This is a genomic window from Oceanobacillus sp. Castelsardo (assembly GCF_001659985.1).
Taxonomy (GTDB): Bacteria; Bacillota; Bacilli; order Bacillales; family Amphibacillaceae; genus Oceanobacillus.
Window position 1 is genome coordinate 692057 of the sequence record NZ_LYCS01000001.1, and the last position, 115343, is coordinate 807399.

121 protein-coding genes and 1 pseudogene (1 of these 122 cut by a window edge) are annotated in these 115343 nt (G+C 34.5%); 47 read left to right on the plus strand and 75 right to left on the minus strand.

The annotated features are described in order from the left end of the window. Positions 1-50: 50 nt before the first annotated feature. Complete coding sequence (locus A9178_RS03500) at positions 51-290, minus strand: hypothetical protein (RefSeq protein WP_068672513.1); 240 nt, start codon at positions 288-290, stop codon at positions 51-53. 147 nt (positions 291-437) lie between these two features. Here A9178_RS03500 and A9178_RS03505 point away from each other — a divergent pair, with 147 nt between their 5' ends. Continuing rightward, positions 438-641, plus strand: a complete 204-nt coding sequence (locus A9178_RS03505) for a YlaI family protein (RefSeq protein ID WP_068672514.1) — start codon at positions 438-440, stop codon at positions 639-641. Between the two features lie 34 nt (positions 642-675). Here the strand turns inward: A9178_RS03505 and A9178_RS03510 are convergent, their stop codons facing one another. Next, a complete protein-coding gene (locus A9178_RS03510) occupies positions 676-999 on the minus strand; it encodes a YlaH-like family protein (protein WP_068672515.1) in 324 nt (107 codons plus the stop codon). Between the two features lie 149 nt (positions 1000-1148). Between A9178_RS03510 and A9178_RS03515 the strand changes: the two genes are divergently transcribed. Further along, the gene (locus tag A9178_RS03515; RefSeq protein WP_068672516.1) at positions 1149-1331 is read left to right on the plus strand and encodes a DUF5325 family protein; all 183 of its coding nucleotides are present in this window, start codon (positions 1149-1151) and stop codon (positions 1329-1331) included. Here the strand turns inward: A9178_RS03515 and A9178_RS03520 are convergent, their stop codons facing one another. Both A9178_RS03520 and A9178_RS03525 read right to left on the minus strand, forming a co-directional pair. Then, positions 1332-2138, minus strand: coding sequence for an inositol monophosphatase family protein (locus tag A9178_RS03520; RefSeq protein ID WP_068672517.1), 807 nt, complete (start codon positions 2136-2138; stop codon positions 1332-1334). Between the two features lie 138 nt (positions 2139-2276). After that, positions 2277-2471 (minus strand): hypothetical protein, encoded by a 195-nt coding sequence (locus A9178_RS03525; protein ID WP_369801943.1) that lies wholly within the window; start codon positions 2469-2471, stop codon positions 2277-2279. A 244-nt stretch (positions 2472-2715) separates the two neighbouring features. Here A9178_RS03525 and A9178_RS03530 point away from each other — a divergent pair, with 244 nt between their 5' ends. Further along, complete coding sequence (locus tag A9178_RS03530; RefSeq protein WP_068672519.1) at positions 2716-3333, plus strand: YktB family protein; 618 nt, start codon at positions 2716-2718, stop codon at positions 3331-3333. A gap of 29 nt (positions 3334-3362) precedes the next feature. Here A9178_RS03530 and A9178_RS03535 read toward each other — a convergent pair whose 3' ends face one another. Continuing rightward, on the minus strand, positions 3363-4319 hold the full coding sequence (locus A9178_RS03535) for an NAD(P)H-dependent flavin oxidoreductase (RefSeq protein ID WP_068672520.1): 957 nt from the start codon (positions 4317-4319) through the stop codon (positions 3363-3365). Positions 4320-4483: 164 nt separating this feature from the next. Between A9178_RS03535 and A9178_RS03540 the strand changes: the two genes are divergently transcribed. Beyond that, the gene (locus A9178_RS03540; protein ID WP_068672521.1) at positions 4484-5959 is read left to right on the plus strand and encodes an aminotransferase class I/II-fold pyridoxal phosphate-dependent enzyme; all 1476 of its coding nucleotides are present in this window, start codon (positions 4484-4486) and stop codon (positions 5957-5959) included. A gap of 95 nt (positions 5960-6054) precedes the next feature. Here A9178_RS03540 and A9178_RS18530 read toward each other — a convergent pair whose 3' ends face one another. Beyond that, positions 6055-6156, minus strand: coding sequence for a GapA-binding peptide SR1P (locus A9178_RS18530; RefSeq protein WP_082918070.1), 102 nt, complete (start codon positions 6154-6156; stop codon positions 6055-6057). Positions 6157-6377: 221 nt separating this feature from the next. On the opposite strand from A9178_RS18530, the gene A9178_RS03545 reads away from it, so the two are divergent. Then, positions 6378-7937 carry a glycine betaine uptake BCCT transporter gene (locus A9178_RS03545; RefSeq protein WP_068672522.1) on the plus strand — a complete coding sequence of 520 codons (1560 nt, stop codon included), beginning with the start codon at positions 6378-6380 and terminating at the stop codon, positions 7935-7937. A 36-nt stretch (positions 7938-7973) separates the two neighbouring features. Here A9178_RS03545 and lpdA read toward each other — a convergent pair whose 3' ends face one another. The 6 genes from lpdA to A9178_RS03575 form a co-directional block, all read right to left on the minus strand. Continuing rightward, positions 7974-9380, minus strand: a complete 1407-nt coding sequence (gene lpdA, locus A9178_RS03550; protein ID WP_068672523.1) for a dihydrolipoyl dehydrogenase — start codon at positions 9378-9380, stop codon at positions 7974-7976. A 6-nt stretch (positions 9381-9386) separates the two neighbouring features. Continuing rightward, entirely contained in the window at positions 9387-10958 is a 1572-nt protein-coding gene (locus A9178_RS03555) for a dihydrolipoyllysine-residue acetyltransferase (RefSeq protein WP_068672524.1), read from the minus strand. Positions 10959-10976: 18 nt separating this feature from the next. After that, positions 10977-11954, minus strand: a complete 978-nt coding sequence (locus A9178_RS03560; protein WP_068672525.1) for an alpha-ketoacid dehydrogenase subunit beta — start codon at positions 11952-11954, stop codon at positions 10977-10979. Between the two features lie 3 nt (positions 11955-11957). Next, positions 11958-13040 carry a pyruvate dehydrogenase (acetyl-transferring) E1 component subunit alpha gene (pdhA, locus tag A9178_RS03565; protein ID WP_068672526.1) on the minus strand — a complete coding sequence of 361 codons (1083 nt, stop codon included), beginning with the start codon at positions 13038-13040 and terminating at the stop codon, positions 11958-11960. Positions 13041-13477: 437 nt separating this feature from the next. Continuing rightward, positions 13478-14806: an IS3 family transposase gene (locus A9178_RS03570; RefSeq protein WP_068672527.1), complete on the minus strand. Its 1329-nt coding sequence runs from the start codon at positions 14804-14806 to the stop codon at positions 13478-13480. A gap of 101 nt (positions 14807-14907) precedes the next feature. Beyond that, positions 14908-15609: a YkyA family protein gene (locus tag A9178_RS03575; protein ID WP_068672528.1), complete on the minus strand. Its 702-nt coding sequence runs from the start codon at positions 15607-15609 to the stop codon at positions 14908-14910. Positions 15610-15809: 200 nt separating this feature from the next. Between A9178_RS03575 and def the strand changes: the two genes are divergently transcribed. The 3 genes from def (at position 15810) to rnjA (ending at position 18781) form a co-directional block, all read left to right on the plus strand. Then, positions 15810-16361, plus strand: a complete 552-nt coding sequence (gene def / locus A9178_RS03580; protein ID WP_068672529.1) for a peptide deformylase — start codon at positions 15810-15812, stop codon at positions 16359-16361. A gap of 533 nt (positions 16362-16894) precedes the next feature. Then, positions 16895-17110 (plus strand): DNA-dependent RNA polymerase subunit epsilon, encoded by a 216-nt coding sequence (locus A9178_RS03585; RefSeq protein WP_068672530.1) that lies wholly within the window; start codon positions 16895-16897, stop codon positions 17108-17110. 3 nt (positions 17111-17113) lie between these two features. Beyond that, positions 17114-18781, plus strand: coding sequence for a ribonuclease J1 (rnjA, locus tag A9178_RS03590; protein WP_068672531.1), 1668 nt, complete (start codon positions 17114-17116; stop codon positions 18779-18781). A gap of 81 nt (positions 18782-18862) precedes the next feature. Here the strand turns inward: rnjA and A9178_RS03595 are convergent, their stop codons facing one another. From A9178_RS03595 to cbpB, 3 genes are all read right to left on the minus strand, one after another. Next, the gene (locus A9178_RS03595; RefSeq protein ID WP_068672532.1) at positions 18863-19528 is read right to left on the minus strand and encodes a potassium channel family protein; all 666 of its coding nucleotides are present in this window, start codon (positions 19526-19528) and stop codon (positions 18863-18865) included. A 151-nt stretch (positions 19529-19679) separates the two neighbouring features. Then, positions 19680-19922, minus strand: a complete 243-nt coding sequence (locus A9178_RS03600) for a YkuS family protein (RefSeq protein ID WP_068672533.1) — start codon at positions 19920-19922, stop codon at positions 19680-19682. 101 nt (positions 19923-20023) lie between these two features. After that, complete coding sequence (cbpB, locus tag A9178_RS03605; protein WP_068672534.1) at positions 20024-20479, minus strand: cyclic-di-AMP-binding protein CbpB; 456 nt, start codon at positions 20477-20479, stop codon at positions 20024-20026. Between the two features lie 545 nt (positions 20480-21024). On the opposite strand from cbpB, the gene A9178_RS03610 reads away from it, so the two are divergent. The 3 genes from A9178_RS03610 (at position 21025) to A9178_RS03620 (ending at position 23156) form a co-directional block, all read left to right on the plus strand. Continuing rightward, positions 21025-21876, plus strand: a complete 852-nt coding sequence (locus A9178_RS03610) for a metallophosphoesterase (protein ID WP_068672535.1) — start codon at positions 21025-21027, stop codon at positions 21874-21876. Between the two features lie 116 nt (positions 21877-21992). Beyond that, complete coding sequence (locus tag A9178_RS03615) at positions 21993-22565, plus strand: SCO family protein (RefSeq protein WP_068672536.1); 573 nt, start codon at positions 21993-21995, stop codon at positions 22563-22565. 111 nt (positions 22566-22676) lie between these two features. Further along, positions 22677-23156 (plus strand): YkyB family protein, encoded by a 480-nt coding sequence (locus A9178_RS03620; RefSeq protein WP_068672537.1) that lies wholly within the window; start codon positions 22677-22679, stop codon positions 23154-23156. A 703-nt stretch (positions 23157-23859) separates the two neighbouring features. Here the strand turns inward: A9178_RS03620 and A9178_RS18535 are convergent. After that, a complete protein-coding gene (locus A9178_RS18535) occupies positions 23860-24024 on the minus strand; it encodes an FbpB family small basic protein (protein WP_082918071.1) in 165 nt (54 codons plus the stop codon). A gap of 428 nt (positions 24025-24452) precedes the next feature. Next, on the minus strand, positions 24453-24635 hold the full coding sequence (locus A9178_RS03630; RefSeq protein ID WP_068672539.1) for an aspartyl-phosphate phosphatase Spo0E family protein: 183 nt from the start codon (positions 24633-24635) through the stop codon (positions 24453-24455). A gap of 169 nt (positions 24636-24804) precedes the next feature. Here A9178_RS03630 and lepB point away from each other — a divergent pair, with 169 nt between their 5' ends. Further along, entirely contained in the window at positions 24805-25335 is a 531-nt protein-coding gene (gene lepB, locus A9178_RS03635; RefSeq protein ID WP_231889781.1) for a signal peptidase I, read from the plus strand. Positions 25336-25920: 585 nt separating this feature from the next. After that, positions 25921-26046, plus strand: a complete 126-nt coding sequence (locus A9178_RS18540) for a YjcZ family sporulation protein (protein WP_082918072.1) — start codon at positions 25921-25923, stop codon at positions 26044-26046. Between the two features lie 45 nt (positions 26047-26091). Here the strand turns inward: A9178_RS18540 and A9178_RS03640 are convergent, their stop codons facing one another. The 3 genes from A9178_RS03640 to A9178_RS03650 all read right to left on the minus strand — a co-directional run bounded on the left by A9178_RS03640 (position 26092) and on the right by A9178_RS03650 (position 28497). Further along, positions 26092-27456 carry a TrkH family potassium uptake protein gene (locus tag A9178_RS03640; RefSeq protein WP_068672541.1) on the minus strand — a complete coding sequence of 455 codons (1365 nt, stop codon included), beginning with the start codon at positions 27454-27456 and terminating at the stop codon, positions 26092-26094. Between the two features lie 17 nt (positions 27457-27473). Further along, complete coding sequence (locus tag A9178_RS03645) at positions 27474-27791, minus strand: YwpF family protein (RefSeq protein ID WP_068672542.1); 318 nt, start codon at positions 27789-27791, stop codon at positions 27474-27476. Between the two features lie 265 nt (positions 27792-28056). Further along, positions 28057-28497 (minus strand): hypothetical protein, encoded by a 441-nt coding sequence (locus A9178_RS03650; protein ID WP_068672543.1) that lies wholly within the window; start codon positions 28495-28497, stop codon positions 28057-28059. A gap of 153 nt (positions 28498-28650) precedes the next feature. Between A9178_RS03650 and A9178_RS03655 the strand changes: the two genes are divergently transcribed. The 7 genes from A9178_RS03655 (at position 28651) to A9178_RS03685 (ending at position 32483) form a co-directional block, all read left to right on the plus strand. Further along, positions 28651-28854, plus strand: a complete 204-nt coding sequence (locus tag A9178_RS03655) for a DUF1657 domain-containing protein (RefSeq protein ID WP_068672544.1) — start codon at positions 28651-28653, stop codon at positions 28852-28854. A 70-nt stretch (positions 28855-28924) separates the two neighbouring features. Then, the gene (locus tag A9178_RS03660) at positions 28925-29407 is read left to right on the plus strand and encodes a hypothetical protein (RefSeq protein ID WP_068672545.1); all 483 of its coding nucleotides are present in this window, start codon (positions 28925-28927) and stop codon (positions 29405-29407) included. A 25-nt stretch (positions 29408-29432) separates the two neighbouring features. After that, positions 29433-29912 carry a stage V sporulation protein AC gene (spoVAC, locus tag A9178_RS03665; protein ID WP_068672546.1) on the plus strand — a complete coding sequence of 160 codons (480 nt, stop codon included), beginning with the start codon at positions 29433-29435 and terminating at the stop codon, positions 29910-29912. Further along, entirely contained in the window at positions 29912-30928 is a 1017-nt protein-coding gene (spoVAD, locus tag A9178_RS03670; RefSeq protein ID WP_068672547.1) for a stage V sporulation protein AD, read from the plus strand. Before spoVAC ends, spoVAD begins: the two co-directional genes overlap by 1 nt. Next, the gene (gene spoVAE, locus A9178_RS03675; RefSeq protein WP_068672548.1) at positions 30925-31275 is read left to right on the plus strand and encodes a stage V sporulation protein AE; all 351 of its coding nucleotides are present in this window, start codon (positions 30925-30927) and stop codon (positions 31273-31275) included. Before spoVAD ends, spoVAE begins: the two co-directional genes overlap by 4 nt. 32 nt (positions 31276-31307) lie before the next feature. After that, the gene (locus tag A9178_RS03680) at positions 31308-31505 is read left to right on the plus strand and encodes a DUF1657 domain-containing protein (RefSeq protein ID WP_068672549.1); all 198 of its coding nucleotides are present in this window, start codon (positions 31308-31310) and stop codon (positions 31503-31505) included. A 111-nt stretch (positions 31506-31616) separates the two neighbouring features. After that, entirely contained in the window at positions 31617-32483 is an 867-nt protein-coding gene (locus A9178_RS03685; protein WP_068672550.1) for a DUF421 domain-containing protein, read from the plus strand. A gap of 51 nt (positions 32484-32534) precedes the next feature. On the opposite strand, the gene A9178_RS03690 is transcribed toward A9178_RS03685, so the two are convergent. From A9178_RS03690 to A9178_RS03740, 11 genes are all read right to left on the minus strand, one after another. Beyond that, entirely contained in the window at positions 32535-33521 is a 987-nt protein-coding gene (locus A9178_RS03690) for a zinc-binding dehydrogenase (protein WP_068672551.1), read from the minus strand. A 20-nt stretch (positions 33522-33541) separates the two neighbouring features. After that, entirely contained in the window at positions 33542-34465 is a 924-nt protein-coding gene (locus A9178_RS03695) for an ArsA family ATPase (RefSeq protein ID WP_068672552.1), read from the minus strand. A 23-nt stretch (positions 34466-34488) separates the two neighbouring features. Then, complete coding sequence (locus tag A9178_RS03700; RefSeq protein ID WP_197482144.1) at positions 34489-34746, minus strand: cory-CC-star protein; 258 nt, start codon at positions 34744-34746, stop codon at positions 34489-34491. A gap of 52 nt (positions 34747-34798) precedes the next feature. Beyond that, positions 34799-36541 (minus strand): carbon starvation CstA family protein, encoded by a 1743-nt coding sequence (locus A9178_RS03705; protein ID WP_068672553.1) that lies wholly within the window; start codon positions 36539-36541, stop codon positions 34799-34801. Positions 36542-36682: 141 nt separating this feature from the next. Next, complete coding sequence (locus A9178_RS03710; protein WP_068672554.1) at positions 36683-38062, minus strand: Glu/Leu/Phe/Val family dehydrogenase; 1380 nt, start codon at positions 38060-38062, stop codon at positions 36683-36685. Between the two features lie 58 nt (positions 38063-38120). After that, the gene (locus tag A9178_RS03715; protein ID WP_068672555.1) at positions 38121-39539 is read right to left on the minus strand and encodes a hypothetical protein; all 1419 of its coding nucleotides are present in this window, start codon (positions 39537-39539) and stop codon (positions 38121-38123) included. 137 nt (positions 39540-39676) lie between these two features. Then, positions 39677-40543 carry a VanW family protein gene (locus tag A9178_RS03720; protein ID WP_068672556.1) on the minus strand — a complete coding sequence of 289 codons (867 nt, stop codon included), beginning with the start codon at positions 40541-40543 and terminating at the stop codon, positions 39677-39679. A gap of 296 nt (positions 40544-40839) precedes the next feature. Beyond that, a complete protein-coding gene (locus A9178_RS03725) occupies positions 40840-42048 on the minus strand; it encodes an NAD(P)/FAD-dependent oxidoreductase (protein ID WP_068672557.1) in 1209 nt (402 codons plus the stop codon). 534 nt (positions 42049-42582) lie between these two features. After that, complete coding sequence (locus A9178_RS03730; RefSeq protein WP_068672558.1) at positions 42583-44046, minus strand: vWA domain-containing protein; 1464 nt, start codon at positions 44044-44046, stop codon at positions 42583-42585. Between the two features lie 213 nt (positions 44047-44259). After that, positions 44260-46416, minus strand: a complete 2157-nt coding sequence (locus tag A9178_RS03735) for a type IA DNA topoisomerase (protein WP_068672559.1) — start codon at positions 46414-46416, stop codon at positions 44260-44262. Positions 46417-46600: 184 nt separating this feature from the next. Then, positions 46601-48661, minus strand: coding sequence for a catalase (locus A9178_RS03740; protein ID WP_047185445.1), 2061 nt, complete (start codon positions 48659-48661; stop codon positions 46601-46603). A 160-nt stretch (positions 48662-48821) separates the two neighbouring features. On the opposite strand from A9178_RS03740, the gene A9178_RS03745 reads away from it, so the two are divergent. Continuing rightward, a complete protein-coding gene (locus A9178_RS03745; RefSeq protein WP_068672707.1) occupies positions 48822-49601 on the plus strand; it encodes a 2-keto-4-pentenoate hydratase in 780 nt (259 codons plus the stop codon). Between the two features lie 124 nt (positions 49602-49725). Continuing rightward, complete coding sequence (locus tag A9178_RS18545; RefSeq protein WP_082918073.1) at positions 49726-49842, plus strand: YjcZ family sporulation protein; 117 nt, start codon at positions 49726-49728, stop codon at positions 49840-49842. 123 nt (positions 49843-49965) lie between these two features. Here A9178_RS18545 and A9178_RS03750 read toward each other — a convergent pair whose 3' ends face one another. After that, positions 49966-50400 (minus strand): CBS domain-containing protein, encoded by a 435-nt coding sequence (locus A9178_RS03750; RefSeq protein ID WP_068672560.1) that lies wholly within the window; start codon positions 50398-50400, stop codon positions 49966-49968. Positions 50401-50548: 148 nt separating this feature from the next. Between A9178_RS03750 and A9178_RS03755 the strand changes: the two genes are divergently transcribed. From A9178_RS03755 to A9178_RS03765, 3 genes are all read left to right on the plus strand, one after another. Then, positions 50549-51802: a DNA polymerase IV gene (locus tag A9178_RS03755; RefSeq protein WP_068672561.1), complete on the plus strand. Its 1254-nt coding sequence runs from the start codon at positions 50549-50551 to the stop codon at positions 51800-51802. A 240-nt stretch (positions 51803-52042) separates the two neighbouring features. Further along, positions 52043-52468 (plus strand): DUF1801 domain-containing protein, encoded by a 426-nt coding sequence (locus A9178_RS03760; protein WP_068672562.1) that lies wholly within the window; start codon positions 52043-52045, stop codon positions 52466-52468. A 125-nt stretch (positions 52469-52593) separates the two neighbouring features. Then, positions 52594-52836 (plus strand): YuzB family protein, encoded by a 243-nt coding sequence (locus A9178_RS03765; RefSeq protein ID WP_068672563.1) that lies wholly within the window; start codon positions 52594-52596, stop codon positions 52834-52836. A gap of 40 nt (positions 52837-52876) precedes the next feature. Here A9178_RS03765 and A9178_RS03770 read toward each other — a convergent pair whose 3' ends face one another. The 4 genes from A9178_RS03770 to A9178_RS03785 all read right to left on the minus strand — a co-directional run bounded on the left by A9178_RS03770 (position 52877) and on the right by A9178_RS03785 (position 57072). After that, a complete protein-coding gene (locus A9178_RS03770; RefSeq protein ID WP_068672564.1) occupies positions 52877-53263 on the minus strand; it encodes an ectoine synthase in 387 nt (128 codons plus the stop codon). A 52-nt stretch (positions 53264-53315) separates the two neighbouring features. After that, on the minus strand, positions 53316-54593 hold the full coding sequence (gene ectB / locus A9178_RS03775) for a diaminobutyrate--2-oxoglutarate transaminase (protein WP_068672565.1): 1278 nt from the start codon (positions 54591-54593) through the stop codon (positions 53316-53318). A 19-nt stretch (positions 54594-54612) separates the two neighbouring features. Then, positions 54613-55119 (minus strand): diaminobutyrate acetyltransferase, encoded by a 507-nt coding sequence (gene ectA, locus A9178_RS03780; protein ID WP_068672709.1) that lies wholly within the window; start codon positions 55117-55119, stop codon positions 54613-54615. Between the two features lie 348 nt (positions 55120-55467). Continuing rightward, positions 55468-57072, minus strand: a complete 1605-nt coding sequence (locus A9178_RS03785; RefSeq protein ID WP_068672566.1) for a M20/M25/M40 family metallo-hydrolase — start codon at positions 57070-57072, stop codon at positions 55468-55470. Between the two features lie 348 nt (positions 57073-57420). On the opposite strand from A9178_RS03785, the gene dpsA reads away from it, so the two are divergent. From dpsA to qoxD, 6 genes are all read left to right on the plus strand, one after another. Continuing rightward, a complete protein-coding gene (gene dpsA, locus A9178_RS03790; RefSeq protein WP_068672567.1) occupies positions 57421-58293 on the plus strand; it encodes a dipicolinate synthase subunit DpsA in 873 nt (290 codons plus the stop codon). Between the two features lie 226 nt (positions 58294-58519). After that, positions 58520-58930, plus strand: coding sequence for a DUF3887 domain-containing protein (locus A9178_RS03795; protein ID WP_068672568.1), 411 nt, complete (start codon positions 58520-58522; stop codon positions 58928-58930). A gap of 356 nt (positions 58931-59286) precedes the next feature. Next, positions 59287-60177 (plus strand): cytochrome aa3 quinol oxidase subunit II, encoded by an 891-nt coding sequence (gene qoxA / locus A9178_RS03800; protein ID WP_068672569.1) that lies wholly within the window; start codon positions 59287-59289, stop codon positions 60175-60177. 54 nt (positions 60178-60231) lie between these two features. After that, a complete protein-coding gene (gene qoxB / locus A9178_RS03805; RefSeq protein WP_068672570.1) occupies positions 60232-62181 on the plus strand; it encodes a cytochrome aa3 quinol oxidase subunit I in 1950 nt (649 codons plus the stop codon). Continuing rightward, positions 62178-62774, plus strand: a complete 597-nt coding sequence (gene qoxC, locus A9178_RS03810; RefSeq protein WP_068672571.1) for a cytochrome aa3 quinol oxidase subunit III — start codon at positions 62178-62180, stop codon at positions 62772-62774. The genes qoxB and qoxC overlap by 4 nt, the downstream gene beginning before the upstream one ends. Position 62775: 1 nt before the next feature. Then, positions 62776-63063: a cytochrome aa3 quinol oxidase subunit IV gene (qoxD, locus tag A9178_RS03815; RefSeq protein WP_068672572.1), complete on the plus strand. Its 288-nt coding sequence runs from the start codon at positions 62776-62778 to the stop codon at positions 63061-63063. A gap of 42 nt (positions 63064-63105) precedes the next feature. On the opposite strand, the gene A9178_RS03820 is transcribed toward qoxD, so the two are convergent. Continuing rightward, positions 63106-63324 carry a hypothetical protein gene (locus A9178_RS03820; RefSeq protein WP_068672573.1) on the minus strand — a complete coding sequence of 73 codons (219 nt, stop codon included), beginning with the start codon at positions 63322-63324 and terminating at the stop codon, positions 63106-63108. 170 nt (positions 63325-63494) lie between these two features. Continuing rightward, positions 63495-63635, minus strand: a complete 141-nt coding sequence (locus A9178_RS18880; RefSeq protein WP_156520690.1) for a hypothetical protein — start codon at positions 63633-63635, stop codon at positions 63495-63497. A gap of 238 nt (positions 63636-63873) precedes the next feature. Here A9178_RS18880 and A9178_RS03825 point away from each other — a divergent pair, with 238 nt between their 5' ends. From A9178_RS03825 to A9178_RS03850, 6 genes are all read left to right on the plus strand, one after another. Further along, a complete protein-coding gene (locus tag A9178_RS03825) occupies positions 63874-64080 on the plus strand; it encodes a spore coat protein (protein ID WP_068672574.1) in 207 nt (68 codons plus the stop codon). Positions 64081-64405: 325 nt separating this feature from the next. Beyond that, complete coding sequence (locus tag A9178_RS03830) at positions 64406-64921, plus strand: spore coat protein (protein WP_068672575.1); 516 nt, start codon at positions 64406-64408, stop codon at positions 64919-64921. 22 nt (positions 64922-64943) lie between these two features. Beyond that, on the plus strand, positions 64944-65378 hold the full coding sequence (locus A9178_RS03835) for a spore coat protein (protein WP_068672576.1): 435 nt from the start codon (positions 64944-64946) through the stop codon (positions 65376-65378). Positions 65379-65493: 115 nt separating this feature from the next. After that, positions 65494-65874, plus strand: coding sequence for a DUF2642 domain-containing protein (locus tag A9178_RS03840; protein ID WP_068672577.1), 381 nt, complete (start codon positions 65494-65496; stop codon positions 65872-65874). A gap of 16 nt (positions 65875-65890) precedes the next feature. Then, on the plus strand, positions 65891-66103 hold the full coding sequence (locus A9178_RS03845; protein WP_068672578.1) for a DUF2642 domain-containing protein: 213 nt from the start codon (positions 65891-65893) through the stop codon (positions 66101-66103). 83 nt (positions 66104-66186) lie between these two features. Beyond that, a complete protein-coding gene (locus A9178_RS03850; RefSeq protein ID WP_082918074.1) occupies positions 66187-67434 on the plus strand; it encodes a glycosyltransferase family 2 protein in 1248 nt (415 codons plus the stop codon). A 141-nt stretch (positions 67435-67575) separates the two neighbouring features. Here the strand turns inward: A9178_RS03850 and A9178_RS03855 are convergent, their stop codons facing one another. From A9178_RS03855 to A9178_RS03865, 3 genes are all read right to left on the minus strand, one after another. Continuing rightward, complete coding sequence (locus tag A9178_RS03855; RefSeq protein ID WP_068672718.1) at positions 67576-68682, minus strand: DegT/DnrJ/EryC1/StrS family aminotransferase; 1107 nt, start codon at positions 68680-68682, stop codon at positions 67576-67578. Further along, positions 68657-69973 (minus strand): nucleotide sugar dehydrogenase, encoded by a 1317-nt coding sequence (locus tag A9178_RS03860; RefSeq protein WP_068672580.1) that lies wholly within the window; start codon positions 69971-69973, stop codon positions 68657-68659. The genes A9178_RS03855 and A9178_RS03860 overlap by 26 nt, the downstream gene beginning before the upstream one ends. A 136-nt stretch (positions 69974-70109) precedes the next feature. Continuing rightward, positions 70110-71336, minus strand: a complete 1227-nt coding sequence (locus A9178_RS03865; protein ID WP_068672581.1) for a glycosyltransferase — start codon at positions 71334-71336, stop codon at positions 70110-70112. 178 nt (positions 71337-71514) lie between these two features. Here A9178_RS03865 and A9178_RS03870 point away from each other — a divergent pair, with 178 nt between their 5' ends. The 3 genes from A9178_RS03870 to A9178_RS03880 all read left to right on the plus strand — a co-directional run bounded on the left by A9178_RS03870 (position 71515) and on the right by A9178_RS03880 (position 75376). Beyond that, a complete protein-coding gene (locus tag A9178_RS03870; RefSeq protein ID WP_068672582.1) occupies positions 71515-72501 on the plus strand; it encodes a glycosyltransferase family protein in 987 nt (328 codons plus the stop codon). 305 nt (positions 72502-72806) lie between these two features. Then, on the plus strand, positions 72807-74087 hold the full coding sequence (locus A9178_RS03875; protein ID WP_068672583.1) for a D-glucuronyl C5-epimerase family protein: 1281 nt from the start codon (positions 72807-72809) through the stop codon (positions 74085-74087). A gap of 35 nt (positions 74088-74122) precedes the next feature. Further along, complete coding sequence (locus tag A9178_RS03880; protein WP_068672584.1) at positions 74123-75376, plus strand: glycosyltransferase; 1254 nt, start codon at positions 74123-74125, stop codon at positions 75374-75376. A 21-nt stretch (positions 75377-75397) separates the two neighbouring features. Here A9178_RS03880 and wecB read toward each other — a convergent pair whose 3' ends face one another. From wecB to A9178_RS03895, 3 genes are read right to left on the minus strand one after another with little or no spacing between them, the layout of a single operon-like run. Continuing rightward, a complete protein-coding gene (gene wecB / locus A9178_RS03885; RefSeq protein ID WP_068672585.1) occupies positions 75398-76468 on the minus strand; it encodes a non-hydrolyzing UDP-N-acetylglucosamine 2-epimerase in 1071 nt (356 codons plus the stop codon). A 23-nt stretch (positions 76469-76491) separates the two neighbouring features. Beyond that, positions 76492-77172, minus strand: a complete 681-nt coding sequence (locus tag A9178_RS03890) for an acyltransferase (protein WP_231889782.1) — start codon at positions 77170-77172, stop codon at positions 76492-76494. Positions 77173-77183: 11 nt separating this feature from the next. Further along, positions 77184-78107 carry a glycosyltransferase family protein gene (locus A9178_RS03895; RefSeq protein ID WP_068672587.1) on the minus strand — a complete coding sequence of 308 codons (924 nt, stop codon included), beginning with the start codon at positions 78105-78107 and terminating at the stop codon, positions 77184-77186. A gap of 125 nt (positions 78108-78232) precedes the next feature. On the opposite strand from A9178_RS03895, the gene A9178_RS03900 reads away from it, so the two are divergent. Beyond that, the gene (locus tag A9178_RS03900) at positions 78233-79180 is read left to right on the plus strand and encodes a Gfo/Idh/MocA family protein (RefSeq protein ID WP_068672588.1); all 948 of its coding nucleotides are present in this window, start codon (positions 78233-78235) and stop codon (positions 79178-79180) included. 201 nt (positions 79181-79381) lie between these two features. On the opposite strand, the gene A9178_RS03905 is transcribed toward A9178_RS03900, so the two are convergent. Then, entirely contained in the window at positions 79382-79741 is a 360-nt protein-coding gene (locus A9178_RS03905; RefSeq protein ID WP_068672589.1) for a DUF1360 domain-containing protein, read from the minus strand. 318 nt (positions 79742-80059) lie between these two features. Between A9178_RS03905 and A9178_RS18550 the strand changes: the two genes are divergently transcribed. Next, a complete protein-coding gene (locus A9178_RS18550; protein ID WP_082918079.1) occupies positions 80060-80158 on the plus strand; it encodes a YjcZ family sporulation protein in 99 nt (32 codons plus the stop codon). A 111-nt stretch (positions 80159-80269) separates the two neighbouring features. Then, positions 80270-80353: pseudogene (locus tag A9178_RS19625) on the plus strand (YjcZ family sporulation protein); the annotation flags it as partial. A 106-nt stretch (positions 80354-80459) separates the two neighbouring features. On the opposite strand, the gene cyoE reads toward A9178_RS19625, so the two are convergent. Then, a complete protein-coding gene (gene cyoE / locus A9178_RS03910; RefSeq protein WP_068672590.1) occupies positions 80460-81353 on the minus strand; it encodes a heme o synthase in 894 nt (297 codons plus the stop codon). Positions 81354-81464: 111 nt separating this feature from the next. Here cyoE and moaC point away from each other — a divergent pair, with 111 nt between their 5' ends. Continuing rightward, positions 81465-81956 (plus strand): cyclic pyranopterin monophosphate synthase MoaC, encoded by a 492-nt coding sequence (gene moaC / locus A9178_RS03915; RefSeq protein ID WP_068672591.1) that lies wholly within the window; start codon positions 81465-81467, stop codon positions 81954-81956. A 27-nt stretch (positions 81957-81983) separates the two neighbouring features. On the opposite strand, the gene modB is transcribed toward moaC, so the two are convergent. Genes modB through mobA form a run of 4 tightly spaced genes read right to left on the minus strand, consistent with a single transcriptional unit; the run spans position 81984 to position 84601 of the window. Next, positions 81984-82643, minus strand: a complete 660-nt coding sequence (modB, locus tag A9178_RS03920; protein WP_068672592.1) for a molybdate ABC transporter permease subunit — start codon at positions 82641-82643, stop codon at positions 81984-81986. A gap of 10 nt (positions 82644-82653) precedes the next feature. Continuing rightward, positions 82654-83457 carry a molybdate ABC transporter substrate-binding protein gene (gene modA / locus A9178_RS03925; protein WP_068672593.1) on the minus strand — a complete coding sequence of 268 codons (804 nt, stop codon included), beginning with the start codon at positions 83455-83457 and terminating at the stop codon, positions 82654-82656. 11 nt (positions 83458-83468) lie between these two features. Beyond that, the gene (locus tag A9178_RS03930; protein WP_068672594.1) at positions 83469-83984 is read right to left on the minus strand and encodes a MogA/MoaB family molybdenum cofactor biosynthesis protein; all 516 of its coding nucleotides are present in this window, start codon (positions 83982-83984) and stop codon (positions 83469-83471) included. 2 nt (positions 83985-83986) lie between these two features. Further along, complete coding sequence (gene mobA / locus A9178_RS03935) at positions 83987-84601, minus strand: molybdenum cofactor guanylyltransferase (protein WP_197482145.1); 615 nt, start codon at positions 84599-84601, stop codon at positions 83987-83989. 272 nt (positions 84602-84873) lie between these two features. Here mobA and A9178_RS03940 point away from each other — a divergent pair, with 272 nt between their 5' ends. Further along, positions 84874-85500, plus strand: coding sequence for a Crp/Fnr family transcriptional regulator (locus A9178_RS03940; RefSeq protein WP_369801944.1), 627 nt, complete (start codon positions 84874-84876; stop codon positions 85498-85500). 35 nt (positions 85501-85535) lie between these two features. Here A9178_RS03940 and mobB read toward each other — a convergent pair whose 3' ends face one another. The 12 genes from mobB to A9178_RS04000 all read right to left on the minus strand — a co-directional run bounded on the left by mobB (position 85536) and on the right by A9178_RS04000 (position 99175). Further along, positions 85536-86027 carry a molybdopterin-guanine dinucleotide biosynthesis protein B gene (gene mobB, locus A9178_RS03945; RefSeq protein WP_068672597.1) on the minus strand — a complete coding sequence of 164 codons (492 nt, stop codon included), beginning with the start codon at positions 86025-86027 and terminating at the stop codon, positions 85536-85538. Beyond that, the gene (gene moaD, locus A9178_RS03950; RefSeq protein ID WP_068672598.1) at positions 86028-86261 is read right to left on the minus strand and encodes a molybdopterin converting factor subunit 1; all 234 of its coding nucleotides are present in this window, start codon (positions 86259-86261) and stop codon (positions 86028-86030) included. Between the two features lie 58 nt (positions 86262-86319). Continuing rightward, positions 86320-86781: a molybdenum cofactor biosynthesis protein MoaE gene (locus tag A9178_RS03955; RefSeq protein WP_068672599.1), complete on the minus strand. Its 462-nt coding sequence runs from the start codon at positions 86779-86781 to the stop codon at positions 86320-86322. After that, the gene (locus A9178_RS03960; protein ID WP_068672600.1) at positions 86762-88087 is read right to left on the minus strand and encodes a molybdopterin molybdotransferase MoeA; all 1326 of its coding nucleotides are present in this window, start codon (positions 88085-88087) and stop codon (positions 86762-86764) included. Before A9178_RS03960 ends, A9178_RS03955 begins: the two co-directional genes overlap by 20 nt. An 11-nt stretch (positions 88088-88098) precedes the next feature. Next, a complete protein-coding gene (locus tag A9178_RS03965) occupies positions 88099-89106 on the minus strand; it encodes a MoeB/ThiF family adenylyltransferase (RefSeq protein WP_068672601.1) in 1008 nt (335 codons plus the stop codon). Between the two features lie 16 nt (positions 89107-89122). Then, entirely contained in the window at positions 89123-90133 is a 1011-nt protein-coding gene (gene moaA, locus A9178_RS03970) for a GTP 3',8-cyclase MoaA (RefSeq protein WP_068672602.1), read from the minus strand. Positions 90134-90438: 305 nt separating this feature from the next. Beyond that, positions 90439-91917, minus strand: a complete 1479-nt coding sequence (locus A9178_RS03975) for a tetratricopeptide repeat protein (protein WP_068672603.1) — start codon at positions 91915-91917, stop codon at positions 90439-90441. A 56-nt stretch (positions 91918-91973) separates the two neighbouring features. Continuing rightward, a complete protein-coding gene (locus A9178_RS03980; RefSeq protein WP_068672604.1) occupies positions 91974-92450 on the minus strand; it encodes a hypothetical protein in 477 nt (158 codons plus the stop codon). Between the two features lie 100 nt (positions 92451-92550). After that, positions 92551-93240, minus strand: a complete 690-nt coding sequence (gene narI / locus A9178_RS03985; protein WP_068672605.1) for a respiratory nitrate reductase subunit gamma — start codon at positions 93238-93240, stop codon at positions 92551-92553. Positions 93241-93350: 110 nt separating this feature from the next. After that, positions 93351-93878, minus strand: a complete 528-nt coding sequence (gene narJ, locus A9178_RS03990) for a nitrate reductase molybdenum cofactor assembly chaperone (RefSeq protein ID WP_068672606.1) — start codon at positions 93876-93878, stop codon at positions 93351-93353. 148 nt (positions 93879-94026) lie between these two features. Further along, positions 94027-95499 carry a nitrate reductase subunit beta gene (narH, locus tag A9178_RS03995; protein ID WP_068672607.1) on the minus strand — a complete coding sequence of 491 codons (1473 nt, stop codon included), beginning with the start codon at positions 95497-95499 and terminating at the stop codon, positions 94027-94029. Next, a complete protein-coding gene (locus A9178_RS04000) occupies positions 95489-99175 on the minus strand; it encodes a nitrate reductase subunit alpha (RefSeq protein WP_156520692.1) in 3687 nt (1228 codons plus the stop codon). The genes narH (A9178_RS03995) and A9178_RS04000 overlap by 11 nt, the downstream gene beginning before the upstream one ends. A gap of 237 nt (positions 99176-99412) precedes the next feature. Here A9178_RS04000 and A9178_RS04005 point away from each other — a divergent pair, with 237 nt between their 5' ends. Then, positions 99413-100960 carry a nitrate/nitrite transporter gene (locus A9178_RS04005; RefSeq protein WP_231889790.1) on the plus strand — a complete coding sequence of 516 codons (1548 nt, stop codon included), beginning with the start codon at positions 99413-99415 and terminating at the stop codon, positions 100958-100960. Positions 100961-101024: 64 nt separating this feature from the next. Here A9178_RS04005 and A9178_RS04010 read toward each other — a convergent pair whose 3' ends face one another. The 10 genes from A9178_RS04010 to A9178_RS04055 form a co-directional block, all read right to left on the minus strand. Next, entirely contained in the window at positions 101025-102080 is a 1056-nt protein-coding gene (locus A9178_RS04010) for a tellurite resistance/C4-dicarboxylate transporter family protein (protein WP_068672609.1), read from the minus strand. 222 nt (positions 102081-102302) lie between these two features. Continuing rightward, positions 102303-102998 carry a respiratory nitrate reductase subunit gamma gene (gene narI, locus A9178_RS04015; protein WP_068672610.1) on the minus strand — a complete coding sequence of 232 codons (696 nt, stop codon included), beginning with the start codon at positions 102996-102998 and terminating at the stop codon, positions 102303-102305. Between the two features lie 202 nt (positions 102999-103200). Then, on the minus strand, positions 103201-103803 hold the full coding sequence (gene narJ / locus A9178_RS04020; RefSeq protein ID WP_068672611.1) for a nitrate reductase molybdenum cofactor assembly chaperone: 603 nt from the start codon (positions 103801-103803) through the stop codon (positions 103201-103203). Continuing rightward, the gene (gene narH, locus A9178_RS04025; RefSeq protein WP_068672612.1) at positions 103800-105311 is read right to left on the minus strand and encodes a nitrate reductase subunit beta; all 1512 of its coding nucleotides are present in this window, start codon (positions 105309-105311) and stop codon (positions 103800-103802) included. The genes narJ (A9178_RS04020) and narH (A9178_RS04025) overlap by 4 nt, the downstream gene beginning before the upstream one ends. Beyond that, positions 105301-108978, minus strand: coding sequence for a nitrate reductase subunit alpha (locus A9178_RS04030; protein ID WP_068672613.1), 3678 nt, complete (start codon positions 108976-108978; stop codon positions 105301-105303). Before A9178_RS04030 ends, narH (A9178_RS04025) begins: the two co-directional genes overlap by 11 nt. Continuing rightward, positions 108962-109252: a hypothetical protein gene (locus A9178_RS04035; protein WP_068672614.1), complete on the minus strand. Its 291-nt coding sequence runs from the start codon at positions 109250-109252 to the stop codon at positions 108962-108964. Before A9178_RS04035 ends, A9178_RS04030 begins: the two co-directional genes overlap by 17 nt. Before the next feature lie 52 nt (positions 109253-109304). Continuing rightward, positions 109305-109625, minus strand: a complete 321-nt coding sequence (locus A9178_RS04040) for a hypothetical protein (protein WP_068672615.1) — start codon at positions 109623-109625, stop codon at positions 109305-109307. Between the two features lie 19 nt (positions 109626-109644). Further along, positions 109645-110061, minus strand: coding sequence for a hemerythrin domain-containing protein (locus A9178_RS04045; RefSeq protein WP_068672616.1), 417 nt, complete (start codon positions 110059-110061; stop codon positions 109645-109647). A 273-nt stretch (positions 110062-110334) separates the two neighbouring features. Next, positions 110335-111468: a TIGR04053 family radical SAM/SPASM domain-containing protein gene (locus A9178_RS04050; protein WP_068672617.1), complete on the minus strand. Its 1134-nt coding sequence runs from the start codon at positions 111466-111468 to the stop codon at positions 110335-110337. Positions 111469-111541: 73 nt separating this feature from the next. Further along, positions 111542-111781, minus strand: coding sequence for a DUF2249 domain-containing protein (locus tag A9178_RS04055; RefSeq protein WP_068672618.1), 240 nt, complete (start codon positions 111779-111781; stop codon positions 111542-111544). Positions 111782-112035: 254 nt separating this feature from the next. Here A9178_RS04055 and A9178_RS04060 point away from each other — a divergent pair, with 254 nt between their 5' ends. Continuing rightward, complete coding sequence (locus A9178_RS04060) at positions 112036-112728, plus strand: Crp/Fnr family transcriptional regulator (protein WP_068672619.1); 693 nt, start codon at positions 112036-112038, stop codon at positions 112726-112728. Between the two features lie 107 nt (positions 112729-112835). On the opposite strand, the gene A9178_RS04065 is transcribed toward A9178_RS04060, so the two are convergent. The 3 genes from A9178_RS04065 to A9178_RS04075 form a co-directional block, all read right to left on the minus strand. After that, a complete protein-coding gene (locus A9178_RS04065; RefSeq protein ID WP_068672620.1) occupies positions 112836-113408 on the minus strand; it encodes a hypothetical protein in 573 nt (190 codons plus the stop codon). Further along, complete coding sequence (locus A9178_RS04070; protein WP_068672621.1) at positions 113405-114040, minus strand: SCO family protein; 636 nt, start codon at positions 114038-114040, stop codon at positions 113405-113407. Before A9178_RS04070 ends, A9178_RS04065 begins: the two co-directional genes overlap by 4 nt. A 95-nt stretch (positions 114041-114135) precedes the next feature. Beyond that, positions 114136-115343, minus strand: the 3' portion of a protein-coding gene (locus A9178_RS04075; RefSeq protein WP_068672622.1) for a cbb3-type cytochrome c oxidase subunit I. It continues 472 nt past the right edge of the window; 1208 of the gene's 1680 nt are visible here — the last part of the coding sequence; its start codon lies off the right edge, out of view — the gene reads right to left on this strand; its stop codon occupies positions 114136-114138.

Below are 115343 nucleotides of genomic sequence, written 5' to 3' on the forward strand. Positions count from 1 at the left end.
ATACTATGAAAGAGAAGGGTTAGGGAAAAGAAGCAGCTCCCCTTTTCTTTTTAGTTATCTTTATTTTCATTATAGTAATGGACCCCATATAGGGAACCTTCAGAAACCATTTTTGAATTTTCTAATTGAGTATTATTAATGTTTGGCGATTGGTCAGGAACACCGGCATTCTCAAAAGTAGAATAGCTTTCTCTATTATTTTTATTACCTTTTAGATAGGATTGAACGGCTAACGCTCCAATTGCTGCACCCATCACCCCAAATGTTGTATACATAGAACTTTTTCTCATATGATCACCTCAATAATTATATTCCCCTATTTTCATTCTAAAAACATGGTATTTTTTATGATATAATATAAATAGAATTCTACTAATGGCCAAGGTGAACATTCACCTTATCCTGCAAAATTTTATGTTTTAGTTTGAGGTGAGAATATGCAGGTTAAATGTACTTTATGTGATAAAATTGATAGTCTACAGGATAATACCCTAGAGGCTAAAAAGTTAAGAAATCGTAGAACCTATATGTATTTATGTCCAAATTGCCGTGAAAGAATTGATAAAAAGACGAAAGAACGCCATTCAACAGGAAGATTTCGATTATATGAAGAAAATAAACAACACGATCCTTTTATTTAAAATATAGAAAAAGCGCCTATAAAGGGCGCTTTTTCTATATTTTAGAAGTGTTTTCTTTTTTAGCCTTTCGCTGAAAATGAAGTCTTGTACGATAGATCGACAATACTAAATTAATGACGATCAAACTTTCGACACTAGGCATCCTCATGACAGTACTAAATATTGTTAGAATAAAAACACCAATTAATAAAAGTATGTACACAATAACGGACTGTATAAGCGGTAATTTTCTAGCAAATCCTAATTTATATGCTATAACAGAAAGAATTAAATTCAATACATAAAATATCCAAAATATGTTTTCAACCCCAAATTGGTTTAATATCATATCAAATACAAAAAAACTAAAATTATCCATCTGTCTCCCCCAATTTTTGTTCCTCCACTTTCTATCTTATCATACTAAACCTTTAACAATCATGCTAGTAGAATGAAAATGTAATTGCGGTTAATTTTTGAAAATTATAATGAATTGAGCTATAATAGAACTGAAATAGGGGTGTCGAGATGGATAATATAAACGGAAAAATGTTAACGTTAGCATTATTAGTTGTAGGATCATTTATAGGAGCAGCTATTTCGATTACCTATCGAAATATATGGGTAATTCTTTTATTTGTTTTATTAGGCTTTATCATAATGGGATATGGTCTATCATTAAAAAGGAAGGGAGGGAGTGACATACAATAGTCACTTCCTTCCTTCTTTTATAAATTGGATGATTTGATTGTGAATAACTTGATTACTTGAGATCACTGTACTTTTATTTAACAGATCAAGAGCATTCCCATCTACATCTGTGGTTACAACACCCACTTCTCCAGCAATTACCATACCACCAGCAACATCCCATGGCGCTAAACTTAAAGAAAGATATCCGTTCGTAATACCTTCAGCCAGGTATGCAAGATCTAGAGCAGCGGAACCATATGTTCTTGTTCCTCGTACATGTTTCACAAATTTTTGCATGGTTTCTATGTCTACTATCGAATTATCACAAAGCCAAAAATGATTCATTCCAAATATTGATTCCTCTAGAACTACTTCCTTATTTAGTGGTTCCAATTTTGTATCATTCTTATATGCTCCTTGATTTCTTTTAGCATGATATAAAATATCATTCATAACATCGTATACAAAGCCAATTTCACCAACTCCATCATGAAAAATACCTATCGAGATAGCGAAATTCCGTTTTTGATGTACAAAATTCATAGTCCCGTCAATAGGGTCAATGATCCAAACTGTACCATCTAAGTTTGTTAATTCATCACCATAACCTTCTTCACCAATGATAAAATGATTAGGATAAGTTCCTTTTATTTTAGAGACGAAAAATGATTCTGTCTCCTTATCCATTGTAGTAACAAGATCATTCGGGTTTGATTTAGTATCAATAGTTAATGGATTATTAATTTTGCTACGGATATTTTCCCCAGCTTCTTCTACCCATTTTTTTGCAGTTGTATAAATCTCTTCAAGCATATCATGGTTCATAATAAATCCTCCATTCACAATATACGTCCTATTGTATCAAAACCAAACAATCAAGTCATCAAGTCTGACTTAATAGAAAAAGACCCCAATAAATACTCGAAGGTTAATGAACCATTAGCCTTCGAGTATTTATTGGGGTCACATCAGATTACTTAATTTTTTTATTTCCTTCAATTGCTTTACTAAAAATGTTAAACGTTCTTTAGATTTTATAATTTGTACTTGGTTATCTTCTTGAATAGCATCATAAAGTGTCATTAACTCGTAATCAATTTCCATTTTTATTACCGGCAGTTTTTCTTTTGCTTCTTCTCTCTTAATAACTTCCATCACAAACTTCAAAAGAGCCTCTCCCTTCGGTTTATATATTAGCTCCATTAACTTTCATCTTTCTACATTTTATGTCTACGTTGATAATTGGTTCGTCTAATTTTTAGAAGAGAATGGTTACAATAAATATTCCCTAATGCCATCTTATGAAACTTCTATTTCGAAATTTGCGATACTTGACTTCATTATATGATTACTTAATAATAATTATTATAATAAAGTAAAACTTATTCAAAGGGTGATTAGAATGGCATTACAAGGATTTAACAAAAAAGATTTCGAAACATTTCATATTGACGGCTTAGATTCTAGAATGGAAGCAATCCAAAATCGAATACAGCCTAAATTTCAGCTAATTGGTAGTCAACTAGCTGAAGCTCTTTCGGCCAAATTGGGAAATGAAGTATTTTTACATATCGCTAGGCATGCTAGGAGAACTGTTAACCCACCAAAAGACACATGGTTAGCTATCGCTAATAATAAAAGAGGGTATAAAAAACACCCGCATTTTCAATTGGGGCTATTTGATGACCATCTATTCGTATGGCTTGCTTTTATTTATGAACTTCCTAATAAAGAAAAGATTGCGCAATCTTTTATCAACCAGTATGAAGATTTAAAGAAGCTCCCAAATGATTACGTGATTTCATTAGATCATACAAAAAAAGAATCTTTCCCTATTTCTGAATTGGATATAAAACATCTAGAGAGATTTCGTGATGTTAAAAAGGGAGAATTTTTAATCGGGAAGCACCTGTCTTCGGATGATGAACGAGTTAAAAATGGGGAAAAATTATACGAATTCACGATAACAACGTACGAACATTTAATTCCTTTTTATCAATCCGCATTACAATCATATTAATGTGAAAAGGGAGCTACATGGCCCCCTTTTCATCTCCATTTATTTACAACTTGTTCTGCTTCTTTCATAATACCTTGAATCAGTTCATCAACTGTTGGTATATCCTTAATTCTTATAGAGGACTGACCTGCCCAACCAAACCCATTTTGATTATCCCCATCGTAAACAAAACGTTTATTTGCTGCTCCACTAATATAATCTCTAAGTGACTCATATCCTTCATTACGTTCTTCTATCTCTAAAATTTTATCAGTCCATGTATTTTTAAGCACTCTTGCTGGTGCGCCTATTGACCGTTTAATAACAACTGTATTATTGTCATCTGCTTCCAAAATAGCTTGTTTGTATCGCTCATGAGCATGTACACATTCTTTCGTCGCTATAAACCTCGTCCCCATCTCTATTCCTTCTGCACCAAGACTTAAAGCAGCCATCAGACCTCTTCCATCTACAATACCACCAGATGAAACAACAGGAATAGACACATGATCCACTACATCTGGAGTTAACACGAGTGTTCCGGTATCACTACGCCCAAGATGACCACCACCTTCTTGGCCAACTACCATTACTGCATCAGCACCTAATTCTTCTGCTTTTTTAGCCTGTCGTTTCGCTGCAACTAATACTAATGTTTTAATATTATAATCCTTAACCATATCGAGGAGTCCTTTTGGATTTCCCCCTGTGACAGAGATTACAGGAACTTTTTCTGAAATCACGACTTCTACCATATGATCAAAACGTCTTCCATGTTGTCCAATAGCAAAGTTAACTCCAAAAGGCTTATCTGTAAGCATTTTAACTTTTTGAATTTCTTTACGTAATTCTTCCGGACTTTCTAAACTCATAGCTGTTATTTGCCCTAATCCACCCGCATTGGACACCGCCGCAGCCAAATCCGAGTAAGCTAGATAAGCTAAGCCACCTTGTATTATAGGGTATTTTATATTTAATAATTTTGTTATCCTAGTCTGAAAATTCATCCCTATTCCCCCTCGTTTCTTATTTATTAAATCTTAACATTTTTTTACGTATTCTTGCTAACACTATAACCTAACTAGTACAAATTGATTAAAATATCTGGTATAATATTTTTTTGGCATAAATTGTTAAAATATGCGTCTAACCATGAAGGAGACTGTTTCCGATGACAGATCAACATTGCACACCATTATTTTCTGGTTTGTTAAATCATATTAATAATAATCCGGTTCCATTCCATATACCCGGTCATAAAAGTGGGAATGCTATAGAACCATCATTTAGAAATTTCTTAGGTGAAAATACATTTAAAATGGATTTAATTAATATACAACCACTAGATGATCTACACCATCCACATGGGATTATTAAAAAGGCACAAGATTTAGCAGCAAAAGCCTTTGGAGCGGACTATACTTTCTTTTCCGTTCAAGGAACTAGTGGGGCAATTATGGCGATGATTTTAAGTGTTTGTAATCCTGGTGATAAGATTATTGTTCCTAGAAACGTGCATAAATCAATTACTTCGGCGATTATATTTGCTGGTGCATCACCGGTTTTTATCCATCCCGAATTAGATGAAACCTTGGGTATTTCCCATGGCATCACACCGTCTGCTGTAAATAATGCATTAAAGTTACATCCCGACGCGAAAGGTGTATTAGTTATTAACCCGACTTATTTCGGGATAGCTGGGGATTTAGAAAAAATTGTTTCCATCGCACATCAATATAATGTTCCCGTCCTAGTAGATGAAGCTCATGGAGTACACATTCATTTTCATCAAGATCTTCCCCCCTCAGCAATGCAAGCAGGTGCTGATATTGCTGCGACCAGTGTCCATAAATTAGGTGGTTCTTTAACACAAAGCTCCGTTTTAAATCTAAAAGGAACAAGAATTTCGCATGAAAGAGTTCAAACTATTTTGTCCATGTTAACCACTACATCTACATCGTATATCTTATTAGCATCATTGGATGTAGCCAGAAAACAACTTGCAATCGACGGATTCCAGATGATTGAGAAAGCCATTCGACTTGCTAATTATGCGAGAACAGAAATAAATAACAAGCTTTCCTATATTTACTGTGTTGGGGAGGAAATTCTTGGAACAGAAGCCACTTTTAAATACGATCCTACCAAACTAATAATTTCTATTAAGAAATTGGGTATAACTGGGTATGATGCTGAAGTTTGGTTACGAGAGAATTATCGTATTGAAGTGGAACTTTCTGATTTATACAATATATTATGCATTATTACACCTGGAGACAATGAAGAAACGATTCAGATACTTCTAGAAGCTCTTAGAAAATTAGAATCGGAAAATTTGAATTATGTGAAGGAGAACAAGCTAACTGTAAAAATTCCTGATATTCCATTACTTGCAATCTTACCGCGTGACGCATTTTATGCCGAAACTGAAATTATACCTTTGTTCGAAGCTGACGGACGGATAAGCGCAGAATCCATCATGGTCTATCCACCCGGTATTCCAATATTTATTCCAGGGGAGATTATCACAAAAGAAAATATTAATTATATATGTAAAAATATGCAAGCTGGTTTACCAGTACAGGGATTGCAAGATGAGACACTAGAGTCCATTCGCGTGATTAAAGAACAAAGACCTATTTTTTAAAATTTTTTGATAAAAATTACTACAATAAAATACACCCATTAAACAATGAGTGTAAAGACATATCTTATAATTAACGTATTTTCTTTTATAAAAAATTATTTATTGCATTTAGGACATGTACTATAAAGAGTTGTTACTTTTTCTTCATCGAATGTTTCAATAACCTTTTCACAATCTTTACAAACGATTGTACCCAATTAAGCCATCCCCTTTTCCTAAATGTTATATCTTATGAACATTATAATATGTCAAAATATTGAAGTCAATACTAAATAGTATGTCATAATTAGTTTTTTGAATAAATAATATGCACATTTTACAATGTAATATCAATTTATTTTATCAATCTCTGATTGAATTTTATTTACAAGATACGGGTAAAGTACTTGTATGGATATGATAAGGAGAGGACGACGTTATGAAAAAAAGTATTACTAAAGTTTTTTATATATCTGTAATTACTGTAGCCCTATTTATTATTTGGGGTATTATTCCTGCAGAAACATTACCAAAAGGAAATTTAAACCATGTAACAACTATTATACAGGCGTTTATTGTTGATCGTTTTGGATGGTTTTATTTAATAAGTGCTACTGCTTTTTTACTTTTTTCCATTTATTTAATTTTTTCAAAGTATGGGAATATCAAATTAGGTAAACCAGAAGACAAGCCTGAATTCAGTTACGTAACCTGGTTTGCTATGTTATTTAGTGCTGGTATGGGAATAGGATTAGTTTTTTGGGGAGCTGCCGAACCTTTATCTCATTTTTACAATCCACCTTATGGTGAAGCCGAAACTGCCGAAGCTGCTAAAACAGCTATGAAGTACAGCTTTCTACATTGGGGATTACATCCATGGGCAATTTATGCAACTGTCGGCCTAGCCCTAGCATATTTTAAATTTCGAAAACAAGCCTCTGGTGTGGTTAGTTCTATTTTGCAACCTTTATTTGGAAATAAGGTCAAAGGACCAATTGGAACTACGATTGATACTATAGTAGTGTTTGCAACTGTTTTTGGTGTTGCGACGTCTTTAGGCTTTGGGGCTATTCAGATTAGTGGTGGATTTTCCTACGTATTTGGATTCGATCAAACTATTCTTTTACAATTAATAATCATCGCTATTGTTACAGTCTTATTTATGACCTCAGCAATGACTGGGTTAAGTAAAGGAATTAAATATTTAAGTAACATCAATTTAATTACGGCCATTCTCCTGCTAGTCTTCGTTCTTGTTCTTGGGCCTACAGAATTTATATTAAATTTTTTCACTACATCTTTTGGTAACTATGTACAGGATTTACCTAGTATGAGCCTAAGAATGTCCCCCTTTAACGAAGAAAATATGGAGTGGACAAATAATTGGACTATTTTTTACTGGGCATGGTGGATAGCATGGGCACCATTTGTTGGTACTTTTATTGCACGTGTGTCTCGCGGGAGAACAGTAAAAGAATTTGTCATTGGCGTTTTATTAGTACCTACCATCATTGGAGCTATTTGGTTCACAGTTTTCGGAGGTACTGCAATTCAATTAGACTTTTATCAAGGAACAAACATTATCGAGCAAATAAATACGTATGGTGAAGAGGTTGCTTTGTTCGCTGTATTAGATCATCTTCCACTCAGTACGTTAATATCCATTATAGGTATTGTTTTAATTAGTACCTTTTTTATAACTTCAGCAGACTCTGCGACCTTAGTACTTGGAATGCAGACAACGGGTGGTAATTTAGATCCGTCTAATAAGGTTAAATTCGTTTGGGGAATTATTCAATCAGCAACAGCAGCTGTTCTTCTTTGGCAAGGCGGCTTAGACGCATTACAGACTGCATCAATTATCGCAGCTTTTCCGTTCTCCATTATCATGATTTTAATTGTAATATCCTTAGTAAAATCCTTTAGAGAAGATGCTAAAAACATCGAATCTTTCAGAAGGAAAAAGTTCATCAAGGAAATTAAAAATAATATAAAATAAAAATAAGGTGTCCATGATGGACACCTTATTTTTTCCTTACATTATATGAATAGGACTACCTAAAGCAACTTCTGCAGCTTCCATTGTAATTTCTCCGAGAGTTGGATGAGCATGAATGGTTAATGCTAAATCTTCAGCAGTCATGCCTGCTTCTACTGCTAGCCCAATCTCAGAAATCATATCACTAGCATTTGGTCCAGCAATTTGACCTCCAAGAATTAATCCATCTTCTTTACGAGTTACAAGTTTCAAGAAACCATCAGTATTATTTAAGGACAACGCACGACCGTTAGCAGCAAATGGGAATTTACCAACTTTAACATCGTAACCTTGCTCTTTTGCTTCATCCTCTGAAAGACCAACAGAAGCAAGTTCAGGTTCTACAAATGCAACAGCAGGCATACCGATATAGTCTACTTCAGATTTTTCTCCGCTAATTGCTTCCGCAGCTACTTTTCCTTCATAGGAAGCTTTATGCGCTAATGGAGAACCTGGTACTATATCACCAATTGCATATATATTGCTTACATTAGTACGACATTGTTTATCAACTTTGATAAGTCCTCTTTCAGTAAGCTCAATACCTAGCTGCTCTAAACCAATTTCGTCAGTGTTAGGACGACGACCTACCGTCACTAGTACATAATCAGCTTCAACGGTTTCTTCTTTCCCGTTAACTTCATACGTAACTTTAACGCCATCTTTTGTTTCTTCAACACCTTTAGCCATAGCCTCAGTGATAATAGTAGCGCCTTTCTTCTTCAAGCCTTTTTTAACAACTTGAGTCATAGACTTTTCAAATCCGCCTAAGATATCTTTAGCACCTTCAAGGAAAGTAACTTCAGTACCAAAGTTTAAATATGCAGTACCTAATTCACTTCCAATATATCCAGCACCAATAACAACTAATTTCTTAGGAATTTCTTTTAAGTTTAAAGCACCAGTTGAATCAAGAACACGTTCAGAAAATTTAAAGCTAGGGATTTCAATTGGTCTAGATCCTGTTGCAATAATACAGTTGTTGAATTTATAAGTTTGAGAGCTCTTCTCATCCATAATTTTAGCTGTATTAGCATCTACGAAATAAACTTCACCTTTCACGATATCCACTTTATTTCCTTTAAGAAGACCTTGAACACCAGATGTTAATTTATTAACTACAGTACCTTTCCATTCTTGTACTTTAGTAAAATCAACGTCCACTTTTTTAGTTGTAATACCGATTTCTGCATTGCCGTTAGCATTTTCAACCATATGGCCAGCTTGAATTAGAGCTTTCGAAGGAATACATCCAACATTTAGACAAACCCCACCAAGAGCACCTTTATCAGCAATTGTAACTTTTTGTCCTAATTGAGCAGCACGAATAGCAGCAACATATCCACCTGGACCTGCACCTACTACTAAAGTATCTACTTCTATCGGAAAATCTCCTACTACCATATTAACTTACGCCTCCATCATGATTAATTGTGGATCATTTAATAAACGTTTCATTTGGTTAAGAGCATTTTGAGCTGTCGCACCATCGATAATACGGTGGTCAAACGATAGAGATAATGCTAGTACTGGAGCAATTGCAACTTCGCCATTTTTGACAACTGGTTTTTCCGCAATACGACCAATACCTAAAATAGCTACCTCAGGTTGGTTGATAACTGGAGTGAACCATTGTCCACCAGCAGAACCAATATTAGTGATTGTGCTAGAAGCTCCTTTCATCTCTCCAGGTGCTAGTTTACCACTTCTTGCCTTATCTGCCAATTCATTAATTTCCTGAGAAATTTCAAAAATGGATTTTCTGTCAGCATTTTTAACAACTGGAACTAAAAGACCTTTTTCTGTATCAGCTGCAATTCCCACATTGTAATAATGTTTTTGGATAATTTCATCAGTAGTATTGTCAATAGATGCATTTAAGCTTGGATATTGTTTTAATGCAGATACTAATGCTTTTACAACATATGGCAAGTAAGTTAACTTAATACCTTGATCCATTGCAACTTGTTTGAATTTCTTACGATGAGCTACAAGTTCTGTAACATCTACCTCATCTAATAATGTAACATGAGGTGCTGTGTGTTTAGAATTAACCATCGCTTTCGAAATAGCTTTTCTTATACCAGACATTTTTTCACGTGTTTCTGGGAATTCTTCACCGGCTGGTACATATGGTTTTTTAGCTTCTTCTTTTTCAGCTTTTGCAGTTTCTTGAGTTGCTTGTGTTGAAGCTGCCGCCGGAGTTACTGCTTGTCCACCATTTAAGAATGAATCGATATCTTCTTTTAAAATACGTCCATTTTTACCTGATCCAGCAACTTCTTTAACATTAACTCCTTTTTCGCGAGCATATTTTCTTACAGATGGCATTGCAATCACTCGTTTGCCATCATCAGTTGAGTTAGCAACACTTGCATTGTTCGTTTGTGGTGTGCTAGTTGCTTCTTCTGAAGAACCTGCAGAACTTCCTGCTGATTCATAGCCCTCAGCTTCAAAAGTAATAAATGTATTACCCACTGTTGCTACTTCGCCTTCCCCGATGTGGATTTTTTGAACTGTTCCTTCTACTGGAGAAGGAATCTCTACTACGGCTTTATCATTTTGTACTTCACATAAAACGTCGTCTTCTTTTACTGTATCCCCTTCTTTAAAGAACCACTTAACGATTTCTCCCTCAGCAATTCCTTCTCCGATATCAGGGAATTTAAATTCGAAGGTACCTTTATTAGAACTAGTAGATGCAGATGGAGTACTAGATTCTTCCTTAGTTTCGCCTTCATGTCCTTCAGCATCGAAAGTAATAAATGTATTACCTACTGTTGCTACTTCGCCTTCTCCGACGTGGATTTTTTGAACTGTTCCTTCTACTGGGGAAGGGATTTCAACTACTGCTTTGTCGTTTTGCACTTCACACAAAACATCGTCTTCTTTTACTGTGTCCCCTTCTTTAAAGAACCACTTTACAATTTCACCTTCTGCAATTCCTTCACCAATGTCAGGGAATTTAAATTCGAATGCCATTATTTGTACCTCCTAGTTTTAGAAATTCATTACTGTATTTACTTTTTCAATGATGTCTTTATGATTTGGAAGCCATACTTCTTCGGCATCAGAGAATGCATATACTGTGTCTGGGGCAGTAACACGTAATACCGGTGCTTCTAGATGAAGTATTGCTCTTTCTTGAATTTCACTAACTACGTTTGCTGCAACACCAGCTTGTTTTTGTGCTTCTTGAACGACAATAGCACGATTTGTTTTCTTAACAGACTCTAATATTGTTTCAATGTCAATAGGAGAAACTGTACGTAAATCTATTACTTCTGCAGAAATTCCGTCTTTTTCTAGTTCTTCTGCTGCTTTAAGGCATGAATGAACCATTGCACCATAGGAAACAAGGGTTACATCTTTCCCTTCACGTTTTACATCAGCTTTTCCAATTTCAATTGTATACTCTTCTTCAGGTACTTCTTCACGGAATGAACGATATAATTTCATATGTTCTAAGAAAATAACTGGATCATTATCACGGATTGCAGAAATTAGTAATCCTTTTGCTTCATATGGTGTGGAAGGAATAACTACTTTTAATCCAGGTTGTTGTGCCATTAAACCTTCTAACGAATCCGCATGTAATTCGGGAGTATGTACTCCACCACCAAAAGGTGCACGAACAGTAACAGGCATATTCCATCTACCACCGGAACGATAGCGGGTACGCGCCATTTGACCACTGATAGAATCAATTACTTCGAATACAAAACCAAAGAATTGAATTTCTGGAACTGGACGAAATCCTTGAGTTGCTAAACCGATAGCTAACCCACCTATCCCTGACTCCGCTAAAGGTGTGTCGAATACACGGTCTTCACCAAATTCAGCTTGGAGTCCTTCAGTAGCACGGAAAACCCCACCGTTTTTACCAACATCTTCACCAAATACAAGCACGTTATCATCATTTTTTAATTCTGTACGCATTGCATCAGTGATTGCTTGAATCATTGTCATTTGTGCCATGATTTATTTCGACTCCTTTTCTTTAAATTCTTCCATTTGTTCTTGTAAGTTTGATGGTAGTTCCTCAAACATATTTCCAATTAAATCTGTTACTTTTTGTTTAGGATATTTTTCAGCATCTTTAATAGCTTGTTTAATATCTTCTTTAGCTTCTTCTATTACTTTATTTTCTTCTTGTTCAGACCATAAGTTTTTACTTTCTAAGAACTTACGGAAACGTACTAATGGATCTTTCTTCGCCCATTCATTATCCATTTCTTCTGAACGATAACGCGTTGGATCATCACCAGACATTGTATGCGGACCATAACGGTACGTAAGTGTCTCTATTAGTGTAGGACCTTCACCAGCAATCGCACGCTCTCTTGCATGTTTAGTTGCTGCATAAACAGCTAGAACGTCCATACCATCAACTTGAATACCTTCAATACCTGCAGCAACAGCTTTTTGCGCTAATGTTTTTGCACTTGTTTGTAATTCTCTAGGAACTGAAATAGCAAATCCGTTATTTTGCACAACGAAAATAGCTGGAGCTTTATAAGCACCCGCAAAGTTAATTCCTTCATAGAAGTCACCTTGAGATGTTCCACCATCACCTGTGTATGTTATTGCAACTGTTTTAGCACCACGTTTCTTCATACCTAATGCTACTCCAGCTGTTTGAACATATTGAGCACCAATAATAATTTGTGGGCTTAGTGCTTGTAAATCTTCTGGCATTTGGTTTCCATGGAAATGACCTTTAGAGAAAAGGAATGCTTGATATAATGGAAGTCCCTGCCAAATTAATTGTGGAACATCACGATATCCTGGTAATAGAAAATCATCCTTTTCTAAAGCAAATTGACTTCCTAATTGAGAAGCCTCTTGTCCTGCTGTAGGTGCATAGAAACCTAAACGGCCTTGTCGGTTTAAAGCAATAGAGCGTTGGTCTAGAATTCGCGTATAAACCATACGACGCATCAATTCTTTCAACTCATCATCTGAAAGATCAGGCATATCATCTTTATTTACTACTTCTCCATCCTCATTCAGGATCTGGAACGTTTCGAACAAACTTTCAACACTTTCTAATACGTGTTTCAAAATAGTTCACCTCTTCCTTTCTTTAACCCAATATTTTTATTTTCAGTTTTAGCTTTACCAAAAAACCGAAAAATGTACTCCTTTATTAATATTTCTTGTACCCTCTTTCAATTTAGCGAAATCATCATTATTGTATTGTCTCTATGTATACTGTTATAAAAAACAACCAATAAAATACTGGTACAACAAATAACTAAATTAAATATATATTATAATCATTTAAAGGTCAAATCCTTTGATTTATTTATTTTTTTCCAATAACTAAGTTAAATTTTCAATCTTCTCCCCCTTTAAAACTGTTATATCATAGAACATCAACTGTACCAATCTATATGAAGACAGTTCTTTGATAATTTTCTCTTTTTAAATTTAAAATAAATAAAAAAGGCAACATTCTTAAACTGGTACCCATGTCAAGGACACTATAAAAAAAGAGATTAAGCAATTAGAAGATGATTCCTATATTGAATAGGGGTCATCTTTTTTAGATTCCATTGATAACGATAATTGTTATAATAAACCATATAATGATTAATTTTAGATTTTAGTTCTTTTAGTGTTTTACAAGATTGATAGTTTACCTCATCTTTTAAATGACCAAAGAAGGATTCTTGAGGGGCATTGTCCCAACAATTGCCTTTCCTAGACATAGATTGGCCTAGACCATATTCTTTTAATAACTTTTGGTATTGTGGACTCGTATAGTGACTTCCTTGATCCGAGTGGATATAGGCATCTTCATGTAGGGTAATTTTCTTGTTGTTGACTAATTTRTGGATTGTCTTAGTTGCGATGTCTAAAGTAATTCGATCAGAAACGTGATAGGCTAGGATTTCATTTGACGAAGCATCTTTTACGGTAGACAAATAAGCCATACAATTACCACTATATGGCAAATAAGTAATGTCAGTTAATAACACTTTACCTGGAACACCTTGCTTAAATTCTCTGTTTAACTTGTTTGGAACAACCTGATGCTCCTTGGTTGCTTTAGCGATTTTTTTGTATGGATTTGGTCTTCTATGAGGGCAGACAATTCCATATTTCCTCATGATTCTTTGGATCTTTTTACGACTAAAGACAATGTTATATTCATTTTCCAATATCATTTTGATGGAACGTGATCCTTTCTTATACCCCCGTCGATTAAATGCCTTTAAAATRATTTCTTTCGCTTCTAAGTCCAATCGCTCTCTTACTTCTCTATAAGTAGATGCCTTTAGATAGCTATAATATCCAGAACGGGAGACCTCCAAAAGGTCACAAAAATACTTCGTCATTCGCTTATATTGATTTTGTTCAATAATCTCGTAAATTAACTGATATACTTTACTTGGGTCTAGATTTTCGCTTGCGTTTAGCAGCCTCCTTTCTGTCACTTCTAGCTTTTTTAATAGTTCAACTTGACCCTCCAGTAAATTAATCCTTGCTTCCTGTCTTTCAATGATTTCGGACGGAGTAAGTTCCCGTTTTAACGGTCTGCCAGAACTTGTTTTTCTTGTATCTGTAAGCCCCAATAATCCATCCTTTTCATAAGCCTTTTTCCATCTATAGGCTGATTGTTCAATTCGCTTCATTCCTATAACATCGACATCAAATCCGTTCTCAGTAAAAATCTTTCGCGGGAGTTTTCCGGCTAAATACTCATCCATAAATCTATTTTTAAATGCATCAGTATATGTAATAGCTCGCTCGCTAACACGTTGTACATTTGGATTCTTTTGAAGTGTTTTTATCTCTTTAGTTGAAAATGTTATCTTACTCATGTTGTCACCTATTCCCCATATCTTGAAATTCAAGTATATAAAAAAATACCTATAGATTAAACACTTTTTTTAAAGTGTCTTATCTACAGGTACCAGTTTATTCAGTTGCCTTTTTTATTCATTCCTTCATCTGTTGATGGTTGTTCCTCGTATGTTACCTCAATACCCGCTAATTCGTAGAACTCCCTTTTCAGTTCATTATATTCAATTGTATACGTGTTGAATTTTTCATTTGCCTTTATAACTTTCTCATAACCCTTATTTATTTTATTTATATGTTCGGTTAAAACTTCTTGTTTCAAGTCTTGTCTTTGTAACATTTCATACAATTCCATTTCTAATTCTAACGATACAATATATGTTTCATTTAACTTATTATAGGAAGAATACCTATTTTCCATCTTTTTATATAATTTTTCTGCTATCTTCTTTATATCCTTATCCTTAATTTTTTCAATATATTCCTTTGTTTTTTGAAATTCTTCTTTAGAGGATTCAATATTTTCTTTTTCCATTGCAATTAGTTCTGACCTTTTATTTATGTTATCCATTGCCTTATTAGCTAGATCTACAATTCGATCAATCTTATCCATTCCTAATTCAATGATTTCATTATAGATCTGTTGTTCTTCAGCTTCTAAATTTGTTATTTTATCCTGTTGTTTAATAAATTCAGACTCAATACGAACTGCTTCTTCTAAATATGTATATATTTCTTCTTCTACGGTTGTATTATTACATGCGGTAAGTGCTATTAAAATAATAAGATTTAAAATTATAATTGCTTTTCTTGTCCGAAACAACGATAGACCCCTCCTAAAACAGTACTTCCCCTATTTTCTACAGTATAATATAAAACATGCATATACCTGAAATAAATCTAGCTTGTCCTACTAAGAATAATATGATTTATTTTGTAATAATATGTTAATATAATTTAAATGATATAATTTCAAACTAAACAAATACTTATTGATTTATTTTAATCTAAAGGAGTTTTAATATGATAACCATGAAAGATATTGTACGCGAGGGTCATGCTTCATTACTAAAAGAAGCTGAAGAAGTTTCTATTCCTCTTAGTCATGAGGACAAACAATTATTAGAAGATATGATTACATTCTTAAAAAATAGTCAAGATGAGGAAATAGCAAATAAATACAAATTAAGAGCTGGGGTTGGTTTGGCTGCTCCACAATTAGGTATTGAAAAACGTTTAATCGCTATTCATTTTGAAGATGTTGATGGAAAGTTATATAGCTATGGATTAGCCAATCCAAAAATTATTAGTCATTCTGTTGAAGGTGCTTATTTAGCAGCCGGTGAAGGTTGTTTATCAGTTGATCGTTCTATAGAAGGTTATGTGCCAAGACACCGTCGAATCACGGTCAAAGCCGTTGATATAGATGGTAATCCAGTAAAGTTAAGATTAAAAGGATATCCAGCAATTGTATTCCAACACGAAATTGATCATTTGAACGGCATTATGTTCTTTGATCATATTAATAAAAAGAATCCATTTAAAACACCCGAAAACTCGACTGCAATTGAGTAATAGATTGTTACCGAACAATAGTGTCTTCAACGACACTATTTTTTTTATGTATAAAATCTGTTCATTTGTTAACGATAAAATTAGGAAAAACCCTCCCAATAATTTAGAAATCTTGGCATTTACCAAGATTTTGGCAAATGCTTAAGGTACACCTATGCAGACAGGAAAAACATTTATACTTCCTATCTGCTAAAATATTTTTAATGAAATGATGGATTTTTATTTCAATATTTTATAAAACATACTATACTAAAGATTAAGAGGGATTGGAACGGTAGAAGTTTTTTGCTTTTCTTAATTTGAAAGGAGACGTGTTAAGTCATGTTAAAACGCCTTAAAGAAAAGCTTAAGAAACGATGGAAGGAATTTTTAAAGAAAGAAGGACGTGTACCTACAACATTTAAAAAAGACTACCAGTAATTTTACCAATCAAATTTTGCGGATTATCAAAAACTCTATTATTAAATACGGAAAATATTACGGAAAAATACAGAACGGAATAAACAATGTTGATTAAAGGTAGGAGAGAAAACATGATATTTAAAGTACTTTATCAGGAATCACCTGATGAAATCCCAGTTCGAGAACGTACAAAAAGTATGTACATTGAAGCAGAATCTGTACGTGAAGTACGAACTAAATTAATAGAAAAAGGCTATAAAATTAATGTAGAACACATCCATGCACTAGACCCAGAACATCTTGAATACGAAAAACAATCCGAACATTTTCAATTGGAGAATGTGTAACGGATGAAGTTTGTCAAGAATGATCAAACAGCAGTATACGCACTTGGTGGGTTAGGTGAAATTGGTAAAAACATGTATGCAGTACAATTTCAAGACGAAATTATTATCATTGATTCAGGTATAAAATTTCCTGAAGATGAGCTTCTTGGAATTGATTATGTGATACCTGATTTTACTTACCTTGTCCAAAATCAAGATAAAATAAAAGGTTTATTCATTACTCATGGTCACGAAGATCACATTGGAGGAATTCCATATTTTCTTCGAGAAGTGAATGTTCCTATTTACGCAGGGAAACTGGCGCTAGGATTGATTCGAAATAAGTTAGATGAACATGGTCTATTACGCAATGCAAAATTAATACCGATACAAGAAGAAGATATCATTAAATTCCGTAAAACTTCTGTAACTTTTTTCCGTACTACTCATAGTATTCCAGATGCGTTTGGAATCGTAATAAAGACTCCCCCAGGGAATATCGTACACACAGGCGATTTTAAATTCGATTTTACCCCTGTTGGAGAACCGGCTAACCTTACGAAAATGGCTGAGATTGGAAAAGAAGGTGTACTTTGTCTACTATCGGATAGTACAAATAGCGAAATACCTGGTTTCACAATGTCCGAAAGAGTTGTAGGAGACAGTATTAACGAAATTTTTAGTCGTACAGATGGGCGTTTAATATTCGCAACCTTCGCTTCAAACATTTATCGTTTACAACAGGTTGTCGAAGCAGCTGTAAAACATAATAGAAAAGTTGCAGTTTTTGGACGTAGTATGGAATCCGCAATTAACTTAGGTCAAGAATTAGGTTATATTCAAGTACCTAAAGAAACCTTTATTGATGGTAATCAAATCAATCGTTTACCGGCAAGTGAGGTTACTATTCTTTGTACAGGCTCCCAAGGTGAATCTATGGCTGCATTGTCTCGTATTGCTAATGGTACACATCGCCAAATTCAATTGATACCTGGAGACACCGTTGTATTTTCTTCTTCACCAATCCCTGGAAATACAGTGAGTGTTTCAAGAATAATCAATAAATTATATCGTGCTGGAGCAGAAGTAATTCATGGTAAATTAAATAATATCCACACTTCTGGTCACGGTAGCCAAGAAGAACAAAAGTTAATGCTTCGTTTAATAAAACCGAAGTACTTCATGCCAATCCATGGAGAATATCGAATGCTAAGAGAACATATTAAATTAGCTGTCTCCTGTGATGTCGAAGAAGACAACTGTTTTATCATGGATAACGGAGATGTACTGGCATTGGGGAAAGAAAATGCGTCCATTGCGGGTAAGATTCCATCTGGATCCATCTATGTGGATGGTAGTGGAATTGGTGACATTGGTAACATTGTTTTACGTGATCGAAGAATTTTATCTGAAGAAGGATTAGTAATCGTTGTGGTAAGTATAAATATGAAGGAATTCAAGATTGCTGCTGGCCCAGATATCATTTCTCGTGGTTTTGTATACATGAGAGAATCCGAGGACTTAATTAAGGAAGCTCAAAAATTAGTTTCAAAACATCTAGATAAGGTAATGGAAAGAAAAACAAATCAATGGTCTGAAATAAAAAATGAAATTACAGACACCATTGCACCTTTCTTATATGAAAAAACAAAACGTAGACCAATGGTACTACCCATTATTATGGAAGTTTAAACTACATTTAAAGGCATTGTGAAAATTCACAATGCCTTTTTATTTTAGTCCCAGGATGTCTCGTATTGGGCGCTTATTCTCTTAATCAATAACTAACTGTTTTTCAAACCTCGACAAGTCCTTATCAGCCCCTATAACAATAAGGATATCATCCGTCCGTAAGGCTTCATTCGCCTGAGGAGAAACATTAATCTCATTCCCCTGTTTAATTGCGACAACGTTACAACCAAAGTTCGCACGAATATCGAGTTCAGCTATTGACTTCCCTTCCATTTTTCTTCCTACTTTTACCTCGGCTATACTGTGTTCATCTGATAATTCAAGATAATCTAGTATATTATTTGAAATAAAATTATGCGCGAGGCGTTTACCCATATCACGTTCAGGATGTACAATTCGGTCAGCACCAATTTTATGTAAGATTTTTTCGTGATAATCATTTTGCGCTTTTACAGTTACCCTATTAACACCCAAATCTTTGAGTATTACCGTTGTTAATATACTTGCTTGGATATTTTCGCCAATTGCAACAATGACATGTTCAAAATTAGAAATCCCAATATCCTTCAAAGAGTCTTCATCAGTTGAATCTAAAATAACTGCGTGAGATGCTATATTCTTAAATTCATTGACCTTCTCAATGTCATTGTCTATTGCTAAAACCGGCATCCCCTCAAAACTTAGCTCCCTACATATACTACCTCCAAAGCGACCTAACCCAATTACCGCAAACTCTTTCTTTTTCATATAAAAACCTCCAATTAAATTTCAAATACGAAAGTTTATGAGCAAGCTATTTTTTCCATTTTATCATACTAAAAAGGGAAAGAAGGAATTTAACCTTCTTTCCCAATAATTCAATTGGATTAGTTAAGTACAAAAGCTTTGTTCGATTATATCATTGTAATCTTTCATTTATCATTTGAACAATATCTTGTGCGGCATAACCTTGTGCGTTGATTACAGGTGCCTCGGTAGAAACGTCTGCCATTCCCATAACATCTTTATCCATACCGGATATGATACAACAATCACACCCATTTACATCAGATTCTGTTCTGAGATCTACAACTTCATGTCCCATCTCCATCAATGCAGCTTTTACATCTGAAAGTGTTCCTTCTACACCAATACGTGCCATACGTATTTCCTCCTCTACATATAATTTACATATGTAGTTTGGCCTAAACACCGTAAAATTATGTAGTGTTAAATAGAAAAAAGAGCATGTGCGCTCTTCTTTTATTTATTAAATAATTTGGTAATATAAATTTCTTTTTTTAATTGTTTTAAAATCGCTCTTCTAGTTAAAATACCATCGAAATAATTATCCTTATCCACCACACAAATAAAAGCATGATCAATCGTAGCATTTAATCCATCTAGTAAATTATTTTCTTTTTTTAAGGTTAAAAGATCGTGATTCATTACTTCCTTCACTTTTAATTCCGAAAGTTTTTCAATCTCAAACCGTTCCATTCCCAATATTTGATTTAATATAGTCGTTTTACTAATAATCCCAACTAATTTATAAGAAGTATCCAATACCGGAACAGCTGAATATCCGGATTTTACTAATACTAATAAAGCATGTTCCAATGGATTGTTTATCTGTACATGTGCAACCTTTTCAGAGGAAATCATTAAATCACCAACAGAAATATCTGATAATCTTCTATCTTCTTGTAACATACTCATAGCATAAACTTCCCTTCATAAGTGTTTAACAAATAATCTGTTTTTAATTCAGTTTTTTCAGATTCAAATATAAAACTTTCTCACGATGTTTCCAATACTCACCTCAACCGTATTGCATAAGTCCAACTTAGGCATCCTGATTTGGCGAATCCCAAGTATTTTTAATTACTTAACATCTTAAAATACTACACTAATGTATACATATAAATTAAGTTAATAAAATGTGTAGGCGCTTACTCTCCTAGAATAAGTGTAACACAATAAATAAAAGCATACATTTTCTACGCTTATAAATGTTACAACACTATAATAATATGGGTTTTTTCTGAAAGTTTAACGGAAAATTCAAGTGTAAAGTTGGAGAAATATTAAATGGAAGATTATATAAAGGAAACTACAGATGACACATTCTATTTCTTAGGTTAGAATAAACAATTGTAGTTAGAAAAACTTAGTGCATTTTAATTTTATCAGAAAACAATAAAAAGTCAATTTTTAAATTATTCTACATTTAGTTAATGATTTTTTAATGGAGAGGTTTTTGTATGAATAGACGGACGTTTTTAAAAAGAGGGATAGGAAGTCTCATAACTTTATTTAGTTTAAGTGGCGGTGGATATTTTTACGCAAAAGAATTGGAGCCTCGAATGATTAAATTTCAACATGAAGTCATTCATTCCAAAAAAATCCCTCCCTCTTTTCAAAATTTTAAGATTGCCCAGTTCTCTGATACTCATATAGGTTTCCATTATACAATAAATCAGCTATCTGAATTAATTGACAAAATAAACGCCATTCAGCCAGATGTTATTGTTTTTACAGGCGATCTTGTTGATAATCCTTATGAATTTGATGAATACTCCTCCCTCCAAGAAAAGCTTAAATTATTAGAAGCACCTTATGGTAAATTTTGGATATATGGTAATCACGACCATGGAGGATATGGTACAGAAATTATAAAAAAGGTCATGAAAAAATCTGATTTTCATTTATTACAAAATAGCCACTCTGTTATTGAAAAAGAATTCGACCGTTTTATATTAGTTGGAATAGATGATGTCATGTTAGGGAAGCCGAATTTAAGTGTTGCATTAGATCAAGTGAATCATGAGTTATTTACCATTTTATTAGCACATGAACCTGACTATGCAGATACAGCCTCAGAGTACCCGATCGATGTTCAATTATCCGGTCATAGCCATGGTGGGCAAGTTCGATTACCTTGGATTGGTGATTTATATACTCCTGATTATGCAGAAAAATATGTTCAAGGGAAATATTTACTTAATAGGGATGCTTTTACATTATACGTTAACAGTGGAATTGGAACGACTCGTCTCCCCTACCGATTTCTATGTAAACCAGAAATTCATATTTATACTTTAAAACATTCCTAAAAGGGATTGTCATAAATAGTTCAAAACATTCCCTGTTTTTCTCTTGATAACATATTACAATTGATATAATAGGTAATTTTTGCTATTTTAACTATGATTTCAAAAGGGGTGGTGAAATGAAATACCTAAAATATATCTCATTATGTTTAATCCTCTTCTTAGCAGCTTGTGGAGGGTATCCAATAGAAACTAATATGTCACAAGATGTTGCTGATTTTAATTTTACTACTCAGGATAATGAAAGATTATCACTTAAAGATTTAGAGGGTGAATGGTGGATTGCTGATTTTATTTTTACAAATTGTACAACCGTTTGCCTACCAATGACTTATAACATGTCCCAACTTCAATCTAAATTAAAAAAAGAAGATCTTGATGTAAAATTAGTTTCCTTTAGTATCGATCCAGATTATGATTCTCCAGAAATATTGAAACAGTACGGGGAAAGTTACAACGCAGATTTTACTAGTTGGAGTTTCTTAACAGGATACGATTTTGATACGATTAAAGAGTTCTCTATCAAATCATTTAAAAATCTAGTTGCCGAACCACAGCCAGGTTCAGATCAGGTTATCCATGCTACTTTCTTTTTCCTAGTTAGCCCTGAAGGCGAAGTTATTAAAAATTATAGTGGCGTAGATGCAAGTGAGATAGATGTGATAGTTTCAGATTTAAAAGAGCTAAATTGAATGATAAAATAGAAGAACAATCAAATTGTTCTTCTATTTTTCTTGCTTATGGACAATCTTTACGTTACGATAGAATTGACTAGAAGTCGGAGGAAAGGAGGAATTTATAATATGGATCAAAAGGATGATTCACTAAAAGAAATTGCAAAAGCACTATTTATAATAAATAGACATGCTAAAACTGCACCAGAACCAAAGCACTTGTATTATATAAAAAAAGAAACTATCAACAAGTTGTTAAAAGAAAAAAAGGCTATTAAAATGGGACTACATTTTTCTGATCATCCAAAGTTAAGTAATCAGCACTCCACCTTATTAGTTAAAGTAGACAATTATTATTTTCATATTCCCCCATCAAAAGAAGACTTCAAAGGACTCAAGCATCTTGGTTCGTTGGATAAAAATTATCGGAATCCTCAAACTAAAATGTCATTATCCAAGGCCAAAAAAATTGTTTACAATTATATAAATTACAAACCGGGTAGAAAGCAAAACAATTCAAACAGAAGATACACATCCGCCTATTATACCCCTTCTTCTCTTGGGAAGATGGAATGGCCACCAATTCATCCATCACGCAGAAAATTTTAATTAAAATACGTAATTAAACTACTAAATTCTTACGTAAGGATTAAAGTAGTTTTTTTGTCTTTTTATATCCTTTAAAAAGAATACGAATTAGCTAAAATGATAATAAAGTACGGTTAGCTAGATAAGATACCGAAATGGTTAACTTTATTTGGTGTTAGGTCTTTCTAATCCATTTTCGTATGCTGTAAAAGATGATTAATAACACTCCAAATAATGCAAAGACCTGTAAAATCATCTGTATTACTACTGTTTTAAAATCGATTAAACCGGGTGTAAAAAATATCATTAAACAAATTGTAATAAATACAAGTAAAGTACTAATAATATAACTTAATAATTCACTTAACTTTAAAAGTGTGATCCATTGTATAAAAGGATGAATAATCACATAAAAAATAATTAATACTAAACACATTAGGATAAAATAAAAAAATTCATTATTTAATCCTAAGGCAGCGAGATGATGAAATTTTATGAAACTAAAAATAAAATCTCTCACCCTACTTCACTCCTTTCTCTTTTTTCATACATTTTTGCCTAAATTATAAAAACTATACGACTAAACGATATGATAATAATATTTTTTCCTCTTAAAATTGAACTTAATTCACATACCGTCGCTAATTCATAAATATATAAGTAGAAATCAACATTTTTAACGCAAAAACTGGGATAGCCGCCCTATCCCAGTTTTAAAATTCTATTATACTTTCATTTTATTTTGAATTCGTATACGTTTTGATTTTAACAATTCTTTATGTTTCTTTTCTAAACGTAACTCAATTTGATCTATACTTTTTTCATCATTTAATAACTCTTGTTTATTTTGTTCCACTAGTTGTTCAAAATTTAATATTTTCGGTCTCATATGTTACACTCCTCCAGTGTTCTAATTCTATTATACCCTAATTTTATTTTTTAGTCTAAATTATTTGAATATATTATTAAAGTTCTGCAATTCTTAAAAGTGTTGTTTTAAAATAAGGTACTTGTGTAGATGTTAGTTTTTATATTAATGACGTGATATACTTAGGGAATGAAAAAAAATAAACCATTGCATACAATGGTTTATTTTGGAACTTAAGTATATAAGACTTTTTTGGCAGGTAGGAAAGTATAAAATCTTTCCCGTCTGCATAAGTGCAACTAAGCCATTCACCCAAAAGCTTGGCGAATGCCACGTTTTCTAAAAGTAATTACTTTTAAGGTTAAGGAGAACTTACTAATGTAGAGGATTGTGTTTTAAATGATGATATAAATCAACAATATGTTGGATATCTAAACTAAATAAGTAATCTATTTAACCTCATCTTCTTTTCTAGTATCACTATTTAAGTTATCATATACGTTTAACAAATGATCTAATTCCTGACTTAAGGAAATCGATTCTATATCAGTGAACCCCTTATTCATGGCAATTTTGGTCATTTTTTTTCTTAAATGTTCAATTTGACTTAAGACATTTTCAGTGCTATTCATATTAGAGTAGATATCCTCCTTTAAATAGTTCTTTTATACTGTAGCATAGCTAATAAGTGATTGACAAGCATTTATAGTCACCTACCATTCACTAAACAATAATAGTCGATTCTACTTTTAGACTGTGCTACTATTGTAAATATACATGTAGTTGGAAGGAATGTACGTTTTGGAGAATAAAGGCAAAAAACAAAAAAATGAATGGATTGAGTGGATTAAGGCTATTGTAATTGCAATCTTAATCGCATTATTTTTACGTACTTTCATCTTTGCCACTTCTATCGTGGAAGGAGAAAGTATGGATCCAACATTAGAAGATGGAGAAAGAGTTATTTTTAACAAGTTTATTTATTTAATTGCTGAACCTAATCGTGGTGATATCATAATTATTCAAAGACCTACAAAAAATTATGTGAAACGGGTCATAGGATTACCTGGAGAAACGATAGAAATTAATGAAGGTGAATTATACATTAACGGTGAAAGATATATACAAACATTTTTATCAGAAGAGGCCAGGCTTCAAACAAATAATTTTGGTCCAGAAACCATACCTGAAGACAGTTATTTTGTAATGGGTGATAATCGAGCAATAAGTAAAGATAGTAGAAATGGGTTAGGATTAATCCTGGAAAGTGAGATAGTTGGCAAATCAGAAATTATTATTTATCCTATAAGTGAATGGAAAAGGACGAGGTAAATCATCAAAAATTTATGAGGCTGGGACACAACTAAAGTGTTTAACCCTAAAAATGTTTAGATTTTACTAGGTTTAAATACTTTTGTCCCAGTCTTTTTTTATTTTATCTACGCGGCGTTACTAAAACTCCCGCCTCTACAGGCGGCAGTTAAGTGCCGCCAAGCTTCGAAATAAGGGCGACTAAGGTTCAGGTGGAGTTAAAACTCTACCTGAACCAAGTCTTCTTTATTTCTCGTTATCTAAAATACAATAACCAATATTTAATGCTAGTATTCCAAAACAAACTACGCCAAATAAAACTTCTAAGCTACCCATTTATGTTGCACCCCTTTCAACATTTCTAGAAGTAGTACTAATTATCTTCTACCCTAATCATATACTATTTGCTTATACTAAATAAAGCAAAAATATACGAAAAAAACATTTCAATATTAGAATAATATATTAAATAATTATTGAATTTATATATCCTATTCATCAACGTTATCGTTAGGGCACTTTAAGGTTTTACAAAAGCTGGGCAAACGTCCAGACATTTTTGATTATGGGTCATATAGTATATTGAAACATTTAGGAGGTGTTAGCATGGGCTGTTGTGGAGGCTACGGATATGGTGGCTATGGTTACGGTGGCGGATATGGTTCCAATTTCGCGCTAATTGTTGTGCTTTTTATTCTTTTAATAATAGTTGGCGCAGCATTTTACTGCTAAATAACATAAACAATAAGCTTGTGCTATTCGCACAAGCTTATTGTTTTATCCGATAATAATTCTCTCCTTAGGGTAGCGGAAACTACTATTCTTTTTATTGGATTTAAATATAATCAAAAATGTAAAAATCCCAATCCTACCTATAAGCATTAATATCATAAGAATAACCTTACTTGTTGCACTTAAATCCGGAGTAATCCCCATCGATAAACCAACCGTACCAAATGCAGAAGTTACTTCAAAAATAATTTGTATCAGTGAAAATGGTTCTAGTTTTGTAATTACTAGGACGGATAGAAAACTAATGAATCCAGCCATAATTATTACGGTTATCGCTTTAGACAGGTCTTCTTCATAAACCTCCCTATTAAAAATTCGAATGTTTTTTTCACCTCGTACGGAAGCGACAATATAAATAACTACCAGAGCAAAAGTCGTCGTGCGAATACCACCACCAGCACTACTTGGTGATGCTCCAATGAACATTAAAAAGGACATAAAAAGCTGATTTTCTTCAGTAAGAAGACTAACATCCATTGTAGATAATCCCGCGCTACGAGTTGTTACAGATTGAAAAAGAGAATAAAAAAAGGATTCATGCCAACTCTTGCCAGCAAAATAATGAGTCATATCCAATAAATATATCCCAACAGTTCCAACAACTACTAATATAAAAAATGTTAATGTAGTTATTTTTGTAAACAAACTAAACCTTTGTGTTTTTCTTTGCTCTTTTTTTGCAAAGATGAATTCCTTTACTTCAATTAAAACTGGAAAACCTATGGCACCTAAAATAATGAGTAATATATTAATAAATTGAACAAAATAATCATGATTAAACGGTATAAGTGAAGAACCAGATAAATCAAATCCGCCATTCGTTATCGCACTTATAGTCCCAAAAAAACCATTTAGGAAAGCCTCTCCAGGTGATGAAAAGTATTGTAAGAAATAAGCGCCTAAAACTAAAAATCCGATTAATTCAATGACTAGTAATACATAAATTATTTGTTTGATAAGACGTACCATTCCCTGGAAACTTGTTTGATTTTGGTCTGTCATAATCAATCTGCGTTCTTTTAAACCAATTTTTTTCCCAATTAACAACCAAATTAATGTTCCAATAGCCATAACCCCAACCGCACCTAATTGTAAAATGCCGGCTAGTATAAAAACTCCTGTTACACTTAATGAATCCACTATAGATATAGTACTTAATCCTGTCACACTAACCGCACTGACTGCAACAAATAAGATATCAATAAGCGGAATATGAACCCCAGCCTTATGGGAGATGGGTAAAGATAATAAAATCGTTGCAATCATTATGGCTAATATGTAAAAGATAATTAGTATTTGTACTGGTGTAAGTTTATTAATCCAATGAAAGCGACTGTGATGTAATTTCATAATATGCTCCTACGACTTTATTTTTTCTTTTCCATATTCCCTTTAAACAACACATTGATATTTTCACCAATATCATTTATACCAATAATCCTCGATTTAAAAAGGACAGGTTCATTATCTATTTTACTTATCTTTACCTTTATCATTAATTCGTTTATATTTTTTACCTCTTCAAAATAAGTAGTGTAGTCTTTACTAACAAAGGCTTCAATTAACCACTGATCTGGATTACAATCATCCTCTTTATTTATTATAAGGCCATCTAATAATTTTATTTGTTTCTGTTCTAGATTATCTGGTTGAACATTTAACATTTTTAACTTAAATGTCTTCATATGAAATCATCATCTCCAATAATTTCTTAATAGTTAAAGTCTACCAAAATCTATATGAAATACAACTGAAAAATTATTATAATAATTTCAGTTTCGAAGATGTTTTGTGAATATATGTCTACGCGGTGTCACCAAATCTCCCGCCTTTATAGGCGGGAGATAAGTGCAGCCAAGCTTCGAAATAAGGGCGACTAAGGTTCAGATGCCCCTGAACCTTAGTCTTTCTTTATGTAGATAAAAAAATCAGAGCGATTCTCTGATTTTTTTAGTTAAACATTAACGGTTCTACATGTTCAATATTGACTAGTTTGTTGTTTACTAGAAATTTTGCTTTTACATATAAATTCCATTCACCCTTTTTGTCTATTTGAGATAAGGTTTTTGGCTCTTGATAATAAATATTACCTTTCTCCATCTTTTTATGGACTAAACTTCCTGTAAAATCATGGTTTTTATTAAGTAAAGAAACGGAAATTAAAGGGGTTTGATGCAAGATTTCAATCGTATCCTCACCTAGATATTGTAGAGAGTGATGTACCTCTATACCACTTTTTTCTCTTTCCACTTTCATATGTATAACAAAATCATCGACTTTTTTTTCAATTACTTTTTCTTTCTCTAAAACCCCTTTTTCGTCCATACATAGAGAAATTAGAATGAAAAAAGAAGTAAATAAAATAAAAATAATTAGCCCTTTCTTTTTCAACCTTATTCCTCCCACCTTCTTTCCTAATCCTATATACGACTAAAAAGACAAAATGTTTCATTTTTTTAACGCAGAAGGAAAATTATAGAAGTATAATTCAATATCATAAAACAAAAACTACACTTGATAAATTTTTTAAAGGAGAGGATTCTTTTGACTGTTGGAACTCAAGTTAAACAAACAATTGCTGGTTTAAAAAGTGCACAAGCAAGTTTTGAACAATTTGCTTTACAAACAGAAAATAAACAAGCAAAACAAATTTATCAATCTGCAGCACAACAAACACAAGCTATCCTAGATAGTGTAGAACCAAGAATGCAACAGATTGAACAAGAAGAGCCTCAATATAAACAATAATCTTAATCCATTTTTATAGGGGCTGGATTTTCCAGCCTCTTACATATTCTCTATAAAAGGATGAAGAAAAATGAAAAAAGTATATAAATTTATATTTATAATTATATCTAGTTTTATTCTTTTTGCATGTGAAAATAACCCTCAAGCAGAAAATCAAAATGACAATAATCAAAATGACAATAATCAAAAAATAGAGGTTAAAAACATTTCTGCAAATCGGTTGATTGATCAGACCCCTTCTAATGAAGCAAAAGAAATTTTAAAAAATCACAATGAGGTAACTGGAATAAAGGCCGCTAATACCGCTACAAATTTAATTATTGCGGTGGAAATCGAACATAGTAGACGGCTCCAATTGAAAGAAATAAAAAAGGAGTTAACAGAAGAGGTAAAAAAGCATTTCAAAAATCTTCATGTTGAACTTACCGTAGATAAAAAAATTTTTTTAGAATTAGATAAACTAGAGAAGCAAATAGAAGCTAATACAATCAAACCTACTAAATTAGGCAAAGAGATTGATCGTATTACTAAATTATCAAAAGAGAAAACATAATATGGAAAGGGGAAAGAGTGATTAAATGTCTAATGAAAAGAAAAAGAAATTGCCACCTCAAGCACAAGAATATCAATCATTCCAGCAAGATAGAGAGGTAAAGCGCCCAGTCTTTAAAAATTGTATCAAGGCTTTTTTGGTTGGAGGAACGATCTGTTTAATTGGACAAATAATAACAACGTTTTATATTTACTTTTTTAATTTTACGGAACAAACTGCCGGAAACCCAACTGTCGCAACTTTAATATTTATAACTATGCTATTAACTGGTTTCGGTGTTTATGATCACATTGGTCAATTTGCTGGTGCTGGTACCGCTGTGCCTGTCACAGGATTTGGTAATGCTGTTATTTCCTCTGCTATAGAACACCGTACAGAAGGTTTCATATTAGGTGTTGGAGGAAGCATGTTAAAGTTAGCTGGACCCGTTATAGTTTACGGTGTTTTTTCTGCCTTTATTGTTGCTCTAATTAAAACCATTCTTATTCAATGGGGTGGCCTATAATGCTCACTGGACATCAAACTTGGATTTTTAATAATAAACCTAGAATAATGGAAACCGGTACTGTTGGCGGACCTTTTGAGGCACAAGGAAACATTCCAAATGCATTTGATATTTTGCATGAAGACATGTGGATTAATCAAGATTCCTTCGAGAAGGCACAACAAATAATGATGGAAGAAGCTTGTCAAGTTGCTATTAAGAAAAGTTCCATTGATAAAGAACAAGTAGATTTTTTTATTAGTGGTGACCTTATTAACCAAATTACTCCAACCACATTCGCTGCTCGAACAATGGGAATCCCCTATTTTGGTTTATTTAATGCATGTGCTACTTCTACAGAAAGTTTAGCACTATCCGCCGCTATTATTAATGGAAATGGAGCAAATTATATTCTTAGTGGCACGTCAAGCCATAATGCTTCTGCTGAACGACAATTTCGCTACCCAACAGAATACGGTGGACAAAAGCCACCTACAGCTCAATGGACAGTTACTGGTGCTGGATGTGCATTAGTTGCAAAAGAGGGTAATGGTCCCATCATTACTTCCGCGACAATCGGCAAAGTTGTTGACATGGGAATGACAGATCCTTTTAACATGGGAGGAGCAATGGCGCCCGCAGCAGTGGATACGATTGAAACGCATTTAAAGGAAAGGAATATTGACCATTCTTACTATGATTTAATTATTACAGGCGATTTGGCTCGTATTGGAAGAGAAGTATCATTAGATCTTCTTCATAAAAAAGGAATTGATCTTCCGGAAGAAAAATACGTCGATTGTGGACTAACAATTTATAAAGAAGATCAACCAGTATTTGCGGGGGCAAGTGGTCCTGCTTGTTCCGCAATAGTAGCTTATGGTCATTTTGTCAAAATGGTTAGGGAAGGAAAATTGAATCGTATTTTAGTAGTAGCTACCGGTTCTCTGCAATCACCCCTAAGCGTGAATCAAGGCGATTCCATACCTGGTATCGCACATGCAGTTTCTATCGAGTCAGGAAGTGATGTTTTATGATTTTCTTTTGGGCTTTTGTCATCGGGGGACTTATTTGCGTGATTGGACAAATTATGTTTGATGTATTTAAATTAAGTCCCGCTCATACCTTAACTACTCTTGTTGTAATTGGAGCTGTTTTAGATGGATTTGGCTTATATGAACCATTAATTGATTTTGCTGGAGCGGGCGCGACGGTTCCAATTACAAGCTTTGGTAATAGCTTAGTTCACGGTGCTATGGAAGAAGCTGAGAAACACGGGTTAATTGGTGTAGTAACAGGAATGTTTGAAGTTACAAGCTCGGGTATATCAGCGGCAATAATATTTGGGGTAATTGGCGCGTTATTATTTCGACCAAAAGGTTAGATTTACTATATTTTAAAGAGGTGTTTTTATATATGACAGTAGGTTCTGAAGTAAAGGGATGTTATGCTTCTGTTAAAAATATAGAAGCAACACTGCAAATTTTAAAAAATAAAACACAAAATGTAGAGTCGCAACAAGCATTTCAAGATGCACAACAAATTATTTCGGAAGTGAAAGAAAGTTTGAATCAACAAATCATTCACCTAACACGCGAAGAACCACAATATTAGAAACTTGCTATTCGCTTTGGACTTGGCGAATGACTAGTTGCAATGGTGCGGGAAGAAAGTTATATACTTTCCTACCTGCCAAGTAATTTATTGGAAAGGATAGAACGTCATATGCCAGAATTTCCTGAATGGATTGAAGTTATATTAAGGTCACTCGTTCTTATGGTTGTTTTATTCACTATAACGAAAATACTTGGATCAAAACAATTATCCCAAATGAACGTTTTTGAATATATAACTGGTGTAGTATTAGGTGGAATTGTTGCTATCAATACATTTGACCCAAACTCTAGTATTATTTATGCTATTATCGCAATGGTTATTTGGTTCTCCATTCCATATGTAGTTCAGAAAATCACATTAAAAAGTAAAGCATTCCGCAATTTCATGGAAGGTAAAAGTACTGTTTTTATTCAAGATGGAAAAATAATGGAAGATAACTTAAAAAAGCAAGGCTATTCTACAGATGATTTACTTGAAAAGCTTCGAGAGAGAGATGTGTTTCTTGCCGCTGATGTAGAGTTTGCTGTTTTAGAACCTGATGGAACCCTAAATGTCTTGCCAAAAAGAGAAAACCGGCCATTAACAGCCAAAGATTTAGGATTAAAACTAGCTCCACAAAAGGAACCACAAACCATCATTATGGATGGGAAAGTTCTATATGAATCTTTAGCCAATTTAAACTTAAACTTGACATGGCTTGAAACCGAATTAGAAAAACTTAACGTTAGCATTGAAAATGTATTTCTCGGTCAAGCAGATACAGATGGACAACTATATGTCGATTTATATGATGATACGATTGCGGTCCCTACTCCAAATGAAAAACCATTACTTTTAGCCACCATGAAGAAATGTCAGGCGGATTTAGAATTGTTTGCTTTATCTACTGAGAATCCGCAATCTAAAACATTGTATAAAACAAATAGCAAAAAGTTAAAAGTTGCTATTGATAAGATTGAAAAATATTTGAAATAAGAATTAAAGGAGAGCATCCATCAATCCGGATCTCTCCACTTTTATTTTATATTAATCATTAATATGAATTGCTACTTTACCAAATTGATACCCATTTTGTAAATAGTTCATAGCTTCCTTTGCCTCAGCCAAGGAAAATACACGGTCGACAACAGGGTGCATGTTATACACTTCCAAATGTTGTAACAGTTCTCTTAATTCCTCTCTACTTCCCATTGTAGAACCGAATAGTTTATATTGGCCATAGAAAAACTCGCGGAGATTAAATGAAATATCATCTTCTGTTGTAGAACCAAATGTTACGATTCTACCACCCTTTTTAAGTATTTGTAGTGAACGTTTAAACGTCTCTCCTCCAACACTGTCTATTACTAAATCAATCGTTTCTCCTTCTAACTGCTTTTCCCAATCACTGTTTGTATCGAGTACGATGTCTGCTCCCAATTTTTTTGCTTTATTTTGTTTCTGGGCACTTCGTGAACTAATAATTACTTTAGCTCCAATATTTTTTGCAAATTGAATTAAATAGGTTGCAACACCACTTCCCGCACCAGGGATAAATACTGTCTCACCTGCTTTAATTTGTCCTTTCGTCACGATAGCTCGATATCCTGTCAAGGCTGCTAAAGTCAAGACACCGGCTTCTTCCCAATTTAAATGGGCAGGTTTTTTTTCTAATTGTTCTTCAGATATAACAATTTTTTCAGCAAATGTACCATCAGTCGGATGACCTAATATATCAAAATCTAGTGGGGGTGCATCTGTTAACTCAAACCAATTTAGTGAAGGGTTAATAATAACTTCATCCCCAACCTTAAATCTTGTAACACCATCTCCCACTTTTTCCACAACACCGGCACCATCTGAACCAATGATAACTGCTTCTTTGTTGTTGTCCTTTCTACGCGCTTTTATATATGTATCCCTCCGATTTAAACCGGCAACCTTTATTGCAACTACCACTTCCCCAGTACTCGCTATGGGATCTTTAATTTCAATAACTTTATGTTCGTCATTTTCTAATACAAATGCTTTCACACTCTTCTCCCTTTCTTTATCTAATAGTAATTACTAATCTTTTCCAATTGTTGCTTATTTGTTATATCGTTCGCGAATAAAGGAACAAGAATTAATTGCTGCTGTTTAAAGGTTTCCTTAATCTGTGTTAAGTATTGTTTCTCATATTCTTTTCGTTGCTGCAAAAATTCACCATCTGCTATTTCTGGCAATATTTTATTTACGACGACGGTCTTAACATGGAGATGGTATTTATCAAGTAAATCTATAGCCTTTTTCGTTTCTAAAATAGGTAATCTCTCTGCATTTAATACAAATATAAACCCTGTATTTTTACGGTCAAGCAAAACCTCTCTAGCCTTTTGAAACCGATCTTTTCTTTCTTTTAGTACGTCATAAATTGGATCCTCTATTGGTTCCCCATCATTCAATAATTGTGTATAATTATCATTCGTTTTTTTTCTGCGTTTAAGCAAACCTTCAATCCAAATTCCCATTAATTCTGGCAAAGAAAGAAGTCTTATCGTATGCCCTGTAGGTGCAGTATCAAAGATAATCTTATCAAAACTATGACTCTCTTCAAGAATTACAGCAATTATCTTATCAAACAAAGCAGCCTCATCCGCTCCAGGAGATGCTTTTGCTGTATCCAATTGACGATGCACCTCTTGCATCATCGTCGCATTAACGGTTCCTTTAATATTTTCTTTAACTTGATTAATGTATTTTGTTGTTTCTATTTCAGGGTCAATCTCTAATGCAAATAAGTTTTCAAAAACCCGGGTAGTCTCCCCCCCAATTTTCTTATTAAAAATATCCCCTAAATTATGTGCTGGATCTGTAGATACTAGTAATGTTTTAAACCCTGAATTTGCGGATTTCCATGCAATAGCCGCTGCAGTTGTAGATTTACCAACCCCACCTTTTCCCCCGATAAATATGATTCTTTTCTCCAATTCCTTCATGTTATTCCCTCATTTTGATTAAATTAACAGCATCGGATTCCGGATAATGGTGAATGATCCATCCCCATTCTCAAATGCCAATCATGAAATTTTTCAATCATATATGGATAAAGCTCTAACGTGTAGTAGTACACTGGATTAGGAATCCCAATCATTTCCGAATAAAGCAATAATAGAAACAAATCGTCTTCATTTCGTAATTCTCTCGCAATTTCGGTACGATGGGGTAGGCTAATCACTTCTTCATAATACTCTATTAATTTTTTTATCTTGTCTAACAAGTAAATCACATCCCTAAAAGGGACCACTAAACGGATCCCTTTTTATTATTAATTAACCTACTTTATTATCATCAAGCGGGTCATCATATTTGCCCGTCATGACAGAATAGGACGTTAATGCAATCCAAAATGCAAATACGAATATAATGGCACCTAACACAAATAGTAGAGTATTAGAACCTGTTCCCCACCAAGACCACTCAAAGAACACTTGCTGGAATAATGCAACCATTGTCATAATCATTAAGAAAATCATCGGAATTAGCGTAACAGCATAATTTCTTCCTTTACGCTTAAGCCAAATCGATATAAGCATTAAACTAATGCCGGCTAATAACTGATTTGACGTCCCAAATAAAGGCCAAATTAAGTATCCTCCAGATCCAAACCCATTTGGTCCTTCTGGTATTAATACAAGTGCGGCACTTGAAACTACAGCAACAGAAGTAGCAACATGGGTTTTTGTTAATGCTGGAATCTTATATTCAGCACCTAACTCAGCAATAATATAACGCATTAAACGAACAGCAGTATCCAATGTTGTTGCTGCAAAACTAACTACAATTACAGAAACAATAGTTGCAGCAATGGCGGGCGGAATACCAATTCCTCCAGCAAGTATGGAAGCCCCCTCAACGAAAGCGCCAAGTCCTGCTCCATTTGCGGCTGTAAAGCTACTATATGTTGCAAAAAATTCATCCGTATTAGCAAATAATGTTGCGACTGTTAGGATTGAAATTAGTGCTAAAATCCCTTCACCAACCGCACCAAAATATCCAACAAATCTAGCATCCGTCTCTTTATTCAATTGTTTTGAAGACGTTCCGGATGAAACAAGTCCGTGAAACCCTGATATCGCTCCACAGGCTACCGTAATAAATAACAATGGCAACCAGTTTTTATCCGGATTTTCATTATATACTGGTGCAGTAATTTCAGGATTAGTAAAAAGTAAACCAAGATACAAGATACCTAAACCTACTACTAATTGATGTGAGTTAATAAAATCTCTAGGCTGTAATAATTTCCAAACTGGAAGTGTCGAAGCAATATAACAGTAAACCATTAGAAATACAATCCAAATCATAAAGGCTGTTGATACGGCACCAAGACCGAATAATCCAGCACCATCCTCTCCACCCATATACTGAACTAAATCAATTTGTAACACTTCATATTGTGCAGATAAAATCGCCGTTGCATACATAATAGCAAGAACAATTAATGATGGTACAAGCATTCTTACATTTTTCTTATAAACTAAATAACCAATAATTATTGCTAATGGAATTTGCGCCATTACCGGAAGAACACTTGATGGAAAACTAATAAATAAATTTGCTATTACCCAAGCAAATACAGCGTTTACCATTAATACTAAAATTAAAATAATAAATAAAAATAGGATTTTCCCTCTTTTGCCAATTAATTTATCGGCAATCGTACCAATTGACTGCCCCTTATTACGTACCGATAAAGCTAACGTACCAAAATCATGGACACCAGCAGCAAAAACAGTGCCGATAATTACCCATAAAAATGCTGGCAACCATCCCCAATAAAGTGCTATTGCAGGTCCTAATATTGGAGCTGCCCCTGCAACTGACGTAAAATGATGTCCCCACAGAACGAATTTATTAGTAGGAACAAAGTCCACCCCATCTTTATATTGATGAGCTGGCGTAACATAGTTTGGGTCTAATTTAAAGATTTTCTCTGCTACAAACTTGGAATAGTAGCGATAACCTAAAGCAAAAACAACCAAACCAATAATTGCAACTAAAACTGCATTCAAACTTTCGCCCTCCCCCTATATTTAATAGCACTCTCAACAACTATATTATAACAGTTGGGAAAAATTGTAAATATCAGAATTATTAATCATTAACTTTTAAAGATAAAAAACAGCTCCATAGTGGAACTGTTTTTGGATTGCTTAATATAATTTACCTTGTTTGTAGAGTACAACGGATAACTTCATTACCGCTTGAATATAACAATTTTCTCTCAATGAATAATTATCTCTAATATATTGTGGATAAACTACCTCAAAGGTCTTTTTCATTTTCTCAAACAACTGGTTATTTACTTCCTTTTCTGTGTAAAATTTTGTATCCCTACCTTGCATCCATTCAAAGTAAGAAACAATAACACCACCAGCATTTGCTAAAATATCAGGGATAATAATTTTTTCTTTCTTATTTAGAAAAAGATCTGCATCTCCAGTTATTGGTGAGTTCGCTCCTTCTACAATAATTTTTGCTTTTATCTGGTTCATATTCTTATTATTGATTTGGTCTTCAAGTGCAGCTAAGAAAAGGACATCTACATCTAATGTTAATAAATCATCACGAGGCATTATTTTAGCTGTTATATTTGCCTTTTCTAATTCTTTCTCATTCATTGGTAGGTCTCCAAAATTTCTTTTCGTATAGTTCTTCAATTTAGTAATATCTAATCCATCAGAATGATATAACGTAACATTTCGATCGCTTATAGCTACAATTTTGTTTTCTAAATATGGGCAACATGAAGCTTCAGAAGCAATAATGGAACCTACATTTCCGAAACCTTGAATAGCAATTTTTAAGGGTTTAGCTTGCCAAGATATTAGTTTGTTAGCATATCGATTGTTTTGACTTTTTAACCAATCTTTATTTTCATTTAGAAAATCATATAACATATAGCGCAAGGAGTAATATACGCCTTTACCAGTTGCTGTCTTTCTTCCAAGTGAACCACCATTTATTGTGCTTTTTCCTGTAAAGCTTCCAAGATAATTTTCTCCTGGATGAATACTTTTATATTCTGCCATCATCCAATCCATTTCTCTTTCACTAGTACCCATATCTGGAGCAGGAATATCTTTGTCAGGTCCAATAATTCCACTGAAATAGCGAACATATTTTTTACAAATTAAATTAAGTTCCTTGTTTTCAAAATCTCTTGGATTAATAACGACGCCGCCTTTCGCACCACCAAAAGGAACATCATGTAGAGCATTTTTCAATGTCATTAATGTTGCTAAATTAATTACTTCATCTTCATTTACTGTCTCATGAAATCGAATACCACCCTTGTAAGCACCCAATATATTATTATGTTGAACACGAAAGGCTGGTATTCGAACAATTTCCCCATTTTCTAATGGCAATCTTAAAAAAGATTTATACACATGATTTGGCGTTGAAAGAATGGAACGAATCGACCGTAACGCTTTCTCCCTCTCGTCATTCAGTAATTCTGACAAAAAAGTACTATCTCCAAATAAAGCATCTAGAGATTCATGAACAATGGTTCCCGTATTTTTTGGCATTTTCCACTCTCCTATTAAGTTGGATACTATATTTATATGAAGGGATAAGATTATTCTATTACAATAGGAATACGGCTATGGCGGTTGAAACAATTAAACCAATGATCACTGGTAAAAAGTTTTTACGTACTAATTCCATTACAGAGACCCCACATAGTCCTGCTATAGCAATTAAAGACGACCATGCAATGATGGTCCCACCCCCAGTCCAGATTGCACCCATTTGCCCGATTGCCGCTAATGTTGATGCATCGATAGAACCGGTTTCTAAACTCGCAGCAAGCGCTCCAGTTAATGGTAAACCGGAAAATCCAGATCCATCTAGCCCGGTAATAATACCTATAATTAAAATACTAAACCCAGCAAAAAATGCACTCTGTGGCAGAAACTCTTGCATTGCTTCAACTAAGCCAAATAATAAAGATGGGCCATTTTCCACTCCCAATATAGCTCCAGAAAAATCACCACTACCTAGAAAAAAGAAACCCGCAATTGGTATGACAGGCCCCATCGCTTTGAATGCAAATACGAAACCATCCGTAATATGATTACTAATATAATTCAATGCTTCTGATTTGCCAAAAGCAAGTGTCGACATTAGTAATAAAATAGCAGCTACACCACCAACAAAAGCCGCTCCATCTCCACCTACTAATCCTCCATCGCCAGAAGAAAGCTTATTCAGTAACATGACAATAAGAACTAAGAGAAGAGAAATTGGCACAAATACCGCAAAAATCTTACTCCATATTTTAAGATTTACGGTCTTAGCTTCATTTTTTGGTTCATCTGATGTTTGCAAGTTTCTTAATTCATCTTGAATATTTTTATCCTCTTTAGAGCGGATTTGTTTTCTATAGAATAAATAAGCTAAACCTAATGCTAATACCCCAGAAATTAGTGACAAAATAAGAGCCTTATCTGCTACTACGGATGCATCTAAGCCACCAGATGCCGCTGAGAGACTTGGAGCTACTTGAACAATGTAATCAGAGGATAGCGCCATTCCTTGTCCGGCTATAGCAATAGCTACTGCGGCAATAATGGCTGGTAGCCCTGCACGAACTGCTGCAGGTACTAACAATGCACAAATTAACGGGACGGCTGGAGTTGGCCAGAAAAATAAAGATATAACATAAGTGACAATCGCCAACACAAAGAAGGAGACATGCCCATTGACCATTAACTTTTGAATTGGTTGAATCATCCGTTTATCTGCTCCTAAATCTCTTAAGGAATTAAGGAGTGCAAGCATAAACATAATAATTAAAAAAATGTTAAATAACTCTTGAGCTGCAACTAAATTGGCATGGAAAATCGCTTTAAATCCACCAATTATATCTCCTGTAAAAACCCACGCAATAACAAAAGTTCCTAGAATCGTTGGTAAAACAACGCCTTTTCTAAATATCATGGTAACGATAATAACTATCGTGAATATACCATATAACCAGTGGGATAATGTTAAACCTTCCATTGAATCCCCTTCCTTTCTTGAATGTGCTATAGCCTATGCGTGAATGATTTAAAACGCTACCCACTATAAGAAAGGAAAAAATTTAAAAACAAAAAAACATCTAGCATAAAAAACTAGATGTTCTTTCATCGACTTATTTAATTACCAGTAAAATTTTCTGCAGATTCCGTTGAATATATCGTTACAATCATTTTACCATTTCCAGCCTTAGCACGGATTAGAATAGGTTCATTATATAAATTTTTAAATACAAAATCTGGTCCCCACCAACTTACAGTAGCATCTCTACCAGGTGGAACATATGGAACTCTTTTACTATGGGCATAACGTTCTACTATTTGTATACCTTTTAAATCAATAGCATTAAAAAGAGTGGAAGATACTTGACAAATTCCTCCCCCAATATCCTCCGATAATTCTCCTCTTACAATGACAGGTGCACGTTTATACCCTTTTTCTTTTGTTCGCTCCCCAACAATATCATTAAAGGAAAAGGTCTCTCCTGGAAAAACAACAGTATTATCAATTGCCTCTGTAGCCAATGAAATATTATGAGACCTTTCTTTATTACTACTTCTAAAAAAGGTAACATAGCTTCCTAACTGTTTTGCACTTATTTCTTTTAGTAATCCGCTATCTACCTTAGGGTATATTTCCCTTAAAGGAACATTTAACTTTTCATTAGTAGCACTATAATAATGGGTAATAAATTTTTCAAGAAACTCATTTCTATCCAAAGTTATCCCATATTTCCCCTCGATGATTTCATTATTTTTCCCAAATTTTGCGTTCATTGGTTCTTTATAAATTTTTGACTCTAAGTTATCCATCAATAATTCCAGTTTATTCATATCCAAAAAAATAGAATCGAAGTTAGTCCATTCATACTGATCAATTTCAACTTTTTCTAACCATATTTCGTTATGCTTTTTTAATTCAAAGACTTCTGAATCTAATACAACGGGATGTGTAAATAAAGTAAAAATTAAAGCTAAAAACAACATTTTTTCACCTCATGCTTATTATGAGGTAAAATGACAGAATCATGTAATGATAAAAGCCATTTAGCTAAATTAGCTAAATGGCTTTATTCTTAATAGAAGTCTCTAGTGTCTTCTAAATAATCACTTGCTACTCTATACCCTACTAATGCAACTAGCACAAGTAACATACCGTATAAGAAGTTTTTCATTTAAAAATTACCTCCCCTTTTTAGAGCATTATAGAGCAATACTTTTTAAATCTGTTTGATTATCAATTTATTTCCGGAAAAGGTTACGTCCGGCTCCAGCGCCCGTTCTTAGAAAGGACGGAATTTACCTTTTTTCACTACTGTCTTCGCTCCACCAACTAGGAACAATGTACGATCATCTACTACTTTCTTCATAGTTGCAGCAGATTTACCTTTTATTTTAGTTCCTTGGAAGATATTTCCTATACCATCTGTCATACCAAGTGAAGCAACAGTACCTTTGTCACTGAATACAAAGTCTTTTAATGGGCCGTTATGAATCAATGAAGCAATGTTTTCAGCCGCTACTACACCTTCTTGAGTTGCTAATTGACCAGTAGGAGGGTAAGGTCGTCCAGTTTCTTTGTTCATTACCCATGAACAATCTCCTAGAGCAAAGATATCCTCTTCACCTTGGATGCGAAGATCAGCATCAACGTTCACTTTACCTCTTACTAATTCAAATCCGGATTTACCTAGTACTGGGCTTCCTGTTACACCACCAGTCCATACAACCGTTCCACCTTTAATTAGCTCTTTATCTTCCCCAACAACGAATCCTTCAGGTGTACATTCAGAGATTGCTGCACCCATACGGAATTCTACACCACGAGATTCAAGTGATTGAATAGCGTAAGATACTAAATCTTTATCGAACATTGGTAAAATAGAAGGAGCTGCTTCCACGTTAATAATACGTACTTTATTACGTGGAATATCATGTTTCTTACATAGTCTTGGTACTTCTTCTACTAGTTCACCAACAAACTCGATTCCAGTGAAACCGCCTCCACCAACAACGATGTTTAAAGCTTCATCGTCAGCGATTTCTCCTGCACTATATTTTGCGAATTGATATTCAAGGTGTTCCGCAATTAAGCGACTTGAATCGATATCTTGAATAAAGAATGCATTTTCTTCCATTCCTTTAATTCCAAATGTGTTTGTTACAAATCCTAATGCAATTACAAGATAGTCATAAGTAACTTCGCTATTTTCTAATACAACACGTTTTTCATCTTTATTAATTTCAACAACTGTGTCATAAACTAGACGAACACGGTTAGGATTTACTACATCACTAATCATAAAACGAGCCTGGTTAGGAGTAAGTGTTCCAGCTGCTACTTCATGTAACCAAGTACTTTCGTAGTGATAATTGTGTTTATTGATAAGTACAATTTCAGCTTCTTCTTGTGATAATTTTTTTGTTAGATGTCTTACTGTAACTAGTCCTGCATAACCCGCACCTAGTACAACCACTTTAGGTTTACTCATTTAAACATCACCTTTCTTAATCTTTAATATGTACTTTTGGTAAAGTTAAATGTATAGAATTTCACACATTTATCTCTACGTAACATTAAACCGCTTATACAATAAAAAGTAAAGTATAATAAAGCGAAACTTATTCAGTGATTTCTCAATCCGTCCCACTGAATGTTAGTTGAACTTATCAAACTTGATTAGGCTGTCCGCTCCATCAACTTACAATTCTTGATTAACTCGAATTCTTCACGTTAATTGTCTTACAACGTATAGGACCTGCTAGTACCGATGTTGCAACCATTGTTTACAGTGGTACTTAGTAATCGAGTCCCAGAATATTGTGTGTTAGTAAGCCAGCCGGTTAAGACTTAATAATTTCACAGTAATATAATACCAAATTTTTCACCGATAGGCTAATAAACTACATATTTTTCGTGAATTTTTTTCAAATAAATGACAAACAAGCACTGCATTTAATATGTGCTAGTGCTTGTTCCGGATGACTTTCTTTCTCTTGCAAAGTGTACGGGGTCATTCATCAGGCTAAGTAGCGAATGCTAAATTTTCTTGTTGTCTCATCTGTTCTTTCCATTCTTCCACTTGATCCCTAATGTCTTTTGCCTCTTGATCGATTTCTTCTAGTTTATTTGCACGAAATTCACTAATGACATCTAACTTATTACGGTATTCTTCAATAATAAGCTCAGACACCTGTTCTATAATTGATGGATCAACTAATTTTTCCAAACGTAGAATTTGAACAGCTTGGTCATATCTTGACTTTTCCGTTTTAATAACTTCTCTAATCCGGTTTAAATCCTCATCAAATCGATTATATTCATCTAATATTTCCCATGGTCCTGGTGCCTTTGTATGAGTAAGAGCTAGATCAATGTAGTTTTTAAGCCATTTTTCACCGATAATAGATTTTAACTCACCTTCATTTTTGGCTGAATAGTAGGTTCCTTTTCCTAAAATGGAAAGTTCCTTCAACATATCCTCTGTATTTTCATCAACTTCTAGGCCAATAAAATGAACAGCTCTATCCACTTTTTTACTCATAAACTTTTCAATTTCTTTAACCGGGTCTCCATCACATGTCTCTGCACCATTACTTATCACATAAATCGAAACATGTTCATCTTCATCCCCACTTACTTCTTCTGCTTTTTGTATTGCTCGTGCTAACGGTGACTCACCATTACCTTCTATCGTTCTTAATGATTCCTTGAATTGTTCTTCATCAAAAGTTCCCATCGGATACATTTCTTCTACTGCATTACAAGCTAAGGCTGCATCGGACTCTGAATTATTATTTTTATAGCCATATACAATTAAGGATACCTCATTACTTTGGCCAACTATTTTTACAAATCTATTAATTGAATCTTTAATAATTTCTAATGTCGACTGACCATCTTGTGACAAAAGCATACTTGATTTTGCATCTAAAAGAATGATAGCTTTACCGTGGTTAGACTGAATATCGTTATTATCCTTCATACTAACAGTCGGCATAAATGGTTCATCAAATCTTGGCTCGAAATTCTCTGCCTTTTCAATTATTTTTTTATAATTGGGATAGCCAAGTAATTGAACGATTCTATTATAAATCTCTGATGAATCTTCTGTTTCATTTGTTAATGTTTCTAGTTCTTGAATTATTGCCTTTATTTGTTTTGAATGTAACGGTTCATTAGCCGGACTCCCTACTTCAAATTGGAACGAAGTATCTTTCACCAATAATCCAGGTTTCTGATTTTTCATCTGTTCTAAGGAATCAACGCTAGAAACAGGTTCACTTTCCGAAAAAATCTCTACATCCAAGTTGTTTTTGTTATCTTTCTCTTCATCAATTTGTTCATTGCTTTTTTCTTCTTTTACCTCAGTTTGATTATTTTCATTACTTGGATTTTTGGATACGGAAGTAGTTTTCTCTTCACTGTTACATGCACCTAAAAATAATAAACATATGAGACAGATGGATACTATTTTTTTATTAAACATTTTCTCCCTCCAATAAAATCCCCCAGTCTAATAAGCTAACAAACTATGTTCTTGTCCAATATTACCTAACTAGTGAAAATGTTGCAACCATAGTATGTAAGAACTAAATATCAAAGTATATTAGAAGGATTTAAATTAAATCGGAAAGAATACATTACTACATTATTATAAGAGAAGTAAATAAGCATTATGCCAAGTTTTTGATCGGCTTCCTTATTGTCTCTTGAATTCCATTATCCAACTATAGTAATCATTATCTTTATTTTTTTCATAGCTTAAATACGCATTAAATTTTTTTCCATTTTTACTCGTTAATCCTTTTACATATGCTTTGTTATTTTTCAATATTTGCTTTACCATTGTTTTTGTTGGCTTCTTTTTCATCGTTTGTAAAAATTTATCATTTTTCCATATAATAAATTTACATCCATTTTTCCAATTACTGCATCCAAATCCTTTATAACCGTCGATAATCTCATTTCCACATTCTGGGCATTTACCAAGTACTTCATTAGTCACTTTTTTACTTTTAACTTCTTGAATAATAACCTCTTCAGAACTTTTAATTGTTTCAACGGAATTTATTGTAAATTGAAAAACGGTACTTAAAAAATCCTGTTTACTCGCTTTACCTTTTTGAATGTCCGAAAGAACTTTTTCCAATCTACCGGTAAAATCCAAATCAAATAATTGTTGGACTGGAAAAGTTTCTACCAATTTCACACCGAGTTCCGTGCAACTTAAAATTTTTCCAGTACTAGAAATATATCCTACATCTTTTAATTTTTTTATCGTTTCAGCTCTTGTTGCCGGGGTTCCAATGCTAAATCCTTTCAAAATGCTGCCAAGAAATTCCTCACTATCCTCTTTCAAGTTCCTTCCACATGTTTCCATTACACGAAGAAGTGTTTTCTCTGTATGGGCTTTTGGTGGTTTAGTGACATGATCGGTAACTTCTAAATGTTTTATATGTACCTGTTCATTCAATTGAACATGGGGTAATAAAGTATCTTTTGATTCTATTTTTTCAACCTTTTTCCATCCATCTATAAGTTGTACCCTTCCTTTTGAATGAAAGTCCCCACTCAATTGATTGGAAACAACTTTCATGAATAGAGTCGTTTCTTCATATTCTGCAACAGGCATAAACTGCATGATAAAACGATTTAATATAGCAGAATAAACAATAGACTCATCCTGTGTTAGCCGTTTAGGATTCAAGTATGTAGGAATAATAGCACTATGACTTTCCACCTTTGCATTATTAAAAACTCTTTTTGATTTAATAAATTTTATTTCATCCTTATATGGCAAGTTTTCTGTATGCACTTTTAAGACTTGAGCAGTTTTTCCAACTAAACTTTCTTCTAGTACAGTACTAGCCGTTCTCGGATATGTGATTAACTTCTTTTCATAGAGTGATTGTGCTACTTTCAAAACTTTATCAGAGGTCCAACCTTTATATTTATTCGTTATATACCCTTGTAAATTAGATAGATTAAATAGAAATGGAGGAAACTCTTTTTTTCTTTGTACTTGTTTATCTACGATGGTAGCTTGTCTACTCAGAAAATTTCTTTGGATTTCTTCTAAATATTCTCTGTTCTTAAACTTATCTTCTTTTTTCTCCTTATAAACCCCTTTAAATTCTTCACCATTATTCGTCTCAAAAGTAGCTTCTAATTTAAAGTAGTTTTCTGGTACAAATTTTTCAATTTCTTTATCACGATCATAAATAATCTTTAATGTAGGTAACAGTACACGGCCAACATTCAATACTTTTCCTCTACCTTTTTGGTATTTTAATGTAGCTACAGAAGTTAAGTTTATACCAATAATCCAATCTGCCCACTGTCTACTTATTCCAGCATCCCTTAGAGGTTTCATCGCATGATTTGGTTGTATCTTTGCTAATCCTTCTATTACTTCATTCGGTGTCCACTCATTTAATAGTAAACGATATACTGGTTTAGACTGTTTTCCACCACGGTATATAATGCTATCACCTATTAATTGTCCTTCCCTATCATAATCACAAGCTGAAATAATTGCTTCTACATCCTTCCTATGGATTAATTGATGAATTAGTTTTAATTGTTTATTTGCACCACTATCTGGTTTTTCTCTATTTCTTGGATTACTTTTCACCTTATATTTAAATTCATTTGGGATAAAAGGGAAATTATCCATTTTCCAACGAGCCATTTTGCTATCATAATCCTTTGCATCATAAAGCTCTACCAAGTGGCCGAATGCCCAGGTCACTAAATAGCCATTGCCTTCAAAATAGCCGTCCTTTTTCGATTTTATTTTTAAAGCATCCGCTATATTTTTAGCAACAGAGGGTTTTTCTGCGAGTATTAATTTCATAAGTATCACCTGATTCTATTATTTTTATGGATTTAAAAGAGAGGACTTTGGAAGATTCCATGAAGATATTCAGATAAATTTACACACCATTCTATCATATTTTAGGATAGGATAATATTTTAGTAGATATATCTTTAATATAATGAGGAAGAAGGGAAATGAATAATCATATCCCTTCTATAATTTATTTCCTATTCCAGAAGCGTTGTTTTGCGATTGCTTCGACAAAATCATTTCCGAAGTTTGGATTATTTGAGGCAAATACTACTCCATCTAAATTGTTTTTATCAGATGGTTGAATATAAGACTGAGCAGTCGTTGCAATACCAATTGGTTTATAGTGTTTATATTGTTCATTTATAAAATGCATAACACTCTGGTTGAATTTTTCTTGATTTTTAGTATTTCCTCCAACGACATAGATAGAGTCAAACAAAACAGGATATGTTGAGGTAAATATTTTATCAACGTTAATTTTTGTGCCATCATCCCCTATAACTGTACCTAGATTTTCACTTACAATGTCCACCCAAACCCCATATTTGCGTAATACATTAAGCGCATTAGTTACCTCTTGCCCGTTAAAACCATTACCAATCAAAACAGCAACTGTTCGGGTATATGCATAATACTTCGTCCGAGTAAGAGCGGGGGAACTTTTAGTAACCGGTACATTGGTCCCGCTTGGACGTTCAACACCAATATTATCTGCAATTTGACATGCCATCCCTTTGTCAACGTTGACAAACATATCCACAACTTGTTGCCTAACAGATTTACTTTTTACATATCCAAGGTGAAAAGTAAAGGTTTCTACAATATGCTGTTTTTCAACTGGGTTCATACTATTCCAAAAAAGTCTTGGTTGTGAAAAGAAATCATAGAACGATTCACCTGGACGTTCTCTCGTCTTGTGTCCTTCAACTTTCTCCGGATAATGTGCATACCCACCTTCTTCGGGAGGGGTCTCTGCCGGCGTATTATTAGCTAGTGAATTTTTATGATAATTTACGGAATCAACATCAATCCGATGACGCGCAACTCCTTGGCGTTGGTTAAAGTTTCTTTCAACGATAGGCTGGTTGACCGGTATATTATTTATATTTGCCGTACCAAGTCGATGATAATCTGTATCTCGGTAGGCAAATGATCTACCTTGTAGGACAGGATCATCGGTGAAATCAATTCCTGGAACAACAGTTGCTGGATCAAATGAAGACTGTTCCTCTTCTGCAAAATGGTTATCAACTAGACGATTTAACGTCATTTTACCGATTATCTCAACAGGAATGACCTCTTCCGGCCAAAATTTTGTATCATCCAGAATGTCAAATTCATACTTAAATTCATCTTCTTCTGCAATCAGTTGCACACCTAGTTCATATTCGGGGTATGCTCCACGCTTAATAGCCTCATGTAAATCCCTGCGATGGAAGTCCGGATCGACCCCTCCAATGGTATTCGCTTCATCCAATAATAATGAATGGACACCAAGCACAGGCTTCCATACATATCTAACAAATGTTGATTTGCCCTGTTCGTTGATAAATCGGAACGTATTAACTGGCCAAGCTTCCATCATCCGCCAGCTTCTTGGACGGCCCCGATAGGACATAAGCCACATAATAAAATGGGCAATTTCCTGATTATTGGAGATATAATCCCAGGCATTATCGTGCGCAACAGTTGCTTGTGGGACACCTGTCCTTGGATTCGGTTTGACCGCATGGGTAAAATCGGCAAATTTCATGGCATCCATAATAGCGAAGATAGCAAATGAGAGTGCCAGCATATCATAATTTCCTTCTTGTGTGTAAAACTTGGTTGCAAAACCACGTATATCAATGGCTGTATCCTTGGACCCTTTACTCCCTATAAAGTTGGAAAATCGGACAAATACAGGTGTTTTAGTGCCAGGTTCTTGCAAAAAGTGTGCTCTTGTTACATGTTTCATGGATTTGTATAACTCAAATTCCCCATATGCTCCGTCACCTCTTGCATGAACAACTTTTTCTGGTATCCGTTCCCGACTAAAATGTGACTGTTTTCTGTAAAAATGGAAGTCCTGAAATAATGTCGGCCCCCGCTTTCCGGCTCTTAAGGACCACCGATCGTTCGAAATTTTAAACCCAGCGTCATCTGTCATTTTCTCGCCTTTACCTGTGTTTTTCTCTCTATACTGTTCCAACTGCTCCTGTTTTTTATCTTTATCAAACTTATTGTTATCTCTTGGTGACTTATCCATGTATTCTATCATCCTTTCTTATAAAAAGCTTTAAACTTAAACTCGATATTTATATGTATATGACTATTCCGCAAAATTAGAACATTAGGGGGAAAATGTGGATTTTACAGAATTGGCTGATTATATTATCATTAATTTATACAAAAAAGGGGTGTTTCATATGGACTACAATATAATAGAAGAAATCGTTACAAAAATTTACCAAGCTCGTGAAACAAAAACTCCAATTGAGTTTATTCGAAATGATTATACTTTAGATGAAAATACTGCATATGCTGTTCAAGATGAGTTAATGAAGAGAATTCAAGAAGTACATAACGAGGAAATTATCGGATATAAAATTAGTATGACAAGTAAAGAAACACAGGCTATTGCAAATACTCATGAACCGGCATACGGAACACTACTCACTTCCAATATCATTAAATCCGGCGACAATATTCTTTTATCTAACCTATTTGCACCTTTAATAGAACCAGAATTAGTGTTTATTTTAACGGAGGATCTATCACCTACTGCAACAGAAGAAGAAATTTTAAATAAAAGTAAGATAGCAGCTGGACTTGAGATTCCTGATTCACGCTATATGGATTGGTTTCCTAACTTTTCTTTAGCTGACCTACTTTCTGATGATACGGCAACAGGACTTGTCGTTGTTTCTGAAGGAATTACACCTCCTTCATTCGATGAGTTAGCTAATATTAAAATGGAGCTTTTCCACAACGGGGAAAAAGTTAGTGAAGGTATCTCATCAGCAGTGTTAGATAATCCGGTATCTGCTGTAGCATGGTTAGTTAGGAAGCTTGCTAGTCATAATAAAACGCTTAAAAAAGGAATGATGATTTCTTCGGGAACGTTTATTTCACCATTACCTGTACAAAGTGGTCATTATGAAGTTTCTTATTCTTCAATTGGAAAATTGGAAGTTTCCTTTTCATGAAGTCGGGATAATTCGGGATGAATTTACTAGTAGAAAAAACCTTTTTTTATAGGATTAGTTTTCTTGCCCTTACTCTCTTTTTCCTTATCCATATACTATTGTAAATGGATAAGGGGGTGAGACTATGAGTTACGGCGGCGGTTATGGCGGAAGTGGTGGCTTCGCGCTAATTGTAGTTCTATTTATCCTTTTAATTATCGTTGGAACTTCCTATGTTGGCGGTTTCGGTGGTGGTTACTAGTATGTAAAAAATACGGGGATGCATCTTTGGCATCCCCGTATTTTTCTGTCTAACTTTAGCACCCAGTGACTTTCGAGACTGGAACGGCAGCCCGTAGTTGCTAAACGGGCTCTTACGCCTTTCTTATTGCTGTGGTGAAGATGGGGTAGAAATACTTGCTAGCGCTTGGCCAGCCTCATCAGCATGTTGATTCTGAACTGCTAAATCCCCAAGTGCTACCATTCCTACTAACTGTCCATTTTCTTCAATTGGCAATCGACGAATTTGTTGCTGGGACATTAACTGTGCAGCTTGATCTACATCCATCTCTGGAGTACCTTTTACCATTTGTTGCGCTGTCATTACCTCGGAAATCGGAGTCTGTGCATTTTGTCCTTGTGCTGTTGTACGTAAGGTGATGTCACGATCCGTTAGAATTCCTACCATTTGACCACCACTACTTACAACAGGTACAGCCCCAACATTATACTGGCTCATAATCCCAGCTGCTTCTTGTACCGATTGCGTTTCATTTACGGTCATTACATTTTGCGTCATAATATTTCTTAGTTGTGTCATATAAGTATTCCTCCTTCAACCTATAGCATGGATTCATTTCACCTAGTTATACTTTTTTTCTCCATACGGAATAAATTCCCATTGCTATTTTTTTAAAAGTTACTTAAAATAAGAACAAGCGTTCCATCACTTTTAGGCGGTGAATAATATGAATTACTCTCCTTACCCCCGAAATGATATATTATGTATTGATATGCGTTCGTTCTATGCTAGTATAGAAGCTGTTAAATTAGGACTGGATCCAATGACTACCTTACTTGCAGTAGTCGGTGATCCTAATCGCTCAGGCAGTATTGTACTAGCTGCTTCTCCTGCTTTGAAAAAAAAGCACGGCATTAGCAATGTCAGTCGCTACTTTGAATTACCGAAAGATCCAGATATTCATATTGTTCCTGCACATATGGCAGATTATCTTCATGTTTCTGTTGAAATAACAAAACTAATTAACCAATATGTTCCTAAAGAAGCAATCCATCAATACTCTGTAGATGAAGTTTGGGTTACTGTAAATGGATTGAAAAAACTTTTTGGAGATCGGTGGGAAGTAGCAAAAAAGATCAAACAAGATATTTTCAATCAGTTTGGGATTACTTCTTCGATTGGAATTGGTGACAATAAATTTCTTGCTAAAGTAGTGATGGATCTTCACGGAAAAAAAGCTGGGATTGCCGAATGCAAATATGAAGATGTAGAAGAAAAACTTTGGCCCTTTCCTGTTGAAGAAATTTGGGGAATTGGCAGTAGAATGAAACGCAATCTTAATCGAATGGGTATTGTTACTCTAGGTCAACTTGCTAATTATAGTTTAGACCACCTAAAAAAGCGCTTTGGCATTATGGGGGAACAGTTATACTTTCATGCTTGGGGAATTGATTTAAGTCCTGTATATGGAAACTTTACGAAAACAGAACAAAAAGGCTTTGGTCATGGAATTGCATTATTACGTGATTATACAAAGGAAGAAATTGCTACATGTATCCTAGATTTAGCTGAAGAAGTATGCCGAAGAGCCCGAACTGCTGACAAGGTAGGGAAAACCATTCATCTAGGTATCTCTTATTCCAAAGATACAGGTGGAGGCGGCTTTTCTCGTTCCAAATCAATCGAGATTCCAACAAATGTGACAATGGATGTTTATCATGTCTGTATGCAGCTTTTTCATCAATTTTATGATGGATTTAGTAATATTCGTCATGTCTACGTTACATTAGATAACCTCTCTGATAAAGCAGAAACCCAACTCGATTTATTTGAAGATCGTACGAAAAAGACGGATATTGGATATGTCATGGATGCGATTCGTAACAAATATGGTTCTACCGCGATTCTTCGCGCCTCTAGTTATACAGCTGCTGGAGTAACCCTTGAACGCAGTAAAAAAATTGGCGGCCATTATGCATAGGAACAAAAGCGGAAGCGCCCGTTTAGCGACGTACGGACTGGACTGAGCCGTAGGAGATAAAGGAAACACGACGAACGGAGTGAGTCGATGTTGACTTATCGTACGGAGGTGAAGGAAGTCTCGCTAGTCGCTGGGCGCTGGAGCTGGACGTGGCCTTTCTAATGATAAGATTTAATAAACTAACTTTTTATACTTTCTTTCTTATCTCTTAAAAAAAATAGGGGTTAGTGGAGGATTTAAATGTATGAACTAAAAACAAAAGAAAATGATAATAGTGTGATTGAGTTTATTGAACAAGTGGAGAATTCGAAAAAACGTGAAGATGCCTATCGTTTACTCGATATTTTCACAGAAACGACCGGATACAAAGCAAAAATGTGGGGTACGAGTATCATCGGTTTCGGATCTTATCATTACAAATACGCAACCGGACAAGAAGGTGATGCACCTTTAGTCGGCTTTTCACCACGCAAAGCCAATTTCAGTTTATACTTTGCTACCGGAGATACAGAACGTGAAGAGTTACTACAAGAATTTGGAAAACATAAAGCAGGAAAAGCTTGTGTATATGTAAATAAAATAGCTGATATTGATGTGGAAGTATTAAAAAAGCTAATCCAACAATCTATCAAGTTTCTAAGAGAAATGTATACTGATTCAAAATAACATCTTTCCAATTCAACAAGTTGTAGAAGTATTAATCTTTATGTAAGATAGATGAAGAACTAAAAATTAAATGCCGCTATGTGAAATTAGAAATAGTGGATTTATAAGGAAAGCGTGTTTAATATATGGGATTCATCATTATAGAAGTATGTGATTATAACTTACTTTCTTCTGAAGAATTAGAGGAAGTATTTAATCGTCCTGAAGTCGCCGTCATGAGCTATGAATGCATGAATTATTGCGGAATGTGCGCAATGAGACCATATGCCATGGTAAACGGAAAACGTATATTCGGCAAAACAACAGAAGAATGTATCGAAAAAATAAAAAAAGAAGTAGAAAAAGAACTTGAGAATTTTGGCTTTTAAATAAAAAAACAGGTACATCGTGTACCTGTTTTTTTATGGCTTATTCAGTTAGCAATGGATAGTATCCTTCTTCATTATGTGTTTCTTTTCCTACTAACGGTGGATTAAATACGCAAATCATTTGCATCCTTTTTCTAACACGTACTTTATGTTTATCATTTTGATCTAAAAGATACATCGTATGTGGTTTAAGTTGCCACACCTCACCCGTTTCTACCTTTTCAATTTCACCTTCACCTTCAATAAGGTAAACGGCTTCAATATGGTTTTTATACCAAAAGTAATTTTCAGTTCCAGCTTCAATAACTGTATTTGTTACACTAAAGCCTACACCGTCTTTCTTTAAAACAAATCTACGGCTAGCCCAAGTATCACCTTTTGTTTCGTCTTCTGTTCCAACAATATCTTCCAATGACTTCACGATCATATTTTCGTCTCCTTTTCCATTCATTATTGTATAATCTACTCTACGCGGAAATTTATTTAGATAGAACTTGAGCAATACTATCGTCTAGAATTTTCATCCCTTTCATAATCCCCTCTTCATCAATAATAAGAGGTGGAAGGAACTTAACAACTTCATCATTTGGTCCAGATGTTTCTAAAATTAGACCACGTTCAAAGGCTTCCGCACAAATTTTACTAGCGAGATCATCAACATGAACCGCAATCCCTTGCATTAAACCTCTCCCGCGAGCCTCTCCGTTTAATTCAGGATATTTAGCAATTATTTCGTCTATTCTCTCTTTATATAAATTAGCTTTTTCTTGTATTTCCCCGGAAAATTGATCCGTTTCCCAAAATCTAAGTGCTTCTTTCGCTGCGATAAATGCTAGGTTATTACCACGGAAAGTTCCGTTATGTTCACCGGGTCCCCATTTGTCGTATTCAGGTTTAATCAGTGTGAGTGCCATTGGTAGTCCCGCACCACCGATTGATTTTGAAAGACAAACAATATCCGGTTTAATCCCAGCCGGTTCAAAACTAAAGAAAGTACCAGTTCTTCCACATCCAGCTTGAATATCATCGACAATTAATAGAATATCCCAGCGGCGACAAATACTCTCAATGTTCTTCAACCATTCCATGCGAGCAGCGTTAATGCCACCTTCTCCTTGCACCGTTTCTAAAATGATAGCCGCAGGTAAAGCAACACCACTACCACTATCTTCTAGAAATCTCTCAATGTATGCAATGGAGTCTTGATCTTCCACATAATCATCAAAAGGCATTGCTACAGTATGGTGAAGTGGTATACCAGCACCATGGCGTTTAAAAGAGTTACCAGTAACCGATAATGATCCAATTGTCATTCCGTGAAACGCATTTGTAAAACTTATTACCGTATCGCGCCCTGTAACCTTCCTAGCTATCTTCAATGCACTTTCTACTGAATTGGTTCCAGTTGGGCCCGGAAACATAACTTTATAGTCTAAGTTTCGAGGTGTAAGTATGACCTCTTGGAAGGTTTCCAAGAATTCTTTTCTTGGAGTTGTTCCCATATCGAGGCTGTGGAGGATCCCATCTTGCTGAATATATTCAATGATTTTTTTCTGCATTTTCGTATCATTATGTCCATAGTTTAATGTACCTGCCCCTGCAAAAAAATCAATATATTCTTTTCCATCTACATCCCAGAGTTTATATCCTTTTGATTTTTCAAATACGGTAGGCCAGCCACGACTATAGCTCCTAACAGCAGATTCTAATTTCTCAAACGTTTCCATCTTATTATTGCTTATTACAGCGGTTGTCATCATATCATCCTTTTATTTTTTATTTTTCAAACGGTCCGATTTTAAACAACAGTTCATCTTCATGTCCTAAACCTGGAAAGTCATCCGAAGTAAAGTAATCACTAATGACCCAGTTCGTCTCAAACTTCCTTGCAAGACCTAAGAATAAACGCTTTGAAGGAGTATTTGACGGTGATACAGTCGCTTCAACAAAGTGAATATCTTCACTTGTATCACGGTCAAGTAACTGTAACAACATCTTCGTTGCCAATCCATTTCCCCGTTCAGATTCATGAACTGCAACCTGCCAAATAAACAACGTATCTTTCTTTTCTGGATGAATAAATCCAGAAATAAAACCAACAACTCTTTGTGTTTCTTTTCTTACTACTACAATAGAAGTATCAGAAAAAATTTCACACCACATTAAATAACTATAAGAAGAATTAAGATCTAAGTTCCCAGTATGTTTAACAAGCTCCCATACAGAAGCTCCGTCATCTTTATTTGGCTTACGAAAATGATATTCCGTAGTCGTAATATTCAACCTATCCGCTACTTCTGAAATATTAATGATTTCACCTCCGAGAAAACTTTTATAACTCAATACGTTTATTAGCTTAAATGGTAAAAATTGTTTCGTCAAAATGGATAAAATTTGATATGGCGCGTTTAAACATCATGCATTACCATTCATAAACAATAAATGCCAAAATCTATAAAATACTAAGATATAGTATCAAATGTTATGTTTTTTAAATAATTCAGTAAAATCAAAAACTAGCAACCCATTGACTGACAAGGGATTGCTAGTTTTTGATGTTTTTTATTTTTTTAAAATACTTTTTTCGTTTATCATGTCTTAACTATCTGTAAGACCCCCACTTAATGAGTTTCACTTTATAATCATTTTAATCATATCTTCTAGTAAAATCGGGGTTTCTACAAAGGCATTTTGTATATGCAAACGTTCCGAACGTTTATGTGGATCCTTACCAAAAGGGCCAATATTTAAGACAGGTGCCTGTAATTTTTGCATAGCCTCAAACGGGATAGAATACGTATCTCCCCAAACCGGTGTATTCTCTTCGAACGCACTCCACCCTTCTTTGGAACCTTTGTAATTAACATAACTTAAATCACAAATACCATTAAAGTAATGAGATTGATTAATTTTTAATTGATATTTTTCTTTCGCCCTCTGCATAATATATTCGGAGCATTTCTTGACTAATGGATGATTAGACGAATTAACTGCTGGATAATACGGAGGAGCAAGTAACACAACAATAGCCGGTGCTAACTCTTGACAATGAATCATCAATCGGTCCGTCATACGAAGCGATTTTTCTCGGTCATCCCATTCCTCGTGAGAATAAATATCAGCCTTAATATCTTTAATAAATTCGGTACCAAATTTCTTCTTGGCATAATGTAATAAATCTTTATATTTAATAACTTTCACTTCACCAATTGGCTCAGTTTCATTAGCTTTACATATATTTTTATAATCTTTATTACAATTGGCTGCAGCTTGTTTTGCAACATCCTCAAACGCTTCGAAAACTTCAGAGGCATTTTTTCTAAAAATAAAAATATTATATAACGCAGAAGATCGATAAGGAGTTTGAGTGGAATATAAAAGCCTTAAATCCATTTGTTGTAAAGTTATTGGCAAAGGAGTTTTCTCATTAAATAACGTTTCTTGAAAACTAGCATTCCACTCCATTTCTCTCGTTAAATAAGAACTTATAAATGGTGAGGTCATGCCTCTAAGTGGTTCGCCTGCATGCGTCTCTTTCCCATAGAATAATGCAGCCGCTAGTATTTTTCCGATGGATCCTGTGTAAAGATAGTGTTGATTATCATTTGGAACTTGGGTAAATGCCGGTTCACTATTTAAAAACAAACTAAATGTTACATGATGCCTCTTTTGTATCTCGATTAGTTTCGGAACCGCATGGCGCATCCCAGATGAATTCACCTCTTCGTCTGGTACAGTAAGCAACAAAAGATTAATTGGCCAACTTTCTACACTTGCTTTTTCAATTAAACGCATATGCATCGCAAGCCCCATCTTCATATCCATGGTTCCCCGTCCAAATAAATATTCACCAGATTCAATATCCTGAATAACCTCATTAGGTAAATCGTCCGTTCGTTCTTTCCAATTATTCGTTAATTCTTCCGGTTGTGTTGCAAAGGGTTCATCATCTCCATATTCCTCTGTATTTACCGTATCAAAATGACTGATTAAGCAAATCGTCTTTTTTGCCTGCGGATGTTTATAAAGTGCAGTTAAAAATTTCCTTCCTAGATCGGCATCATGCAAGTTAAGATATTCCGGATTTTTTTGAAAATACGTCAAATCCTGTAGCTTTGTCCGTAATTTAATAGGAAACTGTCTTTCTTCTTCTGATAATGTCATACTTTTCCAACTAACAAGCTCCACTAACAAACTACGTAATTCTTCCGGTGTCTGCCATTTCATATCCTCCATCTCTCATTCATACCTCCTTACTCTGTTAGAAAAATCGGCAATCGTCCAAAGGCTTTTGGAGTGCCTTAATAGCACTTATACAATTTACAGTGGGAAGAGTAATAGAAGCCCCAGGAAGAAAGTTTTCTTACCTACCAACCAAAAGAAATAATCTATTCTTACCAGTATATTCATTCCATTATAATTTTGTCATAAGACAAGTTAGAAAAAGATAAAATGGATAAAGTGAAAGGTATTCAGCGGAAATTTAGTATGTCCAAAGGTTACACTTAATACGTGATAAAGGTAGACTAGTATTCTATGATATAATTATAAATTCTTAAAAATTAGAGAAAGGTGAGGATTCATGTGAAGTCTGAATTAAACATTCTGATCTTAGGTGGCGATAACCGCTATCTAGAAGTAATAAATATATTGGCTTCCAATAATATGAATGTATTTTTAAACGGATTTAACAAATTATCGTTAGAAAATCCTTCTATCCATAATCTGGAAACATCTGATACTGATTTTAGTATAATGGATGCAATTTTACTCCCTGTATCCGGAACTGATAAAGAAGGTGAAATAGAAGCTACATATTCCAATGCATCAATTAAATTAACGGAAAAACAACTACAACAAACACCAGAGCATTGTACGATTTATACTGGGATATCCAACGATTTTTTAGAAAAAATAGCAAGTAATCGTAATCTAGTTCGTTTATTTGCCCGTAACGATATTGCCATCTATAATTCTATCCCAACTGCAGAAGCTACATTAAAAATAGCAATAGAAGAAACAGATGTAACGATACATGGATCTGAAGTTCTGGTAATAGGTTTTGGGAGAGTTGGAATAACGGTAGCTCGACTTTTCGCAGCATTAGGAGCGAAAGTAACGGTTACTGCCAGAAAGTCAGAACACTTCGCTCGCATAGCGGAAATGGGATTGAAATCTATTGAAACGAATAGAATAGAAAATATCGTTTCTAAAATGGATATTTGCATTAATACAGTTCCACATTCAGTAATTGGCTCAACAATTATTGACCAAATGACATCCTCTACCCTCATCATTGATCTTGCATCCAAACCCGGTGGAACCGATTTTGATTATGCTAATGAGAAAGGAATTAAAGCCATTCATGCATTGGGGTTACCTGGAAAAACTGCGCCAAGAACGGCAGGAGAAATAATTGGTGGAGTTTTCTTGGAACTATTACAAAAAAACTTTTAAAACTTGGATATATCCAAGTTTTAAAAGTTTTTATAACAAATCATTTGCTTTTAATTAAATTACGGCTCATTTATACCTTCTAACTACTACCTTATCTTTTTTCATACGGGTGATCTGAGATTTCTACTCCCTTACCCTTACATCAATACGAATGTAAAAAAATTAGTGTAAACATATAGAATACGGGCAAAATAATAGTAGAAATAGAAAATATGGAGGATCTAGTATGAAAAAGCTAACCATTCCGTTCATTTTCATCTTAATTGGTATCTTACTTATCACTGGCTGTAAGAGCGCTGAAAAACAAGAAGAACAATTCCAAGAAACTGCGGAAAAAGAAGCAAACGTCGTTTTTGGAGAAGAATTTATTATGTTCCTATCAGAGGGGAACTTTCAGAAGGCAACAGAATATCTGGATTCTGCGATAAAAGATGACCTACCAGCTACTAAGCTAGAAAATAAGTGGAATAAGTTGGAAGAGGAGTTAGGAAATTTCAAAAAACAAGAATATGACAAAACAGAGAAAATTGATGATTATGATGTTATATACATAAATGGACAATTTGAAAAAGGTAATGCCTACTTTCAAATTAAGTTAAATCAAAATGAAAAAATTACAAGCTTTGAAATAAGTTAGTATATATTTTTATACTCGTATTCATTCAAATGATGCGGGTATTTTTTATTGATATTTTAGTCTCTTATAAATCATGCTCACGTTTGATCAATTACCTTTATTTTCCACCCACACATCCTCCGCTTTATCACCATAAAAAAAATGAATCCCCACTTTTTGCTGTATACATTTTCAGAAATTAATTTTTGGTCCCCACTTTTAAATTTTGCCAAAAAAAATACATAGATTATTGAACTTTTTGTGAAGCTTTTATCAAATTATTGTAAATAACATTTCATAATACTAATATAATTAAAGGCTAATAGGTGTAATTTAACCCAAAGACTAAATAAAAAACTTCAGAAAGGGGTACCTATATGAAATTAAAATGGGCTTTTTTATCATTGGTTTTCACTATGGCGATAGTGTTAACTGGTTGTGAGCCACTATTAGTATTAAATCCGCAAGGACCACAAGCAGAAACACAAGCTAATGTTATATGGATATCTATTGCTACAATGTCCGTCATTCTTATAATTGTTCTTGCAATTTTAATTACTGTGTTAATTAAATATCGTGCATCCAAGCAGAGTGATGACTATGAACCACCGCATATTAAGAGTAATCCTATTGTCGAAGGAATTATAATTGGTTTTCCAGTTTTAATTATTATCTTCTTAGGTATCGTTTCCGTTAGCTCTACGTATAAAGTAGAAACAACACCAGAAGGATACGAAGATCAGGAGCCATTAATCATCTATGCTTCCTCATCAAATTGGAAGTGGCATTTTAGCTATCCAGAAGAAGATATTGAAACAGTAAACTATGTATTTATTCCAGAAGACAGACCAATCGAATTTAAACTTTATTCGTATGGTCCTATTACAAGTTTTTGGATACCACAGCTTGCCGGACAAAAATATGCAATGGCTGATATGGTTACAACCTTACATTTAGCCGCAGAAAACCCAGGTGAATACATGGGTCGTAATGCGAATTTTAGTGGAGAAGGATTTGCGGAAAATAAATTTGACGTAACTGCTTTAACACAAAAAGAATTTGATGAATGGGTGGAAGACATTCATCAAACAGCAGAACCTATTACAGAAGATGAATTTAATGAATTACTTAAACCTGGACATTTAGGTAAACTCACCTTTACAGGCACACATTTAGATTTCTCTCCTGCACCTGAAGGAGAGCATGCTGGACATAATCACGGTGACGCGTCTGAACAAGAGGATCACTCAGAGCATAGTAATCATTAATTTCTATGAAACATCACGATTTTCAATTAAAGATTCTCGAAAGGAGAAAAAAACATGGAATTCTTTGAAAGATTCGCCATTTATCATCCAAGTCCATTGATTTATGCATCTATGGTAGCAATTGGATTAGTATCGATTGCTATAGTAGTTGGGATAACTTACTTTAAAAAATGGGGATATTTATGGAATGAATGGTTGACGACTGTTGACCATAAAAAAATTGGAATTATGTACATCATTTCGGCGTTACTAATGTTATTCCGTGGTGGTGCGGATGCCATTATGATGCGTCTTCAAACGGCTGTACCTGACAATTCATTTTTAGACGCACAACATTATAATGAAGTATTTACAACACATGGGGTTGTAATGATCATGTTTATGGCTATGCCATTTATTATCGGTTTAATGAACTTTATCGTACCATTACAAATCGGTGCGCGCGATGTAGCATTTCCTAGATTAAATGCCATTAGCTTCTGGCTATTCTTTTTCGGTGCTATGTTATTTAATGTGTCCTTCGTTATTGGTGGGTCACCAGATGCTGGTTGGACAAACTACTATCCACTAGCAAGTAATGAATTTAGCCCTTCTGTAGGGGTTAACTACTATAACTGGGCATTGCAAATTTCTGGTATCGGTACATTAATGACTGGTATTAACTTTATTGCCACCATTCTAAAAATGAGAGCACCTGGAATGAAGTTAATGAAAATGCCAATGTTTACATGGGCAAGTCTTTTAACTAACGTTATTATCGTATTTGCTTTCCCAGTATTAACCATTGCACTTCTTATGGGTACTTTCGATAGACAATTTGGCACAAACTTCTTTACAAGTATGAACGGTGGAATGGATATGATGTGGGCCAACCTATTCTGGATTTGGGGCCATCCTGAAGTATACATTCTAATTTTACCGGCATTCGGTATTTATAGTGAAATTATTTCTACATTTTCAGAACGTAATTTATATGGATATAAATCGATGGTTTGGTCCATGGTTCTTATTTCCTTGTTTTCATTTACGGTTTGGCTTCACCATTTCTTCACAATGGGCCAAAACGCGTTTACAAACAGTATATTCTCAATTACCACTATTGCCATTGCGATTCCAACCGGGATTAAGATCTTTAACTGGCTTTTAACGATGTGGAAAGGAAAAATCAGATTTACCGTACCAATGCTATATTCAATAGCCTTTATTCCCCTATTTACAATCGGCGGGGCTACAGGGGTTATGCTTGGTATCGCAAGTGCTGACTACCAATATCATAATACGATGTTTTTAGTTGCACATTTCCATAATGTTATTATTCCTGGTGTCGTATTTGCTGTATTAGCTGGATTCACTTATTGGTGGCCAAAAATGTTTGGTTTTATGTTAAATGAAAAAATTGGTAAATGGGCTTTCTGGTTCCTTACAATTGGTTTCTGTTTAGCTTTCTTCCCAATGTATGTAACTGGTCTTGATGGGCAAGCACGTCGTATGTACACTTACTCAGAAGCAACAGGATTTGGACCATTAAACATGCTTTCCTTCTTTGGGGCAGGACTAATGGCAATCGCTTTTGCACTAATTGTTTACAACGTATACTACAGTTTCCGTCATTCACCAAGAAACGTTGGAGATGACCCATGGAATGCACGTTCATTAGAATGGGCAACCCATAATCCAGTACCAGAATACAACTTTGCCGTTACACCAGAAGTAAAATCTTCTCAAGCCTTCTGGGATCAAAAGAAACATGGACATAAGTTGTTTGATAAAGAATATGAAGAAATTCATATGCCTAATAAGAGCGGTGTTCCATTCATTATGGGAGTATTATTCTCTATATTCGGTTTCTCATTTATTTTTGCAATTTGGATAGGTGTCATCCTCTCTGCTATTGGAATATTTGCATGTATGATACACCGTACATTTGAGCAAGTTCATGGATTTCATATATCTGTGAAGGAAATAAAAGAGACGGAAGAAAAATTTGGAGGTGCTGATAAATGAAAATAGATCACTCACAGCCTCTAGAATACAGTACCGAACAAAATCGTTTAAATATCCTTGGTTTCTGGATATTCTTAGGTGCTGAAATTATGTTATTCGCAACACTTTTTACATCCTACTTCGTTTATGAAGATCGTATAGGAAGTGGGCCATCTGGTGCAGATATTTTTGAAATTACACCAGTATTAATCGAAACTATCATTCTTTTAACTAGTAGTTTTACCATTGGTCTTGCCGTTCATGCAATGCGTATTAACCGCACAAAAGCTATGACCGTATTTTTAGGAATAACGCTACTACTTGGGGCAGCGTTCCTAGCAACAGAAATATATGAATTTAATCATTATTATCATGTTGGAGCTACATTACAAACTAGTGGGTTTACTGGAATACTACTCACTACGTTAGGTACTCATGGTGCTCACGTTACGTTAGGTTTATTCTGGGGTACGATGATTTTAATGCAAATTAAAAAACGTGGATTAACACCACAAATAGCAAATAAATCATTTATATTCTCCTTATATTGGCATTTCTTAGATGTAGTCTGGATCTTTATTTTCAGCTTCATCTACTTGAAAGGAATGATGTAAGATGAAAGAACTATTTCCTATGAAACAAGTAAATGGTTTTATATTCTCATTACTACTTACTGTAATCGCACTAAGTGTCTACTTCCTAGATATGTCTTTTAGTGTAGCTATGACCATTTTACTTGTAACAGCATTCATTCAAGCGGGTGTACAATTAATTCTATTCATGCATGCTGGTGAAAGTGAGGATAAGTCCTCCATTTACACGACTACATTTTATGCAATCAGCATTGCATTATTTACTGTTTTTGGTTCCTTATTAGCAATGATTTGGGGCTACATGTTTTAAAGTTTTCAAAGACCATCCAATAATTGGATGGTCTTTTTATTATTATTTTCCATTCCTTTTCCTTCTCAACATTTCCTCTGTTGAAACAAGGAATATCCCCATGATAAAAATAAATACCGCCCCCATCACAGCACCATATCCTATTCCAGCGATATTAGAGAAACCGTTTACAAAACCGTACATAAATATAATGGTACCTATTGCCAATAATGTTGCACATATATATTTCGTCATATTCAGTAACCGAAGATTAGATTGCATAAAATCCAGACCTCCTTTTACATATATTATCTAACGTGTTCACATATTTGTCAAATAAATATTAATAAATTGTGAATTATAAATAAAACCATTGACATTTTTATAATAAATCGGATGTCTTAACCACGGATTTTAAAAAATATATCTACCCTTCCCTTTCTAATCTAAGATTATGTTTTATTTTTTCGCTTTTCCTGTCCTTTTTTATGTCTTGACTCAGTAATGACTCTATCAATATCAAGATAAGGCTTACCTCGTAACGCATCGTTTATAAAAGTATTCATTGACTTTTCTTTACTATCGTCAATCATCTGTCTTCCTCCATATCATTTGTTACCTTGTTAATTAATATTTAGTTTGTCCTCAAAGTGAAATTTCCATTCAATAAGAATTTCTTTAATCTTCCAGCCACAATAAAGCTTTCCACAACGCAATATACAAGTTTCTATCACACGTAACACTCCCCATTATATAGACACTCACATAGTCATTTGATGAATATAAAACATAGTATAAAATAAATATTCAATGAAAGTAGGTGAAATGTCTATGAGTGATTCATCTAAAGATTTTCAAATGCCACAAAAAGTAGTAGAGGTAATGATTGATAATATATTAAGAAAAAATGATATTCAAAAGGAAGAAATTAAAAAAAATGTATCGGATGAACAAAAAGTAATGATAAAAGAAATGATTGAGGATTTAAAAAAACAAGTTGAACAATTTAATGAGAGTAAAAATAAAACTATAGAATAAAACATCCATTATTGCTTATTTAAATTTTCGTTCGTTTACAAATAATAAATTTAATAAAATGAGCTGCATGTTGTAAGTAAATCATGAGATATATGACAAAATATCCCAAGTGAGAATATTCACTTGGGATATTTTGTTGCTATTAATTTAGTATTAACCTTTTAAAATCGATTCGTAGAAATAGTCCCTAAATTATATATTTTAAGTTATTAGGACATATGTTGGTAGGCTTATTTATTAAATTATATTTCTCTAGTGAATCTGTACAGTCTTACTTAGTGAAAAGACCATAAAGTATTGTATAAATAAAGAAAGGAGTGTTAGCATGACCGTTTATAGAAGATCCGATTCTAATAGGAGTAACACTAAATATTTTTACTTGGATAACAATTGTCATTCCGAGCACGAAAGCTGTTCAGAACCAAAAGACGAAATCAAAGATCAAAATAACTTCTTTAATAATCATGATGCTACAGTTGTAGAAGATGGTGGTCAATTTTCCTTTATGGATCAAGAATCAGCTGAATTAATATGGGTAAAAGAATCCTGTAATATCGAAATAAAATCAACAGACACACAAGCAGCTGTTTCACTACAAGCAGCTTTACAATTAGCAATCGCTGTAGTGATTAGTATTACAATAGGCGATAGCGATAGGAGTGATCATGTATCTCAAGAGCTTTTACAACTATCTAATATTGAACAAACGAATAGACAAAAAATATATATTTATAACACAAAAGACGCTACTGTTACTACAACAGACACAGATGTAGCAATCAATATTCAACTTTTACTACAAGTATTACTAACCTTAGTAGTTTTAGTTGATATTTTATAAAAATAATAAAGGGGTGAACGTTATGTCAAGATTGAAAGAATGGCGTGCTTTAGACCATTGCGATAATCATACTGGAAGTAATGATGCTACAGTAGTAGAAGAGGCTGATCAAGTAGCAAATACGCAGCAAGTATCTGATGAATGGATTATTATTAAAGACTCTGAACTTGTTACAGTTACAACTACTGATACCCAAGTTGCTGCCTCATTACAAGCTAGCATTCAAGTTGCGATTGCATTAGTGCTGAATATTACTATTGCTGATTCCAACCAAGCTAAACAAGTATTTGAAGACCTTAAACAAGTAATTAATACAAAACAAACGAATAGACAAAAAACAATTGTTGAAAAATCAGTAAATGTAAATATCACAACAGAAGATACTGATTTAGCAATCAATATTCAACTTTTACTTCAAATTCTTGTAGCAATCGTGTTACTTCTAGATGTTTTATAAAAACTTATAGGAGAACTGCGAATGCGAGCATTCATCAGCATTCCCTCAAACTTTTAATATTTAGTACTTCCAAAGAGACTCTCATTGAAAATTTATTAGAAAGGAATGATAATAAGTGCCACTAACAGAGCGTCAAAGAAATTTATTACAATTCATTAATCAATTGAATCAAAACTTAATTTCAGACAGATTAAATTCAAATGGTTTAATTGACTTCGACTTTAATTTAGGTTTCAATTTAGGGGGAAATAACGGTGGAACCACTCCCCCAGATAACGGAAATGGCGGGACCACTCCTCCCCCAGGTAATGAAACACCTACAACCATTAGAGAATCATTGTTATCTTTAATTGGTGAGCAAGTAGAAATTACTACTCCATTTGGCGTGATAAACGGGACATTGCTTAATGTTCAAGACGATTATGTTGTAATGATTGAAGGCAATGGGGATAGAACATTAGTGCGTATGGAAAAAATCGAACTAGTCAGTGAATAATAAAGGGGGGATTTAAGTGTTTCAAGAAACATTCGCTGCCGAATTAGCCAAACGAATTGGTTCAACAGTTGAAATAGCTACCGATAATAACGTAATAGAGGGTATCCTATCAAATGTTACCCCGGACCTAGTCCTAGTTCTTGATATAAATGACGGATATGGAGACAATTCGAGGATTCATATTTCAGTAAGTTCAATTAACTTTGTACGCTTACTTCAAGAAGCTTAATAAACTGTCATTTTGGGATACACTGGCTTTATACAGTGTATCCCTTTTAATTTATTCTATTGGTAAGAATGGAGGAAGTTAAGTTGAAAGATATCACCGCAATTTTAATTAATTATACCAATCGAACCTTTTTGAATAAGGCTATAAATTCTCTGAATAATATTAGCACGAGACTTAAATCTATTATCGTCTTACAAGAGGAAAAATCAATGAATGATCATGACTATAATTTGTTAGGGCAAATTGAGTTTATATTTAACGTTGACCCAGTCAAAACATTAAATCGACTTATCAAACAATTAAAAAGTCCCTACGTCCTATTACTACAAGATACAGATTATGTTTCCCCAACCCTAAAAACAAGTACCCTTTACCTTCCACAAAATAAGGAAGTAATGGAAACGATGAAACACAATGGCATCTATCAACCTGTACTCATCCGCACTTCGTTTTTAAAAAAGCAACCATTTTTACCCATTCCTTTTAAAGAAGCACTACTCCCCTCTTGGCTCACCAACATCGACAACTCTTTTAGATGTTTTAAAGGAAATGTTTTAAAACAGGCAAGAATCTATAGTTCCAAGAGTCAAATGGTAAAACAGGAATTTATACAAAAGTATCAATTAGATGCTGAAACAAACAATCCTAGTCTTACTGTCGTAATAGCAAATTATAATATGGATAAGTATATAGAAACGGCTATCGTATCATGTCTATTACAAAATGAAAAACCTGAACAAATTTTAATCATTGACGATGGATCGACAGACTCCTCTTATAAAAAAATTCAAAAATGGAAAGACGAAGTTAAAATTAATATTTTTCATCAAGAAAATGCAGGGAAAGCTAAAGCTTTGAATTATGTTCTCCCCTATGTAACATCTAATTTTATGATAGAACTTGATGCGGATGATTGGCTTGATCCAGATGCCATCTCATCAATTAAAAAGTATTTATCTAATCTCACTTCGGATGTTTCACTATTGTACGGTAATCTAAGAAAGTGGAAGCAAGTAGAAAATAGCGAGGCTATTTATAAAAAAATAGATAAAGGTGCCATAGTCAACACAAAAAATGATTTACTAAATTACCGTTTCCCACTCGGTCCAAGAATATACCGAACTTCTATACTGAAACAAGTTGGTGGTTTTCCAGTAACTGATTTCGAAAATGGTAGACTTTATGAGGACGTTAGTATGTTAATCCAACTACTACAAAACTCTCGTTTCTGTTATAAAGATTTTACTATATATAATGTGAGACAACATAAGGACAGTATTACAAAGAAAAACCTTTCCAAATGGAAGAACTTTAAAAAAGGGCTAATCTAAGTCTATAAAGGAAACACCATAAAAAAACAGCCCTTCAATAGTTAGTTTTTCTAACTATGAAGGGCTGTTCATATAACATACTGTATTCAACGTAAGTTTCACTAAAAATGTAATAAGAAAACTACTTACTTAACTACATTGCTACCCCTGAAGAAAGTGTTTCACACAAGAAATAATATAATTTTGATCTCGAAATGTAAGAGTAGGAGAAATCGGAAGGGCTAAAATTCGTTTAGCTACTTTTTCCGCAACTGGGAAATCACCCAACTTATAGTTCAAATAGTCAAACGCTTCCTGTAGGTGAAGTGGTATCGGATAATAGACCGCAGTAGCAATCCCTTTATTATTTAAAAATGAAGCAAGTTCATCCCTTTTATCTAGTTCAATACAATATTGGTGAAAGGTATGCTCTCGATTATTATGTTTGTCTGGAGTTCTTAAAATGGAAGGTAGATCTTCTGAATACCTTTTAGCTACTTCTTTTCTTTTGTGCAAAAATATATCCAAAAAGTTAAATTTAACTAATAACACGGCTGCCTGAAATTCATCCATTCTACTATTCATACCAATTAAAGAATGATGATACTTTTTCTTACTTCCATGATTTCTAAGTGATTTGATTTTTTCATAAATTTCCTTTTGGTTAGTAACGATGAATCCAGCATCTCCAAATGCACCTAAATTTTTAGATGGAAAGAAAGAAAAACAACCTACATCGCCTATTGCCCCGACACGCTTCCCGTTATATTCGGTCCCAATAGCTTGGCAGGCATCCTCAATTACTTTCAAACCATAAGCATCGGCAATGTCCATAATGTCTTTCATATTGGCCGCTTTGCCATAAAGATGGACAACAAGAATAGCTTTGGTATTTTTTGTTATTGCTTTTTCAATCTTAGTAGGATCTATATTATATGTTTCTTCATCAATATCTACAAATATAGGCTTGGCGCCTACTTCAGCAATCACTTCCCCAGTAGCAAAAAAAGTAAGTGGTGTTGTTATAACTTCATCACCAGGACCAATGTCCAACGCTTTTAAAGCTAACAATAAAGCATCTGTACCATTTGCCGTACCAAGTCCATAAGAAGCCTGCACATAGGATGCAATAATTTTTTCTAGTTGTTCGCCTTTTTCCCCCAATATATATTCTCCGCTATCTAAAACCTCTGTCATCATTTCTAAAATAGGAGTTCTAATAAGCTTTAATTCTTCTTTTAGATCAATCATTGGTATTTTGTATGACATTTCCATCATTCCCTATTCCTAGATACGTAATTCCTAGCTTCGATAATGCATTTTTATCCAGTTTATTACGACCATCGATTATAACTTTACAATTATTAAACAATTTAAAATCTAAATTTTCATATTCCTGATGGAAAGCTTGAAGAATGACAACATCAATTTCAGAGACTTCAGATGCATCTATTGACATAGGTTTAATATTGAACTTTTCAATTTCACTATTTGAGAACAGTGGATCATTTACAAATGCATTTGCTTTTTTATCTTTCAATTGGTCTATTAACAGTAATGTAGTAGATTTAGTTGTCTCTTTTACATTTTCTCTGTAGGATAATCCTAAGATAAGAATATTTTTATCCTCTAATTCCCCTATCTCCTTTTCAACTTTTGAAATGGCATAGTTAGCCATATTATCGTTTATTTGTCTAGAGAGGGGGGTTAGTCCCTGGTCTAATCCTTTATTTATGAAGAAATATGGATAAATCGGTATGCAATGCCCGCCGACACCGATTCCTGGATTATGAATATTGGAGTATGGTTGACTATTACTAGCCTTAATAATTTCTGACATTTGAACATTTTGTTTTTCCGCAAACATACTTAGCTCATTGGCAAGTGCAATATTTACATCACGATACACACACTCAGCAACTTTTGAAAACTCAGCGGTTTCTAAGGAACTAACTTCCATTATTTCACACTCTAAAGCCCGTTTATAAAAGTCTGTAGCGAGCTCAAGACTTTTTCCATCTAGTCCTCCTACTACTTTTGGATAAACTTTTAAATCCTGAATGATTCGGTTTGAATAGACTCTTTCCGGACTATATGCTAGATAAAAATCTTCCCCCATACGGTATCCTGAAATTTCTTCTATTTTCTTACCAAATCTATTTTTCGTCGTTCCTGGTGGAAGAGTTGTTTCAAAAACTACTAGAGAACCACTCTTTATTCCCTTAGCTATTTCCTGTACAGCCAAATCAATATATTGGTAATCTATATGATTCTGATCATCAACTAGTACAGGAACAATAACTACTATAATATCTGATTGACTAACAGCTTCAGAGGTTTTTACCGTTGCTGAGAGGGTTTGTTTCTTATAAGCATTACTTACAAGTTGTTCTAAACCCGGTTCATTTTTAATATGTGATTTCCCTTGATTAACCGATTCGACCACTTCTTGATTAATATCTGCTCCAATAACTCTATAAGAATTATTAGCAAATACTGCGGCTAATGTTAGCCCTATTTTTCCTAGCCCAACAACCGTTACTATTGGCAATGGTTCCATAGATTGACCTCCTTCATTCATTTTAATTTATTATAATATTTATGTTATTAAGTCAATCGGTGAACGGATTGGACTAATGAAATGAATTAGAAAAAATAGGATAAAATCTATTATCTATATTTATGAAAATTACTTTCTACAAATCTTTTATTAATTTTTCATATATAGCGAAAAGCTTCTTCTCCATTTGTTCCCAACTATATGTTGATTCCATTATTCTTCGCGCATTTAAACTCATATTTTGGATTTTTCTTTTATTGGAATAAAGCATGAGAAGAGCTTGAAAATAATCCTCGGCGGTTGCATGTAATTTTTTTACAATATGGCCACATTGATATCTTTCTACAAATCGTTCTATATCCTTACCTTGATTTGCTAAAATAGGAACACCATTATTTAAATAACTAAAGAACTTATTTGGCATGGCAAACCTATGATTTAACGAACTCGTTCCATTTATATCTACCCAACCTAAATCAACATCCTTCATAAAATCAGGAATCAAATCATAATTCACCCAACCAGAAAACTCTATTTTCTTTTTTAAATGGGTTGGAATATGATAAAAGAATTCTTTATCAGACTCTTTCTTTCCCCCAATAATTCTAATCTTTAAATCAAATTTTTTATTACTCAATTCCAACAGCTTTAATAGTTTCGTGTAATTTCCCCTTTTTTTATTTAAAGTACCTTCATAGGCAAGGAGAAGGCCTGAGTGCTTCACATTCTTCGGTTTATATTTAGAGGTGAGTGGTGGGGAATTATAAATGACTTCTGTCCGGAGATTTGAATTAATAGAATGATACCACGACTGAATTGACGGTGATACGGTAATTACATAGTCTGTTTCGTTTAACATATTTCTTAACATTTCTTTTTTTATTATTAATTTCTTTTGAGATTGTTTTATTAAAGGATCAGGTTCCAATTCATGGCTATCATATATAACTTTACTTTTCTTTCCCTTAATACTTAATGCCCTTTTTACTCGAATAGCAGCATACAATGAATAAAACTCATGTGCATGATAAATATCCGCTTTCTGATTAATGGCTAATTGGATTAGGGAATCCGTATAACGAAGCTGACTTTGAGAACTTAAACTATATTGTAGATATTTCAAATACTTTTCATAATTTATCTGTTCATAGGTAACAACCTTAATCCCTTCATATATAAACGTTTTTGATAGAAAACTTTCCCTAAATACACTACCATCCACATCAAAAAGAAAACCATTTTTTCTAGGTACAATTATAGTTACATTATATCCTTTTTTCGCCAAGCTTTTCGCTTCTTTCTTATATATACGGGCATCCATAAAAGGATGTTCAGATACCAAAAAGCAAACATTTTTCCCCATTTTATTCCTCCTTCAAAAACTATGTTTGGTCCAGATTATATTTTTATTTAAATAGCCTAATAAAATAATACGTATTAACAATTTTCTTTTATTATTCATACAAATATAATTAGGTGTGTCAGACTATCTATATATTTTTGTTCTCTATGAACATGCTTTAGTAAAGGTGGTTTTACATTTGGAAAAAAGATTAAAAATATTAGTTTTGATAAAACAATTTGGGATATATGTAAAGCATCAACCGAAAATGGAAATGATCAAAGAAATAGAAAAATATGCGGATATTTATTACTGGCATAAAGATGGACATATCAAGGATATAATAAGACAAATAGGAATAACACCGGATTTTATTTTTCATTATGATATCGCGTGGAATTATGGTCTAGCACCAAATGTTCAAGGCCTTAATGAAGTAGATATTAAAAAGGGCTGTTTCGTCATAGATTTACATTGGAAACCGGAAGAAAGAATTAGATACTTTGAAAATGTAGGTATAGATATTATTTTTTCCCCTACAAAACATCCATTTTATAAGGTTTTCCCTCAATACAAAGATAAACACAGTTGGCTTCCCTGGTCCATTAACCCAGCAATCATGAAAGATTGGAAATTGAAAAAAAGTATCGATTACTTGCTAATGGGATTGGTTTATACAGAACCTAATAAGAAGAACTTGTTTTCTCTTCCCAAACAAATTCCCCCGAAAGGAAGATATGAATTTCGAGATAAAGTATTAGAAAAAATGATCAACGAGCCAGGATTTGTTTTTCATCCACATCCCGGGCATCGCGTGAGGCAATCAGATTCCTTATTAGTTAATGAAAAATATGCAAAAGAATTAAATCGTTCTAAAATATTCTTTACTTGTGGTAGTCGAAGTGATATCGGCGGTGTTGCTGTTCTTAAATTTTTCGAAGCACCTGCATGTAAAACTTTGTTGCTTGCTGAACCAAATGAAGACATAAAGGATTTAGGATTTATTGATGGTAAAAATTATGTTGCGGCTAACGTTGAAAATGTAGTTGAAAAGTCTAAATATTATTTAGATCATGAGGAATTAAGAACAAAAATTACAGAAAATGGATATAAGCTAATTCATAATCATCATACCAATAAACATCGAGCAATAGAATTTATTTCTGAAGTTAAAAAGCTTTTTTAATTTATAAAAAGTTTAAATTTCGGCCACAGCCCTATATTCCATGGGCTGTGGCCATTAACATCTTGAGAATATACCCCTTAAGCTGAAAACAGATTTTTTTAGTCTACTAACTTTTAGGGGATCATATGAGATTTATTTTCAAGCTATTCTTATTGCCTATTACTGTATTCTCTTGAAAGGATTATATTTAAGCCTCCATTACTCGCCTAATCTCTAGTTATTACCAGTAATATGCCCTCACCTTACGATTATTTTTGAATAAGATGCAGAAGCAGAAAATACTTTTAGGAGGATCAAAAAGCCAAATGATAATGCCCAACTTTACTAAGCGTTTAGAAACTATTAGCAATTATCGGTATAAAATAAAATTCATGGACGATGGATATCCCGGAAAGGACTTAGGGGATGTAGTCACTTGTCATCCAATTTATGGAGTGTACGTAATAAGGGACTATCTGTATCAATTCAAAAAAACAAAAGATACCAAATATCAAATAGCAGCGATGAGGGTTGCAAATGCAGCCATTCATAGAATGGAAAATTTCAAAAATACAAAGGTATTTTGGTATAAATCGGACTCCTTTATTAACCCTAAGAATAAAGACTATTATTCTGGTTTAACTCAATCCTATTATGCAGAAGTCTTTGCACAGCTTTATGCATCAACAAAAAAAGAAAAATACAAAGAGGCAGCCAAACAGGTTTTCAGTAGCTTAAAAATTCCGGTTAATAAAGGCGGTGTCTGTCATCATTCCGTTAAGGGGCCAAGCATACAAGAATATCCTATGGAGCCAAATGGTTATATCCTTAATGGATGGTTATCGGCGATTTCTTCCATTAAAAAATACGCTGATATCACAGAAGACAAGGATGCAACTAAATTTTGGAATGAAAATCTAAATACACTCTCTAACTTACTTCCTTTATATGATGCACCAGAGTTTGCAAATTCCAGATATACACTGAACGGAAGTACAACTATTAAAATTCAGTCAACCGCTGATAATCTGGAGTTACAAGAAATACATTTGAACGTTCCTGGTGAGGGGACATTTGAATTATTGGTTGATTCAAAAAAAGATGATGAACATTATATTGATGCTAATTCGGTAATTAAAAGGAAACAAAAAGTTTTCACCAAAAATCAATCTGCATTATTCAATGTATCATTAAGCAGATTTTCATATCCTGAAACAAACGAAATTATGATTAATTTCATTAGTAAAAATACAGGATTCTTAAATCTCTCTATGATTAAACCAACGTACTCTCCTAAATCGATGAAACCGGGAAAAAGTTTTGTGTTACTAGATAAAATTCCAATTCAAATAGGAGAAAATTTCATCAAGGTCAAACTGCCATGGCAACATTTAGATGCTCTTGGGACACCGACTACATTTAAACAACTTGGAAGCAAATGGCATAATGTTTATCATTTCATCCACATTAACAGACTTGAAGAATTTTATAATATAACAAAAGATAAGCGACTACTAAAATATTTGAATAAGTGGAAGACATATGTAGATTCATGGAGTAATAATCCTTTATATAACGGATTAGAAACAGTTCCATTTAAGAAGTAACTTGCTTTAACAGTATTAAATGAAGGAGGATAAAAATGAAAAAGAAAATATGTATGTTAGTACACACTCATTCTTTTTTAGATTCTAGAATATTTAAAAAGGAAGCGAAAACGTTACAGAAAAATGGTTATGATGTAACAATGATTGTACCGAGAGTAAAAGATAAATTATTTGATATTGACAAATCCCCTTTTAATGATCGTTTCTTACAATCTAGCTTTGTACATGAAGGCATAAAAATAGTTACCTATAAAATAGAATCTTTTAAACCCTCCCCGATAGAAATGCAGAATCATATCGATTACGGTAACCATATAAAATTTGATAACCCACTAACACAACTTGGATTGGAAGAAAAAGCAGATATTTATCATGCTCATGAATTAGGTTCCTTATATGCAGGTATTGGCATCAAGAGAAAGATGAAACATTTACACAACAAAGACGTAAAATTAATTTATGATAGTCACGACTTAATCCCAGATCCACTAGATAATAAAACCAAAACCATTTCAAAAAAAAATAAAACAGCAATGTTAAAGTTATTAAATACAATGATTAAAGAAATTGATCAACTTATAACTGTATCTCACTCTATAAAATCCTGGTATCTTTCAAAAAACCCCTTACTTCCGGTTGAAATTATTTACAATTCTCCTCCCCTAGACCAAACCTATAAACCTAAGGACTATAAAGGAAATAAACTAACCGTATGTTATGAAGGTCATATAGCCGATAACAAAAAAGGAAGCAGAGATAAAATATTTAAAATCACTAATATTTGTTCAAAACAAACCGACTTTAACTTCAAAATTATTGGTGGTGTATTGCATGGACACTCCTTAACCGTTCCAGATAACATTAAGAAACATGTAGAGTTAACAGGCTGGGTTGATTATCATTCTATTTCAAAACATATGAAAGATGTTGATATCGGTTGGATTGATTTTGATGATTTATCCCAATCACTTAATCGCTCTTATGCATTACCTAATAAATTTTTTAGTTATTTAAACAGTGGGATCCCTGTAGTTGTTAATAAATGTCATGAAATGGAAGAATTTATACGAACACATAAATGTGGGCTTGTTATCAATAAACCGAAAGCAACAGCACAAGACTATGCAAGGGCATTTCTGTATTTAAATAAAAATAGGGAAAAACTAATACAAATGAGTGTAAACGCAAGAAAAGTAATGGATAGATTATATAGCTGGGAACATATGGAGAGGCGGTTATTAAATGTTTATGAATCGTTAATAAATGGTAATAGCCCGTTTATTTTATAAGTAATATTAGTGGGAGACTTTTTACCTCCCACTAATTATCTTATAAATTTTTCCCGATGTTTTTCCATCTCCAAATAACATTGGATAGGAATTTGGCTCCTTTTTATCAGATATCTCTTTTAAAATTTTCTGTTGATCAGCACCAACAATACTATTCCATTTAGCTTCAACTGTTTCAATCCATTCCGTTTCATCCCTTAATGTGATACAAGGCACCCGAAGCATATACGCTTCTTTTTGCACTCCACCAGAATCAGTTAAAATTATCTTTGCTTCACTTTCTAACGTAAGCATATCAAAATAATCCAAAGGCGTAATAGTATGAATATGAGCGGCTGAAATAATGGATCCCAAACCCCAATGCTCTATTTTTTTCTTTGTTCTTGGGTGCAATGGAAGTACTACCGGCCTATCCAATTGGGAAAGTACCGTTAGCAATGTTTTAAGTCTATCCATTCTATCGGTATTCTCAGCTCGATGAATTGTAACCAGGTAATAATCCTTTTTAACAAGATTCAATCTTGTTAAGATGGTAGAATGTTTTATAGCTTCATACTTATAATGAAGAACCGCATCATACATAATATCTCCCGTTATAAAAACGTTCTCCTTTATCCCTTCCCTACGCAAATTATTAAGAGCACTCTTCGTTGGGCAAAATAACCAAGTAGAAAGATGATCCGTTAAAAGTCGGTTAATCTCCTCTGGCATTTTTTTATTAAAGCTACGTAATCCCGCTTCAACATGAGCAATTGGTATATGCAACTTCGAAGCCGCTAAGCTACCTGCAAGGGTAGAATTGGTATCCCCATAAACAAGAACCATGTCGGGTTTTTCTTTTAATAAAATGGATTCTATTTCCGATAACATCTTACCAGTTTGTTTCCCGTGAGTGCCAGACCCAATCCCTAAATGATAATCAGGTTTCGGTATTTTCAACTGTTCAAAAAAGACATCAGACATATCCGCATCATAATGTTGGCCGGTGTGAACTAATATTTCCTTTATATTTGAATCTTTCTCAAATTCCTTTGATAACATAGATGCTTTAATAAATTGTGGTCGCGCTCCAACTACGGTTAAAATTTTCACAATAATGACTCCCCTTCTAAGCTTTAGGAATTAATCTTTCGAGCAGGAACCCCAACAGCAGTAATATTTTCTTCTAAGTCTTTGGTAACGACGGAACCGGCACCTACTATTGTGTTTCTACCAATTTTGATTCCCGGGAGTAGTGAAGCATTATTTCCAATTTTTGCTCCCTTTTCGATATATGCCCCTTTTAAGGAGTATGGTTTAATCCCCATATATTTATCATTTGACATCGATACACAAGGTCCGATAAAAACATCATCCTCAAGTGTCGTATCTCCAGTAACATATGCAAGTGTTTGAATGGTACAGTTCTTCCCTATTTTTGAGTTCAATTCAACGATTGCCGCTCTTCCAACAACGGTTGCTTCTCCTATTGAAACATTCTCTCTAATACTTGCATGATCACCAATAAATACGTCGTTATCAATTTGAGTACTTGAATAAATGGAAACCAAATTTCCAATTCTTGTTCCTGATTCAATGATTAATTGAATATTTCTGTGAGAGACTTTTCTCATTCTTTTATTGACAGCTGGACTTATACCTAAGACACAGTTGTTTCCAATAACAACATCATCACCAATTATAGTACCTTGTAAAATAGTGGTATGATGACCGATAACGACATTTTCCCCAATTGTCACACCTTCTTCAATAACAACATGATTTTCTAATTTTACACTTTCCGGAATGCTGGACAATAAAATCCCCCCTATTTATGAACAATACTTTCCATTTTTTTAATTAGTTCACAGGCTCTAATTTTAGCGGAATGATTTTCGTGTATAAAAAGATAGCCTTGTTCAGCAATCTGTTCACGTTTAGTTTCATTCTCTAAATAGTATGCAGCCTTCTCTTTAAAGTTGTTTTCATCGATTGAAACGAAATGGAAACCTGGGACAAACCCAAGATCCTCTAACTCCTTGAACGTAGGCGCTAATAGTAACGAATTACATGCTAAAGCTTCAAAGTATTTTCTAATAGGATAGTAATGTATGGAAGGGCAAGTAAAAAAAATCTTGGCCCGATTTATCTCTTTAGCGTAACGTGGACCAATAAAAAGCTGATTTTCTTCTTGTTCATTGAATGACTTATATCCCGGATGCTTATGATAAACAAATCTAGAATCTAGTTTATATGTGTTAAATATTTTTTGTCTTAATGGATAAATATCATTTACAGCTCCCATCATTAGTAAATGAATATCCTTTTGTTCATGATAATCCTTATAAATTTCCGAATTAACAAAATGCGGAAACCACTCCATTTTATGTTGAAATTCCGGGTAAATTTCGATGCATTTATCTCGGGCTACCGTAAACAGATGGGATATTTTATTTTTGGAAATAAAATTCCTCCGATAACTAGTAAAACGGTGAGCATCATTAATAAATAAACCTACCGGAATGTCAATATTAGCTAATCCTTTAATCATAGGGGAGATTTTTTTTCCTATGTCATTTAATAATAAAATGAAGTCTGGTCGTATGGATAATTTTTTCAGAATAGAACTGATATGTCCGTTTTCTCTCCAAAATGTGACGTGTGCTAATTTAGCAAGTTCCTGCTCAAGATAATAAAAATTTTTATTCAATAGTTGGGATGTATCTTCAGTAATAAATAATATATGAATCATACAATCACCTTCTCACTGATTTATAGTTAAAGAGCCAAATTTAAATGCATCCATTATCAACGTCCATATCGATTATGGAATAAAACATAATATACATTAGGAGTTCAATTATGAGGAGGTTAAGCATGAGAGTCGGAGTAATTGGTATCGGGAAAATGGGTGAGAATCATGTTCGAACTTATTTATCCCTCAAAAATCATTGCGAACTCGTGGGCATATACGATACTGATGAAGAGAAAATAAATGAGATTGCTAATAATTATCAAGTCAAACCTTTTCATTCTTTAAATAACCTTCTCCGCGCAGTTGATGCTGTTAGTATTGCTGTACCGACAGAATTTCATTATGATGTCGGCTTATCTTGTATAAAGCATAACGTACACATCTTAATGGAAAAACCTATTACTAGTACTGTGGACGAAGCAAAGGAATTGATTAATCAGGCAAAAAAGGCTGGCATTAAACTTCAAGTAGGACATATTGAATTGTTTAACCCATTGATACAATTTCTCAAAAGGGAATTGCAAAATGAAAAAATTATTGAGATTATGCATGATAGAATGAGTCCGCATGATGATAGATTGAAAGATATTGATGTGGTTAAGGATTTAATGATTCATGATTTATATATATTAGATGAACTCCTTAAAGATCGGTATGGTGAACTGTATACCGTTGGAAAAGTAATAAATGGCATTCCTGAACACGCGGTTACTATAACTCAATCCTTATCAGGAGTAACAGCTCACTTAACTGCAAGTTTTAAATCCAGAAAAAAAGTTAGAGCGATTAAAGTTCTCACTGAAAATGCCCTTTTTGAGACTGATATTTTAAATAATGTTATGAAAATCTCTCGCTCCATTAAGGAGGATACTAGTAACATTTCAGTACCAATCACGGAAACTATTCAATTTGACCACTCCATACAACCATTAAGTGTACAGTTGCTGGATTTCATTAATTGTATTAATAATGATGAAAAACCTAAAGTGCCCGGAGAAGATGGAATGAAAATATTAATTTTGACTAATAAAATAAGTGAATCTATTATCGATTCAAATAAAAACAAGTAATAATAGACGGGTATTCCCAGTTACTATGGGAATACCTTATTTTTATATTAAACAAATATTGTATGCTACGTTAAAACACTACTTTCTTTTTTTCCTTCTTCTTCCACATCCACAACCAGATTTTTTCTTTCTCCCTGAATACCTTATTTCTTTTGGTGCATTTTTCGCTTGGGGTTTCTCTTTCATTTCTTTACCTCCCTGCTAATTCTCATCTGTGAGTCTATTTACAATTGATTCTAAAAAACCTGCTGCACCAGCAATTGCAAGAACTATAATGACAAATTCCATGATTGTTGGCCAAACATAATAAAGTCCAAATAGAAATACCGCACACCACGTCCCCGTGCACCAGTAGCAGCTAAGTAATTCACCAAACCACCGTTTAATCCCTGTTTCTTTAATTTCAATATAAGTTACAACTCTTCCATCTGCTTCGGTTTCCTCTACTTCATCAAGAAAAGGATTCCTAATAAAAGTAGTTATTTTATCAAAGACAATAAGTCGGGTTAAACGAAATGTTGCCAATACAAATAAGACAAATTCAAATCCTGATGTAATCATTTTATCAGCCTCTTTAGGTACTTTTCATAAGGAACATATACTTCATTGTATGTGTGACCTAATCCATTTGTTTGTGTCAAACACCTAATTTTGAGGTGATACATAAATACGCTTAATTGTATAAAGAAGACTTAGTTCAGGTGGAGTTTTAACTCCACTTGAAACTTAGTCGCCTTTATTTCGAAGCTTGGCGTAGATAAATAGTTCGTTAAAACTGTTACACGCGCCCAAATTACTTCAATCTAGACGGACACCTATATCATACAAACGCCCGATACATATAGTAATATTGTAAATCACTTTGGAGGTGATGTTTAAATGAGTAAATTTGAAGGTAGCTATGGTGGAGGCTTTGCCTTACTTGTAGTATTGTTCATTCTATTAATCATTGTGGGCTCAGCTTACGTTGCCTACTAAAGTAAATGATGGATGGTTTCTTAAATATTTAAAAGGAGGAATTCAATAATGAGCTTCGGATGTGGATGTCAAGGATTCGGTGGTTACGGCTACGGCGGTTATGGCTATGGCGGAGGATATGGACGTGGAAACGGATTTGCGTTAATCGTTGTATTATTTATCCTTCTAATAATCGTTGGTGCAGCTTGGATGTAAAGTTAATCATCTAATATGTATTGCTTTAAAAAGGGAAACCATTTATAACTGGTTTCCCCTTTTAAACTAACAAACGCTAGAATCTTATCGCGTAGGTCAAATCTTATTAATAATGGAAAATAGGTAAAGTAACGAACATCAGTAATAAGAAAATAATCACTAAGTAATTTACCGAATATAAGAAATTCCATTGTGCCCATTTTAAATCATCTTTCACACGAAATCCCAATAATGCTAAAATGATCCATCCAACATTTAGTACTGTTGCAATGATAATGAAGATGGTTCCTAATTGTGCCAAAAGAAATGGTAGCGGTAATAAACAAGTAATATATATCATCATTTGTCTTTTCGTTACTTCAAACCCATGAACTACAGGGAGCATCGGTACTCCAGCCGCATGATATTCATCGTACCTTTTCATTGCTATCGAAAACGTATGTGGTACTTGCCATATAAACAAAAGTAAAAATATAGTCATTGGTATGATATGCACAGCTGAGTCGATAGTTGCCCAACCGATAAGAGGAGTTACCGCTCCTGAAATGCTACCAATAATGGTGTTTAATGTAAACTTCCTCTTCGACCACATCGTATATAAAACAACATAAGTAAACCAGCCAATAAAGGCATATACCGTTGTCTCCCAATTAACTGCAATAAGCAAAATAAATCCCAATACGGTCGTCATAATACCTAGAATTAAAACCGATTTTTTCTTGAAATTCCCTGTTACAGTGGGCCGTGCTTTTGTCCTATCCATCACGCAATCAATATCAATATCATACCAGTTATTTATGATTAATGCTCCGGCCATAACGAATGTGGATCCAAATAGAACGAATAGAAATAGTAACCAAGAATCAATAAATTTAGAATCTGTAATATATAATGCCAATACATAACCTGCAATAACTGGTAGAATATTAGCAACTAATACATTAAATTTAATAAGTAATTTAAGATCATCTAAAAAAACCATCTTTTTATTTAAACTCATGATGCATCACCCTTTACAATCATTCCCAGATTCCCTTCTCTACCTATTTGAATTTTACCATTTCCTAAGCTAAACTTATATAATAATCATAAAAAAAGATAGGTGACAAAGTTGGCAGAATTCACACATTTTAATGAACATGGACGAGCTAAAATGGTTGATATTTCGGATAAGAAAGAAACTGCACGAACAGCAATAGCAAGATCTAGTGTCCAAATGAAGAGAATTGTTTATGAAAATATTACAGAACAGAAAAATAAAAAAGGAGATGTATTGTCTGTCGCTCAAGTAGCAGGCATAATGGCCGCAAAACAAACATCTTCTTTAATACCAATGTGCCACCCTATTCCAATAAGCGGCGTGGATTTATCATTTGAATGGGCCAACACCGAAAATGAAACATACGAACTCATCATTAACGCCGAAGTAAAGACGGTAGGTAGTACAGGCGTAGAAATGGAGGCATTAACAGCAGCTTCTGTTACGGCATTAACTGTATATGACATGTGTAAAGCTGTTGACAAAGGGATGGTTATTGGACAAACCTACCTTCTTGAAAAAAGTGGTGGAAAAAATGGAGATTTTAAAAGAGAAAATAATTAAAACCGGAGTAACTTATTCCGGTTTTAATTATTGATTTGGTTTCATTCGATTAATAATAAAGAGCAATACAAATGAAAAGCTTATACTAACAAGAACATAATACCAGGCGATGCTTGTAGCTCCGGTTTCTATTGCAAGGTATATTGCCGTTGGGACTGTTTGGGTTTTTCCTGGTATATTCCCTGCAAACATTAATGTCGCACCAAATTCACCGAACCCTCTTGTAAATCCAAGTACTAACCCGGTGACAAGGGAGCGAGATGACAAAGGCAAAATAATTCTAATCAATGTAGACCAATCATTTGCGCCATCCACCTTAGCTGCTCCAATAATATTAGGGTCCACTGATAAAAAACCTGTCTTAATGGATTGATATATTAAAGGAAAAGCTACTACTAAAGCAGCAATAATAGCTGCTGTTGAAGTAAACAACAAACTGCCACCAGTTAGAGTTTCAATCACTTGTCCTACCCAACTATTCCTACCGAAAACAATAATAAGAAAGAAACCAATGACTGTTGGAGGCAACACCAAAGGTAAGAAAAATATGGTTTCTACAATTGCTTTCCCTTTTCTATCTTTCCGTACCATCCAAAAAGCTAATACAACAGCTAATAGAAATGCAAGTATTGTCGCTGTGGTTGCTACATAAAATGATAATTGAACGGGATGCCAAGACCATTGCATTTCCTATCACCTACTCCACAAGAGGTTGATCAAGCACTATAATTTGAAATCCATACTGTTCAAAGACCTTTTTAGCCGATTCACTCGATATAAATTGATAATATGTCTCTTTTGCTTTTAATATAGTTTCACTTTCTTCCCCATTATCAATGATTGCAGCAAAATATTTTATTGGGGAGTGAAGATTTTTATCAAATTCATGTAAAATAGTAACATCATCTTCATTTTTTACATCACTTGAATAAACAATTCCTACATCTACCGCACCTTCACGCACTAATGAAAGAACTTGAGACACATCTTTTGTTGGAGCAAGACGATCCTGTTCTTCTAATAGGTCCCATGCTCCTAATTTTGTTAAAGTTTCTTGCGCGTATGTACCTGCTGGAACCGCTTCTGGCGTTCCAATTGCAATGATTCCCTCACCAGCTAAGAAAGAATCAAAAGATGAATCCTCTCCACCATTTCCCGAAATAAGTACAAGATTATTAGTCAGAATCTCTTTCCCTTCCACCACTCTTTGTCTATCTACTAATTTTTCATAATCAATACTGGATGCTGATAAAAACAAATCAATCGGAGCGCCTTGTTCAATTTGTTTTCGTAAGGATCCGGAACCACCAAAATTGTAAGAAATTTGAATTTCTGGGTGCTCCTTTTCAAAAGTATCTTGTAACTCGAGTAGAGCTTCAGTTAAACTAGCTGCAGCAGAAATGGTTAACTCCGTTTTCTCGGTTATACCTTGTTTTTCAGAAGAACATCCTGAGAGGACAACCATTATTAAAATGAATATGAGTGTATAATATTTTTTCATCTTAAGACTCCCTAACCATCTATATCTTTATGAATCTCTTTAACGATATGCCCTATCTCAGGTAGGATGATTTTTTCCATTGCTAGTGTCACTGCGCCAGTCGATCCCGGAATCGAAAATATAACACAATGATTCGCAACACCACAAGTTGCTCTAGATAAAATACTTGCTGTACCAATATCACATTGAAAACTTAAATGGCGAAATAATTCACCAAAACCTGGAAGTTGTTTGTCAAATAGTGGCTCAATCGATTCAATGGTTACATCACGATAAGAGATGCCAGTCCCTCCGTTTACAATAACAGCATCTATTTTTTCACTATAAATCGCTTTTTCTACTGCAAATCGTATTTGATCACTCTCATCAGGTACTATTTTATAAAGATTTACTTGATGATCATATTTCTGTAAAAATTCCATTATCTTTTTGCCGCTTTTATCCGTAGATTTTGTTCTTGTGTCACTAACCGTAATTACAGCACACGAAATTTGTTGTGCTGCGTGTTTCCGATGATCTACTAGCATCTCTAACACTTCCCATCCTCATTTTTTTCTTCATTTTCAATCCATTTTTCATAATCGGAACGTCTATTTATGTTATAAAAAGCCTTCTCTTCCTCCATCGGAACATACTTTACCTTACACTTTTTTAATAGCTCTTGAACAGATAATGCATTACTCTCCAGCAGAAGTTGAATAAGTCCTTTCACACGATGGTGATATATGGAGAGAAGTGGTTGAATTTTACCCGAAACTACTGGGATAATGGCGTCAATGTTTTCATCTTTATGTAAAAGTAACGAACGGAATATGTTTTCATTAACAAAAGGAACATCAATGGGAGATACCATATACCAATCTCCTGCTATATACTCCATTCCACTATAAATACCTGCTAATGGTCCTAATCCTTCATATTCCTTCTTATCTGTTATTATAGCAAAATTCACTTCTTGCTCATAAAGAAACTTACTTTTTAAGGTAGAATTTGAAACCATTATAAAAGAATCCACCACATTTCTCATAGCATCAATAGAATATTGGTAGAAATATTTTCCGTCCTTCCTTGCAAAAGCTTTCGGAGAACCAAATCTACTCGATTTTCCTCCTGAAAGTATAATACCTATTATTTTATCCCCCAAAACTAACACCTCTTTCACCTGATATTTCATATTCCTTCTGACTTGTACAAAATTCACAAATTCGTAACCGAAAAATCCAAAAACATTTTTATACAATGATACAATAGAGATAGAAATTTATTAGTTGTGCTTATGCAGATAAAAGATATTATCTGCAAACAAAGGAGATGAAAGATTTGCAAACAAGTGTGTTATTAGATGCGAAAACGGAAGAAGATTTAATTTCTCCAAGTCTCCGAGAACTGTTAAAATCTATCAGTACTTTAAAAGTAATGAACGAGGAAAGCTACCTTTTCCATGAGGGTGTAGAAGCTGAAGAAATTTTTATCATTAAATCAGGACTCGTCCAAGTATCGAAGTTAACCGCTGACGGAAAAGAAATGATTTTACGAATTTGTAAACATAACGATATTATTGGTGAATTAACTTTGTTCAGTAGTGATCCCAAATATATACTAAGTGCAAAAGTTATTGATAGTGGTGAAGTTCTGGTCATCCAAAAGGATATGTTGGAAAAAGCACTTATGACTAATACGGAGTTGTCGTTTGAATATTTGAAATGGACTAGTAATCACATGAGAAAATATCAGTCCAAAATAAGGGACCTGTTACTAAACGGAAAGAAAGGTGCCTTATATTCCACCCTTATCCGTCTTTCCAATAGTTATGGTGTTAAAAAGGACGACGGCGTATTAATTGATCTAGTTTTAACTAATCAAGAATTAGCTAAATTTTGTGCCGCTACTCGTGAAAGTGTCAATAGAATGCTTGTCGAATTAAGAAAAATGGATGTTATATCGATGGATAAAAGTGGCAAGATAGTACTAAAAGATATCGATTATTTACGCGCAAAAATAGGTTGTGAAAATTGTCCAATCGAAATATGCAATATCAATTAGGAGACAGAGACAAAATAATTGTCTCTTTTTTATTTTTATAACTTCATTTCGCTCCGTAACCATTGTAAAATATGTTCCATCTCTGTAATGTGAAATAAAGGAAAAGGGCGGGAATTCTGTGCTAAAGGAATTCTACTGATGATGGCTTTAATATTACTAACTTCTTCTACCAATGTAAGGTCTTCTTCTTTACTTATCAGTACTACTTTTGGATAACTTACCCTTTTAAATCCTTCAATTAATAATAAGTCTACCTGCATCATTTTATAAATTTCAATCATTTCACTCAGTTTCCAATTTTTCTTGGATAATTGAAATAAACCTTCTCCTTCTACACCTGCGATTATAGATCCTGCATTTCTATGTCTTTCACTGTCGGTACTATCTAACCCTTCAGGCACCCCTCCATGCCCATGATGTTTCAACGATGCGGTACGAATACCTAACGAAGTAAAATACTCTATAAGGTTGCTTGTTAAAGTAGTTTTTCCGCTATTTTTGTACCCAACGATTTGTAAAATAAACATTTAACCACCACTGACTGGTGGAATAAACGCAACAGTATCTCCAGATTGAACGATATCACTTTCCAATGCATACTCTTCATTTATTGCCGTCATTACATCGTCTAATTGTAATAAACCATATTCATTTTTTAATTTCTCTTTTAAATCAATAATGGAAAGAGAATCCGCCTCAAGCTCCAGACGATCTTTCCCTACCTTTTCTTGTAAATCAGCAAATAATAAAATATTAATCATCATTACACATCCTTCATCACGTCTTAACTGCCTGAAAGAACTCTCCACTAAATGAGTTTCACTTTATATTTGGACTTCCACTTGGATAGGATACGGTTTCCAATTGATCTCCAATCCACGTTTCGCCATCTTCCCAATGTTCTTTCTTCCATATCGGTACTATTTGTTTAATTCGTTCAATGGCATATTCATTTGCTTCATATGCCGCTTTCCGATGTGGAGAAGAAACTGCAATTACTACTGCGATGTCTGAAATATCTAAATGCCCTATACGATGAGTAATCGCAATTCGTGTATTCGGCCATTTTTCTTCAATTTCATCACCTATTTTAGCAAGCATCTTTACAGCCATTGGTTTATATGCCTGATATTTTAAATATATCGTACGTTTACCCTTCGTCCATTCACGTACAGTACCCATAAAAGTAGTTATGGCTCCAGCTTCTCGTCTTTTTACCTTATCTATAATTGCCCCTACTTCAATAGGATCTTCAACGATTTCAAATAATGGATCCGTCATATTTTCTCTGACTCCTTCTTGTATTTACATCCATATTGACAAAGTTATCCATCGTAGTACCTTCTTGGTCTTCCAATAATATAACAGAAACTTCCATTCCTGCTTCGTACCCTCTTGTTCCTCCCGGTAGGACAATAAGAATATTTGCTTCCGCCAAAGAAGAAACAACATTTGACTTGTCTAATCCGACTGGCGTTGCAACTAAACGACCACCTTCATAAGTTAAATGTCCACGAACAAAACGATCGAAAGGATTAGGTTTTGGAAAATCAGACCCAAGAATCGCAACTTCTTTTTTCAAAAATGCATTTGTCTGATATAGATATGTTCGAATGACAGGGCGAGTATAAAGTTCAAATCCAACATAACAGGCAGAAGGATTTCCGGAAAGTCCATATAATAGCTTTCCTTCCATTTCAGCCACTGTGGTTACACTCCCCGGTCTCATCCCAATTTTATTAAACAAAACATTAGCATGAAGCTTCTTATAAATTTCTGGTAAATAATCATAATCACCAACAGATACTCCGCCGGTTGTTATTAGAATATCCACCTGACCGAGCGCATTTGCTACTTGATTAAGGCAAGTTTCAAACTCATCACTAAACTGACCAAAATAGATAGGTTCTCCGCCTGCACGAATGATTTGTGATTGAACCATAAAGGCATTACTATTTCTAATTTTCCCTGGTTGTAACGGCTCATCCACATCTAATAATTCACTTCCAGTAGCTATAATCCCAATTTTTGGCTTCTTACTTACTGGTACATTTTTATAACCAAATGTCGCAAGCAACGCAACGATACCAGGATTAATAAAGGTTCCCTTCTTAACAAGAGAAGTGCCTTTTTTCGTATCTTCCCCAGTAAAAGAAATATTGTCAGCCGATTTCACTTTTCTTTTCAACTGAATAAAGGACTTATGATCGTTCTCAAACTCTTTCACTACTTCAAACATAACGACAGCATCACAACCATCTGGAATTTGTGCACCGGTCATAATTCGAACAACTTGTCCTTCTGTTACGGTACCTTCATATACACTGCCCGCACCAATTTCTCCAACTACTTCTAACTCAATGGGATTGGTACTGGAAGCAGTCATTGTATCCACAGAGCGTACTGCAAATCCATCATATGGGGAACGATCAAATGGAGGTACATGATGATCTGCAATTAAATCTTCCCCTAAGATGCGGCCATAGCTTTCTTCTATCGGAACATGTTCCACTTTTCCATTTTTTGCAAAGTTCATTACACGTGAAATTGCTTCATTCACTTTTATTGGTTTTCTTCTTTCTACCATGTTACTCACCTTCATCCTGCTAACTGATAATAGATACTTTTCGCTTTTGCAATTGAATTTGTCCCATGAATTAATGTTCTTCCATCTTGAAAGAAAACAAGTCGGTAGGAATCATATTCAATAGAAATTAAAAAGTCATTTGCTTTTACAGGTGCAATTCGCTCCAATCGTTCTTTTAATATATTTAAATTTCGCTTTCGAGTTGTTCTAATTTGAACTGTATTTCTTCCACAAAGCACTTCTGATTTAGTGGTGGATTGAAAATCTAAAGCTGGGTAATTCGGATTTTCCCCACAAGATGGACAAGATTCCTTCTTCGCCCTATCTACTTTCATTATATGATAATGATTGCTCCATAAATCAAATGTTACAAGAGAAGCACGTAAAGATTTATGATCTTCAATTAAAATTTTTAAGGCTTCCGTTGTTTGATGGGCAACTACCATCTGAACTGCAGGTGATATAATGCCAACTGAATCACACGTTGCTCCAGAAACGGGAATGGCATCTAATAAACATCTTAGGCAAGGTGTTTGATTAGGTAAGATGGTATAACTCATTCCCGTACTTCCTACACATGATCCAAAAATCCAAGGAACAGAATGCTTTTGTAAAATATCATTAAGCAAAAACCGTGTATCGAAATTGTCAGTTGCATCAATAACTAAATCAATACCTTTTAATAACGGATCTAAGGAATTTGCTGAAGCATCCATTACATAAGCTTCTATTTCAATATCTGAATTAATTTCTTGCAATCTATTCTTTGCTGCAATTGCTTTTGGAATTTGGTTGTAGACATCTTGTTCTGTATATAATTGTTGTCTTTGTAAATTACTTAATTCCACATAATCCCTATCAATTAGTGTTAATTTACCTATTCCAGCACGTGCCAGGTTATCTGCGTTTGCTGAACCAAGCGCACCACAACCAAGAATAAGTACATGTTTTTCGGATATTTTTTGTTGACCTTCGTTTCCAATTGGCTTAAATAACATTTGACGTGAATATCTTTCCATCTATTCCGTTTCCCTTCTATCCGCCAATATAAGACATTTCAATCTTACTTCTACTTTTTGCCGATTCCTCTGTGCGTTCGTCAGAATATCGGTCCGTACGGTTATTCCATATATGAATTACTTCATCTTTAATCTCATCATCCGTTTTATCCGAACGTAACAATTCTCTAAAATCAAAGCCATTTTCAGCGAATAAGCAAGTGTACATTTTTCCATCCGCTGCAATCCTTGCTCTTGTACAAGTAGAACAAAATGATTCCGAAACAGAAGTAATAAAACCTACTTCTGCGTTTGTTCCAACATAGCGGTAACGTTTAGCAACTTCGCCAAGGTAGGCCGGATCAACGGCTTCTAAGTCAAATTGCTCTTTTAATTGTTCGTATATTTGTTTTTTTGTAATAACTTTACTAAAATCCCAACCATTTGTTTGTCCGACATCCATAAATTCAATGTACCTTAGTGTAATTCCTTGTTCTTTAAAATAAGCGGCCATTGGAACAACTTCATGATCATTCATTCCTTTTTTAACGACCATATTCACTTTCACTTCAAGTCCAACTTCTTTTGCTTTTTGGATTCCTTTAAGAACTCGTTCCGGTCCAACACCACTATCATTAATAGATTTGAATAATTCTTCATCTAATGCATCCAAACTTACATTGACGCGCTGTAGTCCAGCGTCTTTTAACTTTGCAGCTGAATGACCTAATAAAGAGCCATTCGTTGTTAACCCGATATCTTCCAATTGATCAATTGCGGTTAATTTTTTTATGAGTAAAGGTAAATCTCTCCTCATAAGAGGTTCTCCACCAGTTAATCTTATTTTTCTAACACCTAAATCCACGAAAATTTTAGCTAGACGTTCTATTTCTTCAAAGCTTAATAATTGTTCTCTAGGCATAAATACAAAATCCCTGCCAAAAATCTCTTTCGGCATACAATATCTGCATCTAAAATTACAACGATCAATAACAGAAATACGAAGATCCTTTAGCGGGCGACCGAATTTATCTGTAATAACTGACACTGTGGATCTCTCCTTTTAGGGGTTGTTCAAAAAGTCCGGTGAAAATGACACTTCGCATTTCTTCGTTGGCTTGCTTTTCCGTTCCTCACGTATTAACTGCATACGTTGTGGTACTCAAAACTACACCGCCTCGAACTGCTCGGTCCTTTTCATCCTCCTTTTTGAACTTATCTTAAGAATAGTATATCTTATTGTATCCTGCTTATCTGTTAAAAATGTCACTTAGTCAATCTTTAACTACTAATATATCATGATAGATTAGGAATTATTACTTATTTCTAGATTATATACCCTTTTAGAAAATGTCATTTTTTCTTATTGACTAATTTCACAAATTTATCCTCATATATTTTTCTTTTTACTGGTTGATTATTTCTATTATAAAATTCGATGATTCCTGCTAATGATTCTTCTAACAGTTCTTGTTTACGGGTTTTTTCAATTATATTAAACCCTTTTTCATAACATTCTTCCGCTTTATTCAAATCTTGGTTACGTCGATTTTCATAACAATATGCTAAGCGAATATACGTAAGTCCTTTTTCTTCTTTACAGTTTGAAATTTTTTCATAGATTGCTAGTGCATCTTGATAATACGTAAAAGCAAGTTCTACATTTTCTTGTTCTAAATGATTAAATGCAATGGCCTGTAATGTATTTCCATATGCAATAGAATTTTTACGCCCTTCTTGTTCCAATCTTTGTAAAAACTCGGAAAACACCTTTTGTGCCTTGTCATAATCTTTTTTATCTGAGTAAATTTTTCCCAAGGCATATAGAAATTGCATACGAATCTTAGGAAATGGATTAGATAAAGGTAGGCCTCTCTCTAGGTATTCCTTTGCTTGATCTAATTTAAACGTCCTAATAGATATAGTACCGATTTTTGAATAAATATAAACGATCATAAAATGACTTTCTTCATATATTTTCATTAATTCATTTTGTGCCTGTTTGTAATAATTGATTGCTCTTGGGAAATTCCCCATATTTTCATCAATCTCCGCTAACATTAAGACAGCTTTTGCCATGTCTAAAGGATTTTCCTCAGAGAGCTCAGCCATTAACTTAATTACATTTGTAACTATTTTTCTAGCTTCCTTTAGATCAATATAAAAATGAATCTCACCTATTCTTAATAATTCTTTCGACTCTAAACGTTTATTATCCTTTGTTTGATAAGCTTCCATTAATTGTTTATGAAGTTCTAAAGCGCTTGGATAATCTTCTATTTGAATATATACGTCGGATAATTTATAGATAGTTGATGAAAGTACTGGATGGGTCTCAGGTAATGACTCTCTAAAATAATTCAAAGCTTTTTCATATTGTTTAATTCCGTTTTCTATATTTTCTTCCATTATCGAAACCTTAGCTAAACTACTGAAAATCGTTCCATATGTATATGAATCGCGATAATCATTGTTATCTAAAACTGCTAATAGTTTAGCAAGTTCCATTCGAGCGTTAGATTCTTGACCATACTCCATTTCTAAATAGGCATAATCCAAGTATGTATCAATAATCATTTCTAATTGGGGCTTTTCTAATTTTTTTGATAAACGGAGTGACCTGCGACAATAATCCCCTGCCTTATCATAATTTTTAACTTTACGATAAAATTTACCTAAAGTGCTTAAAGCATAAAATTGCTCTTCGACAGTTAAATCTTGCTGCTGGAGACGAGCTTCCAATTCTTTTATCTTTTCTCTTACCTCTTCTATATAGCCACCAATAATCTTTTCCCTTATTTCTTCATAATCAATAGAAGGTTCTAGTTTCATACTTTTCACTTCCTAATCTACATATTAATTCTGGGGTTACCTCCGTCCGAGGAAAATTAAAATAACACATGAAGTGTAATGAGGATAAACAAGGAGATTCCCAATCGCAAATGAATTCTACGTAACTTTCCAGTTGGTTTCACTAATCGCCACCAACCGGTCAAGACCATAAAAATCAAATTAATAAATGCCAATAATCCAAAAATCATTTTTATATTGTTAAAGGAAAAACCATACCAGTTCACAATAAAGAAAACGTGCATCATGATAAAGACAAGCGCCGTCGTCCCAGTGTAACGATGGAATGGCATAACCTTTTTAGAGAGGTTAGCCAACTTGATTTTCGTTTTCCGATTATCTATATTCCGAATAGTGGAAAATACTGCATTTCTCGTCCAATTAAATAAGAAAAACAAAAAACCAATAAAACCGAATATAATTGGTAAACTTAAAGTAGGAAATGTAAAATGCGTAACCACTTGGACAATAACCATAAAAAATAATGCTGTATTCCAATAAAACCATTTACTCATAAATATCTTCCTTTAACCTTTAAATGGACGGCAATAACATTATTCGCAGCTAGAATACACTATATTATTAACGTGTACCCTGGCTGCTCCTATCTTAAAGTTAATAGCCCTCTTTATGCGTTGGGATTCTTCTTTTATAAATGACATAACTTCTACGTAAATAACGAATCGGAAAACTAAATGCATGTACTAGTCTAGTAAATGGCCAAACAACATATAACGCAAATGTACAGTAAATGTGTATTTTAAACCAAATAGGTACAGTTGCCATTAATTCTGGTTGGATATTAAAGATAAATAAGCCTCTTAACCAAGGTGCAATCGTTGTTCTGTAGTCAAAGCCATGAGAGTCCACATTAAGCATCGTTGCAATAAGCCCAGTTGCAATGGCTAATAGAATAAAGATTAGTGAAACCCAATCACTTGGTGATGTAGTTGCTTTTATACGTCTCACACTTATTCTACGATATGTTAATAGGAAAATTCCTACAAAAGCCGCAATACCGGCTGGCACTCCAAAGCTTATGGCTACAATATGATACGTATGCTCTGTAATTCCCAATGCATTATATAACCCTACTGGAATAATTAATCCTAAAACATGACCACCGAATACAAATATTATTCCCCAATGAAATAAAAGTGAACCTACCCTTAGACGCTTTTTCTCTAGAAATTCACTAGATTTCGTTGTCCATCCGAATTGATCTTTTTGATAACGATAAATATGTCCACCAATAAAAATAGTTAATATAATATAGGGAAAAACACCCCATAATAGTAGATCCATTTTTATCCCCTCCTATATTGTCTCTTTGGCTTTTATTTCTAGCCCATGGGATTCCATTTGTTAGAAAACTTGGCATCCGCCAAGCCTTTGGGTGGATGCCTCAGTTGCACTTATGCAGACGGGAAAGATTTTATACTTTCCCCACCTGCCAAGAAAAGAGCATCAAATAAAAGAGAATAAAAACTATCTTGTTCCTTTAATTTGCCATGGATTTCAGCTATTGCCTTTCCATGCATTTGCAACAATTCATTACTCGTTTCAACAGAAACATGAGCACAAAACTCTAACATGAGTGGTAAATAATCTGGTAATTCTTTATCCGTTACGTCAAATCCATGTGCTTCGTAATATTTTTTTAGTTTTAATAATTCTAATCCTCGTTCTCTTTGCTCTCCTAATTTTAAATACGTAACATAAAGATTAGTTAATTTTCCAAAATCAAAATGCTCGATATAATGAGTTATCCATTCATCTAATGTTCTATCTTCAATTTCTTTAATAAAACTTAATAATTTATCATTAACCTCGTCTTTACCGATACCTTCTATTTCTTCTTTTATTTCAGGTAGCATTTCTTTTAGTTCTTTACTTGGATAGGATAAAAGAAAGGAAATCATTTGATAGCTAGATGGATTCATCATCAACCCTCCTTATTTGGCGGGGCTGGGACAAAGGTGTTTTTAGTTAAATAAAATCCGAACATTATTGGTGCGTGCAAGTCGCTCCGGAAATAGTACATTGTTCGTCTTTTAAGTTAAACACTTATATCACAGCCCTTTTTTCAAATCACTGTAGTACCCCACAACTTCCTGGTCCGCCGGCAAAGTCTAGGCCACATGCACCTTGTTCTTCGTAAAGATCTGCAACTTCCTCTCTATGGCTCTTAGGAATGACAAATCTATCATCATACTTGGCAATAGCTAATAATCGATACATTTCTTTAATTGCTTTTTCGGTTAAACCAAGATCCGAAATAATCTCTGTATCAAAATCTTTACCTGTTTGTTCTGCACGCATAAAGCTTCGCATCACTGCCATTTTTTTCAGTACAGTACGAATATGTCCTGTGTCTCCCGCTGTTAACAGGTTAGCAAGGTATTCAATTGGAATACGCATTTCATCAATTGCTGGGAAAATATCAGAAGTATCAGCTGTACTTCCTTTTCCTTCAATCATATTCATTATTGGACTTAATGGTGGAATATACCACACCATAGGCATTGTTCTATATTCTGGATGTAATGGTAATGCAATCTTCCAATCAATAATCATCTTATAAAGTGGAGATTTCTGCGCTGCTTCAATCCAATCCATTGGAATTCCATCTTTCTTCGCTTGTTTAATAACTTCTGGATCGTTTGGATCTAGGAAAATACCTAATTGCGCATGATATAGGTCTTTTTCATCTTCCACTGAAGCTGCCTCTAGTACACGGTCTACATCATAAAGCATGATACCAATGTAACGGATACGACCTACACAAGTTTCTGCACAAATGGTTGGTTGACCATTTTCAATTCGTGGGAAACACATCGTACATTTTTCCGCTTTGTTTGTTTGCCAGTTAAAGTACACTTTTTTGTAAGGGCAAGAAGTTGTACAATGTCTCCAAGCACGACAAGCATTTTGATCAACAAGCACAATACCGTCTTCATCACGTTTGTACATGGCACCAGATGGACAAGATGACACACATGGTGCATTAATGCAATGTTCGCAAATACGTGGAAGATACATCATAAATACTTCTTCAAATTCTGTCTTGATTGATTCTTCCATTTGAATAACGTTAGGATCTCTTAATCCAGTAATATGTCCGCCAGCTAAATCGTCTTCCCAGTTCGGACCCCATTCGATATCCATGAACTCACCGGTAATAGCTGATTTCGCACGAGCAACTGGTTGATGGTTTCTTTCTTTACTAGTTGTTAATGTTTCATAATCATAGTTCCAAGGTTCATAGTAATCATCCATTTCTGGTTGATGTGGATTGTGAAATAAATTCATTAATCGATTGATTTTGGAACCTGATTTTAATCGTAATTCTCCATTATGCAGTTCCCAACCACCTTTATATTTTTCTTGGTCTTCCCATTGCTTTGGGTAACCAATACCTGGTTTAGTTTCTACATTATTAAAATACATGTATTCTGCTCCTGGACGATTGGTCCATGTATTTTTACACGTCACGCTACATGTGTGACAACCAATACATTTATCCAGGTTCATTACCATTCCGACTTGTGCTTTAATCCTCAAGCCAATCTACCTCCTTCATTTTTCTTATGACCACATTTAAGTCTCGTTGGTTTCCTGTAGGGCCATAGTAGTTAAATCCGTAACTTAATTGCGCATAACCACCAATCATGTGAGTTGGTTTAACATGAATACGAGTTGGACTATTATGGGTACCACCACGATTTTTCGTTAGGTTTGTTCCCGGTGTATGAATATGACGATCTTGTGCATGGTGCATAAATGCCATCGTTCTAGGAATTCGGTGCGAAACAACCGCCCGAGCTACAACAACACCGTTACGATTGAAACATTCAATCCAATCATTATCTTCCACATCAATTTCAGCTGCATCATCTTTATTTAGCCAAATCGTTGGACCTCCACGGAAGAGTGTTAACATTGGTTGTGCATCAAAGTACATACTATGGATGGACCATTTATTATGCGGAGTTAAGTAATTTAATGTAATTTCTTTTCCTTCCACATCTGGACGCTTTGCACTAAATGGTTTCTGATTCAAAATAGGTTTAAATACAGCAAATGACTCTCCAAATTCCTTCATCATTTCATGGTCAACAAAATAAGATTGACGACCGGTGATAGTCCTAAAAGGAATCATTCTTTCTATATTTGTTGTAAAAGGCGAATACCTTCTTCCACCTTTTTCTGATCCACTAAATGCTGGTGATGTGATAACCGTTTTAGGTTGAGCTGTTATCGTTTCAAACGTAAATAATTCTTCTTCTCTTTCTTCAGCCAAATCTCTCAGTTGTAGGTTTGTTTGTTCTTCTAATGCCTCCCATGCTTTAACAGCAACTTTTCCATTTGTTGTGGAGGAAAGCATTAAAACAGCATCACATGCGTCTTTTGCATCTGTAATATCTGGACAGCCATCAGCAATTGAACCATTATCGATTGTTCCAAAAGTATGTTTTGCCTGTTCATATTCTTTTTCCATGGACCAACCGATTCCTTTTCCACCGTAAGCCATTGTAGCAATATTCGGTCCAAGCGCAGTCATTTTATGATAGATTTGTTTAAAATCTCGTTCGACGACATGGATTTGCGGCATGGTTTTACCTGGAATTGGTTCACATTCTCCTTTAGACCAATCTTTAATTTCTCCATATGGTTGAGACATTTCCGCTTTCGTATCATGATTTAATGGAGTAGCAACAATTTCTTTTATCGTATCCATATCGATTTCTTCTGCTAAATCAGAAACACCTTTAGCTAATGCTTTGAAAATATCCCAGTCTGATTTCGCTTCCCATGGGGATGATATGGCAGCATTAAACGGATGTACAAAAGGATGCATGTCCGTACTAGATAAATCATGTTTTTCATACCAAGTAGAAGCTGGCAAGATAACGTCAGAATATAATGCTGTACCTGCCATCCTGAAATCAAGATTGATAAGAAGATCTACTTTTCCTTCTGGTGCCTCGTCTCGCCATGTTATTTCCTCTGGACGGATACTATCTTCATCATCATTTAATACACCGTGTTGAGCTCCGAGTAAGTGTTTCAAGAAATATTCATGCCCTTTTCCAGAACTAGAAATTAAGTTTGCTCTCCAAACAAATAAGTTTCTTGGGAAGTTTACCGGATTATCAGGATCCTCAATCGCAAACTGTAAATTCTTTTCTTTTAATTGTTTTGCAACATAATTTCCAATTTGTTCCGTAGTTTCACATCCGGAGTCCTTGGCTTCGTTATATAAATCAATTCCGTTTTTATTAAATGTAGGATAAGAAGGTAACCATCCTAACCGTGCAGCTAGCACATTATAATCAGCTGGATGTTCGTATCTAGCCTTTTCAACCGTTGCACTTGTTAGTTCACTAATTGGCGTTTCTTCATAACGCCATTGATCTGTTGCAAAGTAGAAAAAGGAAGTTCCATTTTGAAATTTCGCTGGTCCACCCCAGTCTTTTGCAGATTGAATCGTAGACCATCCTTCTACTGGACGTAATTTTTCCTGACCTACATAGTGAGCCCAGCCACCACCATTCACACCCTGTGCACCAACCATTAAAATAAGGTTAACAATCGCACGGTAAATCGTGTCAGAATGGTACCAGTGATTAATCCCGGCTCCCATAATAATCATGGAACGGCCTTTTGTATCAATTGCATTTTGAGCAAATTCACGAGCTATCTTAATAACTAAGTTTCGATCTACCCCTGTAATTTGTTCTTGCCATGCTGGTGAAAATGGTGCAATTTCATCATATGACGTAGCAGCTTCTCCACCAATCCCTCGATCAATTCCATAATTCGCTAGCATTAAATCGTAAACCGTTGCAATGTATTCCATTTTTCCTTGAATCTCAACTTTCTTAATTGGAACTGCACGAGTTAATACCTTTCTTGTTTCTGCATCAAAGTACGGCATATCCACAGAAACAACCTCATCTTCCATCCCTAGAAAACTTAATACTGGTTCGATTTTTTCATTTGTATTTTCATCGATCAGTTTTAAATTCCATTTTCCTTTTTCATCCCAACGAGATCCCATCGTTCCATGCGGGATAGAAAAATCTCCCGTTAAATCGTTATACATTGCTGGTTTCCATTCATTATTTTCAGATTCGATTCCTAAATCCTTGGCATGTAAAAATCGATCAGCCGTGAATTTCCCATTTTCTTTTTTCAAGCGTACGGAAAACGGGAAATCGGTATACTGCTTAGCATAGTCTTCAAAATAAGGTGTCATGTTTTTATGATAAAATTCATTTAAAATGACATGCCCCATTGCCATTGCAACAGCACCATCAGTTCCTTGTTTAACTGACATCCAGTCATCAGCAAATTTCGTTGATTCTGCGTAGTCTGGACTTACCGAAACCACTTTTGTTCCTTTATATCTTGCTTCTACTAAAAAGTGAGCATCCGGTGTACGTGTTAGTGGAACATTGGAACCCCATGTCATAATATAGCCGGAATTAAACCAATCTGAGCTTTCAGGTACATCTGTTTGATCTCCCCAAATTTGCGGAGATGCCGGTGGTAAGTCAGCATACCAATCATAAAAACTTAGCATTTGTCCGCCTAGTAAATGCATAAATCGACTACCAGACGCATAACTGAGCATAGACATTGCTGGAATTGGTGAAAATCCAACATTTCGATCTGGACCATATTTCACTACAGTATATAGGCAAGAAGCAGCAATAAGTTTTGTTACTTCTTCCCAATCTGCACGAACTAATCCGCCTTTTCCTCTTGCCTGCTTATAGGAATTAGCCTTTTCCTTATCCTCTACAATACTTTTCCAAGCTTCTAGTGGATTGTCATGTGTTTCTAAGGCTTCTTTCCATAAGTCAAGTAATCTTTTTCTAACATACGGATATTTCACTCGTAATGGACTATATATATACCAGGAGAAACTAGCCCCTCTCGGACACCCACGAGGTTCAAATTCCGGCATGTCAGGTCCTGTCGTTGGATAATCCAATGCTTGACCTTCCCAGGTTACAATTCCATCCTTCACATAAATATTCCAGCTACATGATCCAGTACAGTTCACACCATGTGTAGAACGGATGACTTTATCATGTTGCCACCTTCTTCGATATACGTTCTCCCAATCCCGATTTCCTTCTTGTAATTGACTATGTTTATTGGAATACGTTTCTTTTGGTTTTAAATAATTTAATCGTTGCCAAAGTGGAGATGGCTTTTTCCCCATCATGATCCCTCCAGTAAAATACTCATTCTTTCTATGTTCATTAAATCATTCCTTTTTCCTCCACGTTGTGAAAAACATCACACCCATGTATACTGTCAAATTTTATTCAAATTTGTACATCTCCATTTATTCAAAAAAACGTCACAAATTATGTGATATTTTTCACTTAGTTATTAAAATGAAATGATTAAACTGTAATCATAAACAAATAATAAAGTTTAGGTAGTCGTAAAAATGGAAATGAGAAATTTAAAAGTACTACTTATAAAGAAGGAAGGTTATATTATGAAAAAGCCTGGATTGCAATTAACGTTGCAAACATCTAGTTTATTTGTTGGTTTTATGGTTTGGGTATTAATTTCATCACTAATGCCCTATATTACAGCGGATATTCCATTAACGTCCGGACAGGCGTCCATCGTAACTGCTATCCCCGTAATATTAGGTTCATTTATGCGTATCCCTATCGGTTTTTATGCGGACCGATTTGGAGCTAGAATTATATTTTTAATCAGTTTTCTTATTTTACTATTTCCCGTTTTCTATCTAAGTATTGCTAACTCTTTTTTAGACTTAGTAATCGGGGGACTCATACTTGGTATTGGTGGGGCCGTGTTCTCCATCGGGGTAACATCACTACCTAAATATTATCCGAAAGAAAAACACGGATTTATCAATGGGGTGTATGGTGTAGGTAATATTGGTACTGCGATCACTTCCTTTGGAGCCCCTATTTTCGCAGAATCTATCGGTTGGCAAGGAACCATACGCATTTTCCTATTTATTTTACTTTTATTCGCAGCTTTAGTTTTCATTTTTGGTGATAGAAAAGAACATAGAGTGAAAAAATCAATGGTGGAACAAATTAAAGGTGTATATAAAAATGCAACTTTATGGTTTTTAAGCTTATTTTATTTCATTACATTCGGAGCATTTGTTGCCTTTACTATGTTCCTCCCAAGTTTTTTAGTAGACAATTTTGGATTAGATCCAGTAGATGCTGGGATTCGTACAGCAATCTTTATTATCATTGCGACGTTGTTAAGACCTATAGGTGGGCTATTAGCTGATAAATTTAACGCCTTTATTATTCTAATGTTTGTGTTTATTGGTGTTGCATTTTCTGGTATTTTACTATCATTCTCACCAGGAATTGCTTGGTACACAGTTGGAGCATTAGCTGTGGCTATAACAGTTGGTATCGGGAATGGTACTATATTTAAATTAGTTCCACTATACTTTTCCAAACAGGCCGGTATCGTAAATGGTATTGTTTCAGCTATGGGTGGTATTGGAGGATTTTTCCCACCATTATTGCTTACCGCAGTAAGTAATATAACTGGCCACCATGCAATCGCATTTATGTTAATGTCCGAATTTGCTCTAGTGAGTTTTTTAATTGTTATTTTCATGTATTATCAAGACCGTGTTAATGTAGAAGGGAAAATTATTGAAGGCGTTGCTGACGGTATGATGATAACAAATAGAAATAAAATCATTCAAAATGTAAACCCGGCTTTCACACGAATTACAGGCTATACTCAAGAAGAAGCAATCGGTAATACACCTAAACTTATTAGCTCTGGAAAACATGATAAAGCTTTTTATCAAGAAATGTGGAAATCCATTAATGAGAAAGGTTTCTGGGAAGGAGAAATCTTTAATAAACGAAAAAATGGAGAAGTTTACAAAGAACTTCTATCCATTAGTCCAGTTAAAAATAATGTCGGTGATATCATTCATTACGTCGGAGTATTTAATGATATCTCTTCTAAACAAAAATCCTGAGTTTTATAACTCAGGATTTTTGTTTAAGTTCAACTTATGCATTCCCCATCATCATGGCGAATTCCTAGTTTTTTATAATATAACTTTTAATATTAGTGAAAATTCGATGGACAAGCCCTATAAACACAAAAATCCATGCTGCTAGAGCAATTACAACCATAATTTTAGGAATTACAATCAAAAAAGATAACCCTAAAGCCTGAGATAATTGGTATGAACTAGTCGTATACATAGAAAGTGGGAACACCATACCCCAAAATTGAGGATCATACGACAGTGGATATCGATGGTATATATGCCGCCAAATCATAAGAATAAACAGCAATGGTATCCACCAAGTACCAGTTATCCAGAAGAATAAAGTAAACCCTTTTAAAAACGGGGTTATTTCCGTAAATAAGGAAAAGTATTCCGCATGTAAAATAAGTGTTGACCCGGCTAAAGTTGTAATGGCAACTGCACCCATATTAATCCAATACGGAGGCGTTAATGCATCAAATTTAAGATCCACAAATGTAAAACGGTAAAAAATAAGGGTCATGATATTTAAATAAAGCATACAACCTAAAAAATACATACATAAAGTGAAAAATAAAATGATAGATCTTCCTGAATCAATGAATGGTGAGAGAAGTGTTCCAAGTATAGAAACAGACTGCGTTGCAACAGCTGCGATTAACCATGCACCATTTATTCCTTCCGCAATCGTAGGTTTATTTTTCCTTATCGTAACCGCAGTAAAAAAAGTATACATAATAAAAAACCATAGTATTATTCCTAGTATCCATAAATATAGTGCAATGGAAGGCTTATTTGCTACAATAATTAATTCACTTCCAAACACATTTGTGCCGGCAACTAAAGTGAAAAAACCTGGACCAAGAGTATGACTTGTTAAGTCCCGTTTTAATTTTGGAAAAAAGAATAACAAGCGGGTGATCGTAAGAACCCAAAGGCTACAAAATGCAATAATATTAATCCATAAAAGTGCTTTAGGAAGTATTCTAATACCAAGTAAATATGTACCTATAGATAAAGCACCAGTCGCCATAACTAAAGCAAAGTAGCCAGAGAATAAATTCTCAGCATGTTTTCTAATAAAATTAAACAAACATTTCATCCCCTAATAATTCCCATTTAATTAATAGTAAGTACTTATCCATCATACAACCTTCATTTCTCTGAATCAAATACATGTATTTTGGGGAGATTCATCTCATACAACACCTTAAGAGAGATTACGTGGATAAATATTCATATGAAAATCTCTTATGGCTTCCTTTTCCAATAATTAAACAAAAAAAGGGAGAAATCTTTACAACGAAGATCTCTCCCTGTTTTTTTAATTATGTTGCCCTCTATAGTTATCCCTTGAACGATATTGCTGTGGTGGTCTTGCAGGATATCTTATTGGAAAACTAAAAATATGAACTAGTCGAGTGAATGGTATAGTTGCAAAAAAAGCAAATGCTGAGGTAACATGAATTTTTAAAATCCACGGTATTCCACTCATTAATTCATACTTAGGCATAAAAACAAATAGACTACGGAACCATGGTCCAATGGTTTCACGATATTCATATTCAACTACAGTTGTATTGTAAATGATGGACATATACGTTCCCGTACCAGCTACAAAAAGCAAGGCTAGAACAGAGAAGAAGTCAGCAAATGTTGCCTTAATCCGAACTGGATCAATGGTTATCTTCCTAATTAATAGGATAACAAGTCCCACTACGACCATTAACCCAGCTAAACCACCACCCCAAATAGCTCCGGTATGATATAAGTGATCCGAGATTCCAATCCCTTGGTAGAACTCCATTGGGATTACCATTCCCATTACATGTCCAATGAATGCGAATATAATCCCATAGTGAAATAAAGGTGATCCGATGCGCAACCATTTCTTCTCAAGAAAATTGGATGATGGTGCTGCCCATGTTAGTTGTCTGAACGCAAAACGATAAAGGAGCCCTAAAATCATAATAGTTATTGCAATATATGGGAATATGACCCACCAAAAAATTTCGGCCATATATCTCCCTCCTTAAATTTAATTGGATGCCTCTACCATCTGACTGGATTCAAAGAGGCTGGACAAAGGTATTTTAACCACATGAAATCCGAACATGGTTGAGCGAATAATCGCTCCGGAAATATACTTCGCTAAGTTAGCATTATTCGTATTTGGAATTAAACACCTTAGTTATGTCTCAGCCCCTTTGTGATTGTCGGGATTACTGATACATGATAGGGTATGGTAATTCTTCCAAGTCTGCTTCTTCTCTTCCTGCTTCTAATTGCTTCATTTCTTCATTAGTGGGAGTTGGAAATACGTATTTCATTAATATGTTAAAGATGTTCCCATAGGGATTTTCCGGATGTATATTTTCCTTCATAAAATTAATCGCTACGGCAATACGCTTATTTAAACGTTCAACTTCAGAATTTTTTGGCGTAATTGTTAGAAATTCAAGCAGCATCGGTATATAATCAGCCAATTCTTCACCAACTCTTTCAAAACCAGCTTGATTAATAACTTTTTGCAATTTAATTAATGCTGCTCCTCTTTTATTGCTATCCCCAAGTTCGTGTGCTGTTAGGTAAAGACCTAGTTTGGATTTCAAGTCAAAAGTTTCTACATATAACTCTTGAATTTCTGTTGAATCTAATAGGAGGAGAGGCGCATAAGCCCTTTTCAATTCCTCTTTTAATAACTTTTCTTCAATTGTTTCTTCAATTAACTCATCCATTTCCTGGCTTAACTTATAGAATTTCTCTGATGGATACCCCAATAACCTAGAAGCTAATACAAGAATGACACGTTTTTCTTGGTTCATAACTTGTCTCTCACCTTCATCATACCGAATTTAGGGTTCATTCCCTCAGGTGGTGCCAATTCCTCGAGACTACAAGTACCTTGTCTATAATATAAATCATCATCCATTTCCCTACGTCCAGTTGGAATAACATAGCGCTCATCATATTTTGCAACCCCTAATAGTCTTGCCATTTCTTCAATTTCTTCTGGGGTTGTGTTCGCCTGTTTCACTAACTCACTTTGTCTAAATTCATCTATTCCTCCAACTGTTTTACCTCTCATATAAACTCTCATGGCAGACAGCTTTAATAGAACTTTACGAATTACTTCGGTATCATCAGCTGATAATATAGAAGCTAGATACTCCATTGGAATTCGCATTTGATCCACAGCAGGTATGTACCCATCCGTATTTAATTCGTCTTCATTTGTGATGTGATTCATAATCGGACTTAGTGGAGGTACATACCAAACCATTGGCATGGTACGATATTCTGGATGAAGTGGTAAAGCAATTTTCCACTTCATTGCCATTTTGTACACTGGTGACTCTTTAGCGGCTTCCAACCATGCATCAGTAATTCCCGCTTCCCTAGCTTTTTCTTGCACATCTGGATCAAATGGATCAAGGAAACAGGAAAGTTGTGCTTCATACAAATCCTGCGGTTCCTCTACTGATGCAGCTTCCTTTACTTTGTCAGCATCATACAATACCACACCAATATAACGAAGACGACCAACACAAGTCTCGGAACAAATAGTTGGCAAACCCGCCTCTGTTCTTGGATAACAGAAATTACATTTTTCTGCTTTATGGGTATTCCAATTATAGTATACCTTGTGATATGGACAACCATTCTGGCAAAAACGCCAACCACGGCAGGCATCATGATCAACAAGGACAATTCCATCTTCGTCACGCTTATATAAAGCGCCCGTTGGACAGGATGCAACACAGGATGGATTGAGACAATGTTCGCATATCCGTGGAAGGTACATCATAAAGGTTTTTTCGTATTCCGTTTTAATATGATCTTGCATTTTCTCTACGTTGGGATCCCTAGCTACGTTTTCACTACCACCAGCTAAATCATCATCCCAATTAGAACCCCATTCTGGTTTATCTATATATTTACCAGTAATTTGGGACATTGGTCTTGCAACAGGGAGATTTTCCCTCTTAGGACTATGAATTAAATTATCATAGTCATGAGTCCATGGCTCATAAAATTCTTCTCCCATTTCCGCCATGTTCGGGTTGTAGAAAATATTAGCCAATTTCTTTATTGGGCCACCTGCACGAAGTTTTAATTTACCATTTCTTAATTCCCAACCACCTTGGTAACGATCTAAATCCTCCCAACGTTTTGGATATCCTACACCTGGACGAGTCTCTACATTATTCCACCACATATATTCCGTTCCAGGTCGGTTCGTCCATGTGTTTTTACAGGTTACGGAACAGGTATGACACCCAATACATTTGTCAAGATGCATAACCATTGCTACCTGTGCTTTAATTCTCAAGCCAGTCAACCTCCTTCAATGCTCTTACAACAGCCATCGTATCGCGTTGATGACCAGTTGGACCGTAATAATTAAATCCATAACTTAATTGAGAATATCCACCAATCATATGAGTTGGTTTTAAGGTTATTCTTGTTACACTATTATGCGTTCCTCCACGCTTTTTCGTTACGGCTGTACCAGGAACACCCATTGTTCGGTCTTGGGCATGATACATGTAAACCATTCCTCTAGGGATTCGGTAAGTTATTACTGCCCTTGCAGCAATTGCCCCATTTCGGTTATACACTTCAATAAAGTCATTGTCACGAACCCCAATCGATGCTGCATCTTTCTCGTTCATCCAAACAACTTGCCAACCTCTAAACAAAGTAGTCATTTGCGTTGTCTCTGTAAACATGGTGTGAATACCCCATTTTTGGTGTGGGGTTAAATATCTTACGGTTAATGATTTACCATTTTCTTCGACACCTTTTTCATTTTTCATGAATGGACCTTTACGAAGTGGTGGCAAGTATAATGGTAATCCCTCACCGAAGTCCAGCATCATTTCGTGATCAAGATAAAAGCTTTGTCTTCCAGTTAATGTGTGCCATGGTAGTTTATACTCCGTGTTCACAGTAAAAGGATTGTAGCGTCTTCCATCCTTTTCCATCCCGCTCCACATTGGTGTTGAAATAGATGTACGTGGTTGTACCGTCAAAGATTGTAAAGTGTGATCTTCTTCTTCTCTTTCCCTAGCAATTTCCGTTAGTTTTTGACCTGTTTTTACTTCCAGGGACTTCCAGCCTTCCACTGCTCGTTTTCCATTTGTCGCACCTGAAGCTAAAAGGATTGCATTGATGGCTTTTTTATCTGAATAAAGATCAGGATTTCCTTTACCGATTCCTTCTCTTTTCGATACACCAAGCCTATCTTTTAATTCTTCATAAACTTTTTCTCCTGGAATAGTTACCCCTTTCCCACCGTATCCTTTCTTTAGTTCCGGACCTATAGTTGTCATTTTTTGATACGTATTTGGAAAGTCTCGGGTAACAACTTGTAAATTTGGCATCGTTTTTCCTGGAATCGCCTCAACTTCTCCTTTACGCCAGTCTTTAATTTTCCCAAAGGCTTGGGCAATTTCTCCAGGAGAATCATGTCCAAGTGGTCGCATTAATAATTCCTCAGTCTCAGGCAAATGCTCTTTGGCAAGTTCTGAAAACACCTTGGCAATTTCTCGAAAAGAATCCCAGTCACTCTTTGATTGCCATGGTGGAGAAATAGCTGCATTGAACGGGTGGATAAATGGATGCAAATCCGTACTGCTGATATCAAACTTTTCATACCATGTGGCAGCAGGTAAGACAATATCAGAGAATAATCCAGAACTTGTCATTCGAAAATCAATACTAACAAATAGATCTGTTTTTCCTTCTGGAGACTCTTCTGATACATTTACCGTTTCTGGTTGCCAAGAATTCTTAGTATCGGTCAAGACGTGTCCTTCTCCACCAATTAAGTGTTTAGCAAAGTATTCATGACCTTTCCCACTATCACCAAGAAGGTTTGATCTCCAATTAAAAAACACTCTTGGGAAATTCCGTGGATCATTCGGATTTTCAATAGCCCAATCAATTTCTCCAGACTTTATTTTCTTTACAACATGATCAATAATTTCTTTTTCATCCTTTGCACCTTGTTCCCTAGCTTCCTTTACAATATCAATGGAATTTTGTGAGAACTGTGGAAAGGATGGGAGCCAACCAAGTCTTGCGGATAATGCATTCACATCTGCTGGATGCATATTATTGTATTTTCCGCTCCAAGTTGTGTTTTCTTTATTAATTTCTGTTTCATAACGGAACTGTTCCGTGGCAAAGTAGAAAAAGGATGTCCCATTTTGGAGTCTTGCTGCATTTCCCCAGTCACTAGCAAAAGAGACCACATTCCAACCTTCAACCGGACGTACTTTTTCCTGACCTACATAATGGGCCCAGCCCCCACCATTTACTCCTTGTGAGCCTGTTAGCATAATGAGGTTTAGAATAGAACGGTAAATCTGATCACTATGGTACCAATGATTTGTTCCACCACCCATTGCGATCATTGACTTTCCTTTTGTACGTTCGGCATTATCTGCAAATTCTTTTGCAATTTGGATAACATGGTTTCGATTCACACCTGTAATACTTTCCTGCCATGCTGGTGTATATGGCTTTTCATCATTATAGTCTATCGGATAGTCACCCGGTAAATTTCGATCAACACCTACATGTGCCATCATTAAATCATAGATGGTTGTAACCTTAAGCTTGTTTCCAATACGGTCTGTTATATTTTTTATTGGTACCCCTCTTTTAACGGTACCGCCATCTTCCTCAGCAAAATATGGAAATGTTACTTCTAGTACTTCATCAGATGAATCAATAAAACTCAATTTTGGATCAATTACAGTGCCATTTTCTTTCTCTAGCTCTAGATTCCACTGATTTCCATCATCCCATCGGAAGCCTTGACTACCATTAGGAACTTCAAATTCATTTGTCTGTTCATCCCAAACAACCGTCTTCCATTCACCAAGTTTATGAGAATCATTGATATCGGATGCTCTAAGGAATCGTTCTGTTCGGTATTCCTCACCATGCTCTCTTAAGATGACAAGAAATGGAAGGTCAGTAAAACGCTTAACGTAATCAATGAAATATGGGGTCTTTTTATTTACATAAAATTCTTTTAAAATGACATGTGTCATTGCCATTGCAAGAGCCCCATCCGTTCCAGCTCTTGCTGGGAGCCATACATCAGCAAACTTATCAGAATCAGCATAGTCAGGACTAACACCCACAATTTTCGTCCCATTGTATCGCGCTTCCACCATAAAATGTGCATCTGGTGTACGTGTTTGTGGTAAATTTGTCCCCCAAATAATAAAATATTTGGAATTGTACCAATCAGCACTTTCTGGTACATCTGTTTGGTCTCCCCATACTTGTGGAGAAGCAGGAGGTAGATCGGCATACCAGTCATAGAAACTGATAATGGTTGCTCCAATTAACGAAAGAAATCGAGCACCACCAGCATAACTTACCATTGACATTGCTGGAATTGGACTAAATCCCGCAACACGATCTGGACCATATTTTTTGATGGTATAAATAATAGAGCTTGCAATAATTTCGCAAACCTCTCTCCAATCAGTACGTACAAACCCACCTTTACCACGCGCTTTTACAATTTGTTTTCTTTTCTCAGGGTCACTTTGAATGTTTTCCCATGCTTTTACAGGGTTGTGACCTTGGTCTTTTTCTGCCCGCCATAACTTATAAAGGTCTCCACGAATATATGGAAATTTTACTCTTGCTGGACTATATGTATACCAAGAGAAGCTCGCACCCCTTGGACAGCCACGTGGTTCATACTCAGGAAAGTCATCCCCTGTTGACGGATAATCTGTTTGCTGTGTTTCCGAGGTAATAATTCCGTCCTTCACATAGATCTTCCAGCTACATGAACCAGTACAGTTTACTCCATGAGTGGAACGTACAATCTTATCGTGAGCCCATCTCCTACGATAAAGCGCTTCTGAATCCCTTGACCGCGGGCTTTCTTCCGTCCAACCATCATTGATTTTGTTTCCACGTTTAATATACTTGAAATGTTCTAGCAACTTATTTTTCCTCGCCATTAGAATACCCTCCTCCTAGCATGGATTCAATTGGATTGAAACGTTCTCCAACCATTCGGAAAGTCCCTTCTCCCGCTTCCATTTCTTCTAGAAAAATTCTTAAAGTTGGTGCATTTGCAGCAACTAATATTAAACGTTCTACTGTGTTTAAGTCATCGATATTGTAAATGGTTTCAACTATACCAGGAGCTATATCGCCAAACCGCATTCGTAATACTTGCAATAAATCTTCTCGATCCTGGACAAAATCAGCTTGATTTTCGAATAAAAACAAATCTTCTCCTCCTTCTATACGGAGCCTCTGATAATTTTAATCAAATTAAAAATTAAGGTGTCATTTTATTAAAATAGTCATCAATCATCACTTGCTTACACGCTTCCCCAACCTCTTCCACGAATGTTTCTAGAACTTTTCCATCTTCTAACATTTCATTCGTCAAAAACTGATCTTTTTCATTGTTGTAATGTTCACCGTATCTTAAGAAAATATGAACCCCATCATCTTTTTTTATTGCACCTGCTTGAAGATCGTAGGAATGAATATGGTATCTTTTTTCTAATTCAGATGTAATATATCGATAGAGTTTAGGGGAAACCGATATTAATGAACGTAATTGATTTTTACTTTCTTTCGTTTGATTACTCAAAACTATCACCTCTTATAGCCTAATGGTGGGGTAATATTCTTTCTTCTTCTTGATTATGAAAGGCATCGACATGTACTAAAGTGTGGAGCATTTCCAAGACACCCCGATTAAATCCGTCCGTTTCAAGTGATTGTTTAATTTCTTTAACTATATATCGTAATATGTCATGATCTCTAGTTAACGCAATAACTTCATCTTTTAATTCTGGAGATTCCTCTACAAGCTCTTTATATAACCCTTCTTCTTCCGCATCAGCATGACGTAATGTTCTTGTCTCCCAATGCTCAACAGCTATATACGCAATTTCTAAAGCCTTGTCCATTTGATTATCGTTTACTAATTTACCAAGGATTCCATTGAGCTCCCTTGCTTCTTCTAAAGCAGCATCATGTATAGCGGAATGACTATCAACATGCTTTAATCCCTTACCTGACATACGCTTCCCTCCTTTTAGGCTAAACACGTAAATGATATACATAATCCATTATGAGTTTCCTTTTCCTTTTTTATACAAAAAAAGGAGTTAATTCTGACGTGCTTATTAGAAAAGACATTTATCGATAAATTTTTCTATATTTGGGTATATTCCCCGAATTTTAAATTATAATCATAGATTTTGAGCGCTTTATTTATGTAATCAAAAAATACGGCTTAACATCCATGTGTTAAGCCGTATTTTCATCTTCCTCATGCCATTGCCTTTTTCCATTTATGATTTTATTGTTTTATTTTTCTGACGCATTGCTTTAGGTATATAAACACAGTACGGTTCACTTTCCATATAATCCCCTGTTACATTATATGCTCTAGATCTTGAACCACCACAAACATCCCTGAATTCACAAACCCCACATTTCCCTTTATATTTATCTGGATTACGGAGATTTTTAAATACTTCAGATTCTCTATAAATTTTTGGCAACGGATTAACGCGAACGTTTCCCGCTTTAATTGGCAATAATCCACTAGGGTATACATCACCAGTATGAGAAATAAACACAAATCCATTCCCATCATTTACTCCTTTAGGTGCACGGCCAAGCCCATCAATTTGTCCAGTTTTCCCCTGATTAATAGCATCTTCATAAAAAATGTGTTCTTTATCACTCATTCCTTTATGTTCACGCATTTTTTGTTGGATAACTACCCTTCTATAATGTTGACCAGCAGTTGTTTTAATATCGAATGGAACTCGTTTGGATAATTGATATAACCATCTAAACACTTTTTCATGTTCTGCAGGAGATATCATATCAGATTCTTTCCCTCTACCTGTTGGAACTAGGAAAAACACACTCCATAGCACACAGTTTAAGTTCTCTACCATTTCCGCCATTTCATCTAAATAATCATAATTATATTTAGAAATAACCGTATTAATTTGTAAAGGCATCTCTAGTTCATGCAAGTATTGGATCGCCTTCATTGTTAGATCAAATGATCCTTCTGTTCCACGAAAATGGTCATGAACCTCTTTACAATGTCCATCAATACTGAATGCCCATCTAGCAAGACCTATATCTTTCGCTTTCTTCATTGCCTCTTTAGTTACATTTGGTGTTGCAGAAGGAGTCATGGAAACACGTACACCTTTTTTAATCGCATATTCTGCAATTTCAAAAACATCTGGTCGTTCTAGTGGATCTCCCCCAGTGAACACAAGCATAGGATTATCCATTTCATAGATTTCATCGATTAATTTTTTTCCTTCATCAAATGTTAATTCCAGTGGATGTCTATGATGCTGAGCTTCTGCACGGCAATGTAAGCAATGTAACGCACATGCACGTGTTAATTCCCAAATTACAATAAATGGATTTTGATTATAATCTTTATTAAACATAATTTTCACCCTCCACCATTACTTAACTATGTACCGGAATAAGCCCTTGACTTACTCAAGGACTTATTAGTCGTTATTTTTTCTTAATTTCTACTTGCCACAAGTTAGGGCCTTCTTCTATATACTCCCAACCAAATTGATTTTCTCTTTCGATTAAAAATTGATAATATAACGGTTTCGGATCGTGATCATTGGAAAGATGCATCATTTCACCGGATTTTAACTGGTCAAAAGCTTCGAATATTCTTGGATGTCGAATTCTAGACTCTATATCTGGTGCATGAAGTTTAATGGAATAGTTTTTTTCACTCATGTGATTTCCTCCAATTCTTTACGTAATCATTCTGTGCTAATGTTTTATTTAGGAACAACTAAATTTTTAAATTATGTAATCCTCCTGTATATTTAGAATACATTACAATTAACCTATGCATTGTGACAGGACGCACTTATTAACTGTGATTTTACTCACGATGAACAAACAATGATATTTCTCACATCTTACGAATCATTTTCATGATAGGATATTATTAAATACGTAATTTGGACATAGAAAGGTGGATAGAAATGTTTCCTGAATCTATAAAAAAATTACTACAGCGTTTTCCACTTTTTAAAAGTTTGGAAAATCATGAAATAGATAATGTAGTAAAACTAGCTAGAAATCGTAACTACCCACATGGAACACACATATTTATGCAAGGAGACCCACTAGAGAATGTTTACTTTATTCATCAAGGTAAAATTAAAATTTATCGAACAGATATTCACGGAAAAGAACAGATTATTAATGTTCTAAGTGAGGGCGAAATGTTTCCTCATCAAGGTTTCTTTAGAAATGATAATTATCCAGCACATGCAGAAGTAATGGAGGACGCTCTTTTAATCTATATTCCTATTCACTTATTTGAGGATTTTCTTATCCATAATCCTGAGGTTAGTGTGAAAATCTTTCGTGTATTAGGAGATAAAATTGTAGATTTACAAAATCGATTAGAGGAAAAAATTCTTCGCAATACGTATGAGCAGATTATCTTGCTTTTAATTCGGTTAGGAAAAAAGCATGGTACGATAGACGAAAATGAGGAAATTACATTACTAACACAATTTACCAATAAGGATTTGGCTAATATGATAGGATCCAGCCGTGAAACGGTTAGTAGAACGTTAACCCAATTAAAGAAGAAAAATCTAATTTTCACGGATGAAAAAGGGAGAACAGTTCTTGATACAAAAAGGTTGAAAGAAGAATTGTTTTAAACAAGTAAGAGGCTGGGACATAAGTATTTTAAGTACTTGAAAACCGAACATGATTGATCGAATTGTTCGTCTTTAGGGTTAAACACTTTAGTTATATCCCAGCCTCTTTATTCATTTTCACTTTCCTCTAGGCTATAACCCTTTATAAATAGATTTTGAACAAAATAAATGAACAGACATAACCCTGTTAGTAAAAATGTCCAACCTAGTGCTTTTTGTTCTGCTAAGAGGTAATTATTACATAGCTGTGTAGGAGTAGCGATATATAACCAAGCCATAATTCCTGATAATAAAATCAAACTAATAAAAATGATGTTTTTTCTTAGGTTATTAAGTTTATTCCAACTATCCCGTAGAGGAATTCCTGCTAAAATTGGTAGGCTGATAAATTTAAAAATCTCAATGGTTGGTATTGTTAGCGCTTCATCCATTGTACGAGGAATCATCCAATAGATGATAATAATCATAAATAGCACAATCCCCGGTACTCCATTATGATTCCAGTTCTCAAAAAAGCTTGGAAATCTTCTCTTTAAATACGGTGTAAATAGCAACCCAACTATAACGAGAAGTGGCATTTGCATATGCATATGGACGACCATAATAGATTCAGATAATGCAATTACCGGAGGAAGCATCAGAAATAGATAAAGTATTAGGCCGTAAATTGCTTGTTTCATTCTGTATCCCCCTCTTCTCGTTTTAAAATGGACAATAGCTTGCTTGCTGCCTCATCCACCTTTTGATAATCCATTACATCTATTAACGTTCCTTGGGGATTTACAAGATAAAAGGCAGAATTATGAGTGAAGTTACCTTGTTTATCCGGAATAACGATAACGCCAAATTCATCTAATAAGCTTTGTAGTTCTTGAACATTCGGAACCCTCGCCATTCGCCATGTCTCACCATCACTTCCAAAAAAGTGTCGATACTTTTCCAGTGTTTCTACATCATCACGTTCGGGATCGAAACTAATACTTAAGAATACAAGATCTTCCCCTATATATTTTTCTGGTACTTGATTGTATACATTAAATAGATTCATCTCTAATTCAGGACATACAGTTGTACATGTTGTATAAACAAATGTTATCATCACATATTTTCCTTTAAATTCAGAAAAAGGATATATATTTCCTTTACTATCTTCTAATGTCACCTCTGGGAATACTGGTTGTTCTTCTACTAGTTTCAATGTTCTTGCCGATTCTGCAGTAAAGGCTTGAAATCCGTCCGTTCCCATAAAAAACAGAATGAAACCAAATAAAATAACGATACATAAGGATATTGTATTTTTATTTTTGATCATCCGATCACACCCTATATTTCTTTTTCACTTTTGTCAAAAAGGGGGGAGATAGCCATCAAAGCAATCCCCCTTTCTCTAAAAAGTGGATTATCCGTTTACCAAGTCCTAAATGGTGGGGATCCTGGTGGTGCGTTAACGATGATTTCCATTAATGGCACGACATACCCCATTGCTACAATAGCTAAAAGCATTACAATCCATAATCCCCAACGCTCTGTCCACTTTGGAGTAGACATCGCATTTTCTTCCTCCTCGCCAATTGGAAATTCAGTTTCCCCTTTTGGTGCGAAGAACATTAGATTGAACGCGATGTAAAACATGAGGATAACTGCAATGATAAGTAGCGTTCCTCCAATAGCTAATAAGAACAAATACGGATCCCAACTTAGTGCAGTTGCATTATCACCGTAAGTAGAAAAAGAAGTTCTTCTTGGTGAGCCTAAAAGTCCAACCCAATGCATAGAACCGGACATAAAGATCATACCAACTGTCCAAATTATAGTTTGATAGATACCTAACCGATTCATCTGTGGTGTTAATTCACGCTTGGAAAGATGTGGAATTAACCAATAGGCGATTCCAAAGAAAGTAAGAACAACCGTTACACCAACTGTTATATGAAAGTGACCCGTTACCCATAACGTATTATGCACAACTTGGTTTAGCTGATTATTGGTTTGAGCAATTCCACCTGCCCCGCCGAATATAAACGCAACCATTGCTATAAACGGTGCTAAGAAGCGTACATCACCCCACGGTAATTTCTTAAACCAACCTAATAAACCTTTTGCACCTTTTTTTCTCCCTGTACGTTCAAACACAGCAAACATCGCAAAGGCTGTCATCAAAGATGGGAATGCAATAGATAAACTCATAAATACGTGAATAAATTTCCAAGTTTCTGTAATACCAGGATCAATAATTTGATGGTGGAACCCACCCGGGATATTTAAGATAACTAATAAAATAACAACTAAGCGAGTTAAGCCATCACTAAATAATTTTCCCCCGATAACTTTTGGCACAACGACATACCATGCTGAAACAGCAGTTAAATACCAAATATTAACTAACGTATGACCAAAGCTCCAAAATAGCGTACGACTAAGCATGACATTGACGGTTTCTGTCCAACCAAAAGCCCAGGGTATAAGCATCAAGACTTCAACAGTTACTCCTAAACTTCCGAAAAATAATAGTACAAATACACCCGTTGCAAAGAACGCTAGTAAAGGAATGTGTTTTCCGCGATGGTTTTTTCTCCAATTGGCGACGTTAATAAATGCTCCAAACGCAGCAATCC

Bases quoted from the DNA above. Each gene is read 5' to 3' on its own strand.
- cyoE (WP_068672590.1), bottom strand. From the start codon at position 81,353: ATGAGTTTAAATAAAAAGATGGTTTTTTTAGATGATCTTAAATTACTT.
- A9178_RS04060 (WP_068672619.1), top strand. From the start codon at position 112,036: ATGTTTCCTGAATCTATAAAAAAATTACTACAGCGTTTTCCACTTTTT.
- A9178_RS03620 (WP_068672537.1), top strand. From the start codon at position 22,677: ATGGATCAAAAGGATGATTCACTAAAAGAAATTGCAAAAGCACTATTT.
- lpdA (WP_068672523.1), bottom strand. From the start codon at position 9,380: ATGGTAGTAGGAGATTTTCCGATAGAAGTAGATACTTTAGTAGTAGGT.
- A9178_RS04065 (WP_068672620.1), bottom strand. From the start codon at position 113,408: ATGAAACAAGCAATTTACGGCCTAATACTTTATCTATTTCTGATGCTT.
- A9178_RS03760 (WP_068672562.1), top strand. From the start codon at position 52,043: ATGTATGAACTAAAAACAAAAGAAAATGATAATAGTGTGATTGAGTTT.
- A9178_RS03930 (WP_068672594.1), bottom strand. From the start codon at position 83,984: ATGCTAGTAGATCATCGGAAACACGCAGCACAACAAATTTCGTGTGCT.
- A9178_RS03560 (WP_068672525.1), bottom strand. From the start codon at position 11,954: ATGGCACAAATGACAATGATTCAAGCAATCACTGATGCAATGCGTACA.
- A9178_RS03765 (WP_068672563.1), top strand. From the start codon at position 52,594: ATGGGATTCATCATTATAGAAGTATGTGATTATAACTTACTTTCTTCT.
- A9178_RS04030 (WP_068672613.1), bottom strand. From the start codon at position 108,978: ATGGCGAGGAAAAATAAGTTGCTAGAACATTTCAAGTATATTAAACGT.
- A9178_RS03685 (WP_068672550.1), top strand. From the start codon at position 31,617: ATGCCAGAATTTCCTGAATGGATTGAAGTTATATTAAGGTCACTCGTT.
- A9178_RS03520 (WP_068672517.1), bottom strand. From the start codon at position 2,138: ATGAACCATGATATGCTTGAAGAGATTTATACAACTGCAAAAAAATGG.
- A9178_RS03905 (WP_068672589.1), bottom strand. From the start codon at position 79,741: ATGATTACATCAGGATTTGAATTTGTCTTATTTGTATTGGCAACATTT.
- A9178_RS03510 (WP_068672515.1), bottom strand. From the start codon at position 999: ATGGATAATTTTAGTTTTTTTGTATTTGATATGATATTAAACCAATTT.
- A9178_RS03540 (WP_068672521.1), top strand. From the start codon at position 4,484: ATGACAGATCAACATTGCACACCATTATTTTCTGGTTTGTTAAATCAT.
- A9178_RS03980 (WP_068672604.1), bottom strand. From the start codon at position 92,450: ATGAGTAAATGGTTTTATTGGAATACAGCATTATTTTTTATGGTTATT.
- A9178_RS04005 (WP_231889790.1), top strand. From the start codon at position 99,413: ATGAGAAATTTAAAAGTACTACTTATAAAGAAGGAAGGTTATATTATG.
- cbpB (WP_068672534.1), bottom strand. From the start codon at position 20,479: ATGAGTATGTTACAAGAAGATAGAAGATTATCAGATATTTCTGTTGGT.
- ectB (WP_068672565.1), bottom strand. From the start codon at position 54,593: ATGACAACCGCTGTAATAAGCAATAATAAGATGGAAACGTTTGAGAAA.
- A9178_RS03955 (WP_068672599.1), bottom strand. From the start codon at position 86,781: ATGACGGATCCATTATTTGAAATCGTTGAAGATCCTATTGAAGTAGGG.
- A9178_RS03585 (WP_068672530.1), top strand. From the start codon at position 16,895: ATGATATTTAAAGTACTTTATCAGGAATCACCTGATGAAATCCCAGTT.
- A9178_RS03715 (WP_068672555.1), bottom strand. From the start codon at position 39,539: ATGGAAGGTTTAACATTATCCCACTGGTTATATGGTATATTCACGATA.
- A9178_RS03745 (WP_068672707.1), top strand. From the start codon at position 48,822: ATGGACTACAATATAATAGAAGAAATCGTTACAAAAATTTACCAAGCT.
- A9178_RS03965 (WP_068672601.1), bottom strand. From the start codon at position 89,106: ATGGAAAGATATTCACGTCAAATGTTATTTAAGCCAATTGGAAACGAA.
- A9178_RS03875 (WP_068672583.1), top strand. From the start codon at position 72,807: ATGATAATGCCCAACTTTACTAAGCGTTTAGAAACTATTAGCAATTAT.
- def (WP_068672529.1), top strand. From the start codon at position 15,810: ATGATAACCATGAAAGATATTGTACGCGAGGGTCATGCTTCATTACTA.
- A9178_RS18540 (WP_082918072.1), top strand. From the start codon at position 25,921: ATGGGCTGTTGTGGAGGCTACGGATATGGTGGCTATGGTTACGGTGGC.
- A9178_RS04055 (WP_068672618.1), bottom strand. From the start codon at position 111,781: ATGAGTGAAAAAAACTATTCCATTAAACTTCATGCACCAGATATAGAG.
- A9178_RS04050 (WP_068672617.1), bottom strand. From the start codon at position 111,468: ATGTTTAATAAAGATTATAATCAAAATCCATTTATTGTAATTTGGGAA.
- A9178_RS03880 (WP_068672584.1), top strand. From the start codon at position 74,123: ATGAAAAAGAAAATATGTATGTTAGTACACACTCATTCTTTTTTAGAT.
- A9178_RS04070 (WP_068672621.1), bottom strand. From the start codon at position 114,040: ATGATCAAAAATAAAAATACAATATCCTTATGTATCGTTATTTTATTT.
- A9178_RS03795 (WP_068672568.1), top strand. From the start codon at position 58,520: ATGAAAAAGCTAACCATTCCGTTCATTTTCATCTTAATTGGTATCTTA.
- A9178_RS03735 (WP_068672559.1), bottom strand. From the start codon at position 46,416: ATGAAATTAATACTCGCAGAAAAACCCTCTGTTGCTAAAAATATAGCG.
- A9178_RS03960 (WP_068672600.1), bottom strand. From the start codon at position 88,087: ATGGTAGAAAGAAGAAAACCAATAAAAGTGAATGAAGCAATTTCACGT.
- qoxA (WP_068672569.1), top strand. From the start codon at position 59,287: ATGAAATTAAAATGGGCTTTTTTATCATTGGTTTTCACTATGGCGATA.
- A9178_RS03680 (WP_068672549.1), top strand. From the start codon at position 31,308: ATGACAGTAGGTTCTGAAGTAAAGGGATGTTATGCTTCTGTTAAAAAT.
- A9178_RS03755 (WP_068672561.1), top strand. From the start codon at position 50,549: ATGAATTACTCTCCTTACCCCCGAAATGATATATTATGTATTGATATG.
- A9178_RS03740 (WP_047185445.1), bottom strand. From the start codon at position 48,661: ATGGATAAGTCACCAAGAGATAACAATAAGTTTGATAAAGATAAAAAA.
- A9178_RS18545 (WP_082918073.1), top strand. From the start codon at position 49,726: ATGAGTTACGGCGGCGGTTATGGCGGAAGTGGTGGCTTCGCGCTAATT.
- A9178_RS03940 (WP_369801944.1), top strand. From the start codon at position 84,874: ATGAACGAGGAAAGCTACCTTTTCCATGAGGGTGTAGAAGCTGAAGAA.
- A9178_RS03640 (WP_068672541.1), bottom strand. From the start codon at position 27,456: ATGAAATTACATCACAGTCGCTTTCATTGGATTAATAAACTTACACCA.
- modA (WP_068672593.1), bottom strand. From the start codon at position 83,457: ATGAAAAAATATTATACACTCATATTCATTTTAATAATGGTTGTCCTC.
- A9178_RS04010 (WP_068672609.1), bottom strand. From the start codon at position 102,080: ATGAAATGTTTGTTTAATTTTATTAGAAAACATGCTGAGAATTTATTC.
- A9178_RS18535 (WP_082918071.1), bottom strand. From the start codon at position 24,024: ATGAGACCGAAAATATTAAATTTTGAACAACTAGTGGAACAAAATAAA.
- A9178_RS03710 (WP_068672554.1), bottom strand. From the start codon at position 38,062: ATGCCAAAAAATACGGGAACCATTGTTCATGAATCTCTAGATGCTTTA.
- A9178_RS03725 (WP_068672557.1), bottom strand. From the start codon at position 42,048: ATGAGTAAACCTAAAGTGGTTGTACTAGGTGCGGGTTATGCAGGACTA.
- A9178_RS03770 (WP_068672564.1), bottom strand. From the start codon at position 53,263: ATGATCGTGAAGTCATTGGAAGATATTGTTGGAACAGAAGACGAAACA.
- A9178_RS03785 (WP_068672566.1), bottom strand. From the start codon at position 57,072: ATGGAGGATATGAAATGGCAGACACCGGAAGAATTACGTAGTTTGTTA.
- A9178_RS03555 (WP_068672524.1), bottom strand. From the start codon at position 10,958: ATGGCATTCGAATTTAAATTCCCTGACATTGGTGAAGGAATTGCAGAA.
- A9178_RS03610 (WP_068672535.1), top strand. From the start codon at position 21,025: ATGAATAGACGGACGTTTTTAAAAAGAGGGATAGGAAGTCTCATAACT.
- moaD (WP_068672598.1), bottom strand. From the start codon at position 86,261: ATGATTAATATTTTATTATTTGCTGATTTACAAGAAAAGGTAGGGAAA.
- qoxC (WP_068672571.1), top strand. From the start codon at position 62,178: ATGAAAATAGATCACTCACAGCCTCTAGAATACAGTACCGAACAAAAT.
- A9178_RS03630 (WP_068672539.1), bottom strand. From the start codon at position 24,635: ATGAATAGCACTGAAAATGTCTTAAGTCAAATTGAACATTTAAGAAAA.
- A9178_RS04000 (WP_156520692.1), bottom strand. From the start codon at position 99,175: ATGATGGGGAAAAAGCCATCTCCACTTTGGCAACGATTAAATTATTTA.
- A9178_RS03535 (WP_068672520.1), bottom strand. From the start codon at position 4,319: ATGAATTTTCAGACTAGGATAACAAAATTATTAAATATAAAATACCCT.
- A9178_RS03860 (WP_068672580.1), bottom strand. From the start codon at position 69,973: ATGGAACCATTGCCAATAGTAACGGTTGTTGGGCTAGGAAAAATAGGG.
- A9178_RS03865 (WP_068672581.1), bottom strand. From the start codon at position 71,336: ATGGGGAAAAATGTTTGCTTTTTGGTATCTGAACATCCTTTTATGGAT.
- A9178_RS03730 (WP_068672558.1), bottom strand. From the start codon at position 44,046: ATGTTTAATAAAAAAATAGTATCCATCTGTCTCATATGTTTATTATTT.
- narJ (WP_068672606.1), bottom strand. From the start codon at position 93,878: ATGAATCCATCTAGCTATCAAATGATTTCCTTTCTTTTATCCTATCCA.
- A9178_RS03595 (WP_068672532.1), bottom strand. From the start codon at position 19,528: ATGAAAAAGAAAGAGTTTGCGGTAATTGGGTTAGGTCGCTTTGGAGGT.
- A9178_RS03900 (WP_068672588.1), top strand. From the start codon at position 78,233: ATGAGAGTCGGAGTAATTGGTATCGGGAAAATGGGTGAGAATCATGTT.
- rnjA (WP_068672531.1), top strand. From the start codon at position 17,114: ATGAAGTTTGTCAAGAATGATCAAACAGCAGTATACGCACTTGGTGGG.
- A9178_RS03825 (WP_068672574.1), top strand. From the start codon at position 63,874: ATGAGTGATTCATCTAAAGATTTTCAAATGCCACAAAAAGTAGTAGAG.
- A9178_RS03835 (WP_068672576.1), top strand. From the start codon at position 64,944: ATGTCAAGATTGAAAGAATGGCGTGCTTTAGACCATTGCGATAATCAT.
- mobB (WP_068672597.1), bottom strand. From the start codon at position 86,027: ATGTTTATTTTACAAATCGTTGGGTACAAAAATAGCGGAAAAACTACT.
- A9178_RS03720 (WP_068672556.1), bottom strand. From the start codon at position 40,543: ATGTTGTTTTTAGCTTTAATTTTTACTTTATTTACACATCCCGTTGTA.
- spoVAD (WP_068672547.1), top strand. From the start codon at position 29,912: ATGCTCACTGGACATCAAACTTGGATTTTTAATAATAAACCTAGAATA.
- qoxD (WP_068672572.1), top strand. From the start codon at position 62,776: ATGAAAGAACTATTTCCTATGAAACAAGTAAATGGTTTTATATTCTCA.
- A9178_RS03695 (WP_068672552.1), bottom strand. From the start codon at position 34,465: ATGAAGGAATTGGAGAAAAGAATCATATTTATCGGGGGAAAAGGTGGG.
- narJ (WP_068672611.1), bottom strand. From the start codon at position 103,803: ATGAACCAAGAAAAACGTGTCATTCTTGTATTAGCTTCTAGGTTATTG.
- A9178_RS03975 (WP_068672603.1), bottom strand. From the start codon at position 91,917: ATGAAACTAGAACCTTCTATTGATTATGAAGAAATAAGGGAAAAGATT.
- A9178_RS03600 (WP_068672533.1), bottom strand. From the start codon at position 19,922: ATGGCACGTATTGGTGTAGAAGGAACACTTTCAGATGTAAAAGCTGCA.
- A9178_RS03660 (WP_068672545.1), top strand. From the start codon at position 28,925: ATGAAAAAAGTATATAAATTTATATTTATAATTATATCTAGTTTTATT.
- A9178_RS03820 (WP_068672573.1), bottom strand. From the start codon at position 63,324: ATGCAATCTAATCTTCGGTTACTGAATATGACGAAATATATATGTGCA.
- A9178_RS04045 (WP_068672616.1), bottom strand. From the start codon at position 110,061: ATGTCAGGTAAGGGATTAAAGCATGTTGATAGTCATTCCGCTATACAT.
- A9178_RS03500 (WP_068672513.1), bottom strand. From the start codon at position 290: ATGAGAAAAAGTTCTATGTATACAACATTTGGGGTGATGGGTGCAGCA.
- A9178_RS18880 (WP_156520690.1), bottom strand. From the start codon at position 63,635: ATGATTGACGATAGTAAAGAAAAGTCAATGAATACTTTTATAAACGAT.
- qoxB (WP_068672570.1), top strand. From the start codon at position 60,232: ATGGAATTCTTTGAAAGATTCGCCATTTATCATCCAAGTCCATTGATT.
- A9178_RS03515 (WP_068672516.1), top strand. From the start codon at position 1,149: ATGGATAATATAAACGGAAAAATGTTAACGTTAGCATTATTAGTTGTA.
- A9178_RS03505 (WP_068672514.1), top strand. From the start codon at position 438: ATGCAGGTTAAATGTACTTTATGTGATAAAATTGATAGTCTACAGGAT.
- A9178_RS03750 (WP_068672560.1), bottom strand. From the start codon at position 50,400: ATGACACAACTAAGAAATATTATGACGCAAAATGTAATGACCGTAAAT.
- spoVAC (WP_068672546.1), top strand. From the start codon at position 29,433: ATGTCTAATGAAAAGAAAAAGAAATTGCCACCTCAAGCACAAGAATAT.
- spoVAE (WP_068672548.1), top strand. From the start codon at position 30,925: ATGATTTTCTTTTGGGCTTTTGTCATCGGGGGACTTATTTGCGTGATT.
- A9178_RS18550 (WP_082918079.1), top strand. From the start codon at position 80,060: ATGAGTAAATTTGAAGGTAGCTATGGTGGAGGCTTTGCCTTACTTGTA.
- A9178_RS03895 (WP_068672587.1), bottom strand. From the start codon at position 78,107: ATGATTCATATATTATTTATTACTGAAGATACATCCCAACTATTGAAT.
- A9178_RS03645 (WP_068672542.1), bottom strand. From the start codon at position 27,791: ATGAAGACATTTAAGTTAAAAATGTTAAATGTTCAACCAGATAATCTA.
- A9178_RS03545 (WP_068672522.1), top strand. From the start codon at position 6,378: ATGAAAAAAAGTATTACTAAAGTTTTTTATATATCTGTAATTACTGTA.
- A9178_RS03615 (WP_068672536.1), top strand. From the start codon at position 21,993: ATGAAATACCTAAAATATATCTCATTATGTTTAATCCTCTTCTTAGCA.
- modB (WP_068672592.1), bottom strand. From the start codon at position 82,643: ATGCAATGGTCTTGGCATCCCGTTCAATTATCATTTTATGTAGCAACC.
- A9178_RS03855 (WP_068672718.1), bottom strand. From the start codon at position 68,682: ATGTCATACAAAATACCAATGATTGATCTAAAAGAAGAATTAAAGCTT.
- A9178_RS03830 (WP_068672575.1), top strand. From the start codon at position 64,406: ATGACCGTTTATAGAAGATCCGATTCTAATAGGAGTAACACTAAATAT.
- narI (WP_068672605.1), bottom strand. From the start codon at position 93,240: ATGGATCTACTATTATGGGGTGTTTTTCCCTATATTATATTAACTATT.
- A9178_RS03530 (WP_068672519.1), top strand. From the start codon at position 2,716: ATGGCATTACAAGGATTTAACAAAAAAGATTTCGAAACATTTCATATT.
- narI (WP_068672610.1), bottom strand. From the start codon at position 102,998: ATGGCCGAAATTTTTTGGTGGGTCATATTCCCATATATTGCAATAACT.